This is a genomic window from Streptomyces sp. NPDC026515 (assembly GCF_055567595.1).
Genome location: NZ_JBVHQD010000014.1, coordinates 132,135 through 242,924 on the forward strand (window position 1 = coordinate 132,135; position 110,790 = coordinate 242,924).

The 110,790-nt window shown below is 70.4% G+C and carries 103 protein-coding genes, 4 tRNA genes, 1 pseudogene and 1 riboswitch (1 of these 109 cut by a window edge); of the genes and pseudogenes, 61 read left to right on the plus strand and 47 right to left on the minus strand.

The window, feature by feature from the left end:
* Positions 1–237: 237 nt before the first annotated feature.
* Both ACZ4O3_RS28010 and ACZ4O3_RS28015 read right to left on the minus strand, forming a co-directional pair.
* A complete protein-coding gene (locus tag ACZ4O3_RS28010; RefSeq protein ID WP_362713335.1) occupies positions 238–822 on the minus strand; it encodes a nicotinamidase in 585 nt (194 codons plus the stop codon).
* A gap of 148 nt (positions 823–970) precedes the next feature.
* Positions 971–2,317, minus strand: coding sequence for a nicotinate phosphoribosyltransferase (locus ACZ4O3_RS28015; RefSeq protein ID WP_384988744.1), 1,347 nt, complete (start codon positions 2,315–2,317; stop codon positions 971–973).
* 57 nt (positions 2,318–2,374) lie between these two features.
* Here ACZ4O3_RS28015 and clpS point away from each other — a divergent pair, with 57 nt between their 5' ends.
* The 9 genes from clpS to ACZ4O3_RS28060 all read left to right on the plus strand — a co-directional run bounded on the left by clpS (position 2,375) and on the right by ACZ4O3_RS28060 (position 10,351).
* Positions 2,375–2,692 carry an ATP-dependent Clp protease adapter ClpS gene (gene clpS, locus ACZ4O3_RS28020; RefSeq protein WP_362713332.1) on the plus strand — a complete coding sequence of 106 codons (318 nt, stop codon included), beginning with the start codon at positions 2,375–2,377 and terminating at the stop codon, positions 2,690–2,692.
* Positions 2,693–2,804: 112 nt separating this feature from the next.
* On the plus strand, positions 2,805–3,410 hold the full coding sequence (locus tag ACZ4O3_RS28025; protein WP_467724839.1) for a DUF2017 domain-containing protein: 606 nt from the start codon (positions 2,805–2,807) through the stop codon (positions 3,408–3,410).
* A 332-nt stretch (positions 3,411–3,742) separates the two neighbouring features.
* The gene (locus ACZ4O3_RS28030) at positions 3,743–5,182 is read left to right on the plus strand and encodes an amino acid permease (protein WP_467724841.1); all 1,440 of its coding nucleotides are present in this window, start codon (positions 3,743–3,745) and stop codon (positions 5,180–5,182) included.
* A gap of 141 nt (positions 5,183–5,323) precedes the next feature.
* Positions 5,324–5,746: a M67 family metallopeptidase gene (locus tag ACZ4O3_RS28035; protein WP_362713326.1), complete on the plus strand. Its 423-nt coding sequence runs from the start codon at positions 5,324–5,326 to the stop codon at positions 5,744–5,746.
* A gap of 266 nt (positions 5,747–6,012) precedes the next feature.
* The gene (locus tag ACZ4O3_RS28040) at positions 6,013–6,108 is read left to right on the plus strand and encodes a putative leader peptide (RefSeq protein WP_362713325.1); all 96 of its coding nucleotides are present in this window, start codon (positions 6,013–6,015) and stop codon (positions 6,106–6,108) included.
* Positions 6,109–6,193: 85 nt separating this feature from the next.
* The gene (locus tag ACZ4O3_RS28045) at positions 6,194–6,472 is read left to right on the plus strand and encodes a MoaD/ThiS family protein (protein WP_362713323.1); all 279 of its coding nucleotides are present in this window, start codon (positions 6,194–6,196) and stop codon (positions 6,470–6,472) included.
* 7 nt (positions 6,473–6,479) lie between these two features.
* Positions 6,480–7,430: a PLP-dependent cysteine synthase family protein gene (locus ACZ4O3_RS28050; protein WP_362713321.1), complete on the plus strand. Its 951-nt coding sequence runs from the start codon at positions 6,480–6,482 to the stop codon at positions 7,428–7,430.
* Between the two features lie 248 nt (positions 7,431–7,678).
* Positions 7,679–9,736: a putative Ig domain-containing protein gene (locus ACZ4O3_RS28055; RefSeq protein WP_362713319.1), complete on the plus strand. Its 2,058-nt coding sequence runs from the start codon at positions 7,679–7,681 to the stop codon at positions 9,734–9,736.
* 123 nt (positions 9,737–9,859) lie between these two features.
* A complete protein-coding gene (locus tag ACZ4O3_RS28060; RefSeq protein WP_362713317.1) occupies positions 9,860–10,351 on the plus strand; it encodes a hypothetical protein in 492 nt (163 codons plus the stop codon).
* A 3-nt stretch (positions 10,352–10,354) separates the two neighbouring features.
* Here ACZ4O3_RS28060 and ACZ4O3_RS28065 read toward each other — a convergent pair whose 3' ends face one another.
* Positions 10,355–10,813 carry a type II toxin-antitoxin system PemK/MazF family toxin gene (locus ACZ4O3_RS28065; RefSeq protein ID WP_467724844.1) on the minus strand — a complete coding sequence of 153 codons (459 nt, stop codon included), beginning with the start codon at positions 10,811–10,813 and terminating at the stop codon, positions 10,355–10,357.
* Between the two features lie 240 nt (positions 10,814–11,053).
* On the opposite strand from ACZ4O3_RS28065, the gene ACZ4O3_RS28070 reads away from it, so the two are divergent.
* Complete coding sequence (locus ACZ4O3_RS28070) at positions 11,054–11,806, plus strand: MBL fold metallo-hydrolase (RefSeq protein ID WP_362713313.1); 753 nt, start codon at positions 11,054–11,056, stop codon at positions 11,804–11,806.
* Positions 11,807–11,906: 100 nt separating this feature from the next.
* On the opposite strand, the gene ACZ4O3_RS28075 is transcribed toward ACZ4O3_RS28070, so the two are convergent.
* The gene (locus tag ACZ4O3_RS28075) at positions 11,907–13,154 is read right to left on the minus strand and encodes a PTS transporter subunit EIIC (RefSeq protein ID WP_362713311.1); all 1,248 of its coding nucleotides are present in this window, start codon (positions 13,152–13,154) and stop codon (positions 11,907–11,909) included.
* 132 nt (positions 13,155–13,286) lie between these two features.
* On the minus strand, positions 13,287–14,585 hold the full coding sequence (locus ACZ4O3_RS28080; protein WP_467724846.1) for a PTS transporter subunit EIIC: 1,299 nt from the start codon (positions 14,583–14,585) through the stop codon (positions 13,287–13,289).
* A 189-nt stretch (positions 14,586–14,774) separates the two neighbouring features.
* Between ACZ4O3_RS28080 and ACZ4O3_RS28085 the strand changes: the two genes are divergently transcribed.
* The 4 genes from ACZ4O3_RS28085 to rdgB all read left to right on the plus strand — a co-directional run bounded on the left by ACZ4O3_RS28085 (position 14,775) and on the right by rdgB (position 16,995).
* A complete protein-coding gene (locus tag ACZ4O3_RS28085) occupies positions 14,775–15,008 on the plus strand; it encodes a PTS sugar transporter subunit IIB (RefSeq protein WP_234544142.1) in 234 nt (77 codons plus the stop codon).
* A 75-nt stretch (positions 15,009–15,083) separates the two neighbouring features.
* Positions 15,084–15,824, plus strand: coding sequence for a ribonuclease PH (rph, locus tag ACZ4O3_RS28090; RefSeq protein ID WP_362713307.1), 741 nt, complete (start codon positions 15,084–15,086; stop codon positions 15,822–15,824).
* 130 nt (positions 15,825–15,954) lie between these two features.
* A complete protein-coding gene (locus ACZ4O3_RS28095; protein WP_362713305.1) occupies positions 15,955–16,356 on the plus strand; it encodes a hypothetical protein in 402 nt (133 codons plus the stop codon).
* Between the two features lie 33 nt (positions 16,357–16,389).
* Positions 16,390–16,995, plus strand: coding sequence for an RdgB/HAM1 family non-canonical purine NTP pyrophosphatase (rdgB, locus tag ACZ4O3_RS28100; protein WP_467724848.1), 606 nt, complete (start codon positions 16,390–16,392; stop codon positions 16,993–16,995).
* Positions 16,996–17,035: 40 nt separating this feature from the next.
* On the opposite strand, the gene ACZ4O3_RS28105 is transcribed toward rdgB, so the two are convergent.
* A tRNA-Leu gene (locus tag ACZ4O3_RS28105) sits at positions 17,036–17,118 on the minus strand.
* 560 nt (positions 17,119–17,678) lie between these two features.
* A complete protein-coding gene (gene bcp, locus ACZ4O3_RS28110) occupies positions 17,679–18,146 on the minus strand; it encodes a thioredoxin-dependent thiol peroxidase (RefSeq protein WP_362713301.1) in 468 nt (155 codons plus the stop codon).
* Positions 18,147–18,242: 96 nt separating this feature from the next.
* On the opposite strand from bcp, the gene ACZ4O3_RS28115 reads away from it, so the two are divergent.
* The 3 genes from ACZ4O3_RS28115 to sugE all read left to right on the plus strand — a co-directional run bounded on the left by ACZ4O3_RS28115 (position 18,243) and on the right by sugE (position 19,425).
* A complete protein-coding gene (locus ACZ4O3_RS28115) occupies positions 18,243–18,572 on the plus strand; it encodes a DUF3618 domain-containing protein (RefSeq protein ID WP_362713299.1) in 330 nt (109 codons plus the stop codon).
* Positions 18,573–18,644: 72 nt separating this feature from the next.
* Positions 18,645–18,947, plus strand: coding sequence for a GroES family chaperonin (locus tag ACZ4O3_RS28120; protein ID WP_382536575.1), 303 nt, complete (start codon positions 18,645–18,647; stop codon positions 18,945–18,947).
* 57 nt (positions 18,948–19,004) lie between these two features.
* Positions 19,005–19,073, plus strand: a riboswitch (guanidine-III (ykkC-III) riboswitch).
* Positions 19,074–19,104: 31 nt separating this feature from the next.
* A complete protein-coding gene (gene sugE, locus ACZ4O3_RS28125) occupies positions 19,105–19,425 on the plus strand; it encodes a quaternary ammonium compound efflux SMR transporter SugE (RefSeq protein WP_467724849.1) in 321 nt (106 codons plus the stop codon).
* An 18-nt stretch (positions 19,426–19,443) separates the two neighbouring features.
* Here the strand turns inward: sugE and ACZ4O3_RS28130 are convergent, their stop codons facing one another.
* On the minus strand, positions 19,444–21,870 hold the full coding sequence (locus ACZ4O3_RS28130; protein ID WP_467724850.1) for a transglycosylase domain-containing protein: 2,427 nt from the start codon (positions 21,868–21,870) through the stop codon (positions 19,444–19,446).
* Positions 21,871–22,305: 435 nt separating this feature from the next.
* Here ACZ4O3_RS28130 and ACZ4O3_RS28135 point away from each other — a divergent pair, with 435 nt between their 5' ends.
* The 4 genes from ACZ4O3_RS28135 to ACZ4O3_RS28150 all read left to right on the plus strand — a co-directional run bounded on the left by ACZ4O3_RS28135 (position 22,306) and on the right by ACZ4O3_RS28150 (position 25,704).
* Positions 22,306–23,106, plus strand: a complete 801-nt coding sequence (locus tag ACZ4O3_RS28135; protein ID WP_362713293.1) for an ABC transporter permease — start codon at positions 22,306–22,308, stop codon at positions 23,104–23,106.
* A 79-nt stretch (positions 23,107–23,185) separates the two neighbouring features.
* Complete coding sequence (locus ACZ4O3_RS28140; protein ID WP_362713347.1) at positions 23,186–23,950, plus strand: ABC transporter permease; 765 nt, start codon at positions 23,186–23,188, stop codon at positions 23,948–23,950.
* Positions 23,857–24,942, plus strand: a complete 1,086-nt coding sequence (locus ACZ4O3_RS28145) for an ABC transporter ATP-binding protein (protein WP_467724851.1) — start codon at positions 23,857–23,859, stop codon at positions 24,940–24,942. Before ACZ4O3_RS28140 ends, ACZ4O3_RS28145 begins: the two co-directional genes overlap by 94 nt.
* A gap of 9 nt (positions 24,943–24,951) precedes the next feature.
* Positions 24,952–25,704, plus strand: coding sequence for a DUF1707 SHOCT-like domain-containing protein (locus ACZ4O3_RS28150; RefSeq protein ID WP_467724852.1), 753 nt, complete (start codon positions 24,952–24,954; stop codon positions 25,702–25,704).
* 246 nt (positions 25,705–25,950) lie between these two features.
* Here ACZ4O3_RS28150 and ACZ4O3_RS28155 read toward each other — a convergent pair whose 3' ends face one another.
* Positions 25,951–27,285 carry an SGNH/GDSL hydrolase family protein gene (locus ACZ4O3_RS28155; RefSeq protein ID WP_362713289.1) on the minus strand — a complete coding sequence of 445 codons (1,335 nt, stop codon included), beginning with the start codon at positions 27,283–27,285 and terminating at the stop codon, positions 25,951–25,953.
* A gap of 171 nt (positions 27,286–27,456) precedes the next feature.
* Between ACZ4O3_RS28155 and ACZ4O3_RS28160 the strand changes: the two genes are divergently transcribed.
* Both ACZ4O3_RS28160 and ACZ4O3_RS28165 read left to right on the plus strand, forming a co-directional pair.
* Positions 27,457–28,833, plus strand: coding sequence for a DUF445 domain-containing protein (locus ACZ4O3_RS28160; protein WP_384988826.1), 1,377 nt, complete (start codon positions 27,457–27,459; stop codon positions 28,831–28,833).
* Positions 28,834–28,903: 70 nt separating this feature from the next.
* Positions 28,904–30,421, plus strand: a complete 1,518-nt coding sequence (locus tag ACZ4O3_RS28165; RefSeq protein ID WP_467724853.1) for an MFS transporter — start codon at positions 28,904–28,906, stop codon at positions 30,419–30,421.
* On the opposite strand, the gene ACZ4O3_RS28170 is transcribed toward ACZ4O3_RS28165, so the two are convergent.
* From ACZ4O3_RS28170 to ACZ4O3_RS28180, 3 genes are all read right to left on the minus strand, one after another.
* Entirely contained in the window at positions 30,407–30,775 is a 369-nt protein-coding gene (locus ACZ4O3_RS28170; protein ID WP_467724854.1) for a cytochrome C oxidase subunit I, read from the minus strand. The genes ACZ4O3_RS28165 and ACZ4O3_RS28170 overlap by 15 nt on opposite strands.
* On the minus strand, positions 30,772–32,466 hold the full coding sequence (gene ctaD / locus ACZ4O3_RS28175; protein WP_467724856.1) for an aa3-type cytochrome oxidase subunit I: 1,695 nt from the start codon (positions 32,464–32,466) through the stop codon (positions 30,772–30,774). Before ctaD ends, ACZ4O3_RS28170 begins: the two co-directional genes overlap by 4 nt.
* Positions 32,467–32,666: 200 nt before the next feature.
* Positions 32,667–33,116 (minus strand): hypothetical protein, encoded by a 450-nt coding sequence (locus ACZ4O3_RS28180; RefSeq protein ID WP_362715428.1) that lies wholly within the window; start codon positions 33,114–33,116, stop codon positions 32,667–32,669.
* 144 nt (positions 33,117–33,260) lie between these two features.
* Between ACZ4O3_RS28180 and ACZ4O3_RS28185 the strand changes: the two genes are divergently transcribed.
* Positions 33,261–34,220, plus strand: a complete 960-nt coding sequence (locus ACZ4O3_RS28185; RefSeq protein ID WP_467724858.1) for a GlxA family transcriptional regulator — start codon at positions 33,261–33,263, stop codon at positions 34,218–34,220.
* A 262-nt stretch (positions 34,221–34,482) separates the two neighbouring features.
* Here ACZ4O3_RS28185 and ACZ4O3_RS28190 read toward each other — a convergent pair whose 3' ends face one another.
* From ACZ4O3_RS28190 to ACZ4O3_RS28210, 5 genes are all read right to left on the minus strand, one after another.
* The gene (locus ACZ4O3_RS28190) at positions 34,483–34,785 is read right to left on the minus strand and encodes a hypothetical protein (protein WP_362732411.1); all 303 of its coding nucleotides are present in this window, start codon (positions 34,783–34,785) and stop codon (positions 34,483–34,485) included.
* A gap of 132 nt (positions 34,786–34,917) precedes the next feature.
* Entirely contained in the window at positions 34,918–36,186 is a 1,269-nt protein-coding gene (locus ACZ4O3_RS28195; RefSeq protein ID WP_467724859.1) for a hypothetical protein, read from the minus strand.
* 38 nt (positions 36,187–36,224) lie between these two features.
* Positions 36,225–36,731, minus strand: coding sequence for a SigE family RNA polymerase sigma factor (locus tag ACZ4O3_RS28200; protein WP_362731714.1), 507 nt, complete (start codon positions 36,729–36,731; stop codon positions 36,225–36,227).
* A gap of 115 nt (positions 36,732–36,846) precedes the next feature.
* Positions 36,847–38,022 carry a serine hydrolase domain-containing protein gene (locus tag ACZ4O3_RS28205; protein ID WP_467724861.1) on the minus strand — a complete coding sequence of 392 codons (1,176 nt, stop codon included), beginning with the start codon at positions 38,020–38,022 and terminating at the stop codon, positions 36,847–36,849.
* A 117-nt stretch (positions 38,023–38,139) separates the two neighbouring features.
* Positions 38,140–40,029, minus strand: a complete 1,890-nt coding sequence (locus ACZ4O3_RS28210; protein ID WP_467724862.1) for an N-acetylmuramoyl-L-alanine amidase — start codon at positions 40,027–40,029, stop codon at positions 38,140–38,142.
* 318 nt (positions 40,030–40,347) lie between these two features.
* Here ACZ4O3_RS28210 and ACZ4O3_RS28215 point away from each other — a divergent pair, with 318 nt between their 5' ends.
* Positions 40,348–41,193 carry an alpha/beta fold hydrolase gene (locus ACZ4O3_RS28215; protein WP_467724863.1) on the plus strand — a complete coding sequence of 282 codons (846 nt, stop codon included), beginning with the start codon at positions 40,348–40,350 and terminating at the stop codon, positions 41,191–41,193.
* A gap of 22 nt (positions 41,194–41,215) precedes the next feature.
* Positions 41,216–41,749: a TetR/AcrR family transcriptional regulator gene (locus tag ACZ4O3_RS28220; RefSeq protein WP_362714388.1), complete on the plus strand. Its 534-nt coding sequence runs from the start codon at positions 41,216–41,218 to the stop codon at positions 41,747–41,749.
* 148 nt (positions 41,750–41,897) lie between these two features.
* Here ACZ4O3_RS28220 and ACZ4O3_RS28225 read toward each other — a convergent pair whose 3' ends face one another.
* The 3 genes from ACZ4O3_RS28225 to ACZ4O3_RS28235 form a co-directional block, all read right to left on the minus strand.
* On the minus strand, positions 41,898–44,315 hold the full coding sequence (locus ACZ4O3_RS28225; protein WP_467724865.1) for a P-loop NTPase fold protein: 2,418 nt from the start codon (positions 44,313–44,315) through the stop codon (positions 41,898–41,900).
* Between the two features lie 309 nt (positions 44,316–44,624).
* Entirely contained in the window at positions 44,625–44,828 is a 204-nt protein-coding gene (locus ACZ4O3_RS28230) for a DUF397 domain-containing protein (protein WP_467724867.1), read from the minus strand.
* The gene (locus ACZ4O3_RS28235) at positions 44,825–45,673 is read right to left on the minus strand and encodes a helix-turn-helix domain-containing protein (RefSeq protein WP_467724868.1); all 849 of its coding nucleotides are present in this window, start codon (positions 45,671–45,673) and stop codon (positions 44,825–44,827) included. The genes ACZ4O3_RS28230 and ACZ4O3_RS28235 overlap by 4 nt, the downstream gene beginning before the upstream one ends.
* A 180-nt stretch (positions 45,674–45,853) precedes the next feature.
* On the opposite strand from ACZ4O3_RS28235, the gene ACZ4O3_RS28240 reads away from it, so the two are divergent.
* The gene (locus ACZ4O3_RS28240; protein ID WP_467724870.1) at positions 45,854–46,525 is read left to right on the plus strand and encodes an ATP-binding protein; all 672 of its coding nucleotides are present in this window, start codon (positions 45,854–45,856) and stop codon (positions 46,523–46,525) included.
* A gap of 7 nt (positions 46,526–46,532) precedes the next feature.
* Here ACZ4O3_RS28240 and ACZ4O3_RS28245 read toward each other — a convergent pair whose 3' ends face one another.
* The gene (locus ACZ4O3_RS28245) at positions 46,533–49,682 is read right to left on the minus strand and encodes a DEAD/DEAH box helicase (protein ID WP_467724872.1); all 3,150 of its coding nucleotides are present in this window, start codon (positions 49,680–49,682) and stop codon (positions 46,533–46,535) included.
* Positions 49,683–50,054: 372 nt separating this feature from the next.
* Positions 50,055–51,065, minus strand: coding sequence for a hypothetical protein (locus ACZ4O3_RS28250; RefSeq protein ID WP_467724874.1), 1,011 nt, complete (start codon positions 51,063–51,065; stop codon positions 50,055–50,057).
* A 77-nt stretch (positions 51,066–51,142) separates the two neighbouring features.
* On the opposite strand from ACZ4O3_RS28250, the gene ACZ4O3_RS28255 reads away from it, so the two are divergent.
* Positions 51,143–51,433, plus strand: coding sequence for a DUF1905 domain-containing protein (locus ACZ4O3_RS28255; protein WP_467724875.1), 291 nt, complete (start codon positions 51,143–51,145; stop codon positions 51,431–51,433).
* Between the two features lie 48 nt (positions 51,434–51,481).
* On the opposite strand, the gene ACZ4O3_RS28260 is transcribed toward ACZ4O3_RS28255, so the two are convergent.
* Positions 51,482–52,954 (minus strand): glycoside hydrolase, encoded by a 1,473-nt coding sequence (locus ACZ4O3_RS28260; RefSeq protein WP_467724877.1) that lies wholly within the window; start codon positions 52,952–52,954, stop codon positions 51,482–51,484.
* Positions 52,955–53,212: 258 nt separating this feature from the next.
* Between ACZ4O3_RS28260 and ACZ4O3_RS28265 the strand changes: the two genes are divergently transcribed.
* The 5 genes from ACZ4O3_RS28265 to ACZ4O3_RS28285 all read left to right on the plus strand — a co-directional run bounded on the left by ACZ4O3_RS28265 (position 53,213) and on the right by ACZ4O3_RS28285 (position 59,679).
* A complete protein-coding gene (locus tag ACZ4O3_RS28265; protein WP_362717783.1) occupies positions 53,213–53,992 on the plus strand; it encodes a class E sortase in 780 nt (259 codons plus the stop codon).
* Positions 53,993–54,102: 110 nt separating this feature from the next.
* Positions 54,103–54,414: a hypothetical protein gene (locus tag ACZ4O3_RS28270; protein ID WP_362717780.1), complete on the plus strand. Its 312-nt coding sequence runs from the start codon at positions 54,103–54,105 to the stop codon at positions 54,412–54,414.
* A gap of 7 nt (positions 54,415–54,421) precedes the next feature.
* On the plus strand, positions 54,422–58,795 hold the full coding sequence (locus tag ACZ4O3_RS28275) for a DUF6531 domain-containing protein (protein WP_467724879.1): 4,374 nt from the start codon (positions 54,422–54,424) through the stop codon (positions 58,793–58,795).
* Positions 58,785–59,282 (plus strand): Imm50 family immunity protein, encoded by a 498-nt coding sequence (locus tag ACZ4O3_RS28280; RefSeq protein ID WP_467724881.1) that lies wholly within the window; start codon positions 58,785–58,787, stop codon positions 59,280–59,282. The genes ACZ4O3_RS28275 and ACZ4O3_RS28280 overlap by 11 nt, the downstream gene beginning before the upstream one ends.
* The gene (locus tag ACZ4O3_RS28285; protein WP_362717772.1) at positions 59,272–59,679 is read left to right on the plus strand and encodes an Imm50 family immunity protein; all 408 of its coding nucleotides are present in this window, start codon (positions 59,272–59,274) and stop codon (positions 59,677–59,679) included. The genes ACZ4O3_RS28280 and ACZ4O3_RS28285 overlap by 11 nt, the downstream gene beginning before the upstream one ends.
* 194 nt (positions 59,680–59,873) lie before the next feature.
* On the opposite strand, the gene ACZ4O3_RS28290 is transcribed toward ACZ4O3_RS28285, so the two are convergent.
* Entirely contained in the window at positions 59,874–61,289 is a 1,416-nt protein-coding gene (locus ACZ4O3_RS28290; RefSeq protein WP_467724883.1) for an MFS transporter, read from the minus strand.
* 67 nt (positions 61,290–61,356) lie between these two features.
* Here ACZ4O3_RS28290 and ACZ4O3_RS28295 point away from each other — a divergent pair, with 67 nt between their 5' ends.
* The 4 genes from ACZ4O3_RS28295 to ACZ4O3_RS28310 all read left to right on the plus strand — a co-directional run bounded on the left by ACZ4O3_RS28295 (position 61,357) and on the right by ACZ4O3_RS28310 (position 64,043).
* Entirely contained in the window at positions 61,357–61,884 is a 528-nt protein-coding gene (locus ACZ4O3_RS28295) for a winged helix-turn-helix transcriptional regulator (protein ID WP_467724884.1), read from the plus strand.
* Positions 61,885–61,919: 35 nt separating this feature from the next.
* Positions 61,920–62,234: a DUF6412 domain-containing protein gene (locus ACZ4O3_RS28300; protein ID WP_467724944.1), complete on the plus strand. Its 315-nt coding sequence runs from the start codon at positions 61,920–61,922 to the stop codon at positions 62,232–62,234.
* Between the two features lie 98 nt (positions 62,235–62,332).
* Positions 62,333–63,052, plus strand: a complete 720-nt coding sequence (yidC, locus tag ACZ4O3_RS28305) for a membrane protein insertase YidC (RefSeq protein ID WP_467724885.1) — start codon at positions 62,333–62,335, stop codon at positions 63,050–63,052.
* A 133-nt stretch (positions 63,053–63,185) separates the two neighbouring features.
* The gene (locus tag ACZ4O3_RS28310) at positions 63,186–64,043 is read left to right on the plus strand and encodes a fumarylacetoacetate hydrolase family protein (RefSeq protein WP_362729904.1); all 858 of its coding nucleotides are present in this window, start codon (positions 63,186–63,188) and stop codon (positions 64,041–64,043) included.
* Between the two features lie 132 nt (positions 64,044–64,175).
* On the opposite strand, the gene ACZ4O3_RS28315 is transcribed toward ACZ4O3_RS28310, so the two are convergent.
* Both ACZ4O3_RS28315 and ACZ4O3_RS28320 read right to left on the minus strand, forming a co-directional pair.
* On the minus strand, positions 64,176–64,676 hold the full coding sequence (locus tag ACZ4O3_RS28315) for a heme-degrading domain-containing protein (protein WP_362729907.1): 501 nt from the start codon (positions 64,674–64,676) through the stop codon (positions 64,176–64,178).
* Positions 64,676–65,746, minus strand: a complete 1,071-nt coding sequence (locus tag ACZ4O3_RS28320; protein WP_467724887.1) for a Gfo/Idh/MocA family protein — start codon at positions 65,744–65,746, stop codon at positions 64,676–64,678. Before ACZ4O3_RS28320 ends, ACZ4O3_RS28315 begins: the two co-directional genes overlap by 1 nt.
* Positions 65,747–65,794: 48 nt before the next feature.
* Between ACZ4O3_RS28320 and ACZ4O3_RS28325 the strand changes: the two genes are divergently transcribed.
* The 8 genes and pseudogenes from ACZ4O3_RS28325 to ACZ4O3_RS28360 all read left to right on the plus strand — a co-directional run bounded on the left by ACZ4O3_RS28325 (position 65,795) and on the right by ACZ4O3_RS28360 (position 72,533).
* Positions 65,795–66,916, plus strand: a complete 1,122-nt coding sequence (locus tag ACZ4O3_RS28325) for an ROK family transcriptional regulator (protein WP_467724888.1) — start codon at positions 65,795–65,797, stop codon at positions 66,914–66,916.
* 274 nt (positions 66,917–67,190) lie between these two features.
* Positions 67,191–68,114, plus strand: a complete 924-nt coding sequence (locus tag ACZ4O3_RS28330; RefSeq protein WP_467724889.1) for a hypothetical protein — start codon at positions 67,191–67,193, stop codon at positions 68,112–68,114.
* Between the two features lie 50 nt (positions 68,115–68,164).
* A pseudogene (locus tag ACZ4O3_RS28335) lies at positions 68,165–68,556 on the plus strand (GntR family transcriptional regulator); the annotation flags it as partial.
* A gap of 201 nt (positions 68,557–68,757) precedes the next feature.
* On the plus strand, positions 68,758–68,910 hold the full coding sequence (locus ACZ4O3_RS28340) for a hypothetical protein (RefSeq protein ID WP_362731661.1): 153 nt from the start codon (positions 68,758–68,760) through the stop codon (positions 68,908–68,910).
* Positions 68,911–69,009: 99 nt separating this feature from the next.
* Entirely contained in the window at positions 69,010–69,789 is a 780-nt protein-coding gene (locus ACZ4O3_RS28345; RefSeq protein WP_362731659.1) for an HAD-IIA family hydrolase, read from the plus strand.
* Positions 69,790–69,907: 118 nt separating this feature from the next.
* A complete protein-coding gene (locus tag ACZ4O3_RS28350; RefSeq protein ID WP_467724891.1) occupies positions 69,908–70,474 on the plus strand; it encodes a hypothetical protein in 567 nt (188 codons plus the stop codon).
* Between the two features lie 15 nt (positions 70,475–70,489).
* Entirely contained in the window at positions 70,490–71,161 is a 672-nt protein-coding gene (locus ACZ4O3_RS28355; protein WP_467724893.1) for a class F sortase, read from the plus strand.
* Positions 71,162–71,504: 343 nt separating this feature from the next.
* A complete protein-coding gene (locus tag ACZ4O3_RS28360; protein WP_467724894.1) occupies positions 71,505–72,533 on the plus strand; it encodes a glycoside hydrolase family 6 protein in 1,029 nt (342 codons plus the stop codon).
* A 65-nt stretch (positions 72,534–72,598) separates the two neighbouring features.
* Here ACZ4O3_RS28360 and glxA read toward each other — a convergent pair whose 3' ends face one another.
* The 3 genes from glxA to ACZ4O3_RS28375 form a co-directional block, all read right to left on the minus strand.
* Positions 72,599–74,536, minus strand: a complete 1,938-nt coding sequence (glxA, locus tag ACZ4O3_RS28365; protein ID WP_362724304.1) for a radical copper oxidase GlxA — start codon at positions 74,534–74,536, stop codon at positions 72,599–72,601.
* The gene (locus ACZ4O3_RS28370) at positions 74,533–76,500 is read right to left on the minus strand and encodes a glycosyltransferase family 2 protein (protein ID WP_467724896.1); all 1,968 of its coding nucleotides are present in this window, start codon (positions 76,498–76,500) and stop codon (positions 74,533–74,535) included. The genes glxA and ACZ4O3_RS28370 overlap by 4 nt, the downstream gene beginning before the upstream one ends.
* Positions 76,501–76,991: 491 nt before the next feature.
* A tRNA-Lys gene (locus ACZ4O3_RS28375) sits at positions 76,992–77,065 on the minus strand.
* A gap of 186 nt (positions 77,066–77,251) precedes the next feature.
* On the opposite strand from ACZ4O3_RS28375, the gene ACZ4O3_RS28380 reads away from it, so the two are divergent.
* From ACZ4O3_RS28380 to ACZ4O3_RS28400, 5 genes are all read left to right on the plus strand, one after another.
* On the plus strand, positions 77,252–78,553 hold the full coding sequence (locus tag ACZ4O3_RS28380; protein WP_467724897.1) for a peptidoglycan-binding protein: 1,302 nt from the start codon (positions 77,252–77,254) through the stop codon (positions 78,551–78,553).
* Positions 78,554–78,601: 48 nt separating this feature from the next.
* The gene (locus tag ACZ4O3_RS28385) at positions 78,602–79,732 is read left to right on the plus strand and encodes an SPFH domain-containing protein (protein ID WP_467724899.1); all 1,131 of its coding nucleotides are present in this window, start codon (positions 78,602–78,604) and stop codon (positions 79,730–79,732) included.
* A gap of 114 nt (positions 79,733–79,846) precedes the next feature.
* Positions 79,847–80,452, plus strand: coding sequence for a lytic polysaccharide monooxygenase auxiliary activity family 9 protein (locus ACZ4O3_RS28390; protein WP_384988674.1), 606 nt, complete (start codon positions 79,847–79,849; stop codon positions 80,450–80,452).
* A 129-nt stretch (positions 80,453–80,581) separates the two neighbouring features.
* Positions 80,582–81,082, plus strand: coding sequence for a DUF3592 domain-containing protein (locus ACZ4O3_RS28395; RefSeq protein ID WP_362718942.1), 501 nt, complete (start codon positions 80,582–80,584; stop codon positions 81,080–81,082).
* A gap of 42 nt (positions 81,083–81,124) precedes the next feature.
* Complete coding sequence (locus tag ACZ4O3_RS28400) at positions 81,125–82,795, plus strand: long-chain-fatty-acid--CoA ligase (RefSeq protein WP_467724901.1); 1,671 nt, start codon at positions 81,125–81,127, stop codon at positions 82,793–82,795.
* Between the two features lie 55 nt (positions 82,796–82,850).
* Here ACZ4O3_RS28400 and ACZ4O3_RS28405 read toward each other — a convergent pair.
* From ACZ4O3_RS28405 to ehuB, 6 genes are all read right to left on the minus strand, one after another.
* Positions 82,851–82,924: transfer RNA gene (locus tag ACZ4O3_RS28405), tRNA-Lys, on the minus strand.
* 107 nt (positions 82,925–83,031) lie between these two features.
* Positions 83,032–83,784, minus strand: a complete 753-nt coding sequence (locus ACZ4O3_RS28410) for an IclR family transcriptional regulator (RefSeq protein ID WP_467724902.1) — start codon at positions 83,782–83,784, stop codon at positions 83,032–83,034.
* A 269-nt stretch (positions 83,785–84,053) separates the two neighbouring features.
* On the minus strand, positions 84,054–84,836 hold the full coding sequence (gene ehuA, locus ACZ4O3_RS28415; RefSeq protein ID WP_362716096.1) for an ectoine/hydroxyectoine ABC transporter ATP-binding protein EhuA: 783 nt from the start codon (positions 84,834–84,836) through the stop codon (positions 84,054–84,056).
* The gene (gene ehuD / locus ACZ4O3_RS28420; protein ID WP_362716099.1) at positions 84,826–85,476 is read right to left on the minus strand and encodes an ectoine/hydroxyectoine ABC transporter permease subunit EhuD; all 651 of its coding nucleotides are present in this window, start codon (positions 85,474–85,476) and stop codon (positions 84,826–84,828) included. Before ehuD ends, ehuA begins: the two co-directional genes overlap by 11 nt.
* The gene (ehuC, locus tag ACZ4O3_RS28425; RefSeq protein WP_467724904.1) at positions 85,473–86,189 is read right to left on the minus strand and encodes an ectoine/hydroxyectoine ABC transporter permease subunit EhuC; all 717 of its coding nucleotides are present in this window, start codon (positions 86,187–86,189) and stop codon (positions 85,473–85,475) included. Before ehuC ends, ehuD begins: the two co-directional genes overlap by 4 nt.
* Positions 86,186–87,115, minus strand: coding sequence for an ectoine/hydroxyectoine ABC transporter substrate-binding protein EhuB (gene ehuB / locus ACZ4O3_RS28430; protein ID WP_467724906.1), 930 nt, complete (start codon positions 87,113–87,115; stop codon positions 86,186–86,188). The genes ehuC and ehuB overlap by 4 nt, the downstream gene beginning before the upstream one ends.
* Positions 87,116–87,162: 47 nt before the next feature.
* Here ehuB and ACZ4O3_RS28435 point away from each other — a divergent pair, with 47 nt between their 5' ends.
* A complete protein-coding gene (locus ACZ4O3_RS28435; protein ID WP_467724908.1) occupies positions 87,163–87,657 on the plus strand; it encodes a DUF3830 family protein in 495 nt (164 codons plus the stop codon).
* Positions 87,658–87,669: 12 nt separating this feature from the next.
* Here ACZ4O3_RS28435 and ACZ4O3_RS28440 read toward each other — a convergent pair whose 3' ends face one another.
* Together ACZ4O3_RS28440 and ACZ4O3_RS28445 are read right to left on the minus strand one after the other, a co-directional pair.
* Positions 87,670–89,076, minus strand: a complete 1,407-nt coding sequence (locus ACZ4O3_RS28440) for an amidase (RefSeq protein ID WP_467724909.1) — start codon at positions 89,074–89,076, stop codon at positions 87,670–87,672.
* 20 nt (positions 89,077–89,096) lie between these two features.
* The gene (locus ACZ4O3_RS28445; protein WP_384988665.1) at positions 89,097–90,050 is read right to left on the minus strand and encodes a D-2-hydroxyacid dehydrogenase; all 954 of its coding nucleotides are present in this window, start codon (positions 90,048–90,050) and stop codon (positions 89,097–89,099) included.
* A gap of 158 nt (positions 90,051–90,208) precedes the next feature.
* On the opposite strand from ACZ4O3_RS28445, the gene ACZ4O3_RS28450 reads away from it, so the two are divergent.
* The 3 genes from ACZ4O3_RS28450 (at position 90,209) to ACZ4O3_RS28460 (ending at position 92,921) form a co-directional block, all read left to right on the plus strand.
* Positions 90,209–91,006 (plus strand): maleate cis-trans isomerase family protein, encoded by a 798-nt coding sequence (locus ACZ4O3_RS28450; RefSeq protein ID WP_362718531.1) that lies wholly within the window; start codon positions 90,209–90,211, stop codon positions 91,004–91,006.
* Complete coding sequence (locus ACZ4O3_RS28455) at positions 91,003–91,734, plus strand: maleate cis-trans isomerase family protein (protein ID WP_362718528.1); 732 nt, start codon at positions 91,003–91,005, stop codon at positions 91,732–91,734. The genes ACZ4O3_RS28450 and ACZ4O3_RS28455 overlap by 4 nt, the downstream gene beginning before the upstream one ends.
* A gap of 89 nt (positions 91,735–91,823) precedes the next feature.
* Positions 91,824–92,921: an LLM class flavin-dependent oxidoreductase gene (locus tag ACZ4O3_RS28460; RefSeq protein ID WP_362718526.1), complete on the plus strand. Its 1,098-nt coding sequence runs from the start codon at positions 91,824–91,826 to the stop codon at positions 92,919–92,921.
* Here ACZ4O3_RS28460 and ACZ4O3_RS28465 read toward each other — a convergent pair.
* A complete protein-coding gene (locus tag ACZ4O3_RS28465; RefSeq protein ID WP_362718524.1) occupies positions 92,891–94,807 on the minus strand; it encodes a putative bifunctional diguanylate cyclase/phosphodiesterase in 1,917 nt (638 codons plus the stop codon). The two genes, ACZ4O3_RS28460 and ACZ4O3_RS28465, sit on opposite strands and share 31 nt — an antisense overlap.
* A gap of 350 nt (positions 94,808–95,157) precedes the next feature.
* Here ACZ4O3_RS28465 and ACZ4O3_RS28470 point away from each other — a divergent pair, with 350 nt between their 5' ends.
* Complete coding sequence (locus ACZ4O3_RS28470; RefSeq protein WP_467724946.1) at positions 95,158–96,372, plus strand: M6 family metalloprotease domain-containing protein; 1,215 nt, start codon at positions 95,158–95,160, stop codon at positions 96,370–96,372.
* A gap of 71 nt (positions 96,373–96,443) precedes the next feature.
* Here ACZ4O3_RS28470 and ACZ4O3_RS28475 read toward each other — a convergent pair.
* From ACZ4O3_RS28475 to ACZ4O3_RS28505, 7 genes are all read right to left on the minus strand, one after another.
* Positions 96,444–96,517: transfer RNA gene (locus ACZ4O3_RS28475), tRNA-Lys, on the minus strand.
* On the minus strand, positions 96,508–97,119 hold the full coding sequence (locus ACZ4O3_RS28480; protein WP_362718521.1) for a bifunctional DNA primase/polymerase: 612 nt from the start codon (positions 97,117–97,119) through the stop codon (positions 96,508–96,510). Before ACZ4O3_RS28480 ends, ACZ4O3_RS28475 begins: the two co-directional genes overlap by 10 nt.
* A 118-nt stretch (positions 97,120–97,237) precedes the next feature.
* Positions 97,238–97,603: a hypothetical protein gene (locus ACZ4O3_RS28485; protein WP_362718518.1), complete on the minus strand. Its 366-nt coding sequence runs from the start codon at positions 97,601–97,603 to the stop codon at positions 97,238–97,240.
* A 359-nt stretch (positions 97,604–97,962) separates the two neighbouring features.
* On the minus strand, positions 97,963–99,303 hold the full coding sequence (locus ACZ4O3_RS28490; RefSeq protein ID WP_467724912.1) for an AAA domain-containing protein: 1,341 nt from the start codon (positions 99,301–99,303) through the stop codon (positions 97,963–97,965).
* A complete protein-coding gene (locus ACZ4O3_RS28495) occupies positions 99,300–100,889 on the minus strand; it encodes a hypothetical protein (RefSeq protein WP_384988661.1) in 1,590 nt (529 codons plus the stop codon). The genes ACZ4O3_RS28490 and ACZ4O3_RS28495 overlap by 4 nt, the downstream gene beginning before the upstream one ends.
* Complete coding sequence (locus ACZ4O3_RS28500) at positions 100,880–102,094, minus strand: hypothetical protein (protein WP_467724913.1); 1,215 nt, start codon at positions 102,092–102,094, stop codon at positions 100,880–100,882. Before ACZ4O3_RS28500 ends, ACZ4O3_RS28495 begins: the two co-directional genes overlap by 10 nt.
* Entirely contained in the window at positions 101,991–102,944 is a 954-nt protein-coding gene (locus tag ACZ4O3_RS28505; RefSeq protein WP_467724915.1) for a phosphatase PAP2 family protein, read from the minus strand. Before ACZ4O3_RS28505 ends, ACZ4O3_RS28500 begins: the two co-directional genes overlap by 104 nt.
* Positions 102,945–103,155: 211 nt before the next feature.
* On the opposite strand from ACZ4O3_RS28505, the gene ACZ4O3_RS28510 reads away from it, so the two are divergent.
* Complete coding sequence (locus ACZ4O3_RS28510) at positions 103,156–103,752, plus strand: histidine phosphatase family protein (RefSeq protein WP_467724917.1); 597 nt, start codon at positions 103,156–103,158, stop codon at positions 103,750–103,752.
* 130 nt (positions 103,753–103,882) lie between these two features.
* Here ACZ4O3_RS28510 and ACZ4O3_RS28515 read toward each other — a convergent pair whose 3' ends face one another.
* The gene (locus ACZ4O3_RS28515) at positions 103,883–105,343 is read right to left on the minus strand and encodes a hypothetical protein (RefSeq protein ID WP_467724919.1); all 1,461 of its coding nucleotides are present in this window, start codon (positions 105,341–105,343) and stop codon (positions 103,883–103,885) included.
* Positions 105,344–105,598: 255 nt separating this feature from the next.
* Here ACZ4O3_RS28515 and ACZ4O3_RS28520 point away from each other — a divergent pair, with 255 nt between their 5' ends.
* The gene (locus ACZ4O3_RS28520; protein WP_467724921.1) at positions 105,599–106,006 is read left to right on the plus strand and encodes a hypothetical protein; all 408 of its coding nucleotides are present in this window, start codon (positions 105,599–105,601) and stop codon (positions 106,004–106,006) included.
* A 36-nt stretch (positions 106,007–106,042) separates the two neighbouring features.
* Positions 106,043–106,915, plus strand: a complete 873-nt coding sequence (locus tag ACZ4O3_RS28525) for a spermidine synthase (RefSeq protein WP_467724923.1) — start codon at positions 106,043–106,045, stop codon at positions 106,913–106,915.
* A 6-nt stretch (positions 106,916–106,921) separates the two neighbouring features.
* On the opposite strand, the gene ACZ4O3_RS28530 is transcribed toward ACZ4O3_RS28525, so the two are convergent.
* Positions 106,922–107,440 (minus strand): hypothetical protein, encoded by a 519-nt coding sequence (locus tag ACZ4O3_RS28530; RefSeq protein WP_362728051.1) that lies wholly within the window; start codon positions 107,438–107,440, stop codon positions 106,922–106,924.
* A gap of 98 nt (positions 107,441–107,538) precedes the next feature.
* Here ACZ4O3_RS28530 and ACZ4O3_RS28535 point away from each other — a divergent pair, with 98 nt between their 5' ends.
* The 3 genes from ACZ4O3_RS28535 to ACZ4O3_RS28545 form a co-directional block, all read left to right on the plus strand.
* The gene (locus ACZ4O3_RS28535; protein WP_362728053.1) at positions 107,539–108,249 is read left to right on the plus strand and encodes a response regulator transcription factor; all 711 of its coding nucleotides are present in this window, start codon (positions 107,539–107,541) and stop codon (positions 108,247–108,249) included.
* Entirely contained in the window at positions 108,246–109,697 is a 1,452-nt protein-coding gene (locus tag ACZ4O3_RS28540; protein WP_362728055.1) for a sensor histidine kinase, read from the plus strand. Before ACZ4O3_RS28535 ends, ACZ4O3_RS28540 begins: the two co-directional genes overlap by 4 nt.
* 109 nt (positions 109,698–109,806) lie before the next feature.
* A protein-coding gene (locus ACZ4O3_RS28545; protein ID WP_467724925.1) for a glycoside hydrolase family 18 protein crosses the window boundary here: on the plus strand, positions 109,807–110,790 show its 5' portion. Its footprint extends 489 nt past the window's final position; only the first 984 of its 1,473 coding nucleotides appear in the window; the start codon lies at positions 109,807–109,809; its stop codon lies beyond the right edge, outside the window.

Genomic DNA, 110,790 nt, shown 5'->3' on the forward strand with positions numbered 1-110,790 from the left:
CGCGGGGAACTGTGCGACCAGCCCTCACCGGGCGCGCGCCGGCCCACTGCGAGCCGGTGACCCTGCTCTGAGGGGCGGGTCCCTCAGCAGGGGGGGGTTGCGACCCCCAACCTCAGGGTCGCGGGGAACTGCGCGGCCAGCCCCCACCGGGCGCGCGCCAGGACACCACCCGGCTCGGCACCGCCGAAGTCCGCCGGCAGGGCGTGCAACCGGCGGGCACCCCGTAGAGCGCGGCCCTCACACCACCGGCTTGCCCGTCAGCTCCACGCCCGCCTCACGCATCTCCTCCAGCGCCCGTTCCGTCGTCTCCTCGGCCACGCCCGCCGTCAGGTCCAGGAGGACCTGGGTGCGGAACCCCTCCCGCACGGCGTCCAGGGCGGTCGCCCGCACGCAGTGGTCCGTCGCGATCCCCACCACGTCCACCTCGTCGATCTTGCGGGCCCGCAGCCAGTCCGCCAGCCTGACCCCGTTCTCGTCCGCGCCCTCGAAGCCGCTGTACGCCGCGGCGTACGCCCCCTTGCTGAACACGGCGTCCACCGCGCCGGAGGCGACCGCAGGGGCGAAGTTCGGGTGGAAGCCGACGCCCTCGGTGCCGGCCACGCAGTGCGCCGGCCAGCTGTGCACATAGTCGGGGTTGTCCGCGAAGTGGCCGCCCGGCGCGATGTGGTGGTCGCGGGTGGCCACCACATGGCGGTAGCCGGCGGGCGCCTGTCCGATCAGCTCCGTGACCGCGGCGGCCACGTCGGCGCCGCCCGACACCGCGAGGCTGCCCCCCTCACAGAAGTCGTTCTGCACATCAACGACGATCAAGGCGCGGCGCATGGTCGGTGTCCTTCGCGTTCGGTGTCGGGTCTGTCGAGGGGGGAGACGCAGGAAAGAGGGGTGCGGGTCCGGCCTGAACCTCCGAGCGTAGAGACTTACGGGGGCGTAGGGGAGGGGGCTTTGCGGGGCGCGTACGCGGGCACCCGCTCTAGCTACCCGAGCGCCCCTGGACGTACTCCGTCGGAAGGACCGCTTCTCCGCGCGAGAGCTGGGTCGCGGACAGGGGCAGATTGGCCTTGGCCGTGGCATGACGGGCACGGGACGCGTCCAGCGGTTCGCGGGCGACCACCTGGCCGGACTTGACCAGTTCGGTCAGCAGCTGCTGGTCGACCAGCTCGGCCGGCACCTCGCCGGTGCCGACGACCTCGGCCTCCGCCACCCCGTCGGCGTCCAGCCGCCGTGCCGCCCACTTGCGGCCGCCGACGGACGTCTTGCCGCCGGTGGACTTCTTGGCCACCGGCACCAGCGGAGCCTTCGGGTCGGCGGACCCGGCGCGGGCGACCAGCTTGTAGACCATGGAGCAGGTGGGGTGGCCGGAGCCGGTCACCAGCTGGGTGCCGACGCCGTACGCGTCCACGGGTGCCGCGGCCAGCGAGGCGATGGCGTACTCGTCGAGGTCGGAGGTCACGACGATCTTCGTGTCCCGGGCGCCCAGCTCGTCCAGCTGCTGGCGGACCCGGTGGGCGACCAGCAGCAGGTCGCCCGAGTCGATGCGGACGGCGCCCAGCTCGGGCCCGGCCACCTCGACGGCCGTACGGACCGCCTCGGCGACGTCGTAGGTGTCGACCAGCAGGGTGGTCCCCCGGCCGAGCGAGTCGACCTGGGCCTGGAACGCGTCGCGCTCGCGGTCGTGCAGCAGGGTGAAGGCGTGGGCGGAGGTGCCCACCGTGGGGATGCCGTAGCGGAAGCCGGCCGCCAGGTCGGAGGTGGTCGCGAAACCGCCGACGTAGGCGGCGCGGGAGGCGGCGACGGCGGCCAGTTCGTGGGTGCGGCGGGCACCCATCTCGATCAGCGGACGGTCGCCCGCGGCCGAGGCCATCCGGGAGGCGGCGGCCGCGATCGCCGAGTCGTGGTTGAGGATGGAGAGGATCACGGTCTCCAGCAGCACGCACTCGGCGAAGGAGCCCTCCACCCGCATGATCGGCGAGCCGGGGAAGTAGACCTCGCCCTCCGGATAGCCCCAGATGTCACCGCTGAAGCGGTAGCCGGCGAGCCTGCGCAGGGTGGGTTCGTCGACGATCTTCCGCTCGGCCAGGAAGCCGAGCACGTCCGGGTCGAACCGGAAGTTCTCCACGGCGTCCAGGACACGCCCGGTTCCCGCCACGACGCCGTACCGGCGCCCCTCCGGCAGCCGCCGGGTGAAGACCTCGAAGACGCTGCGCCGCTCGGCCGTACCGGCCTTGAGCGCGGCCTGCAGCATGGTCAGCTCGTACTGGTCCGTGAAGAGCGCCGTCGAGGGAACGTCCACCGGCAGCCCAAGGTCCGCTGTGTTCATGGCTGGAGATGCTACCCCCATCTCGTCAGTGTGACGATTTGTGGGGCGCGTGGCAGCATGGGCCTTGTGACGTCACCCGCTCCCGTAGAGATCGAACGCACCGAGTCGGCGGAGGAGGTCTTCGCCGTACCCGAGCCCGACGTCCCCTGGGTGACGATCGTGCACAACGACCCCGTCAACCTCATGAGCTACGTGACGTACGTCTTCCAGACGTACTTCGGCTATCCCAAGGACAAGGCCACCAAGCTCATGCTGGACGTCCACCACAAGGGCCGGGCGATCGTCTCCAGCGGCACGCGCGAGGAGATGGAGCGCGACGTGCAGGCGATGCACGGCTACGGCCTGTGGGCCACCCTCCAGCAGGACCGGAAATGACCCCGCAGGACCGGGCGCGCCCCTCGCCCGCAGGACCGGACGTGACCCCTTGCCCGCAGGACCGGACGTAGCCAGACCCCGCGACCAGGACCGGAAGCAGCGAACCCTCTCCATGCCAGGAATCTTCGAACCGCTCCCCGGCGGCGGCGCGGCCGTCGCCCTCGACGACGTCGAGATCTCGATCATCCGGACGCTGGCCGTCCAGCTTCTGGAGCTCATCGGCCCCGGTCCCGCCGAGGACGCCCCCGACGACCCGCTCGCCGAGCTCTTCGCCGAGGGGCCGAGCGAGGCGCCCACCGACCCGGTGCTGCGCCGGCTCTTCCCGGACGCCTACGGCGACCCGGAGCGGCTGCCCGGCTCCTCGCGGGAGGCCGAGGAGCAGCAGGCCCACTCGGCCGAGTTCCGCCGTTACACGGAGAACGACCTCCGGGCCGGCAAGCGGGAGAGCGCCCTCGCGGTGATCCGCTCCCTGGACGCGCTGGCTCCCGTCGGAGAGGGCGGCGCGGTCCTCAAGCTGGCGCCCGAGGAGTCCCGGCAGTGGCTCGGTGCCCTGAACGACCTGCGCCTGGCCATCGGCTCCCGCCTCGACATCACCGACGAGGACGACACCGACCTGCTCTACCAGCTCCCCGACGAGGACGCGCGCAAGCCGATGGTGATGGCCTATCTGTGGCTCGGCGGCCTCCAGGAGACCCTGGTCACCACCCTTATGCCGTAATTCACCCCGATTTTGCGTTCGCTCAGAGGACGCTCAAATCCGGATAACGATCCAGTCACCGCTGCGGCCTGGTATGTCCCGTTCTGGTGGCACTTTGTCTGGTTCTTCCAGTGGTGTGCGCCACAATCCCTCCCGGCGGAACTCTGTGATCAGTATGGCCGCCGTGATAAATCTTCACGACCGCCCGGCGACACCACCCATGTGTCCGTCCGGGTGCGCCACCGAGCCGACCATCGTCGGCCAGGCACCACTCCAGCAATCCGGGGGGATCGAAACCCGATCCGCGGCCGACCAGAGGCCCGGGTCGGCATGGAGAAAGGCGCACACCACACATGACCTCCGCTCAGGTCGACACGTCGGAGCAGTCCTCCGAATCCTCGGAAGAGGGGTACGAGCGCGGACTCGGCAGCCGCCAGGTCCAGATGATCGCCATCGGCGGCGCCATCGGCGTCGGCCTCTTCCTGGGCGCCGGGGCGAACATCGCCAAGGCCGGTCCCAGCCTCATCCTGATGTACGCCCTCGCCGGCGGCATCATCTTCTTCATCATGCGGGCCCTCGGCGAGCTCCTGCTCTACCGGCCGGTCTCCGGCTCCTTCGCGGAGTACTCCCGGGAGTTCCTCGGTCCGTTCTTCGGCTACTTCACCGGCTGGACCTACTGGCTGATGTGGGTCGTCACCGGCATGGCGGAACTGACGGCCGCCGCGATCTACGTCAACTACTGGTTCCCGTCCGTCCCCCAGTGGGTGACCGCGCTGGTCTTTCTGGTGATCCTCTTCGGGGTCAACCTGATCTCGGTGAAGGTCTTCGGGGAGCTGGAGTTCTGGTTCTCCATGGTCAAGGTCACGGCCCTGATCGGCATGATCGTGATCGGCCTCGGCGTCCTCACCTTCGGCTTCAGCGCCGCCGGTGACACCGCGTCGGTCGCGAACCTCTACCAGTTCGACGGCTTCTTCCCCAAGGGCGTCGGCTCCTCCCTGATGACCCTCCAGGGCGTCATGTTCGCGTACCTCGCGGTCGAACTGGTCGGCGTCACCGCCGGCGAGTCCGAGAACCCGGAGAAGACCCTCCCCAAGGCGATCAACACTCTCCCCTGGCGTATCGCCCTCTTCTACGTCGGTGCGCTCACGGTGATCCTCTGCGTCGTGAAGTGGACGGAGTTCGCCCCGGGAGTCTCCCCGTTCGTCGCGGCCTTCGCGAAGATCGGCATCCCGGCCGGCGCCGGCATCGTCAACTTCGTCGTCCTGACCGCGGCGCTGTCCTCCTGCAACTCCGGCATGTACTCCACCGGCCGGATGCTGCGGAACCTGGCCGACAGCCGCGAGGCCCCGGCCGTCTTCAGCAGGCTGTCCGCGTCGAAGACCCCGGCGCTCGGCATCACCGTCTCGGTGCTCTTCATGGGCATCGGCGTCGTCCTCAACTACGTCGTCCCGGAGAAGGCGTTCGGGTACGTCACCTCGGTCGCCACCGCGGCCGGCATCTGGACCTGGCTGATGATCCTGATCAGCCACGTCCTCTACCGCCGCGCGGTCGACGCGGGCCGGCTGCCCGCGTCCTCCTTCCCGGCGCCCGGCGGGGCGGTGTGCAGCTGGATCGCCATCGTCTTCCTGCTCTTCGTGACCGGCCTGATCGCGTACGACGGTGACTCCCGGGTCTGCCTGTACGTGATGGCCGGCTGGGCCGCCGCGCTCGGCATCGGCTGGCTGGTCCTCAAGAACCGCGACCCGCAGATCGGCGAGCGGAACGAACGGACCTCGCTGGAGAAGGTGAGCTGACCCCCTCGCCACCCCCTCAGGACGTCCCGTCGCAGGGAGCACTCGTGGCGCCCCTTGCGACAGCCGCTCAGGACGTCCGGCATATGGGCCGTCCCGTACCAGTCTTCGGTACGGGACGGCCCTCTGCTTATCCTGGCCGACATGCTGACCATCACCCAGGAACTCGTCGACCGCATCGTCGCCCACGCGCGCGAGGACCACCCCGACGAGGCGTGCGGCGTCGTGGCGGGAGCGGCCGGCTCGGACCGCCCCGAGCGGTTCGTCCCGATGCTCAACGCGGCGATGTCCCCGACCTTCTACGAGTTCGACTCCGGCGACCTCCTCAAGCTGTACCGCGAGATGGACGACCGCGACGAGGAGCCGGTGGTCATCTACCACTCCCACACGGCGACGGAGGCGTACCCGTCCCGGACGGACATCAGCTACGCGAACGAGCCGGGCGCGCACTACGTCCTGGTCTCGACGGCCGACACCGACGGCCTCGGCGACTTCCAGTTCCGGTCCTTCCGCATCGTCGACGGCGAGGTGACGGAGGAGGAGGTCAGGACCGTCGAGGCGTACTGACGTCCGGTGGCCCGCCGTCCCCCTTCTCTCAGCGGCTCACGCGGACTTCTCCGCCGCGACGGTGACCGGCCACGACGGGGATTCCGGCGGTGCCGGACCGGCCGGTGGTCGCCCGCGGGCCGGTGGGCTGGTCGCGCCGTTCCTCCCCGGCCTTCGGCCGGGGATACCCCCGGCGCCCCTGGGGGTGTCTCAACCCTCGGCCAGAAAGTGTCCGTCATCCGAGATCACACTCGGGGATGCGCACCGGGAATCGATACGATGACCCCATGGTTCTGAACGACGTGAGCGAGAAGGCGCGGGGCATCGTGCTCGTGGCGCGGCTGCACGTCGACCTGTGCAGGCTGAACAGCGCCATCTGTTGACGTTCTCCTGCCGCCGCACGGCCGTGAGCCGCGGCGTGCCGCTGCGCGCCCACCCACCCAGACTTTCCGACAGGAGCCCTGAGCCATGGCCATCGAGGTCCGCATCCCGACCATCCTCCGCCAGTACACCGACGGTCAGAAGGCGGTGGAGGGCAGCGGTGAGACCCTCGCCGACCTCTTCAACGACCTCGAGACCCGGCACGCCGGCATCCACGCCCGCATCGTGGACGACGGCAAGCTGCGCCGTTTCGTCAACGTGTACCTGAACGACGAGGACGTCCGTTTTGTCGACGGCATCGAGACCAAGCTGACCGACGGCGACACGATCACGATCCTGCCGGCGGTCGCCGGCGGCATGGCCTGAGATCGGCATGCGCTACGACTCCCCGTTGGCCGCGGTCGGCAACACCCCCCTGGTGCGCCTGCCGCGGCTCTCGCCGTCCGCCGAGGTCCGGATCTGGGCCAAGCTGGAGGACCGCAACCCGACCGGTTCGGTCAAGGACCGTCCCGCCCTGCACATGATCGAGCAGGCGGAGAAGGACGGCCGGCTCACCCCGGGCTGCACCATCCTGGAGCCGACCTCGGGCAACACCGGCATCTCGCTGGCGATGGCGGCGAAGCTCAAGGGTTACCGCATGGTGTGCGTGATGCCCGAGAACACCTCGCAGGAGCGCCGGGACCTGTTGGGCATGTGGGGCGCGGAGATCATCTCCAGTCCGGCGGCCGGCGGTTCCAACACCGCCGTGCGGGTGGCCAAGGAGATCGCCGCCGAGCACCCGGACTGGGTGATGCTCTACCAGTACGGCAACCCCGACAACGCGGGCGCGCACTACGCGACGACCGGTCCGGAGATCCTCGCCGACCTCCCCTCCGTCACGCACTTCGTCGCCGGGCTCGGCACCACCGGCACCCTCATGGGCGTCGGCCGGTACCTGCGCGAGCAGAAGCCGGACGTGCGGATCGTCGCCGCCGAACCGCGCTACGACGACCTCGTGTACGGGCTCAGGAACCTCGACGAGGGCTTCGTGCCCGAGCTGTACGACGCCTCCGTGCTCACCACCCGCTACTCGGTGGGCTCGGCGGACGCGGTGACCCGGACCCGGGAGCTCCTCCAGCAGGAGGGCATCTTCGCGGGCGTCTCCACCGGTGCCGCGCTGCACGCCGCGATCGGCGTGGGGAAGAAGGCCGTGCAGGCCGGCGAGAGCGCGGACATCGTGTTCGTCGTCGCCGACGGCGGCTGGAAGTACCTGTCGACCGGGGTCTACACGGCCGCCACGACCGAGGAAGCCATCGAGACCCTCCAGGGTCAGCTCTGGGCATAGCGCTCATCATGCACGCGCCAACCCCCTCCTATGAGGGGGCTAAGCGCTGTCCATGCCGGTGCAAAGATCTTCCTCCGGGGGGACCGGGCCCCACCGAACCCGACTAGCTTCTCCTTCGTCCTGTTCATGCCATGCATGTCGGCAGCGCAGGGTGTTCGAAATGTCATGCTCATGACTGCGCGCACTCTGCCGCCGCTACGCGCGTCACGGGCCTGCCTTGTAACCCCACCGATGGAGGCAGTACCCCCATGCGTGAATCACGACGGAGCCTGCGAAGACTCCTGGCCGTCGCCTTCCCCGCCCTCGCCCTCGCCGTCTCCGGATTCGTCGCGGCGCCCACCGCCGGGGCCGCCCAGCCCGCGACCGCGGCGCCCCACGCCGCCACCAAGGCCACCCAGAACGCCAGGGCCCTCACCGACCCCGGTCGCCAGGCCGTGCACAGCACCGGCAAGGCGGGCCAGAAGGTGCCCACCGAGCACCTGTGCGCCACCGCCACCAAGGCGGGCCAGGTCTCCTGCTTCGCGCAGCGCCGGACCGACATCAAGCAGCAGCTGGCCTCCGCGCTCGCCGCCGCCCCCTCCGGCCTGAGCCCCTCGAACCTGCACAGCGCCTACAACCTGCCCTCGACGGGCGGCTCCGGCCTGACCGTCGCCGTGGTCGACGCCTACAACGACCCCAACGCCGAGTCGGACCTGGCCACTTACCGCTCGCAGTTCGGCCTGTCCGCCTGCACCAAGGCCAACGGCTGCTTCAAGCAGGTCAGTCAGACCGGTTCGACCACCTCGCTGCCCACGAACGACTCCGGCTGGGCCGGCGAGGAAGCGCTCGACATCGACATGGTCAGCGCCGTCTGCCCGAACTGCAACATCATCCTCGTAGAGGCGACTTCGCCCACCGACGCCAACCTCGGCACCGCCGAGAACGAGGCCGTCACCCTCGGCGCCAAGTTCGTCTCCAACAGCTGGGGCGGCTCCGAGTCCTCCTCGCAGACCAGCGAGGACACCTCGTACTTCAAACACCCGGGCGTGGCGATCACCGTCTCCGCCGGTGACGAGGACTACGGCGCCGAGTACCCGGCGACCTCCCAGTACGTGACCGCCGTCGGCGGCACCGCGCTGTCCACCTCGTCCAACTCCCGCGGCTGGACCGAGTCCGTGTGGAAGACCAGCTCGTCCGAGGGTACCGGCTCCGGCTGCTCCGCCTACGACGCCAAGCCCACCTGGCAGACCGACACCGGCTGCACCAAGCGCATGGAGTCCGACGTCTCCGCGGTCGCCGACCCGGCCACCGGCGTGGCGGTCTACGACACCTACGGCGGCTCCGGCTGGGCGGTCTACGGCGGCACCAGCGCCTCCTCGCCGATCATCGCCGGCGTCTACGCCCTCGCGGGCACCCCGGGCTCCAGCGACTACCCGGCGAAGTACCCCTACTCCCACACCGGCAACCTGTACGACGTCACCAGCGGCAACAACGGCTCCTGCTCGACGTCGTACTTCTGCACCGCCGGCACCGGCTACGACGGCCCGACCGGCTGGGGCACCCCGAACGGCACCACGGCCTTCACCGCCGGCGGCACCTCCGGCAACACGGTGACCGTCACCAGCCCCGGCAGCCAGTCCACCGCCACCGGCGGCTCGGTCAGCCTGCAGATCTCGGCGACCGACAGCGCGGGCGCGGCCCTCACCTACAGCGCGACCGGCCTGCCCACCGGGCTGTCGATCAGCGGCTCGGGCCTGATCTCCGGCACGGCGTCCACCGCGGGCACCTACCAGGTCACCGTGACGGCGAAGGACTCCACCGGCGCCTCGGGTTCGGCGTCGTTCAGCTGGACCGTCGGCACCGGCGGCGGCACCTGCACCTCGGCCCAACTGCTCGGCAACCCGGGCTTCGAGTCGGGCAACACCACCTGGACCGCCTCCAGCGGCGTCATCACCAACGACACCGGTGAGGCGGCGCACGCCGGCTCCTACAAGGCCTGGCTGGACGGCTACGGCTCCACCCACACCGACACGCTCTCCCAGTCGGTGACGATCCCGTCCGGGTGCAAGGCGACCTTCACCTTCTACCTGCACGTCGACACCGCGGAGACCACCACCAGCAGCCAGTACGACAAGCTGACGGTCACCGCCGGTTCGACCACCCTGGCCACCTACTCCAACCTCAACAAGGCCACCGGATACGCACAGAAGTCCTTCGACCTGTCGTCGTACGCGGGCTCGACCGTCACCCTGAAGTTCAGCGGTGCCGAGGACTCCTCCCTGCAGACCAGCTTCGTCGTCGACGACACCGCCGTCACGACTGGCTGATCCCGGCCGCCGACCGACCGGATCCCGCACCCGGAAGCCGTCCGGGTGCGGGATCCGTATGTCCGGGAGATACGTCACATCGGCATCAAGGGTTCCGTTCCCCCACCGAAAGGCGGACACCCCATGCGCCGTACGACGGTCCACCGCGCGTCGCTCGCCGCGGCGACCCTCCTCCTGCTGGCGGGCTGCGGCTCGCAGAGCGGGAGCACCGACCAGGGCAGCGGCACGGTGTCCTCCTCGCCGTCCCCCGGCGGTCCGGCCGCGAGCCCCAGTCAGAGCGGCTCCACCGGCGGCTGCACGCCCGCCACCTCCGAACTCACCGCCGCCGACGACCGCGCCACGGTCTGCGTGGCGGTCGGCGGCACGCTCCGGCTCACCCTCGACGGCACCGAGCAGCGCCCCTGGAAGGCGGTCACCGTGAGCGGCGACGCGCTGCGGGCCACCAACGGCGGGATCGTCCTCCAGCCCGGAGACGCCTCCGCCGCCTACACCGCCGTAGCCTCCGGAACCGTCACCCTCACCTCGTCCCGCCCGCTGTGCGCCGAGCCCACCGCGCCGGGCGGGGTCTCCTGCAAGGGAATCCAGGAGTGGCAGGTCACCGTCAGGGTGAAGTGACCCTCAGGGGGCCAGGTGCCGGACCTGGTCCCACAGCACCGGGTCGACCACGCCCACCCGGCGCCGGAACTCCCACACCGACACCTCGCGCAGCTCGTCCGTCTCCAGGAAGCTCGGCCGGCCGTGGGCGTCCCCGACCGAGCCCGGCGGCAGCGGGATCACCCCGGCCCGCTCGTCGCGGTACTTGCTGGTGATCTTGGCGACGGTCGCGTGGTTGCCGCGCACCGCCAGCACCAGACAGGGCCGGTCCTTGGCGCCCGGACCGTCCTCGTAGGGCACGTTGGCCCACCAGATGTCCCCCGGATGGGGCCGGCCGGTCCCCGTGTGCGGGCCGCGCGGACGTCCCGGCGGGCGGGTGCGGTGTCCGCGCGGACGATGCCCCCGGCCCCATCCGTCGACGAGGGTGGCGACCAGCGCCAGCAGGACGACTGCCGCGAGCGCGAGCCACCATGACGTATCCATACGACGACGTTACCGGCGCGAGATAATCGATGCGCGCCCTTGCGCGATCCTTGTGCGCCCCTGGTCCAGCCGAACCGGTGACAGCACAGGTGAGTTCGCCCACAACGGCCCCTGGCGGAGGAGCGACCGGCCCTTTTGCGCCTTACGCTCGACGAACCGCACGACCCCCGCTCACCTCTCTGTTCTCCGACTCCAGTTCCCGGTTGATCCGGGTGTTCCGCCAACGGAGGTTTCTGCTTCATGAAGCTCACCGTCGTCGGCTGCTCGGGGTCGTTCCCGTCCGCGGAATCGGCCTGCTCGAGCTACCTCGTAGAGGCCGACGGCTACCGGCTGCTCCTCGACATGGGCAACGGCGCCCTCGGCGAGCTGCAGCGCCACTGCGGTCTCTACGACCTCGACGCGATCTTCCTGAGCCATCTGCACGCCGACCACTGCATCGACATGTGCGCCTACTTCGTGGCGCGCTACTACCGCCACGACGGCGGCCCGTGCCCCCCGATCCCGGTCTTCGGCCCCGAGGGCACCGAGCACCGTCTCACCACGGCCTACGCCGACACCCCCACCGCCTCCTCGATGAGCGAGGTCTTCGACTTCCACACGGTCAAGCCGTCCACGTTCGACCTCGGCCCCTTCACGGTCCACACCGAGCGGGTCCGCCATCCCGTGGAGGCCTACGGCGTCCGCGTCGAACACGCCGGGAAGTCCCTGACGTACTCGGGCGACACGGGCGTCACGGAGGCACTCGAATCGCTGGCCCGGGACACCGACCTGTTCCTGTGCGAGGCGGCCTTCACGCACGGCAAGGAGAACATCCCGGACCTGCACCTCACCGGCCGCGAGGCCGGCGAGACCGCCGCCCGCGCCGGTGCCCGCCGGCTGGTTCTCACCCACATCCCCCCGTGGACCGACCCCGCCGTGAACCTCGCCGACGCACGCGAGGCCTTCGACGGGCCGGTGGACCTGGCGGCGCCACGCGTCGTCTACGAGATCTGACACGCCGTACGACGTCGCACCACGGAGTTCAGGCCCGTAGGTACGACAAAGGCCCCCGCAGCCGCCGGGCTGCGGGGGCCTCGTCATGACAAGGCCGGACTCACGCCTTCGTGAGGTCCTCGACCTCCTCCTCGGGCTCGCGGCCCGGGGTGGGGAGGTTGAACCGGATGATCGCGAACCGGAAGACGAAGTAGTAGATCGCTCCGAACACCAGGCCGATCGGGATGATCAGCCAGGGCTTGGTCGCCAGGTTCCAGTTCAGGGCGTAGTCGATCACACCCGCCGAGAAGGTGAAGCCCGCATGCACCCCGAGCGCCCAGGTGATCGCCATGGACAGGGCGGTCAGCACCGCGTGGATCACGTACAGCAGCGGCGCGATGAACATGAAGGTGAACTCGATCGGCTCGGTGACACCGGTCACGAACGAGGTCAGCGCCATCGACATCATCATGCCCATCACGGCCGCGCGGCGCTCCGGGCGGGCGGTGTGCGCGATGGCGAGGGCGGCGGCCGGCAGGCCGAACATCATGATGGGGAAGAAGCCGGACATGAACTGACCGGCCGTCGGGTCACCGGCGAAGAAGCGGGTGAGGTCACCGTGGACGATCTGGCCGGAGGCGTCCTTGAAGTCACCGATCTGGAACCAGGAGACGGTGTTCACGAACTGGTGCATGCCGACCGGGATCAGCGCGCGGTTGATCAGACCGAACAGACCGGCACCGAAGGCACCGAGACCGGTGATCCACTCGCCGAAGTTCGAGATGCCCTCACCGATCGGCTCCCAGATGAGGCCGAAGAAGACGCCCATGATCGTGCCGACGAAGGCCATGATGATCGGGACGAGCCTGCGGCCGTTGAAGAAGCCCAGCCAGTCCACCAGCTTGGTCCGATGGAAGCGCTGCCAGACCACCGCGCCGAGCAGGCCCATCACCAGGCCGCCCAGCACGCCGGGGTTGTTGTAGGTCGCCGCTATGTCGGCGCCGGCCTGCACCTTCGCCTCGGTGACCGGGAACGCCTTGAGGACGTTGGCGTAGACCAGGAAGCCGACCAGGGCGGCCAGTGCGGTGGAGCCGTCCGACTTCTTGGCGAAGCCGATCGCGACACCGATGCAGAACAGCATCGGAAGGTTGTCGAAGATCGCGCCACCGGCCGTCGCGAACACCGCGGTGACCTTGTCGGGCAGATGCAGCTTGTCGTGGATGTCCTGCTGACCGAAGCGGAGCAGCAGACCCGCGGCCGGGAGTACGGCGATCGGGAGCTGAAGGCTGCGGCCAACCTTCTGCAGGCCCTGGAACAGACCGGATCCCCACTTCTTTGTGGGAGCCGCCGTCGTGGTGGCGGTTGTCATACTTCCTCCATCGGTGGTGGTCTACACCACTCAGTGGTGTAGACCTGTTGTACACGATGGGGGCGTTATAAGGAACCCGTCAATTCCGCAACAGGAGAGTCACGATTTGTACTCCGTCCGGGGACGCTCCGGCTAAGCCTTGGTGACGTCCTCCACCTCGTCCTCCGGCTCCCTCCCCGGGGTCTTCAGATCGAACCGCGTGATGGCGAACCGGAAGATCACGTAGTAGACCACCGCGAAGCACAGACCGATCGGGACGATGGCCCACGGCCTGGTCGCCAGGTTCCAGTTGATGACGTAGTCGATGAGCCCCGCCGAGAAGCTGAACCCGTCGTGCACCCCGAGCCCCCACGTGACCGCCATCGACACCCCCGTCAGCACCGCGTGCACCGCGTACAGCAACGGCGCGATGAAGAGGAACGAGTACTCCAGCGGCTCGGTGATCCCCGTGACGAACGACGTCAGCGCCACCGACAGCATCAGACCGCCGATCTCCTTGCGCCGGTGCGGCTTCGCGCAGTGCGTGATGGCCAGCGCCGCGGCCGGCAACGCGAACATCATGATCGGGAAGAACCCCGACGTGAACTGACCCGCATCCGGATCGCCCGCCAGGAACATGTTGATGTCCCCGTGCACCGTCAGACCCGCCGGCGTGGTGTAACTGCCGAACTGGAACCAGATGGGCACGTTCAGGAACTGGTGCAGCCCGATGACGAGCAGCGCCCGGTTCGCGACCCCGAACACCCCCGCACCCCAGGCGCCCGCGTCCCGCAGCCAGCCGCTGAAACTCTCCAGCCCGTCACCGACCGGCGGCCACACCCACAGGCACAGCACAGCGAAGACGATCGCGACGAACGACATGATGATCGGCACCAGCCGCCGGCCGTTGAAGAAACCGAGCCAGTCCACCAGCCGCGTACGGTGGAAACGAGCCCAGAAGTACGCGGTCAGCAGCCCCATCGCGATCCCGCCGAACACCCCCGGGTTCTGGAACGTGAACGTCGACACCGAGCCGTCGCTCACCTGGCAGCCGATCCCCGGCAGCGCCCTCGACCCGCCGGGACAGTCCTGCGGAAACTGGTGCAGCACCCCGTAGTAGACGAGGAAGCCGGCCACCGCCGCCAGCGCCGTCGACCCGTCCGCCTTCTTCGCCATCCCGATCGCGACGCCCACGCAGAAGAGCAACGGAAGCCCGACCGACCCGTCGAGCAGCGCGCCGCCCGCGCCCTGCATCACCTTGGAGACATCGGTCCAGCCGAGCCCCTTGTCGCCGAAGACGTCAGGCTGCCCCAGCCGGTTCAGGATCCCCGCCGCCGGCAGCACCGCGATCGGCAGCTGCAGACTCCGCCCCATCTTCTGCAACCCCTGGAAAAGAGCGTTCCACCGCTCCCGTCCGGGACTGACCGTGCTGTCGGCGCTCTCGGCACTCATGGACACGTCCTCCGGGCCGCTCGGCTCCACCCCAGGGGTTTGGCGACCGCGCATCCGCTGGTGTAGACCAGTTGACGACGGTTCCGCCGCAGTGCTCGCCATCATTCGGCAGGCGCGGCACGGCCGCTCGAAAAGTTGGGCCAACTGTGGGTTACTGCGACAAAGCGGTTCGGATCAGGGAGAAGGAACATGGCCAGCAAGGCTGAGAAGATCGTCGCCGGCCTCGGCGGAATCGAGAACATCGACGAGATCGAAGGCTGCATCACCCGGCTGCGCACCGAGGTGCACGACGCCTCGAAGGTCGACGACGCCGCCCTGAAGGCCGCCGGAGCCCACGGCGTCGTCAAGATGGGCACCGCCATCCAGGTCGTCATCGGCACCGACGCCGACCCGATCGCCGCGGAGATCGAAGACATGATGTGAGCCCCGGGCTCACCCGAAGGGGCTCCTCCCTCCTGGGGACGAGCCCCTTCTGCCACTCCCGATAGGCTCTTCGCCATGTCTCGAATCGACGGCCGCACCCCCGAACAACTCCGCCCGGTCACCATCGAACGCGGCTGGAGCAAGCACGCCGAGGGCTCCGTCCTCGTCTCCTTCGGCGACACCAAGGTCTTCTGCACCGCCTCCGTCACCGAAGGCGTCCCCCGCTGGCGCAAGGGCAGCGGCGAGGGCTGGGTCACCGCGGAGTACTCCATGCTTCCCCGTGCCACCAACACCCGCGGCGACCGCGAGTCCGTCAGGGGCAAGATCGGCGGCCGCACCCACGAGATCTCCCGCCTCATCGGCCGCTCCCTGCGGGCGGTCATCGACTACAAGGCCCTCGGCGAGAACACCGTCGTCCTCGACTGCGACGTCCTCCAGGCCGACGGCGGCACCCGCACCGCCGCGATCACCGGCGCTTACGTGGCACTGGCCGACGCCATCACCTGGGCCAAGGAGCGCAAGCTCGTCAAGGCGGGCCGCCAGCCCCTCACCGGCACCGTCTCGGCCGTCTCCGTCGGCATCGTCGGCAAGGTCCCCCTCCTCGACCTCTGCTACGAGGAGGACGTCAGGGCCGAGACCGACATGAACGTCGTCTGCACCGGCGACGGCCGCTTCGTCGAGGTCCAGGGCACCGCCGAGGCCGAACCCTTCGCCCGCGACGAACTCAACGCCCTCCTCGACCTCGCCGTCGCCGGCTGCACCGACCTCGCCGCCATCCAGCGGGCCGCGCTCGAAGCCACCCTCCCGGCAAAGTAAAGGGAGACCAAAAAGCCGAGGTACGGCGGGGCAACCAGGGCGAGCGGCCCCGCGTCCCCATAGGTACGGGCGCACGGCGTGAACAACCGTGCGCTCGGCCAGTCGTACCCAATGGGAGGGGAACACCGTCATGGCCGCCAGCCGACGCCGAGGCCGCAGCACCGCCATCGCCGCCGTAGCCGCGACCACCGCACTCGCCGGCGCACTGCTCACCGGCTGCGACGCCGTGAGCAAGGCCCTGGACTGCGTCCAGACCGCCGACTCCATCGCCGACAGCGTCACCGACCTGCAGCAGGCCGTGGAGAACGCGGCGAACGACCCCACCCGGGCCGACGCCTCCCTCGACTCGATCCAGACCAACCTGAAGAAGATCGGCGACAAGACGGACGACGCCGACGTCAACAAGGCCGTCGACGACCTCGACAAGGCCGTCGACAACGTCCGTACGGCCATCAGGAACGGCGACTCGACGCCCGACGTCACCCCGGTCACCGACGCGGCCGGCGAACTCACCAAGGTCTGCACCCCGTAACCGCCGGGCCCGGCCCTTGGGATACTTCCCACCATGACGACCCGCCTGATCCTCGCCACCCGCAACGCCGGCAAAATCACCGAACTCCACGCGATCCTCGCCGAGGCGGGACTGCCCCACGAACTGGTGGGCGCCGGCGCGTACCCTGACATCCCCGACGTCAAGGAGACGGGCGTCACCTTCGCCGAGAACGCGCTCCTCAAGGCCCACGCCCTCGCCCGGGCGACGGGCCTCCCGGCGGTCGCCGACGACTCCGGCCTCTGCGTCGACGTCCTGGGCGGCGCCCCAGGCATCTTCTCCGCCCGCTGGGCCGGCCGCCACGGCGACGACAAGGCCAACCTGGACCTCCTCCTGGCCCAGCTCTCCGACATCGCCGAGGAGCACAGGGGCGCCCACTTCGCCTGCGCGGCGGCGCTGGTGTTGCCGGACGGCACGGAACGCGTGGTCGAGGGCCGACTGCGAGGCACCCTCCGCCACGCCCCCTCCGGCACGAACGGCTTCGGCTACGACCCGATCCTCCAGCCGGAGGGCGAGACGCGGACGTGCGCGGAACTGACCCCCGACGAGAAGAACGCGATCAGTCACCGGGGGAAGGCGTTCCGGGGGCTGGTGCCGGTGGTGCGGGAGCTGTTGGGCTGAGACGCGCGGGGGCCGCCCGGGAGGGCGGCCCCTCTGTGGGTGCGGCCGATGGGAGTCGAACCCACATGGGCAAATGCCCCGAGGCACCTAAAACCTCTGCTTATACCATTCAGCAACGGCCGCGTGGCCGCCCATGCTACCCGGAATGTGGACGGCGTTGACCGCCACCTCTGCACCAGGTGCTGGTGATCGCGTGGCAGTTCGGGCACAGCGAAGTGCGTGGTGGCGAGTCCTTCCGCGGCGATGCACCCCCGTCAGCAGCGCACGCCGTGTGCCGGTATCCGGGCGCCGCAGCAGGCGCAGTGTCCCGGCGATGGAGGCCGACTCGGCCACCGCCGCGCGCAACTCGTCGGCCCCGGGGCATGGTTGACGGCCGGAGTCACAAGAATGCGAGATGCCGATCCCGACGTGGGCGAAGCGCTTGCGGAGGCAGCGATCGAGTCTGGCACAGGGCTCGCTGCCGAAGTGGGCGATCACTTCATCGATGCTGGAGCACAGCCGGGCCGCCCCCTTAAGCCGCTCCCTGGTGTACGCACTCGCTCCCATCGAGTCCCCTCCGTTCCGGCTGCGCGGTCGCAGCCCGTACGGAGTAATGAACCGGTTGTCGGACAGTCACGCCCGGAGAAGGGAGAGCGGCCCGCGCCGGGGCTTCCGGGGCGGGCCGTTGGGTGGAACAGGGGGTGTCAGATGCCCAGGTCCTTGATGATCTTGGCTACGTGGCCGGTGGCGCGGACGTTGTAGAGGGCCCGTTCGACCTTGCCCTGCTCGTCCACGATGACCGTGGAGCGGATGACGCCCAGGTACGTCTTGCCGTAGTTCATCTTCTCGCCGTACGCGCCGTACGCGTCCAGGACCTTCTTGTCGGGGTCGGCGACGAGGGTGACCTTGAGGTTCTCCTTGTCGCGGAACTTGCCGAGTTTCTCCGGCTGGTCGGGGGAGACGCCGATGACGTCGTAGCCCGCGCCGGCCAGCAGGTCGAGGTTGTCCGTGAAGTCGCAGGCCTGCTTCGTGCAGCCCGGCGTCAGCGCCGCCGGGTAGAAGTAGACGATGACCTTGCGGCCCTTGCGGGCGGAGAGGGACACCTCGTTGCCGTCGGCGTCGGGGAGGGTGAAGTCGGGGGCTACGTCCCCGGGCTGGAGTCGCTCGCTCATCGGTCCAGCGTAACGGGGGGTCCTGACAGTGCGGTGGCGGCGAGAACTGACAGACTGTCCAGGACAGGGAGCACGGGAGACTTCGGAGGGCCCACGGTGGCGGACACGTCGGACACCAGAACCCCGGCGCAGATCGAGGCGGACATCAAGCGACGCCGCGGTGTGCTGGCCGAGACGCTGGACGAGATCGGGGTGCGGGTGCACCCGAAGACCATCGTCGGCGATGCGAAGGCCAAGGTGGCGGCCAACGTCGATCACACGCTCGGGCGGGCCTACGTCCAGGTCAACCGGGCCGTGAGCGATGTGCGGGCGCAGTTCGTGGACGAGGAGGGCGCGCCGCGCCTGGAGCGTGTCGTGCCCGTCGCGCTGGTCGCCGTGGGCGTGGTCGGTCTGCTCGTGTTCCGTGGCCGACGACGCAAGCGCTGAGCGGAAGCAGGTAGGTTCAAAGGCGTGAGCGCCAACAGAAACGACACCCATCACGACAAGCTGCCCATCCGGATGCTGCACGACCGTGTGCTGGTCAAGCAGGAGACCGGCGAGGGTGAGCGGCGGTCCGGCGGTGGCATCCTCATTCCCGCCACGGCGGCCGTGGGGCGCCGGCTGGCCTGGGCCGAGGTGGTCGCGGTCGGGCAGAACGTGCGTACGGTGGAGCCGGGTGACCGGGTGCTGTACGACCCGGAGGACCGTGCCGAGGTCGAGGTGCGCGGGGTGGCCTATGTGCTGATGCGTGAGCGCGATCTGCACGCGGTGGCCGCCGACCGGTTCGAGGGTTCGGAGGACTCGACCGGCCTGTATCTGTGATTCAGTGACCGAAGGGGCCTGGTGACTGCGGTCACCAGGCCCCATTGTCGTTCCTTTGCTAAGTTCGAAGGAGCCAGCCCGACGAGACGCGCCGTACCGGGACCGTGCAGGCAAAGACGACGCACCCCGTTCCGCGAACGTCTCGGAGGTGTCTGTCATGGCCTGGGTTCTGCTCGTCGTCGCCGGTCTGCTGGAGGTCGGCTGGTCGGTCGGGATGAAGTACACCGACGGGTTCACCCGGCTCGTCCCCAGCCTGCTCACCGGCGGCGGGATCGTCGCCAGCATGCTGCTGCTCTCGTACGCCGCCCGGAGCCTGCCCATCGGTACCGCGTACGGCGTCTGGGTGGGGATCGGGGCGGCCGGGGCGGCGGTGTTCGGCATGCTGGTGCTGGGGGAGCCGGCCACCGCCGCGCGGATCTTCTTCGTGTGCCTGCTGCTGGTCGCCGTGGTGGGGCTCAAGGCGACCAGCGGTCACTGAGCGGGCGGGGCACAGGTCCTAGGGGAGTCCGAAGCCGCCGCCGCCGTCGCCCGCCGTCGTTCCGGTCGTGGCGCCGCCGTCGCCGGTTCCGGCCGTCGTGCCGGTACTGGTGCCGTCGGTGGTGGTGCCGGTGGACGTGCCCGAGTCGGTGCCCGAGGTCGTCGTGCCGGAGTCGGTGCCGGAGGTCGTCGTCCCGGGCGTGGTGGACCCGTCGGTGGTGGAGCCGTCGGTGGTGCCCCCGTCGGTGGTGCCCGAGGTGGTGTTGCCGTCCGTCGTCCCGCCGTTGTCCTGCTCGCCGCCGGTGGTGCCGCCGTTGTCCTGCTCGCCGCCGGTGGTGCCGCCGTTGTCCTGGCCGCCGGTGCCCGGGGTGGCCGGGTTCTGGGTGGCCGGGGCCACGGTCTCGGCTCCGGGCTGGAGGTCGAGGTCGAAGGCGGAGGCCACGACGCCCTTGAGGGCGGCCTTGGTGTACTGCGCCCAGATCTCGGTCGGGGCGCCGCCGCCGTTGATGCGTTCCAGGCCGAGCGCGCCGTAGAGCGGCTTGTGGGCGGCGGTCACCGGGTCCTGGCCCATCACGGAGACGACGGTGGCGAGGTCGGGGGTGTAGCCCGCGAACCAGGCGGCGGTGTCCTCCTCGGCGGTGCCGGTCTTGCCGGCCGCGGGCCGGCCCGCGGCCTGGGCGGCGGTGGCGGTGCCGTTGTCGACCACGCTCTGCAGGACCGAGGTGGTGGTGTCGGCGGCCTGGCGGCTGACGGCCTGCCTGGTGTCGGACGCCGGCAGCTCGATCTCCTGCGTGCCGTCCTTGGTGACCTTCTCGACCATCGTGTACGTGCCGTGCCTGCCGTGGTTGGCGAGGGTGGCGTACGCCTCCGCCATGTCCAGGACGCTCGCGGTCGCGGTGCCGAGCGCGATGGACGGATAGGGCTGGAGGTCCTTGGTGTCGGAGGGGATGCCCAGGCCGACGGCGGTCTGCTTGACCTTGGACGGGCCGACGTCGACGGCCATCTGCGCGTACACCGCGTTCACCGACAGGTCGGTGGCCTTGCGGACGGTGATCTCGCCGTAGGACTTCTCGTCCTCGTTCTCCGGTGCGTAGCTGTCGCCGGGCCAGCCCTGGACGGGGCGCTTGTTGGTGCCGTCGTAGTAGGTGTTCGGGGTGATGGTCTGGCCGGACTGGGTGGTGGAGCCGTTGTCGACGGCGGAGGCGAACACGAACGGCTTGAAGGTGGAGCCGACCTGGAAGTCACCGCGGGTGGCGCCGTTGGTGTACTGCTTCACGTAGTCGATGCCGCCGTACATGGCGACGACCTTGCCGGTCTTCGGGTCGACCGAGGCGCCGCCGGCGCGCACGTAGGTGTCGGCCTTGCGGTTCTTCTTGTCGAGCTGGGAGATCAGCTTGTCGTCGACGGCCTTGACGAAGGCGTTCTGCTTGTCCTTCTCGATGGTGGTGGTGATGCGGTAGCCGCCGGCCTCCAGGGCGTCGGCGTCGACGATCTTGTTCTTGATCAGGTAGCTCTTGACGGCCTCGACGAGGTAGCCGCGCTGCCCGGACATGCCGGTGGAGACGGTCTGCTCCCTGGGCATGGGGAACTTCATGCCGGCCCGCTTCGACTCGCTGAGCCAGCCCTTCTTGACCATGCCGTCCAGGACGTAGTTCCAGCGGGCGACGGCCGCGGCCTTGTTCTCGGGGTGGGCGACGACGTCGTACTCGCTGGGCGCGTTGACCAGGGCCGCGAGGTAGGCGGCGCGGGCCGGGTCGAGGTCGACGGCGTCCTTGCCGTAGTAGGCCTGGGCGGCGGCCTGGATGCCGTAGGCGTTGCGGCCGAAGTAGCTGGTGTTGAGGTAGCCCTCCAGGATCTGGGCCTTGGACTCGGAGCGGTCCAGCTTGATCGAGATGAAGAACTCCTTCACCTTTCGGGTGACGGTCTGCTCCTGCGCGAGGTAGTAGTTCTTCACGTACTGCTGGGTGATCGTCGAGCCGGACTGGGTGCCCTTGCCGGTGGCGGTGTTCCAGGCGGCGCGCAGCATCGCCTTGGGGTCGACGGCGGACTCGGTGTAGAAGTCGCGGTCCTCGGCGGCGAGCACGGCGTGCTGGGCGTCCACGGAGACCTGGGAGAGGTCCACGTTCTCCCGGTTGACCTCGCCGTCCCGGGCCAGCTGGGAGCCGTCGGCGTACAGGTACACGTTGCTCTGTTTGGTGGCGAACGCGTTGGCCGTCGGGATCTGCACCATCGAGTAGCCGAGGAAGAACAGGCCGATCAGCAGGAGTACGCCGATCACGAAGGTGCCGAGGAGCATGCGCCAGGTGGGGACGATCCGTCGCCATCCGGTCCGCTTGGGCCGCTTCATCTTCTTCTCTCCCCCCTCCGTCTCCTGGACCGCCGTGGGCGGGTCCGTCGGGCCTTCGCCGCTCTGGTTCGGCTGCTGCGGCTGCGGCTCGTCACTCATGGTGTGCGCGGACTCCTGTGGTGCGGTGCGTCGTACGTCCCGGGGGCCGGTACGCCTTCGGCGCTTACGGCGCCTTCGTTACCGGAGGCTACTCATGCCTCCTTTGATGAAGACTGTCCCATCCGTCGTTCAGTTCCCTGACCACGGCACGCGTCGGGGTGGCCGAAACGTGTCGGGCGGGACGGACGGGTGCCGTGCGGATGAACTGGTCAGCCTGTTAGAGGAGTTCGGCTGCGGGACCGGTTGCTGTGAGTTCGCGCACGGTGGCCGGGCGGCATCGTGGGCCCGTCCCTCGTTCGGGCAGCCGCGCTCGGTCGTCGTGATCGCTCCTCCCGTGCGGGCAGAGGGGAGCGTGCCGGAAAACGGCAGGCGCGGGCGCCCTGCCTCCGCATAGGCTTCGGCGCTTCGGGTCGGCCGGCCGAGGAGGGCTGTGGCGTGGGTGCGGGACGGTTGTACGGTGCCGTCGCGGTGGGTGGTTTCCGGCGGTATGCGACGTATCGGACGGCCACCGCCGCCGGGGTGTTCACCAACACCGCCTTCGGGATCATCCTCGTGTACACCTACCTGGCGCTGTGGAACGAGAAACCGCACCTCGGTGGCTATGACCAGGCCCAGGCGGTGACCTACGTGTGGCTCGGACAGTGCCTTTACGCGACGCTCGCCATCCAGGGCGGGGGCGTGGAGAAGGACCTGATGGAGCGGATCCGTACGGGTGAGATCGCGATCGACCTGTACCGTCCGGCCGATCTCCAGCTGTGGTGGCTGGCGACGGACCTGGGCCGGTCACTGTTCCAGCTGCTGGGCCGCGGGGTGGTCCCCTTCGCCTTCGGCGCGCTGTTCTTCCCGATGGCCCTGCCGGGGGACGTGACGACCTGGGTGGCCTTCGCGGTCGCGCTGCTCCTGGCCATGACCGTCAGCTTCGGCATCCGCTACCTGGCCGCGCTGAGCGTGTTCTGGCTGATGGACGGCATGGGCGTCAACCAGGTCCTGATGGTCCTGGGGATCTTCTGCTCGGGCATGACCCTGCCGCTGAACGTCTTCCCGGGCGCCCTGGGCGATGTCGTACGGACCCTGCCGTGGGCGGCGCAGCTCCAGGTGCCCGCGGACGTGCTGCTGGGGGAGTCGGCTCCGCTGAGCGCGTACGCGTTCCAGGCGGCGTGGGCGGTGGCGCTGCTGGCGGCGGGACGGCTGATCCAGACGGCGGCGACCCGGCGGGTGGTGGTGCAGGGTGGCTGAGCGGGTCCTGGAAGGCACCGCCGGGCCGCGGGCGTCCCGGCCGGTGGAGGGTGCGCGGGCGTACCGGCTGATCGCCGGGATGTGGATCCGCTCCTCCCTGACCTACCGCGCGTCCTTCGTCCTCACGCTGGTCGGCAATCTGACGGTGACCGGCCTGGACTTCGCCACGATCCTGCTGATGTTCACGCAGGTCGACCGGCTCGGCGGCTGGACCATGCCCGAGGTGGCCTTCCTGTACGGGCTGTCCACGACCGCGTTCGGCCTGGCCGATCTGGTCTTCGGGTCGATGGACGTGCTGGGCGCGCGGATCCGCGACGGCTCCTTCGACACCCTGCTGGTGCGCCCGGCTCCGGTGCTCGCGCAGCTCGGCGCGGACCGGTTCGCGCTGCGCCGTCTCGGCCGGGTGGTCCAGGGCGGGCTGGTGCTCGGGTACGCGCTGTCCGCCGTGCACGTCGAGTGGACGGCGGCGAAGGTGCTGCTGGTGCCGTTGTCCGTGCTCAGCGGGGCGGTGATCTTCTGCGCGCTGTTCCTGGTGGGCGCGACCTTCCAGTTCGTGGCGCAGGACGCCGCCGAGGTGCAGAACGCGTTCACCTACGGCGGTACGACGCTGCTCCAGTACCCGCCGACGGTGTTCGGGAGGGACTTCGTCCGCGGGGTGACCTTCCTGGTGCCGCTGGCCTTCGTCAACTGGGTGCCGGCCGCGTACGTGCTGGGGCGGCCGTATCCGCTGCGGCTCCCGGAGTGGACGGCGTGGTCGGCGCCGGTGGTGGCGGTGGTGTGCTGCGCGTTGGCGGGGCTGGCGTGGCGGGCGGGGCTCAGGTCGTATCGGAGCACGGGGAGTTGACAGTGTTCATCGAAGTGGACCGGGTCGAGAAGGTCTTCGAGGTCCGGCGCAAGACCGGCTTCCTGAAACGGGAGCGCCGGCAGGTACGGGCGGTGGACGCGCTCTCCTTCACGGTGGAGCGTGGCGAGATGGTCGGTTACATCGGCCCGAACGGCGCAGGGAAGTCGACGACGATCAAGATGCTCACGGGGATCCTGACGCCGAGCGGCGGCCGGCTGCGGGTGGCGGGCATCGACCCGTCGCGCGAGCGCACGAGACTGGCCCACCGCATCGGTGTCGTCTTCGGTCAGCGCACGACGCTGTGGTGGGACCTTCCGCTCGTCGACTCCTACCGCCTGATGCACCGCATGTACCGCATCCCCGACGCGCGGTACCGCGAGAACCTGGACCGGCTGGTCGAACTCCTCTCCCTGGAGAGTTTGTTGGACGTGCCCGTACGGCAGCTGTCGCTGGGCCAGCGGATGCGCGGCGACATCGTGGCCGCGCTGCTGCACGACCCGGAGGTGCTCTACCTGGACGAGCCGACGATCGGTCTGGACGTCATCTCCAAGGCCAAGGTCCGGGAGTTCCTGCGGGAGCTGAACGCCGAGCGCGGCACCACGGTCCTGCTGACCACCCACGACCTCCAGGACATCGAGCAGTTGTGCTCGCGCGTGATGGTCATCGACCACGGGCGGCTGGTGTACGACGGTGCGCTCGCCGGTCTGCACGAGGCGGGGGAGAGCGAGCGGACCCTGGTGGTGGACCTGGAGCGGGAGCTGCCGCCGGTCGAGGCCGGCGGGTCGGCGCGGGTGGTGAAGGTGGAGGGACCGCGGCAGTGGCTGGCGTTCCCGGCGTCGCAGTCGGCGGCGCCGCTGGTGGCGCGGATCGCGGCGGACTACCCCTTGGTGGACCTCTCCGTCCGGGAACCGGACATCGAGACGGTGATCGCGAAGATGCTGCGGTCCCTGGAGACGCCCAGGAGCATAGTGCCCGGCGAGCGGAACTCGTAGTCTGCACCCATGACCGACGAAGCCCCGGAGTTGCGTGCCTCCGACGCCGACCGCGAACGAGTCTCGGAGATCCTCAGGGACGCCCTCGCGGAGGGGCGGCTCGACATGGCGGAGTTCGAGGAGCGGCTGGAGGCGACGTACAAGGCCCGTACGTACGGTGAGCTGACGCCGATCACGAGGGACCTCCCCTCGGCGGCCGTGCCCGCGCCGGTGTCACTGAGCAAACCACCGGCGGAGAGCGGCGGTTGGGCGGGCCGGATCGTCGGCGGCGAGGGTTCGTCCTCCTGGGCGGTGGCCGTGATGTCCGGTTTCCAGCGCAAGGGCCGCTGGACGGCGCCCAAACGCTTCAACTGCCTCGCGTTCTGGGGCGGCGGCGAGATCGACCTGCGCGAGGCGAACTTCGCGGACCGCGAGATCGAGATCAACTGCGTCGCGATCATGGGCGGGATGAGCGTGATCGTGCCGCCGGGTGTCGAGGTCGTGATGCGCGGCATCGGCATCATGGGCGGCTTCGACCACCGCGAGGACGGCACCCCGCCGGACCCGGCCGCGCCGCGCGTGATCGTGACGGGCTTCGCCTTCTGGGGCGGCGTCCAGGTGGAGCACAAGGTCACCCGGGCGGAACGCCAACGCCTCAAGGAGGAACGCCGCCAGGAACGACTCGACCGCACCTCCTCCCGCCACGAACTCCACGCGGCCCGCCGGGAGTGGCGCGAGGAGCGCCGCGAGGTATGTGACCGGCGCAGGCACGGTCGGCGCTGATCCCGGGCGGTGCTTGTCGGCGGGCGGCGGGGTGTCGGGCAAGGGGCGCGGGGAACTGCGTGACCAGCCCCCGCCGGCCTGCGGGGGGTCACTGGCCGTATCCGTCCGCGAGGTATGTGACCGGCGCAGGCACGGCCGGCTCTGATCCCGGGCGGTGCTTGTCGGCGGGCGGCGGGGTGTCGGGCAAGGGGCGCGGGGAACTGCGTGACAGCCCCCGCCGGCCCGCGGGCAACCGCCGCCCCCGCCCTACAGCGCCGCCGACCCACCGCCCCCCAGGTCGGCCAGACTGAACGTCTCCGCCATCTTCGCGAACCCGCTGTCGTCCGGGTGGAGGTGGTCGCCGGAGTCGTAGTACGGCCGGAGCCGCTCCGGCGCGTACGGATCCCGCAGCGCCCTGTCGAAGTCGGTCACCGCGTCGAACACCCGCCCCGACCGGATCCGCTCGTTGATCTCCTGGCGAACCGCTTCCCTCGCTGCCGACCAGCCACGGTGCCCCTGGAAAGGCATCAGTGTCGCCCCGACCACCTTGATCCCGCGCCCGTGCGCCGCGCGGACGAGCGCGCGCAGCCCCGCGACGACCGCGTCGGGGTCGGTCGGCCGGCGTTCGCGCAGGATGTCGTTGATCCCGAGGTCGACGACGACGACCTTGACGCCCGGCCGGGACAGCACGTCACGGGCGAAGCGCCCGACGCCGCTCTCGTTCTCCGCCGGCCGCCCCGGTCCGTCCGTGAGGACCTGGTTGCCGCTGATCCCCTCGTTGACCACGCTGTAGCGCGGCACGCCGGACCCCCCCGCCACGGCCCGCCGCAGCCGCCCCGCCAGCACGTCCGGCCAGCGCCGGTTCGCCCCCACCGTCGAGGTGATCCCGTCGGTCAGCGAGTCCCCGAACACCACGACCGTGCCCTCGGAGTCGCCGCTCAGCACGTCCAGCGCGGTGAGATACCGCCAGTACGGCGTCTGCCCCGTGTACGCGCCCGCCCCCGCGTCCTCCGTACGGTCGCCGTCCGCCACGTACGACACCTGGCGGGCCCTCGGGTGATAGGTCACCGGCCCGGACGGCGTCGGGGAGTACGTCGTGACCAGCACGTCCGCGCCCCGCTCCACCCGGATCGGCACCGCGTCGCTGACCACCTGGCCGCCCGGCGGGACCACGACGGACGTGGAGCCGCCGAAGGTGAGCCGCCGTACCGTCCCGGCCTGCGCCGCCGCCGTGTCATGGCCGGCCGCGAGGGCGATCGAGGCGTGGCCGAGGGTGAGCGCCGACCGGCCGTACAGGTTGGAGAGCGTGATCCGGGCGCTCGTGCCGGCCGCGGTCGTGTGCACGACGTTGCGTACCGAGCGGCCCGCCAGCCCGTCGGTCCCGGTGCCGGGTTCGCCGCCCACCGGGGACGCCGACCAGGCGCCGACCCAGGTGCCGGCCGAGACGGGCGCCGCCGAGACGCCGTGCGGGCGGCCGCCCGGGACGACGGCGTTCCGTGACGTACCGCCGGCGGCGACGCCGGCGTAGAGGGCGGCGGACAGGGCCACGATCAGCGCGAGGACCGCGCCGAGCAGGGCGTAACCGTGGTGACGCCGGGGCATGTGTGTTCAGTTCTCCTCGAACGACGGGCAGGACCCGGACGGGCGGCCTGCCGGAGTTTCCCGAAGAGACAGACGGTGGGAACTCTTGTTCCGTTCCAGGAGTAGGTCAGGAAGGGACAATATGTGCGGGATCACCGAGAGGGTGAGACCGGCTGCGAACGGGTGGAGCAGATGGAGGAACGCACGGAAACGCCGGACACCGACGGCCGGGTGGGCGGAGGGGCGGACGGCCGGGCCGGGGGCCGGGCCGAGGGGCGCGTGGGGAGCACCCCGTCCTACAAGTCCATGAACGCCTTCACACCCGCCGACGAGGAGCGGCAGCGCGGGGTGCGGCGGATGAAGACCACGGCGACCGGCCTGCTGCTGCTCGTCGCCCTGGTGTACGCGCTGGCCAAGTGGGCGTCCGGCGCGGGTGCCGGCTCCTGGGCGGACTACGTGGCCGCGGCGGCCGAGGCGGGGATGGTCGGCGCGCTCGCCGACTGGTTCGCGGTGACCGCCCTGTTCCGGCACCCGCTCGGCCTGCCCATCCCGCACACCGCGATCATCCCGACGAAGAAGGACCAGCTGGGCGTCTCGCTGGGCGAGTTCGTCGGCGAGAACTTCCTCTCCCAGGACGTCGTGCGGCAGCGGCTGCACGCCGTCGGCATCGCCGGCCGGCTCGGCGCGTGGCTGGCGGAGCCGAAGAACGCCGACCGGGTGACGGCGGAGCTGGCGACCGCGCTGCGCGGCGCCCTGACCGTGCTGCGCGACTCCGACGTGCAGGCCGTGGTCGGCGAGGCGATCACCCGGCGGGCCGACGCCCAGGAGATCGCCCCGGGCATCGGCAAGATGCTGGACCGGGTCGTGGCCGACGGCGGTCACCGGCGGGCCGTGGACCTGGTCGTCAGCCGGGCGTACGACTGGCTGGTGCAGCACGGGGACTCGGTGATGGACGCCGTGCAGGGCGGGGCGCCCGGCTGGACGCCCCGGTTCGTGGACCGCAAGGTCGGCGAGCGCGTCTACAGGGAACTGCTGCGCTTCTGCGCCGAGATGCGGGACATGCCCTCGCACCCGGCGCGCGGCGCCCTGGACCGCTTCCTCTCGGACTTCGCGAACGACCTCCAGTCCGACACCGACACCCGGGCCCGGGTCGAGCGGCTCAAGGGCGAGGTCCTGGGCCGGGGCGAGGTGCAGGACCTGATCGCGTCCGCCTGGACGGCCGTACGGTCCATGATCGTGTCCGCGGCCGAGGACGAACGCAGCGAGCTGCGGCTGCGCGTCCGCGCCTCCCTGATCTCCCTGGGCGCCCGGATGGCGAGCGAGACCAAGGTGCAGGACAAGGTCGACAGCTGGGTCGAGGGCGCGGCCGTGCACGTCGTGTCGACCTACCGCAAGGAGATCACCTCCCTGATCACCGACACCGTGGCAGGCTGGGACGCCGAGCACACCACCCGGAAGATCGAGGCGCACATCGGGCGTGACCTGCAGTTCATCCGGATCAATGGCACGGTGGTGGGGTCGCTGGCCGGAGTGCTGATCTTCACGGTGTCGCGGGCGCTGGGCGCGTAGGGCGCTTCGACCGCCCGCGATGGGGCACTCGACGGGGGTTTCGATTCACTTCCCGGCCGAGGAGGCGCGGATGGCTACGGGTGCCGACGTGGGTGTGCACGGGGCGGACGGCGGCTCCGGCCGCGACCGGACGATCACCACCCGGATCCCGGCCCGCCTGGACCGCCTGCCCTGGTCGCGCTGGCACTGGACGATCGTCATCGGCCTCGGCACGGTCTGGATCCTGGACGGCCTCGAGGTCACGGTCGTGGGCAACATCGCGAGCCGCCTGTCGGAGCCGGGCAGCGGACTGGCGATCTCCGCCTCCCAGGTCACCGGCACGGCCGCCGCGCTGTATGTGGCCGGCGCCTGCGTCGGAGCCCTCTTCTGGGGCCGCCTGACCGACCGGCACGGCCGCAGGAAGCTCTTCATGATCACCCTGGTGGTCTATCTGACGGCCACCGCGCTGACCTCGATCTCGTTCGCCCCCTGGTGGTTCTTCGTCTTCCGTTTCCTGACCGGCTTCGGCATCGGCGGCGAGTACGCGGCGATCAACTCCGCGATCGACGAATTGATCCCGGCCTACCACCGGGGCCGGGTCGACCTGATCATCAACGGCAGCTTCTGGGTGGGCGCGGTCGGCGGGTCGCTGCTGTCGATCGTCGCGCTCGACACCGACTTCCTGGCGAAGGGCCTGGGCTGGCGCCTGACCTTCGCGCTGGGGGTGGTCCTCGGCCTGGTCATCCTGCTGGTACGGCGGAACGTCCCGGAGAGTCCGCGCTGGCTGCTGATCCACGGCAGGGAGCGGGAGGCGGAGGAGATCGTCTCCTCGATCGAGCAGCAGGTGGAGGCCGAGAAGGGCGAGCCGCTGCCCGAACCGGCGGGCGAACTGGTGATCCACCCGCGCTCCGGCGTCACCTTCCGCGAGATCGCCCGCACCGTCTTCCACGACTACCGGCGCCGGGCCGTCCTCGGCTTCTCCCTCTTCGTCGGCCAGGCGTTCCTCTACAACGCGATCACCTTCGGCTTCGGCACGATCCTCACGAAGTTCTTCGACGTGCCGACCGCCGACACGGGTTACTACTTCGTGGTCATCGCGGTCGGCAACTTCCTCGGCCCCCTGCTGCTGGGCAAGCTCTTCGACACCGTGGGCAGGCGGGTGATGATCTCGTCGACGTACCTCCTGTCGGGGGTCCTGCTGTTCCTCACGGCGTGGCTGTTCCACCAGGGAGTGCTCACGGCGGGGACGCTGACGGCGTGCTGGTGCGGGGTGCTGTTCTTCGCGTCGGCGGGAGCGTCCAGCGCCTATCTGACGGTGTCCGAGATCTTCCCGATGGAGACGAGGGCGATGTCGATCGCCTTCTTCTACGCGCTGGGCACGGCGGCCGGCGGCATCAGCGGCCCGCTCCTGTTCGCCGACCTGACGGGGACGGGGAAGGTGTCCGACACGGTCCTGGCCTTCCAGATCGGCGCGGGCCTGATGTGTGCGGCGGGTCTGGTGGCCGTGGTGTGCGCGGTGAGCGCGGAGCGCCGGTCGCTGGAGGACGTCGCCACCCCGTTGACAGTGGCGGCGCAGGGCGGGGAGAAGGGGCTCTCAGCGGCCCAGTGACACCGCCGCCGCCAGGAAGGCGGCGCTCCCGCACACGGCCAGCGCCCAGCCCGCGCAGCGCGTCCGCAGTGTGCGGTAGCGCCGCTCGTACTCGCCCCGCAGGGAGACGCACCGGGCGGCGATCCGTTCGAGGTCCTGCCGGGCCTGCCTGAGGCTGTCCTCGACGTAGTGGTGTTCGACCTCGTCGCGCTGGGACGTGGTCAGCCAGTCCATGCGGCCGGTGAACTCCCGTGCCCGCCGTTCGGCCTCCGCGATCCTGGCCTGCCACAGCAGGTACCCGGCCACCTCGTCGGCGAGGTCCCCGTCGGCTCCCTGCTGCGGTCTGCCGCCCACCTGGTGTTCCGCGTCGGTCACGAGTGGACGCCGTGCGCCTCGGCCTCGGCGAGGGCGATGTCGGGGTGGTGCAGGTCGAACGCCGGGGATTCGCTGCGGATCCGCGGCAGGGTGACGAAGTTGTGCCGCGGCGGCGGGCAGGAGGTCGCCCACTCCAGCGAACGGCCGTAGCCCCACGGGTCGTCGACGCCGACCGGCGTGCCGTACCTGGCGGTCCGCCACACGTTGTAGAGGAACGGCAGGATCGACAGGCCGAGCAGGAACGAACTGATCGACGAGACCGTGTTGAGGGCGGTGAAGCCGTCGCTCGCCAGGTAGTCGGCGTAACGGCGCGGCATGCCCTCCGCGCCCAGCCAGTGCTGGACCAGGAAGGTGCCGTGGAAGCCGGTGAACAGCGTCCAGAAGGTGATCTTGCCGAGCCGCTCGTCGAGCATCTTGCCCGTCATCTTCGGCCACCAGAAGTGGAAGCCCGCGAACATCGCGAAGACGACCGTGCCGAAGACCGTGTAGTGGAAGTGGGCCACCACGAAGTACGAGTCGGAGACGTGGAAGTCCATCGGCGGCGAGGCCAGGATGACACCGGTCAGACCACCGAACAGGAAGGTCACGAGGAAGCCCGTCGCCCACAGCATCGGTGTCTCGAAGGACAGCGAGCCCTTCCACATGGTGCCGATCCAGTTGAAGAACTTCACGCCGGTCGGTACCGCGATGAGGAACGACATGAAGGAGAAGAACGGCAGCAGCACTCCGCCGGTCACGTACATGTGGTGCGCCCACACCGTCACGGACAGACCGGCGATCGCGATGGTCGCCGCGACCAGGCCCATGTAGCCGAAGACCGGCTTGCGGGAGAAGACCGGGATGATCTCGGTCACGATGCCGAAGAACGGCAGGGCGATGATGTACACCTCCGGATGGCCGAAGAACCAGAAGAGGTGCTGCCACAGCAGCGCTCCGCCGTTCGCGGCGTCGAAGACGTGCGCCCCGAACTTCCGGTCCGCCTCCAGCGCGAACAGCGCGGCGGCGAGGACGGGGAAGGCGAAGAGGACCAGGACCGCGGTCAGCAGCACGTTCCACACGAAGATCGGCATGCGGAACATGGTCATGCCGGGGGCGCGCATGCAGACGATCGTGGTGATGAAGTTGACCGCGCCGAGGATCGTGCCGAAGCCGGAGAAGGCCAGACCCATGATCCACAGGTCGGAACCGAGGCCCGGCGAGCGGACCGCGTCCGACAGCGGGGAGTAGGCGAACCAGCCGAAGTCGGCGGCGCCCTGCGGGGTGAGGAAGCCGCCCACCGCGATGGACGAGCCGAACAGGTACAGCCAGTAGGCGAACATGTTCAGCCGCGGGAAGGCGACGTCCGGAGCACCGATCTGAAGCGGCATGATCCAGTTCGTGAAGCCGGCGAACAGCGGCGTCGCGAACATCAGCAGCATCACGGTGCCGTGCATCGTGAACGCCTGGTTGAACTGCTCGTTCGAGACGATCTGCAGACCCGGCCGGGCGAGCTCGGCGCGCATGAGCAGCGCCATCACGCCACCGATCAGGAAGAACGCGAACGACGTGACCAGGTACAGGGTGCCGATGGTCTTGTGGTCGGTGGTCGTCATCCACTTCACCACGGCGTTGCCGGGCTGCCGGCCTCGCAGCGGCACCTCGCTGTCGTAATGGGGGACGGCAGAGGGCTCGGGGTCGTTGAGAACGGTCACCGGTGTGTGTCTCCAGACGCTCGCGGTTCGCCCGCACCATGGCGTGATCCTTGGGCCATCCTGGCGGCTCGGGGCGAGGAGAGAAGCCCTGAGCGGCCCGCATACGGCCGAACGCGTGATCAGGACCCACGGGTGGAGCAAGCACGGCGCCCACCCGGGTCCCGGCGGCCGCTCCGCCGGAAACCGGGAGGGAGAGGGGATCAGGCGCCGGTCGTCGACCCCGGCCGTATGATCATCAGGACCGTCACGGCGGCCCAGAGCAGGTTGAACACCCCCGTGAACATGGCGAGTCGGGCGGTGGCCTGCCGAGTACCGCCGCCCTCCACCAGCGCGCCCTGCCGGGGCAGCACCAGTACGGCGAGGACGACCGCCGCGAGTGCGGTGAGCGCTATCGACGTGATCAGCCAGGCGCTGCCCAGCACATGCATGCTGCTCGCGGTGGCGAACCCGAACACGGGGACGACGACGCCGACGACGGCGTACACCCGGCAGATCCGGTACAGCAGCTGAAGGGTCTCGGCGGCCCGGACGTCGTCCGGTGCTTCCAGGACGCGGCGGGCGGCCGGCGGGAACATGCTGGCGGCGACGGTGACGGGACCGATCGCGACGATCGCCGCGAGGACATGGACGGCGAGGAGGAACTTGGTCACGGCCTCGACGCTAGGCGGCCGGAGGATCTTGCAGAAGCGGCGGCAGTGCCACCACTCAACGGATTCTCGCCAGCCCCGGGTGCCGCCGCCAGCGGATATCCACCCTCACTTGGCGACAACCCGTCGAAGGACTACTTTTCTGCCATGCACACCGTGGCCGTACTCGTCCTGGACCAGGTCATCCCCTCCGACTTCACCGTCCCGATCGACACCTTCGGGTGGGCCCGGCTGCCCGACGGCCGGGACGCCTACCGGGTCCGGGTGTGCGGGCAGGGGGGCGAGGTGACCGTGGCCGGCGGCGCGTTCACGGTGCAGGCGCCGTACGGGCTGGACGCGCTGGCCGAGGCGGACACGATCATCGTGCCGGGCGTCGCGGATCCCGCCCACGTGCTCCCGGCCGAGGTCGCCGACGCGCTGCGCGCTGCGGCGGCGAACGGCACGCGGATCGCGTCGGTGTGTGTCGGGGCGTTCGTCCTCGCGGCCACCGGCCTGCTGGACGGCCTGCGTGCCACCACGCACTGGGCCGCCGCCGACACCCTGGCCGCGCTGTACCCGGGCATCGACGTCGACCCGAACGTCCTGTACGTCGACAACGGCCAGTTCCTGACCTCGGCGGGCGCGGCCGCGGCCATGGACATGTGCCTGCACATGGTCCGCACGGACTACGGCTCGGCGGTCGCCGCGCACACGGCCCGGATGTCGGTCATGCCGCTGGAACGGGAGGGCGGTCAGGCCCAGTTCATCGTCCACGACCAGCCGCCGGCCCCCGCGGGCGCCACCCTGGAGCCGCTGCTGGCCTGGCTGGAGGACAACTGCGACCGTGACCTCACCCTGGAGGAGGTCGCGGCCCGGGCCGGCATGAGCACCCGCACCCTCAACCGCCGCTTCCGTGACCAGACCGGCACGACCCCGCTGCAGTGGCTGCACCGGGCGCGGGTACGCAGGGCCCAGCACCTGCTGGAGACCACCGCGCACCCCGTCGAACGCATCGCGACCCAGTCGGGCTTCGGCTCCCCGACGGCCTTCCGGGAACGCTTCCGCAGGGTGGTCGGCACGAGCCCGCAGGCATACCGCCGAGCGTTCCGCAGCGCAGGCGCCTCCTGACGACGCCCACGCCAGACCCCGCCCGGAAGGGGCGCGGGGAACTGCGCGACGTGCGACGACGGCGCCGCAGCCGGTTGACGGCGGGTCTTGCCCGGATGGGGCGCGGGGAACTGCGCGACGTGCGACGACGGCGCCGCAGCCGGGCGACGGCTGGTCTTGCCCGGAAGGGGCGCGGGGAACTGCGCGACGTGCCACGACGGCGCCGCAGCCGGGCGACGGCCGGGCGCGGCCCCGCCCGCGGAGCGCTCGCCCCGGATGCCGTTCAGGCGCGCCGGTCGGCGACCGCCCACGACGCCAGTGCCACCGCACCGGCCACCGCGAAGACGGACGGCCAGGCGCCGACCTTCTTGGCCAGCGGATGCGACCCCGCGAACGCGGCGACGTACGCGACGGACAGCGCCCCGGCGGCCTTCCCGCCCGCATGCTGCCGCCACTGCTGCGCGGCGGCGGCCCCGGCGACGGCCAGTACGGCTCCGCCCAGCGGCCGCTTCTTCGTCCACCGGGCCACGCCGTACCCTCCGACGAGCCCGCTCGCGGCGATCACCGAACTGGGAACCCTGGCCATGCCTGTCTCCTTCTGCCACGTTTGGCGGGATTCTTCGAGGCTAGCCCGAAGCCGTCGGCACCGACCGAACCTGAGTCGACCCGTGTCAACCCTGGTGCCTCGAGGAGACGGCCAAGAAGACGGCCCGGGCCTTCAGGACCTCCACCTGGGGCTGAGGGCGATGGCGCGCAGCTGCTTCATGGTCAGTGCCGGCGCGCTGCGGGTCGCGGCGGTCTGCTGGGAGCCGGAGTTGAAGGCGCTGATCACCACCCGGAACCCGTCGGTGCGCATGGTGTCCGCGGTCCACATGACGACCCCGTCGCCACCCTTCTCCCCGGGCCCCTTCCGCTCGGCGACCTGGGTCCCGTCGGGGAGCGTCTCGGACCCGGCCCCGAACAACTGGCTCCTGACATCGGACATGTCCGGCTGCACGTTGATCTGGACGAGACTCCTGCCCTTGCCGTCGTCGAGAACGAGATAGGTGAACTGCTCGTCGTCGTCGGCCGCGTGCGCCACGACCTTCAGCCCCTTGGGGATCAACGAGGTGAGGGTCCCCCGGACCGCCTTGCCGTCGCCCTGCGCAAGGGGCGGTTCCTGGGTCTGCCGGGGATCCTCCGGAATGGCGTCGACCACCCCACGCCACGCCTTCGCGGCCGCGAGCGACTTCAACTGTGCCGCGGACAGCGGCGGTTGTTTCCGGCTGACCGGCGCGTCCTTCTCCGCGGCGGCGTTCCACTCGCTCACCGAGACGTGATGGCCGTCCGGGGTGACGAGGTTCGCGGTCCAGAGCTTGGTGTCCACCCGCCGGTCGGGATACTCGTACCCCTTGACGACGGTCACGACGGAGGCGTCCGGCAGATGGCTGGTCACACAACTGTCGTACGGGGTGTAGACCTTGTCGGGGCAGCGGACGGCCTGCCGGGCGTCGTACCCGCCGGGCGCCACCCGGTTCACCGCCACGCTGATGGCCGCGGCGCCATGACCGTCGTCGTACACGACCTGTGCGTACGGCGCCACGAGCGGCTCCTTCTTGTCCACCCCCCGCCCCACCGCATTGCTGAACCCGCCCTTCGGCAGCAGCTTTTCGAGGGTACGGATCATCTGGTCCGCGGTGACGGGCGCGGTTGCCGCGGAGGAGGACGAGCCGGTCGGCTTCGGCGAACCGGCCACGGACGCGGTGGACCGGTCGGCGGACCCGCCGTCCGCCACCACCAGGGCGCCGCCCACCCCCACCAGCGCGACGCCGGCCACGCCACCCAGCACGGCGGCCCGGCGCCGCAGCCGCAGCCGCCGTCCCCGTGCCGTACCGGCAGCGGCGAGGCCGCCCCGGTGCGTGTCGAAGGCACTGCCGGTGTCGCGCAGGGCGTCGGAGAGCCGCCGTTCGAAGTCCGGTTCCTCTGAGTTCTGTCGGTCGATGGGCATGACGAACCACCGTTTCCACAAGGTTGATGCGCTTGATGTCAGGGGCGGGCGTACTCGGCGAGGTCCTCGCCCAGCAGCTCACGCAACCGGGCGAGGGCGCGAACGCACCGCGTACGGACAGCGGCCGACGTCACGTTGAGCGCGTCCGCGGTCTCGTGCACCGACCGGTCCTCCCAGTACCGCAGGACGACGACGGCCCGGTCCTTGGCGGGCAGCCGCGCGAGCGCGTCGAGGAGGGTCAGCCGCAGCGAGGGATCGGTGCCGGTGTCGGCGGACTCGGGGAGCGAGTCCCTGACCCGCTCGCCGCTGCTGAACCGCCGCCGGTGGGCGAGGAACGTCCGGGTGAGCACGGTCTGCGCGTACCCGGCGGGATTCCCGACCCGGGAGACCCGGCTCCACCGCAGGTAGATCCGCCCGAGGGCCTCCTGTACCAGGTCCTCGGCGAGATGGGTGTCCCCGGCGGTGAGCAGACAGGCGGACCGGTACATGTGCCCGGCCCGCGCCGCGGCGAACTCGGCGAAGTCCTCCCCAGGCCGCTGCCCCATCCGCGTTCTCCCCCGTCCCGTGCCCGGCGCTGTGCCGTTCCACTTCACTGATGCGGTGGGCCCCGGGAAATGTTTCACGGCATCTCGGGGAAACTTCATTGCCGTCTGCGCCGGGTCACTGGGCCAGGGCCTCCCGCACCGCCTCGACGAGCGTGGACGCGCGGGTGTCCTCGCCTCCCTCGACGATGCTGTTCATGACGTAACCGAAGGCGACGCCGTGCTCGGGATCGGCGAAGGCGAGCGACCCGCCCCGCCCGGGATGCCCGAACGCACGGGGCCCGGTGAGCGGGCTGGTCTCGACGGGCAGCATGTAACCGGACCCGAACCGGGTCGGCATCATGATGACCCTGTCCACCCCCGCGGCCTGCTCCGCGGTGGCCGAGGCGAGCGTCTCCGGCGTGAACAGCCGCACCCCGTCCACCTCCCCGATCAACGCGGCGTACATCCGCGCCAGCCCCCGCGCGGTACCGATCCCGTTGGACGCGGGCAGCTCCGCGGCCTGCACCTCGGCCGAGTTGAAGTCGATCTCCGCGGGATCGGTGACGGCGAACGCCCGGTTGCTCAGCGAGTCCGGATCCTGCAACGCGGCCACCAACTCCCTGAGCTCCGGCGGAACGGCCGCCGGGGGTACGGCGCCCAGGTCTAACTCCGGCTTCGGATACACCATCCGGCTGACCCGACCACGCTCGGCGGCCGGCAGCCCGATGAAGAAGTCGAGCCCGAGCGTCCCGGCGACCTCCTCCGCGAAGAACCGCCCCGGTGTCCGCCCGGAGACCCGCCGGATCACCTCCCCGACCAGCCACCCGAAGGTCCGCCCGTGATATCCGTGCGCGGTCCCCGGCTCCCAGTCGGGCCGCTGAGCGGCCAGGGCGGCGGCCATCGCCTCCCACCCCAGCGCCTTCTCCAGCGGCACGGGCGGCTCCACGGTCACCACCCCGGCCCGGTGCGAGAGCAGCCATCGCACCGGGATCTCCGCCTTGCCGTTCGCGGCGAACTCCGGCCAGTAGGCGGCCACCGGCGCGTCGAGATCCAACTCCCCGCGCTGGGCGAGCAGATGCACGAGCGTCGCGGTGGCCCCCTTGGTGGCGGAGTACACGAGCTGCAAGGTGTCCCGCTCCCACGCGCGCCCGGTCTCCGGGTCGGCGACCCCGCCCCACAGATCCACCACCGGCCGCCCGTCCCGGTACACGCACACGGCCGCCCCGACATCGCCCCGCCGCTCGAAGTTGGCGCGGAACGCCTCCCGTACGCCCTCGAACCCGGCCGCGGCTTCCCCGTAGATCGTCGTCATGTCCTCATCCTGGCACCGCGGTCGTGCCTGTCCATGCCCTCGTCGTACGGGTGGTGTCCAGGAGCCCGGGGCTCCTGGACACCACCCGTCCTCCGGAGTGCCGCGGTCAGAGGATCGTCACGAGTCCGTGGCCGTGACGTCCGAGGCGTACACGAGGCCGACCCGGTGGTTGTACTGGATGGTGTACATCGACTTGGCGCCGGTGACGACCCTGCCGCTGGAGGGGAAGAAGTCGTCCGTGAGGGACGGCGCCACGGTGGCCACGTAGGCCTGGCCGGGCGGGACGGAGTACATGCTCAGCGGGGCCTGCGTGGACGGCGACAGGCCCGCGGGGTACTCGGCGGCGTCCGGATAGCTGGAGCCGTACACCGCCACCGGTGAGGTGCCGGCCGCTCCGATCACCTTCACCCCGTGGGCGGGCGCGGTGTTGCAGCCGTGCGGGTTGTGGAACCACACCTTCGAGCCGCCGTACCAGACGGCCGTCCAGTCGCCGTCCTTGTCGGCGACCACGAACTGCTGTCCGGCCGCCGCCATGGCGCCCCAGTCGTTGATCCGGTCGGTGCCGGCCGCGCCGGGGTGCAGTGCCTGGTCCCCGAAGAGCGGGGCGCTGTCGCTGGGCCCGGTGCGCAGGTAGAGGAAGTCCGACGCCTGCCGCGTCTCGGCGCACGCGGTGGTGGCGCCGGTCGGGTCGTCGGAGGGGCAGATCTGGACGGTCTGCTGGTTGTCGGCGAAGCGCGGGGCGATGGTGACCACCGAGCCGACGGGACCGACGCCGTGCCGTCCGGTGCGCACGCCGAGCAGGCTCATGAGGTGGTTCCAGTCCCAGGACGGGCCCGGGTCCCAGTGCATGCCGGAGACGAGGGACGAGTTCGGCCCGGAGACGTTGTCGTGGCCGACGATGTGCTGCCGGTCCAGCGGTATGCCGAAGCGCGCGGCGAGGTACTTCACCAACTCGGCCGTGGCCTCGTACTGCGCCTCGGTGTACCAGGTGGCTCCGTGCGCGGCGTAGCCCTCGTGCTCGATGCCGATCGAGTGCATGTTGGTGGAGTAGTTGCCCGCGTGGAAGGCGAGGTCCTTCGTCGGCACCATCTGCGTCACCGCGCCGTCCGAGGACCGCATGACGTAGTGCGCGGCGGAGCCGCCGGGCTGCTGGAAGAGGTTGACGGCGGTGTCGTACGACGTCTCCGTGTCGTGGATGACGATGCTGTCGATCCGGATGCCGTTGGCGGGCCGGTCGGAGACCTGGCCGTTGGACGGCGCCGCCGGTACGAAGGTGCAGGCGACGGTGGCCGGGCACTCGGTGGCGGTGTCCGCCGCGACCTTGAGGCCGAGCGAGGCCAACTGGCCGGTGGCCGGGGTGACATCGCTGTCGGCGGCCACCCGTACGTGCTCGCCGTCGGCGGTGGTGCGGTGGGCACCCTTCCGGACGGTGGCGAAGACGCGGTCGGCGAAGGCCGTGGCACCCTGCCGCTCGTCGGCCTGGCTGTATCGGGCCACGGCGCCGTACCAGTCGCCCGGGTCGGTGGCGGTGGAGCCGTGCACGGCCTTCTGGTAGGAGGCGAGCAGGGCCGCGCCGCCGAGGATGTTGGCGGACGGATCACTGCGCAGCTTCTCGGCCGGCAGACCGGTCAGCTTCGCGGCGGCCTGAAGGGTGTGCAGGGCCGGAGCGGCGGACATCCGCCGCAGATCGCCGCGGCCCGTCGCACCCGCGTCGCCACCGGCCATCATCGCCGGGGTGACGTCCGTCAGGTGCATCGGGCCGTAGCCGCCGTCCGTGCTGTGCTGCCCGCTGTGGGTGTCCCAGGCCGACTCCTGGTACGCCACGGCCAGCAGCACCTGACGCGGGACGTGGTACGCGTCGGCGGCGGCGGCGAAGTCCCCCTGCAGGGTGGTTGTTTCGTCCGTGGTTCCGGCGGCGGCCAGCGCCGGCACCGGCACGGCCGCCCCACCCGCGACGGCGAGCGCGGCGACGGCGGTCAGCAGGGCGGGACGGCGACGCTTCGACATGCCGCCTCCGCGTCTGGAATTGCTTGAACTCATGAAAGGGTCCCCGGACCTCGGAGGATCAAATGGTCTTGGCGGAATGGGAGATGTGCGCGCCGGGACGCCGGTTCACCGACCGGCCGGCACGCGCACGGCTCAGCGACCCTCTCGCCCCAGGCGAGGTCAAGTCAACCTCGGTTCCGCACAGGCGACTTGGGAGCACACCCCGCGCACCCTGCGCCCTCCCGGCCGCGCCGCGAACCCGGCCCTTGACAGCAGAGGCTAACTGCATTAGCTTTTAGCTAACAGCATTAGCCAGGTGGACCGAACCGGAGGAATGACATGACCGAGTACCTTGCCGTCGACGGCGGCACGATCGCTTACGAGGTGGCGGGGTCGGGCCCGCTGATCGTTCTCGCCCACGGCATGGGCGACAGCCGTGCCGCGTACCGTGCCGTGATCCCGCGGCTGGTGGCGGCGGGCCATCGGGTCGCCGCCGTCGACCTGCGCGGCTGCGGCGAGTCCGGCGCCGACTGGCCGGCCTGGAACCGGACCGCCATCGCGGGCGATCTGCTCGCCGTGATCCGCCACCTGGGCGGCCCGGCCGTGCTCGTCGGCCACTCGATCTCAGGCGGCGCGGCCACCATCGCCGCGGCACAGGAGCCCGCGCTGGTCAGCGCGGTCGTCGAACTGGCGCCGTTCACCCGCAAGCAGTCGGTCCGCCTCGGCGACCTGCGCGTCAAGCGCTTCCGGAAGGGCATGCTGCGGCTGGCCGGCACGGGCGTGTTCGGCAGCGCGCGGCTCTGGCGCTCCTACCTCGACGTGGCCTACCCGGGCACGCGGCCCGCCGACTGGACCGAACGGCTCGGCCGTGTCGACGCCCTGCTGCACGAGCCGGGCCGGATGAAGGCCCTCCAGGGCATGGGCCGCGCCACCCCCGCCGACGCCGGCGCACAGCTCGGCAACGTCCGCTGCCCGGTCCTGGTCGTGATGGGCACGCTCGACCCCGACTGGGCCGACCCGCACGCCGAGGGCTCGGCGGTCGTCGCGGCCCTGCCGTCCGGCCTCGGCAGCCTTGAGATGATCGAGGGCGCCGGGCACTACCCGCACGACCAGTTCCCCGACCAGGTGGTTACCCTCATGCTCTCCTTCCTCCGATCCCTCCCGTCGGACGCGGCCCGTGCCTAGGGCCGGTCTGGACCCGGCCTCCGTGGTCGCGGCCGCCGCCGCCCTCGCCGACGAGGTGGGCCTGGCCAACCTGACGATGGGGCTACTGGCGGAACGGGTCGGTGTACGCACCCCGTCCCTGTACAAGCACGTGGCCGGCCAGGAGGACCTCAACCGCCGCATCGCGGTCCTGGCACTGAACGAGGCGGCCGACGCGGTCGGCGGCGCGATCCAGGGCTACGCGGGCCGAGACGCCCTGGCCGCCGCGGCCCGCGCCTTCCGCACGTTCGTCCTGGAGCACCCCGGCCGGTACGCCGCGACGATCGGCCTGGAACCGTCCGCTCCCGACGACCCCCTGGCCGCCGCGGGCAGACGCCTCCTCGACGCCTTCCAGGCAGTCCTGCGCGGCTACGACATCCCGGAGCCCGCCGTGGACCACGCCCTGCGCACCCTCCGCAGCCTCTGCCACGGCTTCGCCATGCTGCAGGCGGGCAACGCGTTCCAGTTGAGCACGGACATCGACGAGAGCTTCGACTGGCTGATCGACTTCGCGGACCGGGGGTTGCGGGGGAGGTGAGGACGCTGCTGCCGACTGCATCGACGTCACGCTGACGAAGGCTGACCGAGCGGCGAACGACCCGTCGAACGCGTCCGACCGATGAAGACGCTTCGACCATCACTCCGTCGGTGCAGACAATTTTGATGCCTCGAAAGGTTCTGCAAGCTCAGCCGCTAAGTCGGCGAGTGAAGAAAGAATATCTAGCCAACAAGGGGCACCACCGCTGATAAGTATCGACATCCAACCGAACCTCGGTGTTGGCGTTGATCGCATCAAGCGCGTCGGCTGCCCTAGAACCAATAGCGGCCTGCGGCGGGCTGTTCCGGAGCACGTCCGTGATCTTCTCTGAAGTGGCGGAAGTGAGAATGTGCTTGAAAAGAGGCCTGGCTTGCTCCGGGTAGCCTACAAGCAGTGCGAGAAGAACCTGAACCGCCTGATGCTCACCTGGTTCACTGGGTGACGGGCCGACGAAACCCGGCAGATCCTCAGCCTTGATGCCCACGCGGACAAGCCGATAGAGGTTCACGATCTTCTTGGCCGCTCGCGGAGTTGGAACCAGTGCACCCAATTGACTCATGAATGAGATTTCTGATGCGGTCAATGTCATTTGGCTTGGGTTCAATTCATCGATGTCCAGCCTGGAGGGCACTGCCTCGCCTACGGTAGGTGAGGCCTCAGCGAAGTCACCCCCGAGTGATTCGTCTCCTGAGATCGGTATCGGATTGGCCTGCTCCGTACTTGCTGGCTCAGAGTTTGCGCTGGGAGTTCTGAGCAGCGCTTCAAGGAAGTGAGCCGTCTTTTCCGGAGTGGTGGGAGGTATCGTGAGTGGGATTTGGAATATTTTATCTAGGTAATCCAACGGTGTCGCTATATCTTGAGGATCTCCTTCGGATTTGTCGCCAGCCTCAGCAAAAAGCTCCTTGTGGTGATGCTTCAAGCAGTTGACGAGCCAGCGCGGATCAACCGCCACGACGACGACAAAAAGAGGAAGCGCGAGCATGAGGTGTACGGCAGCCAATACCTCGACTACGCGTGCGGGTGGGCAGCGGTCCAAGTCATCGATATACAAGATGATGCGCTGCAGGGGCGGTGGCTGGTGAGACTCGGTCTCTGTCCACTCGTCCTGCGCTGCGCGCAGTTTTTCGTCGAGGTGTGTGAGGTCCCTGTGTACCCAGGCAAGCAGGCCCCGATACCCTTGGTATGAGTTCGTCGAACCACGCTCTGTCAGAAAATCAGCGAGTCGCACCGCAGCGTCTACCTCGGCCAGGCTCGCCCGAGCGGACGCGACTCGGGAGTGCAAGTCGGACTGGATCTCCTCCAACTGGCCTCGGAATTTGTCGACTACCTTCCTCTGGCCCGGAAGCAAAGCCCGGATAGTTCCCCAGATCTTGGCTATCGGAAGGCTTACTAGGAGCGCCCCAATGCCTCCCGCGATCCATGGCTGGATCACGGGTTTTCCCCAGATGATGACCGCAACTGCGGCAACCAGCACCATGATGGCGCCCAGTCCATAGACAGCTGTATCGGCGCGTAGCTCCCGGCTCGCTGCGCGAAGAAGAAGTAATCCCTCTGTGGGTGATCTTGACCAAGCAAAGAAGCCTCGGTGTTGCAGGCTTGCCGCTCGCTCCAAGTCCGAGTCAAGTTGCGCAACTCTATGTTCGAGAGTACCTAGTTCTGCGGCGCGTTCAGCGCGTTTTGTGAGGAGGTCTTCTGACGAGTCGTCTTGTTCTTCAGATACCTGAGCGAGGTCACGGAAGAGCTTTTCAATCAGGCCCGACCAGACATGTTCGTCGCTGTAATGCCAAGCGTTGAAGTGAATCTGCCGAACGTGTCCCACGAAGGCACTCTTACCGGACTTTGCTTGGGCGGATAGACCTGCTAGTTGCTGGATACGCTGGTGCATCTGAGCCATGAAACTAGATTTACCGGCACCCCACTCCCCAAGTAGAGCAATTGCCAACGGTGGCATGGTCGTTGTCGCCAAAACCAGCTTCGATAGCCTGTCGACCTCTGCCTTGTTGTCAAGGAGATCATCAATAGTTGAACTGTCGCTGTGCAACGAGGTGAGGGTCTGAACAGAAGGCGGGATGACGTCCCGTCCATCTCGATCAACCACGCCTGAAGGACGGAGTCTAAAGACGATGACATTGCGCAACTTGCCACCACTGTCGGGCATTTTCCGTAATGTGTACGGTCGGTCCGTATCAACGGTAAATTCGCCTACGTACCGGTGGAGTTTGGTCTGTGAGCCAGGGACTCTTCCGGTAGCAGTGAATACCCGGAGTGATCGTCCCGATGCAACATGGTTAAGGATGGCCCTGTTGCCGGCGCCACCAACACCATCAAAGGTCTGGTCGCCAGTAGCGCCGGCGCCTGTGTACTCGAAGATCGGCCCGTGTTCGTCTTCTTCGGCAAGCCATCCGTCGCGGTAACCGTAGCGGGCCCCCACAGCGGGATCGGAGTAGAGGAGAACAGTGTTCGATGTGTTGGAGGGCGCTATGCCACCCTGGGACGAGCCGCCATAGATATTTCTGATCTCGGCTCGGGTTGCGGTCATTCCAGGCTGTAGCTGCGAATCGGCCATGAAGTAAGGATAGTCGGTCGCTCGAACATGCGTTCCGTAGCCCTCGTGTTCGAGCTGAGAGGCGCATTGAAGGGCGTGAGCTGGGCGTCTCCAGCGCAGGCGAACGTGGCCGTGCCGTTCGCCGAGCGTGTGCTGTTGATGGCGATCTACCGCGTCACCATAGCGATCGCGAACTGCGCCCTTGTTTCAGGCTGTGGTCGAACGGTCGATGTGTCCTCGCATCACCGCGATTGCTGGCGAATGTGCAGTTCGTCGCCAACTCGGACACGCCTACGGTGGTGGCTGCTGCCCGCCTGGCGCCAGGCAACTTTAGGGGGTTTTTGGCTGTATGGGGGCTAGAGCCCGTATGAAGTCCTGCCATGCAGAATTGCTCAATATAACCTGTGGCCCCCATATGACCTTAGAGTCGCGTACCGCTATTGCCTCAACGAGGGTTGCCACTTCCAGACACTCGCCCCCCATGCCGTTGCTGTAGGTGCTCTTTCGCCACTGGATGTTGGACGACGGCATCATCGGGAGTGTTCCTCCAGGAGTCTCGTGATCAACAAGGTCGAGCGCCGGGGGCTCAGTGCCAATGCCCTGAGGTGGTTGAATGCCTTCGTGTAGAGGGCCACGTCTTTGGGCTCTTCGAGGTAGACCGAATCAGTGAGCCCCTCTCGGTAGACCACGTCGGGGTCCTCCTGTTCAGGGAAGCCGAGGATGGTGTAAGACCCCGTCGTAGGGTAGGCGCCGGCATCGAACGGCAGGATCTGAAGAGTCACATTCTTCAACTTGCTGATTTCCAGCATACGTTCGAGTTGGTGGCTCATGACCTGGCGGCTGCCGACGACCTGCTGCAGTGCGCTCTGATGGATAACGGCCCACAGGTCGGGTGCGTCATCTCCGGTGAGTAGCTCCTGGCGGCGCATCCGGACATCGACCATGCGTCCGACGTCCTCCGAGGTGTGGTCGACCCACGCACGGCACTGCTCGGTTGCGTACTCCCCGGTTTGCAGCAGGCCCGGGATGAACTCTGCTTGATAGGTTCGCAAGGTGGAGACTGCCTGCTCAAGGCCGACGTAGACGGAGAACCAGGCAGGGATCGCATCGCCGTGCGCGTGCCACCATCCCTTGGTCTTGGACTCCTTGGCCAGTGACTTCAGCAGGTCGCTTAGCTCTTGAGGGGTCGCGTAGAAACGGCAGAGTGCTTCGACGTCTGAGGCTTGAACGCGCCCCTGTCCTGTTTCCATGCGGCTGATCTTGGAACTGCTCCAGTCCAACTCCTTGCCCACCTGGCTACACGTGAGGCCGCTCTCCTCCCGTAGCCGTTTGAGTTCGATTGCCAGTCGGCGGCGGCGAGCCGTGGGGGATCCGGCCATGTCAACTCCTCGTGGGTTAGCGGAAGGTCCATCCCATCGGAAGGGGTGCGAAAGGCCAATCACCCTTACGAGGGAATCCCTTCGTGCACGTTGCAGGAAGGGAATCTCCGCTGCGAATCTGTCACCGCGAGTCACGGCAGCGTGGCGTTACGCAACGGCGGGCGTGGAAGGTGGGTACTGATGATCTATGCAAGCGGCGGGCGTGCTGTACGGGAGCCCTGGCGGCACGATTTCGCAGCTCACCCGAGGGAAGTCGCCCAACTGAGGCGGATGTTGCGACTCCGACTCATCCTGTGGGGGCTTGGCGATCACGTGGACGCAGCGCAGATCTGCGTGTCGGAGCTCGTCGCCAACGTCATTCAGCACGTGGGGGAGGGGACACCCACGACACTGCGCATGGAACTCATCGGGTCGTACCTACGTCTGGAGGTTGAGGATCCCGATTCCCGGGCGTTGCCCACCTTGCTCGCTGTCAGCACTGTTCTTGAGTCGGGGCGAGGGATGGCGCTGGTGGATGTAGTAACTGATCACCGGTGGGGAGTGGTCCTGCGTGGCGACACCAAGGTGGTGTGGTGTGAGCTCATGGTTGATAGTGCCGCCCCCGCTAGTCCAGCAAACGGTCCTCGCATCGTGCGAGCGTCGGCGATCCTTGAGCTGTATGGAACCTGGCCGCTTTTGAGTAGGAGTCCCATCTTCGAGAACGGCAGTCTGCTGAGTATGGCAGCCGCGGAACAGGCTGCTATTGAGGTCATGGCTGACGTGCTGCACTGGTTGCGTGCACACGGCCATGACCCCGACGACGTGCTTGACCGGGCTCAGACTCACTTTGAGGCCGAGGTCGGTCTTTCTTGAAGCTCGTCTAACCCGCGGCGACGGCCGAGTATGACCACACATCTGCAGGCAGTTTGTGGTGAAGTTGCCACGTGATGGCCATAGGCTTGCTGCCCTCGTGCTGAACATACGTCGCAGGGCCGAGCAGCATCCACGGTTGAGCCTTGCCGATGTCGGTGTCCTTGTAGCGTCGTATGAACAGCAGAACATGGCTGCCACGTTGAACGTGCTGTTGATATCGCAGGCCAGTGGGCGAGATGTCAGCGGTCGTGCTCTGGGACTCCCAGTGAAAGAGTGTGGGACTGAGCGCATAGTCCTTATATCGGACCGTAGGGGAGAAGTCCTTCTCGTTCTTTTCGAGAGTGATCAGCAGGGCGTCCGTCTGGTTCGGTTCATCCCACAGGACACCCTGAGCGAAGGACCCAGGCATCTGCCCGCCGAGGCGAGCAATGCCGAGTGCGGCAAGAATCTCGGAGCGGTTGTACGCGCTGTGGATCTTCAGAGGGATGTGCGCGTGCGGGCCCTCCAGGGGGATGGGGTAGTGGTCGGCCTTCTCCATCACGTGGACGAGAACCTGTCGCAGTTCGCTACGGAAGGCGCGCTGCTCGCGCAGTGACTCAAGAGCCTGGTCGTACGAGGTGAAACCGCCAGCCTTGTCCCAGAGGTTAAAGAAGAGCATGCGCGCGTACGTTTTACCCCTTGGATCCAGAGCCTCATACGTCGGGGCGTCGTCGCTTAGTAGCCGGGTATACGCTTCAGCGCGCTCGGGGTCATCTACGTGCAGGAACGCATGCACGCGCTTCAACAGGTCTTCCTCGCGGGCCTGTTCAGGAAGATCGGCCAAGCCGGCGCGGCGCAGGACGGACGTCCACGAGTTGTTCGACTTGTACAGCTCTTTGACTTCTCGGCGGCTCTCCCGCAGGTAGTCGTCCAGGAGCGGCGTATTGAAGGCCTTGACCTCCTTGGCGAGAGTCTGGACGGTGGCCTTGATCTGTGTGCGAATATTGTCCAGCACAAGATCCTTGGACTTACCTTCGAGGATGATCTGGCAGCCGGATGGCAGAAGCGGGAAGTCGCGCTCAGCGTGATCAAGGAGTCGGTTGCGCGACAGGTTCGTCATCGCGCGGAACTGCTCCTCAAATCGGAACTCCGCGCGATGCTGGCCGATGAAGTCGAGCACGGTAAGCACGGGCTTGTCTGGTGTTCGACGAAGGCCTCGTCCGAGTTGCTGGAGGAAGACCGTAGCGCTGTTCGTCGGACGCAGGAGCAGTAGCGTATCGACGTCGGGGATGTCCAAGCCCTCGTTGAACAGGTCCACCGAGAAGATGACTTGGATTTCCCCTGTCTTGAGCTCGGACAGGATCCGGTCTCGGACTTCGGGCTTCGACTCGCTGTCCAAAGCCGCCGCCTTGAACCCCGCGTCCTGAAAGCACCTAGCCATGAAGTGAGCGTGCTTTCTTGTCACGCAAAATCCAAGCGCCCGCATGCTCATCGGGTCGGATATCTTGTCGCGCACCTGCTTGATGACGATGCGGGCACGCGCGTGATCGGCAGAGAACAAGTCGCCGAGCTTGGCCTGATCGTACGTTCCCGACCGCCAGTTGAGGCGGCTGAGGTCCGTGCCGTCGGGAACACCGAAGTAGTGGAACGGACAGAGAAGGTCATTGTCGAGCGCCTCCCACAGTCGCATCTCCGCGGTGATCCTGCCCTCGAAGAACTCGTCCTGTACGTTCATCCCGTCGGCACGCTCGGGAGTGGCGGTAAGTCCAAGGAGTTGCTTCGGCTTGAAGTGGTTAAGAACGCGGCGATACGTTGAAGCAGTGGCGTGATGAAACTCGTCGACGATAACAATGTCGAAGTGTTCCGGGTCGAACTGCTCAAGTCGCTGGTCGGTCAGTGACTGCACACTTGCGAAGACGTGTTGCCAGTCGCGTGGCAACTCACCACTGAAGAGCGGCTCACCGAAGGAAGCGTCATCGAGCACTTCGCGATACTTGCGCAGCGACTGCTTCAGGATCTCTTTGCGATGCGCCACGAAGAGCAGCCTCGGATACTGCTTGCCACCCCACTGTCTGTACAGACTGCGGTAGTCAAGGGCGGCCATGACGGTTTTACCCGTCCCGGTCGCGGCGACCAACAGGTTGTGATCGTGACCGCGGACCTCACGCTCGACACGAAGCCGTTCCAGCATGTCGGCCTGGTGCGGGTACGGGCGAACCTCAAGGCCGGAGAGGCTGATCTTCGAGTCCTGGTTGGGCGTCGAGCTACCCGCCACACCCAGAGCTTCATCCAATTTGCGGGCGTCGCGATCTGGGTCGTACGCCTCGAAGGCGATGTCATTCCAGTACGAGTCGAAGCTGGCCTCGAACTTACTCAACACGGCAGGTGTGGCCACCGACGACAGGCGGACGTTCCACTCCAGGCCGTCTAGCAGCGCGGCCTTGGAAAGGTTCGAGCTGCCGACGTACGCGGTGTCGAAGCCGCTATTGCGGCGGAAGAGCCAAGCCTTAGCGTGCAGGCGAGTCGAGCGGGTCTCATAGTTGACCTTCACCTCGGCACCGAAGTCGCGGACGAGACGATCGAGGGCATGTCGGTCGGTGGCGCCCATGTACGTCGTAGTGATGACACGAATACGCACACCGCGCCGGGCTGCCTCGCGGAGCGAGCTTTCCAGGACGCGAATGCCGTACCACTTCACGAAGGCGCAGAGCAGGTCGACGCGGTCCGCCGTGGCCAACTCGGCCCGCAGTTCGCTGCCGAGGCTCGGATCGTCCGGCGAGTTGGTGATGAGCGCGGTTTCGGACAGCGGTGTAAGCGGTCGAATCGCGTAGACGCCAGGAGCTTCCCTCTCCGCGAGGGCCAGGAGCTGACGGGGACCGTCAGCGATTAGCTCGACTGCTTCAGCGGGTTCGAGGTCTGTGGACTTGGAGGCAAGTGACTCCATGATCTGGTTGGCTACCGCGACCCGTTTATCCTGCGGCAGCTGACTGAGTCGACGTCCTATAGCCCGGCTGATGTGCCGGGTAAGTACATGGGGTGACGATTCCTCGCTGACCTCGTCCGCGATGGCTTTCCAGCCAGCCGTGCTCAGCTGCTCCATCTGTTCCTGCATGCGTTGGGTGACGAGTTCTTCGTAAACACCCGCGACAGGCTGCGACAGGTCCCCTGGCTGAGCCACGCTGATTCCCCATCCCTCACACACCGTAATGACTCTGTTGTAGCAGGTGAGGCTGACAACCCTCATGGTGGCAACGGCTTCTACGCTGTTGCCGTTGCGCTGCCCGCTTGCATCCCAGTGTCGTCCCTCCGCGCCCCGCCTAAAGGGCGCTCCGCTCTGCGTCCGCGTTGGCTGCGCCGATGGCCCTTCGGGCCACCCTTGACCCAGGCCGCTCCAGCACGGGGTGGAAGCGAGCGGGCGGCCCGGGGAAAGTGGGCGGCTTACCGGGGTGGGCCCCAGGCAGGCTTTGACCGCGGCCGGGGTCGGCGCGCGCGTCGGGTCGGTCGGGGCGAGCCGGGTTGGTTCGGCGGCTGGAGGTTTGTGGTGGGTGGGTTACGAGCCGTGGCAGGCGTCGTACGGCTGGGTTTCGCCGCACCAGCAGTCCGACGTCCGCTGTGGCGGCCAGGCCACCGCCCGTCCACGGGCCGCCAGTGTCGTCGCGTACTGGGGGAGGAGGGTCATGTCCGACGGGGACGAGCCCTCCGAGGCTGCGAAGGCCTCGTAGGAGGGGACCGTGGCCGTCACGATGCCCAGGTTCGCCGTGCCGGAGGCGGAGAGTTCGCGCAGTGACGACTCTATGGTCGCGAGGTGTTCGGGGTGGGACGGGTACTCCGTGGACAGGGCCGGGTAGGCGGTGAGGAGTTCCGTCAGTTCCTGGGCCGGCCAGTGCAGGACCGCCACCGGGAAGGGGCGGGAGAGGGCCTCGCGGTAGGTGCCCAGCTCCGCTCGGAGGCGGGAGATCTCCGCTTCCAGTTCCTGCGGGTTGTCGGAGCCCAGCGACCACACGCGCTTCGGGTCGTGGAGTTCGTCCAGGGAGACGGAGGACGAGTGGAGGGTGTCGGCGCGGGCGTCCCACTCGTCGTGGGGCAGGCCCAGCATGCGGCGGACCCGGTGGCGGCCGAACAGCACCGGGTGCGTGGCGCGAGGGGGTTCGGTCACGTTCGCGAGGAGGAGAGTGGCCGCCTCGGTGAACGTGTCGTGCGCCGCCTCCAGCTCGTCGTGGGACTCCAGGGACTCGGCGACGATCACCCAGGGGGCCGGGTCCCGGGGGGCCGTGACGCGGATGCCGTCGATGATCGCGCGCGCCTCGGCCTCGTGGTCGTACTCCCACAGGTTCGAGGCCTTGAGGGCTCGGACCAGCGGCGCGTTCTCCAGGGTGTCCGGGGTGGAGAGCAGGCGGTCGTAGAGCGCGGTCGCGGCGGGGCGGTCGTCGGACAGTTCCAGGTGGGCCGCGGCCTGCAGGAGCAGTGCTTCCGCGTCCTCCGGGTACAGGCCGGCGGTCCGCTCCAGGCGTGCCGCTTCGGCGGAGTGGTCGACGTTCTCGGCAGGCGTGTCGGGGCGCATGAACGACACCGTACTGCCCGTCGGTGACAAAGAAGAGATAGAGATGGAGGACAGTCCTTCGCGAGGGGAGTCGTTGCGTGGAGTTCGTGTTCGGAGGGCAGGTCGTCGAGTGGCGGGGGCCCGCTCCCTACTACTTCGTGCCGGTGCCCGAGGAGGAGTCCGAGGAGATCCGGGGCGTCGCGGCCATGGCCTCGTACGGGTGGGGTGTGATTCCCGTCGAGGCGAGGGTCGGTGGGGTGGCCTTCGAGACGTCCTTGTTTCCCCGGGACGGCGGGTATCTGCTGCCGCTGAAGAACGCCGTGCGCGGGCCGCAGGGGCTGGGGGCGGGGGACGAGGTGCGTGTGGAGATGCGGGTTCTGTTGTCGTAGGAACGCGGCGCCGGGATGCGGTGGGCCCCCGGCGCCGCCCGGGTACGGCTAGAGCGTCACGCCGTCTATCTGCAGGGTCTGCACCGCCTTCGCCGGGACCGACACCGCCACCGTATTTCCCGAGACGTACGTGTCCGAGTACGCTTTGTACGCGTCTCCGCCCGTCGTCACCGTGTTCCAGCGGGGGACCAGGCCGCCCGTGCCGCCGGTCACCGTGGTGAAGCCGGAGAGGTCGAAGGTGAGGGTCTGGGCGGCGGTGGCGGTGTTCAACGCCACGATCACCAGGCGTTTCGCGGACGCGTCGTAGGCGGCCACGGCGTTGCTCACGCCCGTGTCGAGGATCTTCATGCCGGGGCGGATGTGCCGGCTGAACTGGGCCATCACGTAGTACTTGGTGGTGACGGCGCCCGCTGCCAGGGTGTCCGCGTCGTACGCGATCATCGCCCAGTTCGTGGACGGGTCCATGACCTGCCAGTAGACCCAGGCCGTGGGGTGCAGCCAGCGGAAGTCGTAGAGGAGGTTGAAGGCGAGGGTGTAGCCGGTGCCGTCGTCGTCGCCGGTCTCGGAGTTCCACAGGGCCTTGCCGGCCGTGGTGACGACGTCCGTGTAGAGCAGGTCGCGGCGGCCGCCGGAGCCCTGGTAGCCGTGGACGTTGACGCGGTCCACGTACCCCTTGGTGGTGGACGAGTAGGAGTTCCAGGTGGTGCGGGCCAGGTCGTAGCTGGTCTCGTCCGCGGCCGAGATCTTCGTGCCGGTCAGGCCCCGGGTGTTCAACTCGCTGCGCAGGTAGGGGAGTACGGCCGACTGGACCGTGGCGTCGATGTGGCAGCCCTCCTGGGTGCCGGTCGCCGTCCACCAGGAGGAGGAAGGTTCGTTGAAGGCCTCGACCGTCGCGAAGTTCACGCCCCAGTGGTTCTTGGCGTACAGGGCGACGGCGGCGAGGTGGGAGGCGTGCTGGCGGTAGTTCCAGGACTGGAGGTTGTTGCCGCCGTCAGCGGCTCCGGACGGGTTGTGGTTGTAACACATCCACCACATGGGGGAGTTGGCGAAGAGTTCGGCCGTCGCGCCGCGGTTCACCGCCTTCACCAGCATCGCGCGCTGGGTCGCGTCCGCGGTCCAGTCCCAGGCCGAGGACGTGGGGTCCTCGTTGTTCCAGTCCTGCCAGTAGCCCTCGATCTGCTTGAACGCGGGGATGTTCGCGGAGGCGGCCATCGACTCGCCGTTCACGCTGTTCCAGCTGCATCCGCCCAGGTTGTAGCGGGCGATGTTCAGGCCGAGGCCGGGGAGTGCAGTGCCGTTGTAGGTGGTGGACTTGGTGGTGAAGAAGATGTCTGCGAAGTCGTCACGGGCGCCGAAGACGTTCGCCCACCAGGCCAGTGAGGTGCCCCAGCCCTCCCAGGTGCCGTACGAGGTGGACGGGCTGACGGCGATCGTGGCGTCGGCGCGGGCCGTGCCGGCGGCCAGGGCGCTGCCCAGGAGGCCGCCTCCCGCGGCGGCCAGGAGTGTTCTGCGTCGGATCATGGCTGTCTCTCAACCTCTCGGTGCGGCTCAAACGCCGTTCTCCGCAACGACGTTGACTCGTCCCCCCGCATGCCAACAGGAAGCATCGGGTGTGGTGCGTGAGGTTGTCGAGGGTTGCGACAGCGCTTTCTAAAACCCGTGGAGGAAGTGGGGACGGGGAGGTGCTGTGGCGGGGGGCCGCACGGCTCTGGTGACTTGGCGGCGGTCGACCTATCGTGCGTGCCCAACCGGGCGGCGGCGGACGGCGGGAGGTGTGCGGTGCGACGGGTCGTGGGGCACGGCGACCGGCGGTGGCGGGCTCGGCGGCGGCGGGTGCTGTGGAGCGGGGGCGAACTCCTCGTCACGGTGGGCGTGGTGCTGATGCTGCTCGTCGTGCACCAGCTGTGGTGGACCAACCGGGAGGCGAAGCAGGGGGCGGAGCGGAAGGTGGCGGCGCTGGAGCGGGAGTGGGGCGGCTCCGGGGGCTCTGAGAGTGCGGGGAGTTCAGGTGGTGCGGCGACGGCCGGGCCCTCTTCATCCGGCGTGGCCTCCGGGTCCTCCGGCTCCGGCCGGCGGCGGACGTCGTACACCACCCGGGTCGTCGCCTCCCAGGCGTACGCGATCCTCGTCGTCCCCCGGCTCGGGCTGCGGGTCCCGGTCGCGGAGGGCGTGAGCAAGCCGAACGTGCTCAACCACGGGTACGTCGGCCACTACCCCGGCACCCAACAGCCGGGGCAGGCCGGGAACTTCGCGCTGGCCGGGCACCGGAACACGCACGGCGAGCCCTTCCGCTACCTGCCGCGTCTGCGGGTCAAGGACACGGTCGAGGTCGAGACGGAGGCGGCGACCTACACCTACGCCGTGGACCAGATCCTGCCGCGGACCTCGTCCCGCGACTCGGGGGTCATCAGGGCCGTGCCGCGGTCGATCGTCAAGCCGTCGTACGGATACGAGGAGCCCGGCCACTACATCACCCTCACCACCTGCACGCCCGAGTTCACCTCGCGGTACCGGATGGTGGTGTGGGGGAGGCTGGTGTCGATGCGGCCGCGGGGGTAGCGCGTTCGCGGTCTTTGCCGTCCCTTGAGCTTGCCCATACCTTCCGCATAATCACTCTCCCTAGGGTCTGGGGTTGGCATGTGCACAGAGTGAAGTACGGGGGTGGTGGCATGTCGGATCTGAAGAAGGAAGCGGCGTCCATGCACAAGGCGGCCTCGGGGCTGCGGGGCGTGGGGCAGCACACGGCGAAGCCGTTGCAGCAGTTCGAGGCGCAGTCCCATGACCTGGGCGCGCTGGGGGCGTTGGGTTCGCTGCTGGGGGCGAAGGGTGAGATAGAGCAGGGGATGGCCACCCTGGCGAAGCTCACCAGGCAGCTGGGTGAGGAGTGGGACGCGGAGGCGAAGCTGATCGGTGGGGTGTCCGACGCCTTCGATCTGCTGGATGCGCTGATCGCGTCGGCGGCTCGGGGCGGGAAGGGCTGAACCGGGCGTGGTCGATCTCAATCCTTTGCACTACATCAGCAAGTTCAACCACATGTTCGGCGACTCGGTCGCCAGTGGTCTTGAGTTCCTGGGCATCTCGGATCCGGCGGTGGACCCGGACGGGGTGCGGGAGATCGCGAAGAAGTGGCGGGGGCTGGCCTCGGGGCTCGACGACGCGGCGACGGCGGCGGAGCGGTCGTTGCGGGGCGTGGAGTGGGAGGGGAAGACCGCCAGGGAGTTCGGCAGGCGTTCCAAGGCGGCCCGTAAGCAGGCGACCGAGATGGCGCACGCGCTGCGGGAGGGTGCGAAGGCGCTGGACGACTTCGCAGACCAGGCGCACGAGTTGCTGTCCGAGATCGGCGTGATGCTGGCGGAGATCGTCGAGTTCGAGATCGCGGGTCTGGCGCTGTCGGTGCTGACGGCGGGGGCCTCGGAGGTCGCCTCGACGCTGATGGCCGGCGAGCGGGCGCTGAAGGTGGTGGCGCTGGTCGGGCGGATCGAGGAGGAGGGGACCGCTCTCGGGACCGCGGTGCGCGGGATCATGGAGGTCATCCGGGGGGTGGAGCGGGCGCTGAAGGCGCTGAAGGAGATCCGTGGGGTCGCGGCGGTGGCCAAACTGGCCAAGGAGGGTGCGACGTTCACCGCGTTCACCACGCTGCTGGAGGATCCGGGCGCGTTCAAGGACCCGGAGAAGCTGGCCGGCATCCTCGCCGAGGGTGCGGTGATGGGCGTCGGCTTCGGGGTGCTGGGCAAGGCGCTCGGCAAGGGACTGAAGGCGTTGGGGCCGGCGGCGCTGGCCGGGCTCAGCAAGTCGATGGGGCTGGACTGCGCGGCCTTCGAGCGGTTGAAGCTGAACCCGGGGTTCGACAAGCTGCCCGCCTCGATCCGCAACATGGTCAAGACGTTCGTGCGGGACCCGATCGACGTGGCCACCGGGGACATGGTGCTGCCCCGCACCGACGTGTCCCTGCCGGGTGTGCTGCCGCTGGTCCTGGAACGCACGCACCTCTCGTCGTACCGCCTCGGCGGCTGGTTCGGGCCGTCCTGGGCGTCCACTCTCGACCAGCGTGTCCAGGCCGATGACGAAGGCTTCGTGTACGCGGCGGCGGACGGCGCCCGCCTGTGCTTCCCGCCGCTGGACTCGGAGAACCCGGGCCCGGTGCACCCGCTGACGCCGGGCTCCCGGCTGACCCTGTCCTGGGACGAGGAGACCGACGGCGCGGTCCGCGTCACCGACCCGGACACCGGCCTGGTCCACGTCTTCCACTCCCCGGTCGCGGCGGCCGGGGAGACCGCCGTCGACCTGCCCCTCCAGCACATCCTCGACCGCAACGGCAACCGCGTCACCGTCGAGTACAAGGAAGGCGACATCCCCGGAGCCGTCGTGCATTCCGGCGGCTACCGCATCGCCCTCGACCACGACTCGACCCGCTCCCGGATCACCGGCCTGCGGCTGCTCGACCCCGCCCGGCCGGACCGGCCCGGTACCACCCTGCTCGCCTTCGGCTACGACGAGCACGGCCACCTGACCGAGGAGACCAACTCCTCCGGCCTGCCCATGCGGTACACGTACGACGCCGAGGGTCGTATCACCTCCTGGACCGACCGGAACGACACCACGTACTGGTACCGGTACGACGACCGGGGCCGAGTCGTCGCCACCGGAGGTACCGGGGGCGCCCTCGCGTCCGTGCTCACCTACGACGAGGACACCCGCACCACCAGGGTCACCGACTCCCTCGGCCACACCCGCGTCTACGAGCACAACGAGGCGCTGCGCCTGATCCAGGAGACAGATCCACTCGGCAATGTCACTGTGCGGGAGTGGGGCGACGACCAACGGCTGAGGGCTGTCACCGACCCGTTGGGCCACACCACCCGGTACAGACTCGACGAGAACGGACGCACAGTCGCGATCACGCGCCCTGACGGTCACGAGATCAGGACCGAGTACGACCGGTCGGGTCAGCCGAGCACAGTGACGTTGCCGGGCGGTGCCGTGTGGCGGCAGGTGCACGACGAGCGAGGCAATCGCACTGCTGTGACGGATCCCGCAGGTGCGGTGACGCGCTTTGCCTACGACGGGGCCGGGCATCTGGTCTCCGTCACCGACGCGCTCGGGCACGTCACGCGGCTGCGCCGCAACAGCGCCGGGGTTCTCATGGAGGTCACGGACTCTCTGGGTGCGGTCACCCGCTACCGGCGGGACCTGTTCGGGCGGCCGGTCTCCGTCACCGACGCGGCAGGCGCGACCACGCGACTGGAATGGACGGCCGAAGGCAGACCGCTCCGTCGTACGACCGCGGACGGCGGGTCCGAATCATGGTCGTACGACGGTGAAGGCAACTGCCTCAGCCACATTGATCCGGCCGGGGCCGTCACGTCGTTCGAGTACACCCACTTCGACCTCGTGGCGGCACGCACCGGTCCGGACGGGGTGCGCCACGAGTTCGTCCACGACACCGAGCTCCGCCTCGTTCAGGTTCTCGGCCCGGCCGGGCGGAGATGGACCTACGCATACGATCCCGCCGGTCGTCTGGCCTCCGAAACCGACTTCGACGGCAGGGTCCGCGCCTACACCCTGGATGCCGCAGGCCGTGTGAGCTGTCGTACCAACGCCCTTGGTGAGACGGTGCGGTACGAGCGCAACGCTCTCGGGCAGATGGTCCGCAAGGACGCCGAGGGACACGTCACCAGGTTCGACTTCGCTCCTTCGGGTCGCCTTGTCGGGGCCGCCGGCCCGGACGCCGTGCTCTCGCTGGAACTCGACGAACGGGGTCTGCGCACGTCCGAGACGGTCAACGGCCGCACACTCGACAACGTGTACGACGCTTTGGGGCGCAGGATCCGGCGTACCACTCCGGGAGGTGCGACCAGCGCGTGGCGGTACGACGCCGCGGGCCGGCCGGCCGAACTCGCCACCGCAGGACATTCCATCGGCTTCGACCGGGACGAAGTCGGCCGGGAAATCGCCTGCCACTTCGGCGAGACAGTCACTCTGGCCCACACGTTCGACGTACGAGGTCGTCTCACCACCCAGAATGTGCTCGCAGACGCGGATCTGATTCAGCGTCGCGCCTTCACCTACAGCGCGGACGGCTCACTGATCGGTCTCGACGACTTGCTGAACGGTTCCCGGCGTTACGATCTCGACACCGGTGGCCGGGTGACCGCGGTGCGTGCGGAGAAGTGGACCGAGTCCTACGCCTACGACGACGCGGGCAACATGACCACGGCGAACTGGCCCGCCGGACACCCCGGACAGGAGTCCACGGGGCAACGCACCTACGTAGGCACTCGCATCACCCGTGCCGGAGGCGTCCGTTATGAGTCGGATGACGCAGGACGCATCGTGCGACGCCAGAAACCCCGCCTGTCCCGCAAGCCCGACACCTGGGACTACACCTGGGACGTCGAGGACCGTCTGACCTCCGTCGTCACCCCTGACGGCACCCGCTGGCGCTACAAGTACGACCCGCTGGGCCGCCGTATCGCCAAACAGCGCCTCGCCGGCGACGGTGAGAGCGTTGTCGAGGAAACCCTGTTCACCTGGGACGGGCACGTCCTGTGCGAACAGTCCACCGCGGCCGTGAACCAGTCCCACCGTGTCATCCTCACCTGGGACCACCAAGGCCGACGTCCACTGGTCCAGACGGAACGCGTCATCACCATGGACTCTCCGCAACGCGTCGTCGACCAGCGCTTCTTCGCCATCGTCACCGACCTCGTCGGCACGCCCACCGAACTCGTCGGCGAAGAGGGTGACATCGCCTGGCGCACCCGCGCGACGCTCTGGGGCACCACCACCTGGAACAGCGATGCGACCGCGTACACGCCACTCCGTTTCCCAGGCCAGTACTACGACCCCGAAACAGGCCTTCACCACAACTACTTCCGCACGTACGACCCCGAAACGGCCCGCTATCTCACCCTCGACCCGCTTGGTCTGGGGCCCGCTCCCAACCCGGTCGCCTACGTCCACAACCCGCACACCTGGATCGATCCGCTTGGCCTCGCCCCCGGATGTGGTGAACCTGTCGGGCGCACTCTGGCGGAGGCGAAGGCTCAGGCGTTGCGGGACGCAGGGATTCCGGAGGGCGCCGCGCCCATCGAAGTCAACAACCATGTTCCTGCCACGACGCCCGAGTGGCAGGGCTCGAAACAACTGATGGGGGACGACTACCAGCCCATCTACTACACGGAAGAAGTCTATGAGCATCCCAACGGCGAGGACTTCGTCGTCTTCCAGGACCACTGGTTCGGACACCAGAAGCCGGGAGAACCCGGCTACCAGGGGCCGCACGTTCATGTGAGACCGTTCGAGGACACTCGAAATGGTCAGGTCCCAGGCTGCGAGGAGCACTATTACTATGACCGTTGAAGAATTTCTGGTGAATCCGGAAGTCTTCCAGTCGCTCTACGGGAGCACCCCGATCATCAGCGAGGTCAGGATTCGTTCGGTCAATCTGAACTGGCGCGGGCCTACGGTGACCTTGCGAGGCGACCTGCTGTCGTTCCCCGAATCCGCACCTCAGGATTGGATCGATGCGGGGGTGGACACGGTGCAGTGCCAGTTTCAGTTCCTGGCCGTGGAGAACGTGTCCCTTACCGAATGGGTTCCGCCGGCCGTCGGCACCGTCACACTCGAGCCGTGGGGAGAGGAGAGGCGCATGCGAGTGGCCGTCGCCGGTGCCGGGATCGCCCTTCGATTCGACTGCAACGAGTCCGTACGGGTCGGTCATGTGAGCGCGTTCAAAATCCAGCACGGTGACTCGGACGACGGGCGGCACCTTTTCGTGAGCAAGATCGATGCCCGGCGTCACGTATCCCTGCCGCCAACCGATGAGAGGACGTTCTATGAGCGGTGACTGGACACGGATGCTCGCGGCCTCGAATCTTCTGGGAGAACTGTACGGCGATGTACCGCCTACCCCGGATCGTATCGATCTGACCTACGTGCACATCGACGAGAGAGAAAACTCGGTGACTCTGGGTTTTGATACGAGACACCTCCCCGTGAATTCCCCTGAGGAATGGACAGTCAACGGCTTCAACGCCTTCGCGTTCTCCCTCGTTTTCACCGGGGTCGATGGTCTTCGAGTCACCGGGTGGGGGGCTGCCGAAGCCCGGCAGGTGGATATCCCGGTCCGTCACGGAGGCGTTTTCGACGTGATCCTGGGGACGGAGGGTTCCGGGATCACGTTCCGCGCTCCTGCGGTTCGTCTGGCCGGAACTCGCGCGTATCTCGCCTCGGGCAGCCCCTGACAGTACGACACCGCGCCGGCGCGGCCGGAAGGCCGGCGACGTCACCTCCTGCCGGCGCGACGGGTTCGGCTGCCGCCAGGACCCCCAAGCGGGTGGTGGTCGGCAGGGGCGGCTCGCTCCTCGTCTTCGTCTGCTCGGCGGACCCCGCACACGGACACCGCGTCAGTCTTCATGAGGCGCGTCGGCGGGACCGGTCAGCTCCGCTCCCGCACCCCCAGCACCGTCCCCGCCGCCACCAGGGCCAGTCCCGCCGACACCGCGAGGGCGATGTTCGCGCCGTGGCCCGGGCCTGCGGCCGACGAGGTCACGATGGCGATCGTCAGGGCGACGCCCGCGCAGGAGCCGATGTAGCGGAAGGTCTGCTGGGCGCCGGAACCCATGGCGGCGCGGGCGGCCGGGACCGACTCGACCGACAGCAGGGGCAGGGCGGCGTTCAGGAGGCCGCTGCCGATGCCGCCCAGGACCAGGCCCGGCAGCAGGCGTTGCCAGGAGCCCGAGTCGATGGCGCCGAGCATGGTCAGGACACCGGCCGCGTGCAGGGTGAAGCCGAGCGCCAGCTGCCAACGGGGCGGGACGCGGCCCGCCAGGCGCTTGGCCTGGAGTGCCACCGTGAAGGACAGACCCGACCAGAGCAGGAACAGCCACGCCGTGTCCAGCGGGGTCAGGCCGAGCACCTGCTGGAAGAGGACCGGCAGGAAGCTGAAGAGGCCGATCACCGCGAAGCCCGTGAACAGGCCGCCGGCGGAGGAGGCCAGGAAGCCCGGGCGGCGCAGCAGGCTCAGGTCGATCATGGGGGTGCCGGTGCGGTGCTCCACCAGGGCGAAGAGGGCTATGAGGACCACCGCGGCCAGGAAGAGCAGGCCCACCTCGGCCCGCAGCCAGCCGTCACGGCCCAGGGTGAGCGCGGCCACCAGGCAGACCAGTGCCAGGCCGAAGGTGAGGGCGCCCAGGATGTCTGGGCGGCCGCCCCGCGGGGAGCGGGATTCGGTGAGCGCCCGTGGTGACAGGACCGCCACCAGCAGCGTGGCCGCGGCCAGGACGGCGTAGGCCACCCGCCAGTTGGGCAGCGCTGCCGCCAGGAGCGGGCCCACCGCGATACCGCCGCTGACGAAGGCACCCCACACGCCCGTGGCGTGCAGCCGGCCGCGCGGGCTCGGGAAGGCGTGCACCAGCAGGCCGAGGCTGCTCGCCAGGATCGCCGCGCTGGCCGCGCCCTGGGCGATACGGGCCAGCGTGAACAGCCAGGTGGAGTCGGTCAGCGCGCCGAGCGCGGTGGTGATGCCCAGGGTCAGCGTGCCGAGCAGGAAGACCCGGCGGCGGCCGAAGTCGTCGGCGAGGCTGCCGGCCACCAGGAGGAGGGCGGCCAGGCCGAGCGGGGTCCCGTTGATCAGCCAGGCCTGGGCGGACAACGGGGTGTGCAGGTCGGCCGCGGTGTCGCGGAGGGTGACCACGGGGGCGGTGTACGTCATCAGGCTCACGGCGGTGGCCGCGCTGGTCAGGGCCAGGGTGGCGCGGGCGCGAGGCGTCGCGTCGGGAGTGGGTGCCACGGGCTGGTGCCGGCCACTCGGCGCCTCGACCCCCGTAAGGGTTCGTTCATTGAACTCAGGCATGGTGGTACCGTAGCACGGTAGGTTCAATGATTGAATCTACGCTGGGGGAACTGGCTAAGGTGGCTCCATGGCACTGGGCAAGGACTACGCGACGCAGGAGTGTTCGATCGCCCGCGCGCTGGAGGTCGTCGGCGAGCGCTGGACCCTGCTCGTCATCCGCGACGCGCTCTACGGCGTACGGCGCTACAACGACTTCCTCGTTCACCTCGGCATCCCGCGCGCCGTCCTGTCGGCCCGCCTCAGGACGCTCACCGAGGAGGGCATCCTGGAGAAGCGCCGTTACCAGGAGTCGCCGCCCCGGGACGAGTACGTCATCACCGAGCGCGGGACCGAGCTGTGGCCCGCCCTGCGCGCCCTCGCCGTCTGGGGGCGCGATCACCTCACGGACCGCCGGCTGCGCTACTTCCGGCACGTGGACTGCGGCACCGAACTCGGGTCGTACGGCGAATGTCCCGCCTGCGGAACCGTGGTGCCCGTCTCGGACGTTGTCATCACACCGGGGCCGGGGCTCGACCCGGACCCGGCCGATCCGGTCAGCCGGGCGCTCCTGAAGCCCAAGCGGCTCCTGGAGCCGCTGGAAACCGGTCAGGTGTAAACGGCAATGACCACAGGGAGGGAGCGGGCATGCGGATGAAGAGCCGTTGGGCCCTGCTGTCCCGTCCGGCCGCCCCCCTGCTGCTGTTCCTGCTCGCCCTCCTGCTGCTCGACTCCGGCAGCCTTTTCACCACCCTCGCGCTCGCCGCGACCGCGGCCGCCGGCTCGGCCCTCGCGGCCGCCGCGTTCCGCGCCGCGCGCTCCGCACCCGCCGTGCCACCCGCCCGGGTCCGCACGGCGATACGCGACCGGGCCCGGCGTACGGCCTTCCTGCCGCAACGCGACCCGGACGCCAGCGGCCGCCGCCGCCCCCGGGCCCCCGGCCACGCCCTCCCGGCGGCCACCGCGTAGGACACCCCTCGCACCGGTCGGGTGTCCTCGCGCGGGTCGTCATGCCGTCCCACCTCTTCACCCACGGCACGACGAGACCCACGGAGGGCTCCCACCCCATGTCAGTTTTCGCTGCCCTGGTCGAGCAACTCGCCGACCTGCTCCACCCGTTCTTCCACGCCTCCGCGGCCGCCGCCGCGATCGTCCTGTTCACCGCGTCGGTACGACTGCTCGTGCATCCCCTCTCCCGTGCCGCCGCCCGCGGCCAGCGGGCCCGAGCCGCGCTCCAGCCGAGAATCGCGGAGCTGAGGAAGAGGCACGGCAAGAACCAGGAGGCGCTGCGGAAGGCCGTGCTGGAACTGCACGCGGCCGAGAAGGTGTCCCCGCTGTCCGGCTGTCTGCCCGGGCTGCTGCAACTGCCCGCGTTCTTCCTGCTCTACCACCTCTTCTCGAGCTCCACGATCGGCGGCCACGACAACGGCCTGCTGGACCACGCGCTGCTGGGCGCCCCGCTCGGCGGACGGTGGGCCGACGTCCTCGGCAGTGGGTCCGCGGGCGCCGGACTCGTCTACGCGGCGCTCTTCGCCCTCGTCGCCGCGGTCGCCACCTTCAACCTGCTGCGCGCCAGGAGGGCTGCGGCGCAGGCGCGGACGGGGCTGCCGCCCGTGAGCGGCGCCGAGGGCGAGCAACTGCCGGGGCTGGGCGCGGTCACCAAGGTCGCGCCTTACCTGTCGTATCTCACGCTGTTCACCGTGGCCGTGGTGCCGCTGGCCGCCGCGCTGTACGTGGTCACCAGTACGACCTGGAGCGCGGTCGAGCGGGCGGTGCTGTACGGGTGAGCCCACCGCTGCCTACGGTCCAGTGGGTGAACAGGGTATTGCCCGCTGCACCGGGATCTTGGAGGATCGGCCAGTCCTCCGATGGCTGCACCCATCGGCCGGACGACTGCTGTCAAGGGAGATGGTGACGACCATGAAGCTGCTGCGAGTCGGTACGGCGGGAGCGGAGCGGCCCGCTCTGCTCGACGCCGAGGGGGTCCTGCGCGACCTGTCGGGGATCGTCGACGACATCGACGGGGCCCTGCTCTCCGACGGGGCCGCCCTCGGGCGGGTCAGGGCCGCGGCCGAGGCCGGCGAACTGCCCGCACTCGATGCGGACGGGCTGCGGATCGGGCCGCCGGTGGGGCGCATCGGCAAGATCGTGTGCATCGGGCTCAACTACCACGACCACGCCCGTGAGACCGGGGCCGAGCCGCCGGCCGAGCCGGTCATCTTCTTCAAGGCCGCGGACACGGTCGTCGGTCCGGACGACACGGTGCTGGTCCCCCGCGGCTCCGTGAAGACCGACTGGGAGGTCGAACTCGCCGTCGTCATCGGGCGTACGGCCCGCTATCTGACCGACGACGAGGACCCGCTGGCGTATGTCGCCGGGTACGCCGTCGCGCACGACGTGTCCGAGCGGGAGTTCCAGATCGAGCGGGGCGGGACCTGGGACAAGGGGAAGAACTGCGAGACGTTCAACCCGTTCGGGCCGTGGCTGGTCACGGCGGACGAGGTCGGGGACCCGCAGGGCCTGTCGCTGAAGCTCTGGGTCAACGGCGAGCTGAAGCAGGACGGGACCACCGCCGAGCAGATCTTCCCGGTCGCCGAAGTCGTGCGCTACGTCAGCCGGTTCATGGTCCTCTACCCCGGGGACGTCATCAACACGGGGACCCCGGCGGGGGTCGCGCTGGGGGCGCCGGAGCCGAAGCCGTTCCTGCGGGGCGGCGACGTGGTGGAGCTGGAGATCGCGGGGCTCGGCCGGCAGCGGCAGGAGTTCAAGAACGCGTAGGCGCTCCGCTGGGAGGCGGGGCTCTGCGCGGGCGCGTGCGACGCCGTCGTGGTCGCTCGCGCCGTTCCTCCCCCAGCCTTCGGCCGGGGGGTGCCCCCAGCGCCCCTCACGGGGCGCTGCGCCCTGGCGGTGTCAGAGGTCCAGGAAGCGCTCCAGGGCCTCCACCACCATGCGGTGGTCCTGGAGTTGGGGCAGGCCGGAGACCGTCACCGAGCCGACCACGCCCACGTTCTCCACGGTGATCGGGAAGGAGCCGCCGTGGGCCGCGTAGGTGTCGGGGTCCAGGCGCGAGGACTCCTCGAACGTCGTGCCCTTGGCCCGGAAGCGGGCTCCCACCAGGTAGGACGCGGCGCCGTAGCGTTCCACCACCCGGCGCTTGCGGGTGATCCAGGCGTCGTTGTCGGGGGTGGAGCCGGGCAGGGCCGCGTGGAAGAGCTGCTGGCCGCCGCGGTGGATGTCGATGGCCACCGGGGCCTGCCGCTCCCGGGCCATCTCCACCAGCAGGGAGCCGAGGGCCCACGCGTCGTCGTAGGTGAACTGCCGGAAGACCAGGACGCGTTCCTGCTTCTCCAGCTCGTCCACCGACGGGGTGAGTTCGGGAGTCGACCTGGGGGTGATCTGCGGGTGGTGCATCAGAGGGTCACCGTCACCTTGTCTCGCGCCGAGCGGCGGGCTGCTTCCAGTACGTCCAGGGCGGCGGCCGCCTCCAGCGCGGTCACCGGGTTGGGGCCCTCGCCCCGCACGGCCCTGGCGACGGCCGCGTAGTACGCGGGGTAGTCACCGGGCAGGGTCGTGACGGCACGGCCGCCGCCGGTCACCGGGGACTCCCCGGCGCCGATCCTGCCGTACAGGGACTCCGGCTCCACGCCCCAGTCGGCGCCCGGCCGCTCGCCCTCGCGCAGCGCCGCCTCCTGCGGGTCCAGGCCGTACTTGACGTACCCCGCCTTCGAACCCAGCACCCGGAAGCGCGGGCCGAGCTGGGCCGCCGTCGCCGAGGCGTAGAGGTGGGAGCGGACGCCGCTCGCGTGGGTGACGGCGATGAAGGTGTCGTCGTCGGTCTCGGCGCCGGCCCGGCGGATCACCGACTCGGCGTACACCTCGGTGGCCGGGCCGAAGAGGACCAGCGCCTGGTCGACGACATGGCTGCCGAGGTCGTAGAGGAGACCTCCGATCTCTGCCGGGTCGCCGGACTCGCGCCAGCCGCCCTTCGGCTGCGGACGCCAGCGCTCGAAGCGCGACTCGAAGCGCCACGGGTCGCCGAGTTCGCCGTCCGCCAGGAGCTTGCGCAGGGTGAGGAAGTCGTTGTCCCAGCGGCGGTTCTGGAAGACCGAGAGCAGCAGGCCGCGCTCCTCGGCGAGGGCGGCCAGCTCGCGCGCCTCGGCCGCGGTGCCGGCCACCGGCTTGTCGACCACGACCGGCAGGCCCGCCTTGAGGGCGGTCGTCGCCAGCGTGACGTGCGTCTTGTTCGGCGAGGCGATGACGACCAGGTCGAGGCCGTCGGCCCGGTCGAACAGCTCGTCGGGCGCGGCGACGGTACGGACCTCGGGGAATTCGGCCTTCGCCTGCGCCTGCCGCTCGGGGTTCGAAGTGACCACCGTGTCCAGGGCGAGGCCCTCGGTGGCGGCGATCAGGGGGGCGTGGAAGACGGATCCGGCGAGGCCGTAGCCGACGAGGCCGACGCGGAGGGGAGTGGCAGCTGTCATGGCTCCCACTTTGGCAACGCTGTTGCCAAAGTGCAAGCGGCAGGGAGAATGAGCGGCGTGAACAGGACGACGAGGAGCGGCCGCCCGGGCCCGGCCGGAGCGAATCTGCTCGCCGTGCGCAGTCACAACACCGCGCTGGTGCTGGACCTGCTGCGCACGGCGGGGGAGGACGGCATCAGCCGGCTCGAACTGGCCGGGCGTACCGGGCTCACCCCGCAGGCGGTCAGCAAGATCACCGCCCGGCTGCGCGAGGAGGGTTTCGCCGCGGAGGCGGGGCGGCGCGCGTCCACGGGGGGCAAGCCGGCCACCGTGCTGCGCCTGGTGCCGGAGGCCGGGCACGCCGTCGGGCTGCAGCTCGACCGGGACGAGCTGCGTGCCGTGCTGGTGGACCTCGTCGGCACGGTCGTCGGCGAACGGCAGGGCGCACTGGACCTGGGCGCGGGGGCGGCGGCGGTGCTGGGGGCCGCCGCGGAGCTGGTCGGCGAGTTGCGCGAGGAGGTGCCCGAGGAGGTCCTCGGGGTCGGGGTCGCGGCACCCGGGCCGCTCGACCACATCCACGGGGTGCTGCACCGGGTCACCGGGTTCCCCGAGTGGGACGGCTTCCCGTTGCGGGACGCGCTCGCGGAACGGCTCGGGGTGCCGGTCGTCGTGGACAAGGACAGCAACGCGGCCGCCCTCGGGCTCGCGGTCGGCGGCGAGGGCGGCTCCTTCGCCTACCTGCACCTCGGTACGGGCCTCGGCGCCGGACTGGTGATCGGCGACGGCGTGCACCGGGGGGCGCGGACCGGGGCCGGGGAGTTCGGGCACCAGGTCATCCAGTTGGACGGACCCCTCTGTCACTGCGGCAACCGGGGCTGCATCGAGGCGCTGTGCCTGGCGGCAGTGGGCCGCTCGGACCCGGACGAGGCGGCCCGGGTGCTGGGCGCCGGAGCGGCGAACCTGGCCGCGCTGCTCGACATCGACCTCGTGCTGCTCGGCGGCCGTACGATCGCCGCCGCCCCGGAGACCTTCGTCCGCGGGGTCGCCGCCGTCCTCGACGCCCGTGCCCGCCGGGAGGGCAGTCTGGGTACGACCGTCCCCGTCCGGCTCGCCCCCGGCAGCGACCGACGGGTCGCCGAGGGCGCGGCCCAGCTGCTGCTCGCCCCGTTGTTCGGTCGCGCCGACGGCTGACGCCGGGGCCGGGCGGGTGGCTCGGGCAGGGCCCGGGCTCGGGGGCGGGACGCGAGGGCAGGGCGCGGGCAGGGGTTCTACGGGCGGGATGCACGGGCAGGGTCCGGCTGCGGGACGCGTGGGCACGGGCCTGGCGGTGCGGCGCGTGGGCACGGGCCTGGCGGTGCGGCCCCCGGTGGTAACCAGAAGGGAGGGGGCCGTTCGAGCGGTGTCGGTGCCGGCTCGTGGAGTGGCGCCGGGAGGTCCGGTCGCTGCCCGGCATGATCACATGATCATGCGACTGAGCACGTCCCTGTCCCTCTGCGTGGCCGCAGCCGCCCTTCTCGCCCCCGTGCCGCCGGCGACGGCCGTACCCCTGCCGTCGGTGACGTCCGCGCCCCTGCCGTCGTCGGAGAGCACCGCCCGCGCCGACGCCTCCTGCGCCGGCGCCGACGAGCAGGGCTTCCCCCTCGCCACCCGCATCCACGACGGCCCCTCGTCCTACGAGGCCGGCGGCGGTTACGGCACCTGGTACCTGGACCTCACCAACACCACCTCCCGCACCTGCACCGACGTCCACCCGGTCGTCGTCCTGGTCGACGACAAACGGACCCTCAAGCCGTCCCAGGCCGAGCTGGAGTTCTACGACGGCCCGCGCACCCGCCCGGTACCGCTGACGGAGACCGACGAGTCCGAGCTGGTCGGCGTGTTCGACGGGGACGGCTTCCCCGGGCTCACCGTGGCGCCCGGGGCGACCGTCTCGGTCAAGGTCAGACTCGCCGTCGCCTCCGACGCCGTACCGAACGCGGTGACGGTCAACGCGGCGGTCGTCCAGCGGCGGGGGGCGGACGGAGACTGGGTGGGGGAGTCGAACCGCTACCGCTTCGGCATCGGGGGCGAGCCGCCGCCCGCGAGCCTCGCCCCCGCCGTGCCCTCCATCGGCGCCGAGGTCGGCCCGGGGACAGCTCCCGAGTCCTCTCCGCGGTCCTCCCCGCAGTCCTCCCCCGGGAGCAGCCCGGGGAGCAGCTCCGAGGCCACCCCCGCAGGCAGCCCCACCGCATCCCCGGGCGCCACCCTGCCCTTCGCCGCCGAGGCCGAGGAGCGGGCCCGCGAACTGGCCGGCACCGGCCTGGGCGCGGCCCACGGGCTGCTCGCGGCCACCGTCGCCCTGCTCGCCGTGGGGGGCGCCGCGTTTCTGCTGGCCCGCAGACGGCGGTGAGCGGTGTCCCCCTGACCGACGGCGAGAGCGCTGTCTGCGAACATCCCTCCGTGGACCAGCCGAACGACCAGGCCCCCGGCGCCCCCCGTCCGCGCCGGGCATCCCGGAGCACGGCCGCATCCCGAAGTACTACGCGGTGAAGGCGCGGATCGATCATCTCGTCGGTGACCTCGGGGAGGGCGACGTCATCCCCACCGAGCGCGACCTGTCGGAGGCGTACGGCGTCGCCCGCGAGACCGTACGGCAGGCGCTGCGCGAGCTCGTGCTGGAGGGCAAGCTGCGCCGGCAGGGACGCGGCACGCTCGTCGCCGGACCCAAGCTGGAGCAGCCGCTCTCCCTCGCCGGCTACACCGAGGGCGTCCGGCGGCAGGGCCGCACCCCGGGCCGTGGCCTGGTCACCCCCGACCGCTTCCCCTGCCCGCCGGCCCTCGCCGCCGAGACCGTCGCGGACCTGCCGGGAGTCCTCGGACGACCGGCGGCACCCGCGTCGACTCGGTGGGCGTCGAGTACGACGTGAACGTGGTTCTCGGCTCGCTCGACCTCACCGTGGTACCCGGCGAGGTGACGGGGCCCTGCTCGGGCGGTCCGGCTCCGGCAAGGGCGAGGTCCTCGTGTCGTACGACCTCGCCACCCCCGTGTCCGCGTGCGCACCTGCACCGCCGACGTGCCCTCCCGCACCGAGACCGTCACCCTCCGGATTCCCGCCGGAGCCACCACGGCCCGGACCCGTTTCCGCTGCACCGGCGGCAGCAACTGGTACCGGGTGATCGACGGGGTCGCACTCACGCGGTCCTGACTAGGCTGTGGGCGTCGGTACGCCGTGGTTCCGGCGCCCCAGTCCACGCATGACGGCTCGACCGCATGTACGCCATCCGCACGCCAGGAGACGCACCCCATGGCAGACCGCAAGCCCATCGAGTCATGGCTCACCGACATGGACGGTGTCCTCATCCACGAGGGCGTCCCGATCCCCGGAGCGGACGCCTTCCTGAAGAAGCTGCGGGAGTCCGAGAAGCCCTTCCTGGTCCTCACCAACAACTCCATCTACACCGCCCGTGACCTGCACGCACGGCTGCGCCGGATGGGCCTGGACGTGCCGGTGGACAACATCTGGACCTCGGCCCTGGCCACCGCCCAGTTCCTGGACGACCAGCGGCCCGGCGGCAGCGCCTACGTCATCGGCGAGGCCGGACTGACCACCGCGCTGCACGACATCGGCTACATCCTCACCGACCACGAACCCGACTTCGTCATCCTCGGCGAGACCCGCACCTACTCCTTCGAGGCGCTCACCAAGGCCGTACGGCTGATCAACGACGGGGCCCGGTTCATCGCCACCAACCCCGACAACGTCGGCCCGTCCGCCGAGGGCGACCTGCCCGCCACCGGCTCGGTCGCCGCGCTGATCACCGCCGCGACCGGCAAGGAGCCGTACTTCGTCGGCAAGCCCAACCCGCTGATGATGCGGGCCGGTCTGAACGCGATCGGCGCCCACTCGGAGACCTCGGCGATGATCGGCGACCGGATGGACACCGACGTCCTGGCAGGCCTGGAAGCCGGGATGCGCACCTTCCTGGTGCTGTCCGGCGTCACCCAGCCGGACGACGTCGACCGCTACCCGTTCCGTCCCTCCGAGGTCGTGGACTCCATCGCGGACCTCGTCGACCGGATCTGACCGGCCGGGCAGCAAACCTGATCCCACGCGTGTCTCACCCGTACGGAGCAAAAAGGCGCCCCCCGGGGATGCGGGTGCGCCGGGTGCGGGGGAGTCTCCAGATATCTGGAGGTTCACGATGGGCTCACTTCGCCTCACTGTCTGTACCGGAATCCTGACCTGCGCAGCCGGCCTCTCCCCGGCGGCCGCCCGAGCGGCGGACGGCCGGGGCGTCACCGTGACCCCGGCCTCCCCGGCCCCGGGCTCGGTCGTGGCGCTGCGGGTGAGCGGCTGCACCGGTACGACCGGTGCCGCCTCCTCCGCGGCCTTCGTCACGGACGCCCGCCTCGGCGGCTACGACGGCACCCTGACCGGCGAGGGCCAGATCCGCTCCGCGAGCGGCGCCGGCACCTACGACGTGAAGGTCAGCTGCGGCGGCGCCGTGGTCGGCGGCACGGTCACCGTCGTGGGGCAGTCGGCCCTCGCGCAGTCGCAGGCCGGACAGCCGGACGGATCCGGCGTCCTGCCCGCCACGCCGGTCGCGCCCGTGCACGCGGGCGGCGGCGGCACCGCCCCGTTCGCCTCGGTCGAGCCCCGCTCGACAGGTCCCGGCACCGCGCAGGCGGTCACCGGTCTCGTTCTCGCCGGGTTCGCCGCGGCCGCCGTCGGGCTGCTCGGCGCCCGGCGGAGCCGCGGCTCACGCTGAGGAGACAGCACGACCATGTCCGACGACGACACCGAACGACCCGCCGGCACCGGGCGGCTGCTGACCGGCGTGGCCTGGGCGGTCCTGCTGCTCGGGCTCTGGCTGTGGGGCCGCGGGGTGACCGAGGTGCCCGACGGCATATCCGGCCCCACCACGGGAGACGTGGCCGCGGTCGGCCGCCCCGTCGGGGCCGGACTCCCGCCCGCCGCCGAACCGTTGGGCTCGGCCGCACCCGAGCGCATAGACATTCCGGACCTGGGCGTGCAGGCCCCCGTGGTCGCCCGCGGCCTCGACGGCACGGGCGCCGTCGACCCGCCGCCCTTCGACCAGCCCGGCGTGGTCGGCTGGTACGGCTCCGGGACCGAACCGGGCGCCGCCGGCACCGCACTCCTGGTCGGGCACGTCGACACCGAGACCCGGCCCGCGGTCTTCTACAAGATCAGCGCCCTGCGTCCCGGCGAGACGATCCGCGTGGTCCGCTCCGACGGCACGGTGGCCCAGTTCACCATCGACGACGTACGGGTCCTGCCCCGCGACCACTTCGACGCCCAACAGGCCTACGGCGCCCGCGAGTCGGGCCGCGCCGAACTCCGGCTGATCACCTGCGGCGGCACCTTCGACCGCACCAGCCACAGCTACACGGCGAACGTGGTCGTCTCCGCGTACCTGACCGGAACCACCGCGTAGACCGCGGGAACCCGCACCTGGCACACCTGGCACACCTGGCCCGGTCGACGGTCCGCTCCCCTGACACCGCCGGCCGGGCCGGTCCTCGACCGCGCGCGCCCGGGCTGCGGGAGTACCCCGGTGGCGGGCGCGGGAGGCTGGGAGGACACGGCGGGGGCCGGGCCGCCCGCAAGTGACTCTGGAGGGGAACCGGCATCCGGGCCTGGGTTCGCGTTCGCCCGGCCTCCTCCTCGCCCTCGGCCCGGGCTGTAACAGCTCACCGACAGGACCGGGCGATCTCGTGACGAGTGCGGTGGGTATGTCACGATTGGGCCTTGGCCAAGTGCACCCAGGGGGGAATTGGATGTGCGACAGCAGGGGGGCCCGGCCGCCGGTCTGGACGTGGGCACTGGGAGCGGCACTGCTGCTCGCCGGCTGCTCCTCGGGCCATGGTGGCGACGACCGGCCGGCCACCGCGGATCCGGGTGTGGCGATCACCCAGCAGCCCGAGGGGGCGGACCCGTTCTGGGTGAACCCCGACTCCAGCGCGGCCCGTCAGGTGAAGGCCTACGCGAAGGTGGGCAAGGACACCGACGCCGGGCAGATCCGCAAGATAGCGGAACAGCCGACCGGTGAGTGGATCGGCCCGGAGAATCCGGAGCAGGAGGCACGCGGCTTCACCGAGGCCGCCCAGAAGTCCGGCCGCACGGCCCTGCTGGTCCTCTACAACATCCCGCACCGCGACTGCGGCCAGTACAGCCAGGGCGGTGCGGCCGACGGCGACGCGTACCGGGCGTGGATCGACGGGGTCGCCCGGGGCATCCAGGACCGCTCCACGACCGTCGTCCTCGAACCGGACGCCGTACTGCACCTCGTCGACGGCTGCACCCAGGCGCGGTTCGCCGAGGAACGCTACGACCTGCTGCGCGGCGCGGTGACCAAGCTCAAGACCCTGAGGAACACGAAGGTCTACCTGGACGCCGGGAACGCCGGCTGGGGCCACCCCGACCAGATCTACCGGCCCTTGCGGCAGGCGGGCATCACCGAGGCGGACGGCTTCGCGGTCAACGTCTCCAACTTCTACTCCACCGAGGCCTCCATCACCTACGGCAAGCAGCTCTCGGCGAAGGTGGGCGGCAAACACTTCGTCATCGACACCAGCCGAAACGGCAACGGCCCCTACACGGGCGGCGACCCGGAGGAGCGCTGGTGCAACCCACCGGGCCGCGCCCTGGGGGAGACGCCCACCACGAGGACGGCCGACCCGTTGGCGGACGCCTACCTGTGGGTCAAGCGCCCGGGGGAGTCGGACGGGACGTGCAAGGGGGGCCCGCAGGCGGGTCAGTGGTGGGCCGCCTACGCTTTGAAACTGGCCCAGGGGTCGGATACTTAGGGGCGCGGGGAACTGCGCGACCAGCCACAGCGCTCCCGCACCCGAAAGCCGAACCTGCGCGAGCGCTAAGGCACCTTCACCCACTGCGCGACACTCGGCGTCCCCTGATCGTCGTCCACGAAAATCATGTACCACCCCGAGGGAACCAGGTTCCGGTTCTCCGGCACGGTCACCGTGATCCGGTGACCCGACGTCCTGAAGTCCAGGGCGACCGAGCGCTGGTCCACGTCCGTGACGTGGGTGGTCGCGCTCGGCCGGATCAACCGCACCTTCCTGATCGTCGACGCGTGCCGCGAGGTGAACGTCCCCGACCCGCCCCGCGCGATGGTCTGCGGCCCGCCGCTGAGCGTCGGCCGTGAGTCCCGGTACAGGTAGGGCGGCGTGTAGATCTCGATCCGCTGTTCGAAGACCCCGGGCCTGGTGTTCGCCTTGTCCGCGAAGAGCGGGTTGGACCCGAAGAACATGACCCGCCCGTCCGGCAGCAGGATCGACCCCGAGTGGTAGTCGCGGCCCACGAGGGGGTCGGCCACCCTCCGGAAGGAGTTGGCCGAGGTGTCGTAGATCCGCGCCTGCCGGATGTCGGAGTCACCGCGCCCCCGGTAGTCCTCGGAACCCCCCGACACCAGTACGGAGTCGTCCGGCAGGACCGAGATCTGCGGATACCGCGTGCCCTTCTCCAGGGTGGGTCCGTCCACGAACCTCGGGTCGGTGTCCTTCAGGTCGATCAGCCGCGTCCGGTTCGTGGACAACGCGGACTCACCGACCCCACCGCCCCCGACGACCAGGTACTTCTCGTCCTGGGCCGGAGGCAGCAGCACGGTCCCGGAGGTCTCCAGCCGGTCCGGATCGCTGAGCCCGGCGAGTTTCGTGAACCGGTTGGTGTCCACGTCCCAGATCCCGGGGTCACGCCCGACGTCGTCCGGTCCGTACCCGGCGTTGGAGCCCGAGTAGAAGAGCTTGCCGTTCTGCAGCAGGAACAGCGCCGGGTAGGTCGGGAACTGGCGTTTGTGCCGGGTGTACGTCCAGGTCTTCGTCGCCGGGTCGAAGACCTCGTTCTTGCCCGGCACCAGCTGCCCGATGTCGTCGAGCCCGGAGACGCTGAGGACCTTGCCGTCCGACAGCGTCGTGAGCGTCGGATACCAGCGGGCCTCGTTCATCGGGTCGACCTTGATGTACTTCTCGGCGACCGGATCGAACTCGTAGGCGTTCTTGATGCCTTCGAAGTCCCGCTTGTCCATGCCGAGTTTGTTGGCGATGCCGTAGGTGTTGCGGGCGTCGGCGCCGGTCAGCCCTTCGATGCGGTAGTTGTCCTGGGTGCCGGTCCGGTACCGGGAGCCCTCCTTCGGCGCCTCGACGACGACCCGCGCGTAACCGGGGTTGTTCCGGAGGAACCTGCCGGTCTTCCTGTCGAAGACCTTGGTCGCGCGCGGGATCAGCGCCGCGTCGGCGGAGAGGAACGTCCTGCCGTTCCGCCTGCCGGTGAACCGGGTGCCCTTGGGCAGGGTCATCGGCTTGTCGGGGTTCTCGTTGTAGAGGATCATGACGCCGCCCGCCTTCTTGACGTCGCCCTTGAGCTTCTCGTACTGCTTGGTGCCGCCGGCGATCAGGATGTCGCCGTTGGCGAGCTGGGTGTGGCCGGTGCAGAACAGGTCGGCCGGGGTGGGCACCTTCTTGACGGTGCCCTTGACCGGGTCCCAGATCCGGCTGTCGTAGGTCTTCGCGTCGAAGTTGTCCTGGTTGTTGCCCGAGCCCGCGACCAGCAGCACCTTCCCGGTGTGCAGGAGCACCGCGTGGATGGTGTCCTGGCGGTACTCCTTCGGGAACTCGATGATGTCCCAGTGACCGTTCGCGGCCTTGTACTCCGGTCTGTCGATCTTGTACTCGTGGTATTTCTCGGTCCCGAAGCGGTACACCCACGGCCCGTTCATCCCGGCCAGGACGAGCACCACCGCCGTGCCGATCGCGAGACGACGAGCCCGGCGGCCGCCGGTGCGGTCGGTCATTCCCTGTGCCCTCCCGGTCCGCCGAGCGCGATCCGCACGGTCTCCTCCTGGCTGCCGCCGGTGGTCGCCGGTGTCCAGGTGGGCCGTTGCTGCGGGGGGTGCGCCGTGCGGACATACCCGGGCGGTGCCGCGTCCTTTGGCCGGGCGGCCGCGGGTGCCCTGTTCTCCTTGCGCAGCGTGTACTGCCAGGCGAAGATCGGAGCCGCCGTGATGAGCAGTGCCAGCGTCGCCCAGGTGACCATCGCCGGGTGCGCGTGGCCGCCGGCGAAGCCGGCGGCGAGCGAGCCGCCGAAGACCAGGATGAAGAACCAGTGGATCCGGAACGTGCCGAACAGCGTGTCCGGGCTGGCCGACTCGCCCTTGGGCGTGACCACGAACCTGCTCCTGCGGCGGAACACGGTGTCCAGCAGCGAGCGGGCGTAGACCGGCGCGGACAGCGCCGACATCACCATGCCGGCCACCCCGCCGGAGCCCTCCGGCTCGTGCGGGGAGACGTTGTGCCGCCGGTTCCAGACGTACAGGCCGATCTGGAGTGCGGAGGCGTTGCCGTAGAGCATCAGCCACACGGTGGGGTCGATGTTCACGCCCGAGGCGCCCAGGCCCAGGAACAGCGCGCAGCTCAGGGCCGCGAGGATCCAGTTCAGGGCGGACATCGGGTAGAAGATGATCATCATCGTGTAGTTGAAGAGCTTGCCCGGCGACAGCGTGAACAGGCCCCTCCAGTACTGCTTGAGGATCGTCTCGTAGGTCCCGCGGGACCAGCGCAGCTGCTGGGTGAAGAAGTCGGTCCAGGCGTTCGGGCCCTCGCCGACCGCGAGCACGTCCGGGGTGTACACCGAGCGCCACTTCCGGCCCGTCGCCGGGTTCCTGGTGCGGTGGATCTCGAAGCCGGTGGCCATGTCCTCGGTGATCGAGTCGTACAGGCCGCCGATCTGCCGGAGCGTGCTGATCCGTACGGCGTTGGAGGTGCCGACGAACATCGGCGCGCCGTAGCGGTTGCCGGCGCGCTGGATCAGCGCGTGGAAGAGGAACTGCTGGGACTCGGCGGCCTTGGTGACGAACGTGTCGTAGTTGCCGTACACCTGCGGGCCGATGACGAAGCCGACGTCCGGGTCGCGGAAGTAACCGAGCATCCGCTCCAGGTAGTTGGGCAGTGGGACGTGGTCGGTGTCGACGGAGGCGAAGAAGTCGTACCCGTCGCCGTGCGCCTCCAGCCAGGCGTTGTAGTTGCCGTGCTTGGTCCTCGCCCGGTGCGGGCCCTCGGGGCGGTTCCACTTCTCGACGCCCTTGCGGGTGAAGTGGTGCACGCCGAGGCGCGCGCAGACCTGCTTCACCTCCGGATCGTCGCCCTCGTCGAGCAGCCAGACGTGCACCAGCCCCCGGTGGCGCAGCCGGACCGCCGCCTCCAGGGTCCGGGTGACCATGTCCAGCGGCTCCTTGCCGGGCACGAACGTGGTGATGAACGCGACCCGGGTGCCGGTCTCCGGGACCACCGGGACCGGGTCGCGTGCCACCAGGGTGGCGTGCGCGTTGGACAGCACGTTCATGCAGCGGAAGAACTCGATCAGGCCGATCGACACCAGCATCACGATGTCGAGGGCGGGCAGGAAGTCGTAGGCCGGGTAGTCGCGGTGGGTCCAGTGTCCGGGCTGCAGCAGCCAGGTCAGCAGCACCAGCGAGAGCAGCGGGGCCGCGCCCAGCATCAGGGCGGCGCGCAGCCGGTGCGGTTCCTGGGCGAGCAGTGAGCGGTACTGCACCCGGTACGGGGTGCTGGGATCGGGCTGGGTGAGGGGGCCGGCGAGCCTGCTGTAGTGCTCGTAGTCGTATCTCGGCAGTGTCCTCTTGATCCGGAGCAGGGCGCCGGTGGTGCCGCGTTGCGCGGGTACGCGCAGCTGTGACGGGTCGTACGTCCGTGGTGGGTCGTGTTCCTGTTCCTGCCGGGCGCCTGTCGGCGTCGACGTCATGAGTCATCCCCCCACACGCGCGGATCGGCGCGTGTCTGTCGGTCTCACCGCCCGGTCGGATCCCCCTGGGTCCGGGCCGGGCGCGTCCATGGCGGGGCACGGCCGTCCACCGGAATGGACACGGACCGTGACCGTCCGGTTGCATGGTGCCCCCCTCGGCACCGATTCATGACAGGGGCCCCTCAACCCCGCAGATCTGGCAACCGGTTATCTACCCCCCAAGTGCCGCGAATCATCGGCACTTTGGACATCCAGGTTTCTACGGGGCCAAGCATGATCGCAAGAGCGAAACACGGTGTTTACTGATCATAGGCACTCATTGTGCAATCTGTGGCGATTGCGTGGATCGACCGTGTCGGTAGTTGACATAGTGGATCAAGCGTGTCGCTGGTCGACATGGCGATGCACTTGGTGTCGAAGTGGCCGCGTAGGACCGACGGGATGTACGCGAGAAGGCCCCCCGCTGCTGCGGAGGGCCTTCTGGGTGTCTGTGCGCCGCCAGGGACTCGAACCCCGGACCCGCTGATTAAGAGTCAGCTGCTCTAACCAACTGAGCTAGCGGCGCCTGCTGACAGCGAGAACTCTACCTGACGGGGGGCGGTGCTCCCGACCTGCGGCCACCGGGGGGACCCCCGTCCGCCCCCTGCCGTACATCATTCGGACCGTCAGCATGCGCACCGGGGCGTCAGTTGGGAAAGTGATTAATGTGCACAGTCCCGGACGTATCAACCCTAAGTGTGAGGGGAATCGCATGCCGGCCCCGGTATTCGAGGAATTCGACCCCGCCAGCGACTGCGAATGCACCGGATGCGCCCACTGGCGTCGGGTCGGCCCGCACCCGCTGCCCGGGCGTTTCGGCGGGCACCCGGCCGCCCGGAGCGTCCTGGTCGTGGCCGCCGCCGCGTCCGCCGCCCTCGCCGCGAGCACCCCGACGGCCGCCGCCCACAGCACCCCGCCCGCCCCTCACCGGTCCGCCACCCCCGCGGACGGTGAGCCCGACACCCCGCAGGGTGCCAAGTCCCCCCTGCACGGTCCCGGCGGCAAGCCCGTCAGCGGCCCCCTCACCACACCCCCCACCACCCGCACGCAGATCATCAACCGGGCCAAGATCTGGGTCACCGCCAAGGTGCCGTACAGCATGTCCCTCTACTGGACGGACGGATACCGGCAGGACTGCTCCGGCTATGTCTCGATGGCCTGGGGGCTGACCGGGAACGAGTGGACGGGCAGCCTCGACCAGTTCGGCACGAAGATCACCAAGGGGGAGCTGCAGCCCGGCGACATCCTGCTCTTCCACAACCCGGACAACCCCGAGAAGGGCTCCCACGTCGTGATCTTCGGCGGCTGGACGGACTACACGCACACCGCCTACACGGCGTACGAGCAGACGCCTCCGAACGCCCGCCGCCAGTCCACGCCCTACGCCTACTGGAGCAACTCCGCCAAGTACGTGCCCTACCGCTACAAGGGCCTGACCACGGACCCGGGCACGGCCGGCGCCGAGGCCGGCAAGACGGCGGTGCCCTACCCGGGCGCGGCCTACTTCGGTCCCGGCGCCGACAACAAGTACGTCACCCTGCTCGGCCGGCTGCTGATCGCCCGCGGGGCCGGCGCCCACTACACCAAGGGCCCGGGTCCGCTGTGGGGAGCCGCGGACCAGCAGGCCACCCGGGCCTTCCAGGCCGCCCAGGGCTGGACCGGCGCCGACGCTGACGGTCTGCCCGGACCGCGCACCTGGGAACTCCTCGCCACCGGCAAGGGCAAGAACATCAAGCCCGCCATCACCGGCACGACCACCCCCGCCTCGCACGGGGTCCCGGGCTACCCCGGCAAGAACTACTTCCGGCCGGGCGCCACCAACGACCACGTCACCCGGCTCGGCAGGCGGCTGGTGAAGAAGGGCTTCGGCCGGTTCTACACCGATGGCCCGGGACCCGCCTGGGGCGAGGCGGACCGCAGGGCCGTGGAGGCGTTCCAGCGCACCCAGGGCTGGCGCGGCGGCGCGGCCGACGGCTATCCGGGGCCGGAGACCTGGCGCCGCCTGTTCCTGTAACGATCCGAAGATCACGTGACGCATCTGGCGCGGAGGCTGGAGGCAGGCATGAGTACCACGACCGCACACACCCCTGAATCGGACGACCCCCTGGACAGCGGGCCGCTCGCCCGGCCCGTCCCCCGGCTGATCCAGAACGAGGCCACCACCGAGATCCCTGTCCACCTGCTGTTCCGCGACGACCCGGACCCGGTGTCGGTGCCGCTGCGGCCCGCCGTGGTGGGCCGCCGGCAGGGGACCGGCGAACAGCCCCGGCTGCGCCGCCCGGCACCGGCCAAGCCGCGGCCGGTCGCCGCCGTGGACCCCGGACTGGTCGAGCGTCCCGCCGGGGTGCTGCCCGGCGCGGCCGGGGTGGCCGCCGGGCTGGCGGGAACGGCCGGCGGGCTCGCCACCTCCTGGTGGGCCGGAGTGCTGCCCCCGCTCGCGGCGCACGCACTGCACCTTCCGGCGTACGCGGGCGCCGGACTCGGCCCGGCGCAGTGGGCCGCGTACGCCGGAGCCGGCGCGCTCGGGATGTTCGGCTTCGCCGGGCTGGCCCGCGGCAGGACCGGAGGGGCCTGGGTGCTGGGCCTGTTCGGCCGCTACCGGGGGACGGTGCGGCGCACCGGCCTGCTCTGGGTCAACCCGCTGCTGCTGCGCCGCCGCGTCGACGTCCGGCTGCGGCACTGGCGCAGTGAGGAGATGCCGGCGGCGGACGGCAGCGGGGTCGCGCTGCGGGTCGTCGTCCTGGTGGTGTGGCGGGTGCGGGACACGGCGCGGGCGGTGCTCGGCCTCGACGACCACGAGACCTACCTGCGCGAGTGCGTGGAGGCGGCGCTGGCCCGGGTGCCGGTGGAGGTGCCGGGCAGGACGCGGGGTTCGGTGGAGATGGCAGCCGACGCGCTGACCCGGCTGGTGGCGCGGGACGCGGCCGGGATCGGCCTGGAGGTGTTCTCCGTGCAGCCGGTACGGGTGGAGTACGCCCCGGAGGTCGCCGCGGCCATGCACCGGCGCCGGATCGCCGCGCTCGACGCCCAGCAGCGGGCCGGGATGCTCGCCTCCGTCGTGGACTCGGTCGAGGACACGGTGACCCGGCTGACCATGCGCGGCCTGGTCGAACTCGACGACTACGAGCGCAAGGTGCTGGTGCGGGACCTGACGGTGGCGTTCTGCTCGGGACGCTCCGACTCCGGACCCTGACGGACAGGGATACGTCTTTGATATGGACACGGTCAACTGATGGCAATAATCTGGGACTTGGTCTAGACCTGCACGCCTCACAGGACCTCCCCCACGTTCTCCAGGAGCGGCAGCATGCGTAAACGGACCAAGATCTCGGCCGTGGTGCTCGGCGCGGCGACCGCCGGAGCCTTCGCGCTCTCCACCGGCGGTGCCAGCGGACACGGCTACACCGACCTCCCCATCAGCAGGCAGAAGCTCTGCGCCAACGGCACCGTGGCCAACTGCGGCGACATCCAGTGGGAGCCGCAGAGCGTCGAGGGTCCCAAGGGCTTCCCGGCCGCCGGTCCCGCCGACGGTCAGCTCTGCAACGGCGGGCTGAGCAGGTTCGCCCAGCTCAGCTCGCCCCAGACCCCGGCGGGCGGGGCCTGGCCGACGACCAGGGTGACGGGCGGCCAGTCGTACACCTTCCGCTGGCAGTTCACCGCGATGCACGCCACGACCGACTTCAAGTACTACGTCACCAAGCAGGGCTGGAACCAGAACCACGCCCTCGCCCGTTCGGACCTCAACACCACCCCGTTCCTCACCGTCCCCTACAACGGCCAGCGTCCGCCGGCCACCCTCAGCCACAGCGGCACGCTGCCGTCGGGGCTGAGCGGTCACCACGTGATCCTGGCGGTCTGGACGATCGCCGACACGGGCAACGCGTTCTACGCCTGCTCCGACGTCACGTTCTGACCGGCGCTGCTCGACGACTGTGTAACACCCGGCCGATCTGAGCTTCGCTTGAGGCCCTGCAGCAGGTCACAGGGGTACGTTCCCGCCACGCCGGTCGGTCGGACCGGTGTTCGCAACCGGGGGACTGCCATGGGCCTGCTGCAAGCGTTCTTCTACGTCATTCCCGGCATCTTCGTCCTGCTCGGGGTCTTCGGGATGGTCAAGACGCTGCAGCGGTCGCGCCGGATCAGCCGGACGTGGCGGCACGGCCGCACGGCCGAGGCGCGCTGTCTGCGGACGTACACGACGACCAGCGGCGGCGGGGAGACGCCGGTGAGCACCACCCTGCATCACGTGCTCGAATTCCGCACGGCCGAGGGGCGTCCCGTCCGCATCGACGAGGCGGGCGTGCGCTCGACCGTCGTCGAGGGCGACTTCGTGACGGTGTACTACCTGCCGGAGATGCCGGAGAGGGCGACGGCACACTCGCCCGCGCCGGGGAAGCTGGCCGTGGGCACCGGCTGCCTGGTGGTGTTCCTCCTGGTGTTCATCGGGATCGCGGTGGCCTTCATGATCGGGGTGCACATCGCCTTCTCGGCGGACGGGACGGCTCCGGACCCGGTGCCGGGGGGCGCGGACTGGACTCCGTGAACGTCTCGATATCTGACGGAGTGTCAATTATTCTGCGTCTCCATGGACTCCGGCAGGGGCACGATCGCTGAAGCAGTCGCCGCCCGGTGGGGTGACCACCGGCCCGGGCTGTGGTTCGAGGAGCAGGTGCTGACGCATCACGAGGTGGCCGGCGGTGCCGCCGCCCGTGCGGCGCTGCTGCGGGACCTGCTGCCGGCCGGCACCGTGCCCCATGTGGGCGTGCTGCTGGACAACACCCCGGAGTTCCCGCTCTGGCTGGGGGCCGCCGCGCTCGCCGGGGCGGCCGTCGCCGGCGTCAACCCGACCCGGCGGGGCGCGGAGCTCGCGCGGGACATCCGGCACACCGAGTGCCCGGTGCTGGTGACCGAGCGGGCCCATCTCCCGCTGCTCGACGGGCTCGAACTGCCCGGTGTCCGTCTCCTCGTCACCGACGACCCGGCGTACGGCACGCTGCTCGCGCCCTACCTCGGCGCCTTCCCGGACGCCTCGCGGGCCACCCCCGGCGACCGGATCCTGCTCTACTTCACCTCCGGCTCCACCGGTGCCCCCAAGGCCGCCCTCTGCTCGCAGGGCAGGCTCGCGGCGGCCGGACGGTCGCTCGCCGGACAGTTCGGGGTCGGGCCCGGCGACGTGCACTACGTCTGCATGCCGATGTTCCACGGCAACGCGGTGATCGCCGACTGGGCGCCCGCGTTGACCGCGGGCGCCGGGGTGGCCTTACGGCGGCGGTTCTCGGCGTCGGGATTCCTCTCCGACGTACGGCGCTACCGGGCGACCTACTTCACCTATGTCGGCCGTGCGGTGCAGTACATCCTCGCCACCGAGCCGCGCGACCACGACCGGGACAATCCGCTGCGGCTCGGTTTCGGCACGGAGGCCGGGGCGGTGGACGCGGCCGCCTTCGAGGAGCGGTTCGGGGTACGGCTGGTCGAGGGGTACGGGTCGTCCGAGGGCGGGGCCGCGATCCAGTGGTCGCCGGGGACACCCGCCGGGGCGGTGGGGCGGGCGGCCCCCGGTCTCGTCGTCCTCGACCAGGAGACGGGAGAGGAGTGTCCGGCCGCGGCCTTCGACTCCGGGGGCCGGCTGCTCAACGGGGAGCGGGCGATAGGGGAGCTGGTGAACCGGGCGCCGAACCCCTTCGAGGGGTACTGGCGCAACCCGGAGGCGGACGCCGAGCGGCGGCGGGCGGGCTGGTACTGGACCGGGGACCTGTTCTACCGGGACGGGGACGGCTATCTGTACTTCGCGGGGCGTACCGACGACCGGATCCGGGTGGACGGGGAGAACCTGGCCGCCGCGATGATCGAGAACATCGTGGCGCGGTACGAGGGCGCGGACGCCGTCGCCGTGTACGGGGTACCGGACCCGGTGACCGGGGACCAGGTGATGGCGACCGTCGCCGGGCGGTTCGAGCCCCTGGACTTCGCCGAGTTCCTGCTGGCCCAGCCCGACCTGGGGACGAAGATGGCGCCCCGGTTCGTGCGGGTGGTGGAGCGGATGCCGGTGACGGCGACCAACAAGATCCAGCGGGCCGCGCTGCGGCGGGAGGGGGTGCGCTGCGCCGACCCCGTGTGGTGGAGGCCGCCGGGCGAGCGGACCTACCGCAGACTGACGGCCCAGGACGCCGAAGGGCCACTCGTCTCGCCGGGGGACCCCCCGGAGGAGGGAGTGGGTGGCGGAGCCCCCACCGCGCGCGGTGCAGCCGCGCAATGACAGAGAGGGCGATCCTCTTCCGCGTTTCCGCGGAGGAGGATCGCCCTCGTCATCGTGCGCCGCCAGGGACTCGAACCCCGGACCCGCTGATTAAGAGTCAGCTGCTCTAACCAACTGAGCTAGCGGCGCATGACTCCCGCCGAACCGTTCGATCTGCGTCTCGCGGTTGGCGACGAGGAAAATACTACCTGCTCCGCGGGGGTGCTTCCGACCAGCCCCGGAGGGAAGTCGCCGGCTCAGATGGCGAGGGAGATCAGCAGCGGGGCGGCGCCGCGGTTGAGGGCCTCGGCGGCCTGCCGGAGCCGGTGCGCGTGCTCGACCGGCAGGGACAGGGCCAGGCAGCCCACCGACGAACCGGCGGTGATCGGCACCGCCGCGCACACCGTGCCGATCGCGTACTCCTGGAGGTCCAGGACCGGCACGGTCGGCGGCTGGGCCGCCAGCCGGGAGAGCAGCAGCTTGTCGCTGGTGATGGTGCGCGAGGTGAGGCGGGCCATCTTGTGCCGGGACAGATGGTCGCGGCGGCCGTTGTGGTCGAGCTGGGTGAGCAGGCTCTTGCCGATCGCGGTGGCGTGTGCGGAGGAGCGGAAGTCCACCCACTCGTTGACCGCGGGGGTGCCCGGCCCGGCCGCGTACGGGCCGATCCGCACCTCGCCGTCGACGTACCGGCTGAGGTAGACCGCCGCGCCGACCGAGTCGCGCAGCCGGTCCAGGGTCAGCTGGAGCTGCTCGCCGAGCGCGTGCTCCCGGTCGTGCGCGGAACCCAGCCGGCGCAGGGTCTCACCGGTGACGTAGGCGCCGTCGGTGACCTGCTCCACGTAGCCCTCGCGGCGCAGCATGCGCAGCAGCGCCGTCAGCCGCTCGGGGTCGAGGCCGGTGCGGCCGGCCAGCTCGGTGTCGGTGACGGCTTGCCCCGCCACCGTCTCCAGGACGCGCAGCGCGTCCTGGGCGGAGTGATACGGGGCGGTCGGCTCGCGCTTCAGCGCCACGGTGAGTCCCCCTGCGCTCGCTCGGCGATGCTGCTCCGGCAGCACTGCTTGGGCCGTGATCCGGACAGCGGATCCTCTCCACGATAACGGCCGGCAGCCCGAAACGGAGGGGGGGTTGACGAGATTGCGGCCCTCCCATCTGCGGCGAAGGTCTGCTGGCATATGTCAGCGGAATGCGCTGAGCGCCGGACCTCGGGTGATCGAGCGTTCACATCCTGTAATCACGGCACCGTGCCGGGAATCTTTTACGACGGTTCATGGTGCGACGCTTACAGCACCGCGCTGAGGAACTCCCGGGTCCGCTCCTGCTCGGGTTCGCTGAAGATCCGCTCCGGCGGACCCGCCTCGATGATCCGGCCCGCGTCGAACATCAGGACCTGGTCGGAGATGTCCCGGGCGAAGTTCATCTCATGGGTCACGCAGAGCATGGTGATGTCGGTGGTGCGGGCGATGTCCCTGAGCAGATCGAGGACGCCCGCGACCAGCTCCGGGTCGAGCGCCGAGGTCACCTCGTCGAGGAGCAGCACCTTCGGCCGCATGGCCAGGGCCCGGGCGATCGCCACCCGCTGCTGCTGGCCGCCGGAGAGCCGGGTCGGCCGCTCGTCGGCCTTGTCGGCGAGGCCCACCAGGTCGAGCAGCTCCCGGGCGCGCTCCGCCGCCTCGTCCTTCGAGAGGCCGAGCACGGTCACGGGGGCCTCGGTGAGGTTGCGCAGCACGGTCATGTTCGGGAACAGGTTGAACTGCTGGAAGACCATCCCGATCTGCTTGCGGACCTCCCGCAGCTCCTTCTCCGACGCCGGGAAGAGCCGCTGCCCGTCGACGGTGATGGTGCCCGCGTCCGGCTTGGTGAGGGTCATCAGCATCCGCAGGATCGTGGTCTTGCCGGAGCCGGAGGGCCCGATCAGGGTGACGTGGCGGCCCGCCTGCACGGACAGGTCGAGCCCGTCGAGGACGGTGTTGTCCCCGAACCGCTTGGTCACCCCCTCGATGCGGATCAGCTCGGTGGACGTCGTATCGGTGGTACTCGGCTGCTTGCTGGTCTCAACGGACAAGGCGACGCTCCAGGGTGCGCAGGAGAAGGGAGGCGAGGTAGGAGATGACGATGAAGGCGACGCCGATCACCGTCACCGGCTCGGTGAACTGGAAGTGCTGCTGGGAGAAGAGCCGCGCCTGCCCGAGCATCTCCAGCACGGTGATCGACATCAGGATCGGCGTGTCCTTGAGCATCGAGATCACGTAGTTGCCGAGCGGCGGCACGACCCGGCGCAGCGCCTGCGGCAGGATCACCACCGTCCAGGTCCGCCGCGCCGGCAGGTTCAGCGCCGTCGCCGCCTCCCACTGGCCGGCCGGCACGGCCTCGATACCGGCCCGGTAGACCTGCATGGTGTACGTCGAGTAGTGGAGGCCGATCGCGAAGACGCCGGTGGTCAGCGCCGAGAACGTCACCCCCCACTCGGGCAGCACGTAGAACAGGAAGAACAGCTGCACCAGCAGGGGGGTGTTGCGGACGAACTCGGTCACCACGCCCACCGGCCAGCGCACCCACCTGGCCGGGGTGCGCATCAGCAGCGTCCACACCAGCCCCAGCGAGAACGAGATCAGCGAGCCGAGGACCAGCGCCTCCAGGGTGACCAGCAGGCCGTCCCAGAAGTGCGGCATGAACTCGCTGACGGCACTCCAGTCCCACTTCACGCGACACCACCGACCCCGGTCGTCCGCGCACGCTTGACCTCACGTGCGCTCTGTTCGCTGCCCGGGTCCTTGCCTATCCCGGCCTTCAGCCGCTTCTCCAGGCCGCGCATCAGCCGGGTGATGACGAACGCGATCACGAAGTAGATCAGCAGCAGGTACGTGTAGATGTGCGCGCTCTCCTGCAGTGCCAGGCGCACCAGGTTCCCGCTGAACGCCAGGTCGCCCATGCCGGTGATGGACACCAGCGCGGTGCCCTTGAGCAGTTCGACCAGCAGGTTGCAGAAGGAGGGGATCATCTCCGGCACCGCCTGCGGCAGCAGGATCAGCCGCAGCCGCTGCCAGGGCGTGAAGCTGAGCGCGATCCCGCCCTCCTGCTGCGCCGGGTCGACCGCCTTCAGCGCCCCGCGCACGATCTCCGAGCCGTACGCGCCGTAGGTCAGCCCGAGCGCGAGGGTGCCCGCCCACAGCGGCACCAGCTGCCAGCCGAAGGCGACCGGCAGCACGAAGAACACCCAGAAGATCATCACCAGCGCCGAGGTGCCACGGAACACCTCGGTGTACAGGCCGGCGAGGAACCGGACGATCCACAGGCGGTTCGTCCGCGCCACGCCCACCACGAAGGCCACCGCCGTCATCAGCAGCGCGCTCAGCAGGAGGAGTTGAACGGTGGTCCAGACGCCCTTGAGCACCAGCTCCCAGAGTCCCGAGGTCATCCGTTCTTCCCTCCCCCGCACAGCTGCTTGGCCGTGAGGTCGGTCATCTCGGCCTCGGTGAAGCCGAACGGCCGCAGGATGCGGAACAGTTCGCCGCTCTTCTTGAGCTTGCGCAGTTCCACGTTGAAGGCGTCCCGCAGCTTCGTCTCGGCCGACCGGAACGCGAAGGCGCCGCCGTCCACGTGCGGTTTGCCGTCGACCAGCGGCGTGAAGGGCTTGGTCGACTCGGCCTTGGCGGACTTCTTGACCACCTCGCGGGTGGTGAGCGCGGTCCCGGCGAAGACGTCCACGCGCCCGGCCTCGACCGCGTTCAGCCCGGCGACCTGGTCCGGCACGATCAGGATGTCGCTCTCCTTGTACCCCGCCTCGACCGCGTACTGGATCTCCGCGTACCCGGTCCCGGTGGCGAACTTCGCCTTCTTGGCGACGACGTCCTTGTAGTCGTGCAGCCCCTTGGGGTTCCCCTTGCGCACGATGAACGAGTCGAGCATCTGGTAGTCGGGATCGGCGAAGATCACCTGCTCGCAGCGCTCCGGGTTGACGTACATCCCGGCGGCCACGACGTCGAACTGCTGCGAGTTCAGCCCCGGGATCAGCGAACCGAACTCGGTCGGCACCGGCTGCACCGTGCCGACCCCGAGCCGCTTGAAGATCGCCTTCGCCAGTTCCGGTGCCTCACCGGTGAGATGCCCGTCCTTGTCGATGTACCCGAAGGGGATCTCACCGGCGATTCCGAGCCGTACGACACCCTGGGCGCGCAGCCGTTGCAGCAGGTCACCGCCGCCGGTGCCGGCCGCGGTGGCGACCCTGGTGCAGCCGGCCGCGGCGAGTGCGCCGATGGCGGCGGCACCCGCGAGCACCGTGCGCCTGGTTTGTCTGGATTCATACCCAGATGTGTCCGTCTCGTTCCCAAGTGGTGGAGCCATGGCGGCGCGGCTACCCGGGGCCAATCGAGTTATGCATCATGGAGGGCATGGCCGATCGATTCATCGAAGTCTCGCTGGTCACCCGCGAGGTCCGTGCCACTGCCCGGCTGCTGGAGGACCGGGCCCCGGTGACCTGTGCCGCCGTCTGGGAGGCCCTGCCGCTCGCCGGCGACGTCTACCACGCGAAGTACGCCCGCAACGAGATCTACGCTCTTTTCCCGCCATTCGCGGTGACGGAGCCGCCCCTGGAGAACCCGACCGTCACCCCCGTTCCCGGCGATCTCTGCTACTTCTCCTTCGCCGGCGCGGAGTTGGGCACGAAGGCCTACGGCTACGACCGCGAGGTACGCCCCGGCAGCACGGTCGTCGACCTGGCCCTCTTCTACGAACGCAACAACCTGCTGATCAACGGCGATGTGGGCTGGGTGCCGGGGATCGTCTGGGGTGAGGTGGTGGCGGGCCTGCCGGAACTCGCCGAGGCCTGCAACGACCTGTGGCGGACGGGGGCGGCGGGGGAGACCCTGGCCTTCCGCAGGGCGTGACCGCGCGCCGCGTCAGACGGCGACGGCGTGGTCCGGCGGCACCGACGCGACACCCGCCTCGTACAGCGCGTGGGCCGCCCGCAGGACCAGGTCGTCCCGGTGCCGGGCGGCCACCAGTTGCAGCCCCACCGGCAGCCCGTCGCCGTCCACCCCCACGGGTACGGTCGCGGCCGGCTGCTGGGTCAGGTTGAAGGGGTACGTGAACGGCGTCCACCCCGTCCAGCGCCGGAACCCGGAGTCCTTCGGCACCTCCGCCCCCGCCTCGAACGCCGTGATCGGCAGCGTCGGCGTCACCAGCAGGTCGTACCGTTCGTGGAAGAGACCCATCCGGCGGCCCAGGTCCATCCGGACGTCCACCGCCGCCAGGTACTCCAGCGCGCTCAGCCCGGCCCCCTGGCCGCAGATCTCCCGCAGCCCGGGATCGAGCGACTCACGCTGCGCGGGGGAGAGACGCTGGGTCACCCGGGCCGCCCCCGCGAACCACAGGGCGTGGAACGCCTCCACGGGGTCGCTGAAGTCCGGGTCGGTCTCCTCGACGTACGCACCCAGCCCGGCCAGCCCCGTCACCGCCCGGCGGACCGCCGACGCGACCCCCGGACGGACCGCGACCTGACCGCCCAGCGTCGGTGAGAACGCCACCCGCAGTCCGCGCACGCCCCCGTCGATCCCCGCCGTGAAGGAACCCGGGGCAGGGCCCGACGCCGACCAGTCCCGGGCGTCCGGCGCAGCGATCACGTCCAGCAGCAGGGCCGCGTCGGCCGCGTCCCGGGTCATCGGCCCCACGTGGGACAGCGTGCCGAAGGCGCTCGCGGGGTAGAGCGGCACGCGGCCGTACGTCGGTTTCAGGGCGAAGACTCCGCAGAAGGCCGCCGGGATGCGCACGCTGCCGCCGCCGTCCGTGCCCAGGGACAGGGGGCCGGCGCCCAGGGCGATCGCCGCCGCGCTGCCCCCGCTCGATCCGCCGGCGGTGCGCGAGGGGTCGTACGGGTTGCGGGTGACGCCGCAGAGCGGGGAGTCGGTCACACCCTTCCAGCCGAACTCGGGGGTGGTGGTCTTGCCGACGAACACCGCGCCGTGTTCGCGCAGCCGGGCCACCGAGGGTGCGTCCTCGTCCCAACTCCCCGCCGCCGCGACGGTCCTGGAACCGCGCAGGGTCGGATGGCCGCGCATCAGCAGGATGTCCTTGACCGTCACCGGGACGCCGTCGAGCAGGCCCTTCGGCTCGCCCCGCCGCCAGCGCCGCGCCGACTCCGCCGCCTGTGCCAGGGCGTCCTCCTCGGTGAGGCGGACGAAGGCGTTGACCTCCGGCTGGATCCGGGCCGCCCGCTCCAGGACCGCCCGGGTGGCCTCCTGCGGGCCGAAGTCGCCCGCGCGGTAGCCGTCGAGGAGCTGCCAGGCGGTGAGATCGGTGAGCTGCATGAGGGGCACCCTCCCGAGGGTCAGTGACCGGGCACGTAACCGCGCTTCTTGTCGACCACGTTCACCAGAGACCTGCCCGCCGCCCACCGCTCGTACAACTCCAGGAACTGAGTGCCCAGTTCGTCCCGCCAGCCGACGGTGTCCCCGCTCATGTGCGGCGAGACGATGAGGCCGGGCACGTCCCACAGCGGGCTGTCGGCGGGAAGCGGCTCGGTGGTGAAGACGTCCAGGGCCGCGGCGGCGATCCAGCGCCTGGTCAGTGCCGTCACGAGCGCGTCCTCGTCGACCAGTTGGCCGCGGCCGACGTTGATGAACGAGGCCGAGGGCTGCATTACGCCGAAGCGGTGCGCGTCGAACATGCCGAAGGTCTGCTCGGTCAGCGGCGCCGCGGCGATCACCCAGTCCGCGCGGGACATCAGCCGGTCCAGGTCGTCGGGGCCGTGGATGCCGGTGCGCGGGACACGCCCGACCAGCGCGGTGGTGATGTCGAGCGCCTTGAGGGTGCGGACGACGGCCCGGCCGATCGGGCCGGAGCCGACCACGCACGCGCGCGTGCCGGCGACCCGGCGGGCCTCGCGGTGCCGCCAGGTCCGCTCCCGCTGGAGGCCGAGGGAGGCCGGCAGGTCCTTGGCGATCGCGAGGACCAGCGCGGCCACGTACTCGGCGATGGGCCGGTCGAAGACCCCGCGCGCGTTGGTCACGACCGTCTCGGACGCGGCCAGTTCGGGGCACATCAGATGGTCGACGCCGGCGCTGGCGGTGTGCACCCAGCGCGGCCGCGGCCCCTCGCCCGGCCAGGCCTCACGGACGGCGTGCGAGGTGAAGTCCCAGACGAGCAGGGCATCGGCCGTGGGCAGCCGGCCCGCCAGGCCCGCCGCGTCCGTGTGCACGATCCGGGCACGGCCGGTGAGCCGGCCGAGCCGTGGGGGCGGGTCGGCGTCGAGGACCAGCAGAGTGGGGACGGGCGGCGTCATTCGGGGCGGTCTCCCGGCGTCCGGCAGCGTCTGACATGGGCGGATCGAGCGTCTGAGATGCACGGATTGACCACGCTCGCACCCGAACCTACCTTCGTCAACACGGGCGTGACCATCGACCGTTGCCCCTCTACTTCCCGTGAGGCCGGTGACTTCCCATGGACGTCTCCTTTCTGGGCGGACCCCGTCCCCAGCGCGGCGTCGGAGTCGTGGCGCCTTTCGACTTCGCCCTGGACCGCGAGCTGTGGCGCTGGGTGCCCGACGACGTGTCCCTGCACCTGACCAGGACGCCGTTCGTGCCGGTCGAGGTCAGCCTCGACCTGGCCCGGCTGGTCAGCGAGCACGAGACGCTCGGAGAGGCGGTGCGCGCGCTGACCGCCGTCGCGCCCGAGGTGATCGCCTACGCCTGCACCTCCGGCAGCTTCGTCGGCGGGATCGCCGGGGAGCGCGCGATGTGCGAGGCGATGACCCGGTCCGGCGCGGTGCCCGCGCTCACCACCTCGGGGGCGCTGCTCGACGCGCTGACCGAGCTGGGCGTACGGCGGCTCGCGCTGGTCACGCCGTACACCGTCTCGGTGACGCGGGTACTGGAGGAGTACGTCGCCGAGGCGGGCGTCCAGGTCGCCGGCTGCGCGTTCATGGGGCTGACCCGGCACATCTGGCAGGTGCCGTACCGGGACGTGGTCGCCATGGCCCGGCAGGCGGTACGGCCCGGGGCCGCCGACGCCCTGTTCATCTCCTGCACCAACCTGCCCACCTACGACGTCATCCCCCAGCTGGAGGCGGAGCTGCGCGTGCCCGTTCTGTCGGCCAACCAGGTCACGATGTGGGCGGCGCTGCGCAGGCTGGGTACCCGAGCCGTTGGGCCCTATCAGACGCTGGTCCGTCATCCGGACGGTTCGGCGCCCCGGGAGTGGCCCGTACTGCCGGAAGAACAGCAGGAAGGGTGGACATGACAGCGCTCGGAATCCTCTATCCGGGACACTCCGCGGAGGACGACTACCCGCGCATCGAGCAGCTCCTCGGCAGCGACATCCGGCTGGACGTCGTCCACACCGACATCGGCGAGGACGCGCACCGGGTGGACGCGCTGCGTGAGATGGGATCGGCGCAGCGACTGGCGGCCGGGGTGGACGAACTGCGGCTCGCGGGCGCGGACGCGGTGGTGTGGGCGTGTACCAGCGGCAGCTTCGTGTACGGCTGGGAGGGCGCCCACCAGCAGATCCGTGACCTCGCCCGGTCGGCCGGGATGCCCGCGTCGTCCACGTCCTTCGCGTTCGTGCACGCGGCGCGGGAGCTCGGGGTACGGCGGGTGGCGGTCGGCGCGACCTACCCGGAGGACGTGGCCATGCTCTTCGCGGACTTCCTGCGGGCCGGAGGCCTGGAGGTCACCGGGGTCCGCTCGTCGGGGATCGTCACGGCGGCGGAGGTCGGCACGTGGGGGGAGGAGGAGGTGCTCACGCTGGCGCGGACCGCGGACGACTCCGGCGCGGAGGCGGTACTCCTCCCGGACACCGCCCTGCACACGGCGGCGCATCTTCCCCTCCTGGAGAAGGCGCTGTCCAAGCCGGTGCTCACGGCGAACCAGGTGACCGTGTGGGAGGGGCTGCGGCTGGCCGACCGCCGGGTGAACGAACCGGCGCTCGGGGCCCTCTTCACCCGCCAGCCGATCGTCCAGGCCTGACGGGAGTGCGTCGCTGCGGGGAATAAACGGAGCCATCCTCCTGTTACCGCCCTCCAGACAGCTCAAGGTCGTCAACAGGAGGCTCCACCGTGTCGGCAGACGAGATCCGGGGCACCGCCCACGGGACCGCCCCCGTCCCCCTCTCCGTACTGGATCTGGTGACCGTCGGCACCGGCAGTACCGCCACCGACGCCCTGCGCACCGGCGTGCAGCTCTCGCGGCTCGCCGAGGCGCGTGGTTTCCACCGGTACTGGGTCGCCGAGCACCACTCCATGCCGGGCGTGGCCTCCTCCTCGCCCGCGGTCATCCTCGCGCACCTGGCCGCGCACACGGAGCGCATCCGGCTGGGTTCGGGCGGTGTCATGCTGCCCAACCACGCGCCGCTCGTCATCGCCGAGCAGTTCGGCACGCTGGAGGCGATGGCCCCGGGGCGGGTCGACCTGGGCCTCGGCCGGGCGCCGGGCACGGACGGCGCCACCGCGGCCGCCCTGCGCCGGACCCAGACCCTCAACGAGGGCGCCGACGACTTCCCGCAGCAGCTCGCCGAACTCACCCGGTTCCTGGACGACGACTTCCCGGACGGCCACCCCTACCGCCGTATCCACGCGATCCCGGGCCCCGTCCAGAGCACCAGCCCCGGCGGTGTGCAGTCCCCGCACCGGCCGGTGGTCTGGCTGCTCGGCTCCTCCGGCTTCAGCGCCCGGCTCGCCGGGATGCTCGGGCTCCCGTTCGCCTTCGCCCACCACTTCTCCGCGCAGAACACCATCCCGGCCCTGGACCTCTACCGCGAGTCCTTCAGCCCGTCCGCCGTCCTGGACGAGCCCTACGCCCTCATCGGTGTCTCCGCGCTCGCCGTGGACGAGGAGCGCGAGGCCCGGCGCCAGGTGCGGGCCGGCGCGGTGAACATGCTGCGGCTGCGCACCGGGCGGCCCGGTCTGTTCCCGGACCCGGACGACGTGGAGAAGCACGAGTTCTCCCCGATGGAGGAGGAGTTCGTGCACTCCTGGACCGCCAACATCGTGCACGGCACCGCCGACGAGGTGCGCGCCGGTCTCGACGACCTCCAGAAGCGCACCGGCGCCGACGAGCTGATGCTCACCACCCACGCCCACCGCGGCGACCTGCGGCTGCGCTCCTACGAGCTGATCGCCGACGCCTACGGTTTGCCGACCGGGGTCTCCGCGTAGGTCCGGGTGCCCAGCAGCTCGGAGATACGATCCGGCGTCACCGGCCGGGAGTACAGCCACCCCTGTCCGGTGTCGCAGCCGATGTGCCGCAGCCGCGAGGCCTGCGCCGAGGTCTCGACGCACTCCGCGGTGACGGTCAGGCCGAGCCGGTGGGCCAGCTGGATCATCGCCTCCACCACGACCTCGTCGGCGGGGTTCGGGCGGTCGCCCGGGTCGTCGTACTGGAAGCCCCGGACGAAGGAGCCGTCCAGCTTGAGGACCGACACCGGGAGCCGGCTGAGGTAGGCGAGGTTGGAGTAGCCGGTGCCGAAGTCGTCGATGGCGATGCGGACGCCCATGTCGCTGAGGGACTGAAGGGCCTGCAGCGGCCGGCCGGCCGAGCCCATCACCGCCGACTCCGTCAGCTCCAGCTGGAGCAGATGCGGCGCCAGACCGGTCTCGGCGAGGGTCTCCGCCACGTCCGCGACCAGGTCGGAATCCCAGACCTGGCGCACGGCCACGTTCACGCTCACGAAGATCGGCGGCTCGCCCGGGTGGTCCAGCTGCCACCGGCGGGCCTGCCGGCAGGCGGTGGTCAGGGCCCAGCGGCCGAGCGGGACGATCGAGCCGTCCTCCTCCGCCAGTCCGATGAACCGATTCGGCGTCAGCGTGCCGAACTCCGGATGATTCCACCGGACGAGGGCTTCGACTCCGCTCAGCCGCCCGTCCTCCATGCCCACCAGCGGCTGGTACTCGAGCACGAACTCGCCGCGTTCGATGGCCGGGCGGAGGGTGGAGGAGAGCGCCTGCCGGGTGACCAGGTGGGCGTTGCGCTCCGGGTCGAAGAGCGTCCAGCGGGACTTGCCGTCGGTCTTCGCCCAGTAGAGGGTCGTGTCGGCGGCCTGCATCAGGCCGGTGGCCGTCGTGCCCGCCGCGTGACGCTCCACCACCCCGATCGAGGCGGACAGCGAGAGCCGCTGGCCGGCCAGGTCGAACGGTGCCTGGAGAGCAGCCAGCGCCGATTCGGCCAGATCGGCCAGCTGCTCCGTGCCCGTCGAGTCCTCGACCAGCAGGGCGAACTCGTCGCCGCCCAGCCGGGCCACCAGCGGGACCCCGGCCCGCCCGGAGCCGGCGTCGTCGGCGATCCGGGTCAGCCGTTCGGCGACGGCGGCCAGCAGGCGGTCGCCGACCCGGTGGCCGAGGGTGTCGTTGACCGCCTTGAAACCGTCAAGGTCCAGGTAGCACAGGCCGATTCGGCCGGTACCGCTCTGTTCGTAGGACTCCGCCTCCAGCGCGGCCGAGAGACGCTCGAAGAACAACGTCCGGTTGGGCAGCCGGGTCACCGGGTCGTGCATCTGCAAGTGCCTCAGCCGGGCCTGGAGTTCGCGGCGGGCGCTGATGTCGGAGACCGACAGCAGCACCCCCGGGGTGTCCTTCGCCAGCGGTGAGACGGTGACCTGGACCCAGAGCGAGTACCCGTCGGGATGCTTGATCCGGCGGGCACAGCGCAGCTTGGCCTGCCGGCCGCGCAGTACCTCGCGATAGGCGTGCCAGGTACGGGCGTCGGAGGCCAGGTCCACCAGATCCGCGGCGATGCGCCCGGTCAGGCCGGCCGGATCGGCGCCGATCAGGGTGCCGAACGCCGCGTTGGCGGTGCTGACCAGGCCCTCGCGGTCGACGACGGCCATCGGCAGCGCGGCGGCCGTGAAGACGTGCTCGTACGTCTTCGGATCCGGTGTCCCGTCCGCCGTCTCCGTCGTCCTGGTCGACGTGGCTGTCCCTGTTGTCCCGCCTGCCTTCGGGTCGGTCGTCTCGCTGTACGACTTCCGACAAACGTTGTCACTCTCTGTGACGGCGGACCGGTCGAGGTCTGCCGCGGGCGTCGGCCCTTCGGACGTTCCGCTCACCGCTCGCTCCCGCAGTGCACTCGATCTCTGTCCGTGCAGGAAAGTGTGCCGATCATAGAGGCTGGCCCGAGGGCCTTCCAGCCACTGTCCAGTGTCCACGATGAAGCACCGGTTCTGACAGATCGTTTCTGCCCGCACCTGGACGGGTTCTTGAGTCGTCTGGTCACTTGTGACGTTCCGTGAGTTTTTCGGGGTGTCGGCCGTTCGGGTTTCTCACCCTTCTGGTGCAGATGAACGGGTCATATGGTGACAAAATCACACAGGCTGGGTGGCGGTGTCCCGCGAACCGCCCCGGAGGTCCATCCGTGCCGCGTCTCCTGCTGCGCAGCACCGCCGCCGTGTTCACCACGATGTCGGCGCTCGTCGCAACGACCGTCCTGACCGGACCGTCGGTCGCCGAGCCGTTCTCCACGGCCCCGTGCGCCCTGCACCGCACCGACGCACACCACTCCGAGGGTGTCGACACCTGGAACGCGGCTTACACCCGTCCCACCCGCCCGCTCTCGGCCGTGATGATCTTCCTCTCCTTCCCGGACGCGCCCCCGCACACCACCCCCGCGGAGCTGGCCGCCGATCACTTCCCGGCCACCAGCCGCTACTTCGAGGAGGCCTCCTACGGGAAGTTCACCATCCGGCCGCACCCGCTGACGCACTGGCTGCGGATGCCCAGGACCTCGGTCGCCTACGGCATGAAGCGCGACTGGAGCCTGCTGCTGCGGGCCTCCTACCTGCGGGACGCGTTCGCGGTGGCCGACCCCGAGGTGGACTTCTCGCGCTACGACGTCGTGTACTTCGTGGCCGACCCGGACGCGCCCGGGGTCGACTCCGATGCCACGAAGGTGGTCAACATGGACGTCCCGGTGCACGCCGACGGCACGGACGTCCGCCGGGTCGTCACCGTCTTCGAGAAGCATCCGCCGGACCGGCTGGTTCTCGCCCATGAGACCGGGCATGTCTTCGACCTCCCCGACCTCTACCGCCGCCCGGTGGACGGCAAGGGCGACTGGGACACCTACGTCGGCGACTGGGATCTGATGGGCAGCCAGTTCGGGCTCTCCCCGGACCTCTTCGCCTGGCACAAGTGGAAGCTCGGATGGCTGGATCCGCGCCAGGTGGTGTGCGTACGGGGGGCCGGTCCGGCCCGGCTGACCCTGGAGCCGCTGTCCGCCGGGCCGGGAGCGCCGGGGCAGGGCGCCGCGGGAGCGCCGGCCTTCGGGCTCGGCGACGGCACCAAGCTGGCGGTGGTGCGCACCGGACCCGACACCGTGCTGGCCTTCGAGGCGCGGGGCGCGTCCGGCAACGACAGCGCGGCCTGCCGGGAGGGTGTCCTCGTCTACCGGGTCCGCGACGAGACGGCCTCCGGCGGCGGCCCGATCGAGGTGATCGACGCCCACCCGCGCACCGAGGCGTGCTGGGAGAACTCCGTCTACCCGCCGCTCGCCGACGCTCCCGTCGCCCTCGGTGAGAGCTTCACGGTCCCGGGGGACGGGGTGCGGGTCGACGTGGAGGGGCGGACGCCGTCCGGCGCGTGGAACGTGAAGATCACTCCGGGGGAGCCCGCCTGATCCACGGCCGACGGGGTCGAAAACACGGAAGGCCAAGCTCACAGGAGCTTGGCCTTCCGGTCTACTTCGCGTGCGCCGCCAGGGACTCGAACCCCGGACCCGCTGATTAAGAGTCAGCTGCTCTAACCAACTGAGCTAGCGGCGCCTGCTGACGTCGTAGACCTTAGCATCCTGATCGGCGGGAGGAAAAATCGATATCCGTACGGCCGAGCGGGCCGCCCGTACCGCGGCCCAGAGCAGGATTTCCGGTCCCGGGAGCCAGGGGTGCCGGGTGTCCGGGGCGACCAGCCAGCGCGTGCCGGACGGGGCGGGGGACCGGTCGTCGCCGTACAGCGCCGGGACGGTCACCGCGTCTCCGGTGCCGTGGCACAGCAGCGGCGGTACGGCCTGGCCGCGGCCGCCCCACTCCTCCCAGTCCAGCAGCGACGGCAGCCGGGCGGCGGTGCCGGGGGCGGCGAACAGGAGCATCCGGCCCCGGAGCACCGCGACCGGACCGGAGCCCGGCCCCTCCTCCCACAGCCGGTCCAGCATGCGGCGGCCGAACACCGCCGGGGTGTTCACCACGTCGAACACGGCGCCGCAGGGCAGTACGACCGGGGCGTCCGGCCGCTCTCCCCAGAAGGCGAGCGTGCTCCGCGGATACGTTCCTGCCGAGGCGAGCCAGGCGGCTCCGTCGGAGGTGACCCCGGCGGTGTCGGACCGGTCGCCGGGGCCGTGCAGGGGCGTCTCGTGCGGTGTGCGGCTCATAGGGAATTGATACCTACGGTGAGCCGGTGCTCGCGGTGAGTTGCGGAAAACCGGGACGGGGCGGAGCGGAAGGGGTATCTTGCCCGCCTGGCACCCGTCTGGCATATGCCGAGAGCCGCTAGACGGGCTCCGCCGGCTCCGCGTCCTCGCTGCCCTTCAGCAGGTCCCGGCCGAACTCGACCATCTTCTTCGCGTAGTCCTCGGTCCACTCGGCCCGCGCGGCGATGTCGGCCGGGGTCAGCCGGTCGAAGCGGCGCGGATCGGCGAGCTGGGCGGCGGCCATGGCCTGGAACTCCACCGCGCGGTCGGTGGCCACGCGGAACGCCTGGGTCAGCTCGGTCGCGCGCGCCAGCAGCGCCCCGGGGTCGTCCATCGACTCCAGGCCGAAGAAGTGCTCCGGGTCGGCGACCGCTGCGACCGGCTCGAAGAGCAGGTGCGCGGGGCGTAGCCGCGGTTCGTTCCGACGCGGCGTGGGCTCCGCCATGTCTGGTCCTCCTCGTACGGTTCGGTGCCTACGGCTCGATGGCCACCGTCCATTCTCTCGCGCCCACGCAAGGCCACCCCAAGGCCGCCGTCTGACTCTCCGCTCACAGACGCTTCTGCCGGCGCCGTCGCTTCCGTCCGGCGGGTGGGGTGGGTCGTGGTGGTGGTCTGTTTCGCGGGGGCGGAGGGGTGTCAGGGGTGCCAGGGGATTCGGTGTTCGGTGGGGTGGGCCATGACCGCGTGGTTGGCCTCCCAGCCGTCCGGGCTGTTTCTGTTTGCCGCCTGCGGCGGTGTGCCGGACTCCGTCCGGCGGCTGGGGTGGGTCGTGGTGGTGGTCTGTTTCGCGGGGGCGGAGGGGTGTCAGGGGTGCCAGGGGATTCGGTGTTCGGTGAGGTGGGCCATGACCGCGTGGTTGGCCTCCCAGCCGTCCGGGAACTTCACGAGCGTGCCGAGCTGGACCGGTTCCGTCGACGGGTAGTCGTCCAGCAGGTCGGTCACGCCGGCGCGGCAGATCACGATGCAGGCCTGGCGGTGCCGGGAGGCCAGGACGCACAGGCGGCCGGTCTCCAGGTGGAAGGCGGTGGCGTCGGGGCGGCCGGAGAGCGGGTGCAGGACGACCGTCACGTCGTACTCGCGGCCCTGGAGGCGATTCGCGGTGTCGACGGTGATGTCCGTCACGCCCAGCTCCGCCAGGGCCGCGCGGACCGCCGCCGCCTGGTCCCGGTGGGCCGTGCCGACGGCGATCCGGTCGGCGGTGAGGGGGGACGGATCGGGCGAGCGTTCGGACAGGGCCGCTCCGCCCCGGTCGAGGAGTCGTCGTACCACCAGCGCCACCGCCCGGACCGCCTCCGGGTCGGTGCGCGGGGTGTGCCGGGCGGGCAGCTCCAGCAGGCCCCAGCCGGACTCCGCCGCCTCGTCGATCACCCGGTCGGGCCCGGAACCGTCGGAGGGGACGGCGAAGGACAGCCGCCGGTCGCCGTGGCCGGTGCCGCTGCGGAACGGGGTGTACGGGTAGAACGCGCCGGAGACCAGCGAGGCGGCGGAGGCGGGCAGACGCCAGGAGACCGGGAGGCGGTGCTGCGGGAGGTCCGGGTTGTGGGCGAGAAGGGTGGAGACCGCCGACGCCGAGGGGTCGTACGACAGGCCCGCCCACTGCTCGCTGCCCACCGTCGCGAACGGGTCCAGCTGGCCGGGGTCGCCCACGAACAGCGCCCGTTCGAAGAGTCCGGCCACGGCCAGCAGCGAGTCCGAGCGCATCTGGTACGCCTCGTCGACGATCGCGTGCCGCCAGGGCTCGTCCACCGTGACATGCGCCCACTTCGCGGCGGTGGACAGCACCACCGGCGCCTCCCGCAGGTCGGCCGCCTTCGCCGACTTGCGCACGTTCGGCAGGTCGTCCAGCGCCTTGTCGTACGGGTCGGCGTCACTGCTGTGCAGTCGGCCGACGGGCAGCTCCGGGTTCTGCTCGGCGAGCCTGAGGACCAGGTCGTCCACTTGTGCGTTGGTCTGCGCGACCACCATCAGCGGGCGGCCCGCGGCGGCCAGTTCCAGGGCGGCGCGGACCACCAGCGTGGACTTGCCGGCGCCCGGCGGGGAGTCCACGACCACACCCCGGTCGGTGCCGTGCAGGGTGTCGTGGAGGATCGCGTCGGTGGCACGGCCGGCGGCCGCACCCGGGTCGAATCCGACGTCGGCGGTCACAGCACGTCCTCCTCGGTCACCGTGTCGGCCCGCTCCGCCGCGGCCTCGCCGGGCGGCCCGCCGTGGGTCCACGGGGTCGCCTCCGGGTCGGGCAGCTTCGCCCCGCCGCGCTGCTCGTGTTCGAACAGGGTCCAGGTGAGCCGGTCGCCCTTCTCCGGGACCGACCCCGCCTCCGGTTCCCTGCCCCGGCCCATCTTGTCCAGGACCCGGAGCACCAGGACCCCCTCGGCCTCGTACCCGGCGAACTCCATCGACTGCGGTTTGCCGCCCAGTGAGCGGTACGCCTTCGCACGCTCCCCGAGATGCGGCCGGTCCTCCGTGCGCACGGTCACCAGCGGGCGCGGGCTGGGCCGCTTGCCCTCGCTGTACGCCATGACGACATCGAGGACCTCGCCCGCGAACGCCTCCCCGGCCAGCCGGCGCCCCGCCATCACCAGCGGGTCGTCCAGCGCCTCCTGGGCGTCCAGCCGGGCCTGTTCGCGCTCGCGGGTGGCCAGCTTGTTGGCGGCGGTGACCGCGTCGTCCCGGCGTGGCTGCGGCGGCTCACCGGCCAGCACCCGGTCCCGGTGGCCGGTGAACGACCAGCGGTCGCGGGTCCACCGCTCCTCGACCCGGGCGCCCTCCGGCAGCCGGTGCAGCAGGTCCAGGCCGCGCCAGACCGCGTCCCAGGTGGGCCGGGTCCGGCTCGCGACGAGGTCGCGGATCTCCCGCTCGGCGGCGGTGAGGATCGCCAGCCGGTCGTCGGCCTGGAGGCCGTCCTCGGCGCCTGCCAGGGCGGTACGGGCGCGGTCGTACCGCTCGAAGGCGGGGGCCAGCAGCTTGTTGTCGAACGCCGGGTCGGTGGCCGGGCCGGCCGGCGGGCACAGCAGCTGACCGTCACCGTCCCGGGCCAGCTCGGCCACGCGCGCCGCCTCCGCGCCGGTGCCGCCGTCCGGCGGGCTGATCCAGGCGAGCAGCGCGCCCAGGTGCTGGTCCTCGACGCCGGACTGCCCGGTCGCCCAGTGCGCCGAGAGCAGGTCGGTCATGGCCAGGAGGAGGGAGGATCCGGGGACGCGGGCGCGCTCGCCGAAGTGGGTGAGCCAGCGGCCGAGCAACGGCACCCGGGGCGGGGCCGGGTAGGGCGTCTCCGGGTCCTGCTCCGCCGTACGCCTGAAGCGCATCGACCGCCCCAGCAGCCGTACGTACTCGACGGCCGCACGGCCCGGGACGATCAACTGGGGTGCGTCCGCGCACAGTTCCACCTCGACCTTGACCCGCTTGCCGGTCTCCGGGTCGGTCTCGGTGCGCTCGGCGGCCTCGACCGGGCCGGCGAAGGACTCCAGGTACGGCAGGACGACGTCGGCGAGCTCCGCGAGGAACGCGAACCGCAGGTCACGGTCGCGCGGCTGCGGTACGACCAGCAGCCGCGGGGCGTCGCGGTCGGTGCCGACCAGGGCGCCGAGGGGCGCTCCGGCCTCACCCGAGGTGGTCAGCGGCACGAAGACCAGCGGGTGCCGGGACAGGTGCCGGTGGCGGACGGTGGCGGCGGGCTGGGCGGTGCCCGTGCTCACGGCTTCGAGACGGGCGAGGGTGGTGATCAGGGACACACGGCCTCCTGTGCGCTCAGCGCCTCGGCCCGCAGGGCCGCCGCGCGGCGCAGGGCCGCCACCGCCGGGTCGTCCGGGTCGCCGCTGTCGCCGCGCGCCGCGGACAGGACGTCCTCGACGGTGGTCAGCCCGCCCAGCTCGGCCCGGACCGCGCGGCCCAGTGTGGTGACCTCGTCGGCCGCGCGGGAGCGCTGCCGGCAGTGGAAGGCCAGCTCACAGGCGGACAGGCACTCGGGTGCGTAGGCCGCCGGGACCGCCTCGACGGCCGCGGTCAGCTGCTCGGCGGGCAGGCCGGGGGCGAAGCAGGTGCCCTCCGGGAGGGTGTCGGCGATGTCCTGGATGCGGGTGAGCCGGGCCAGCTGGCGGGCGGTGACGGCGCGCTGCTTGCGGACGTCGACGGCGGCGGCGCTGGGCAGGTTGGAGAAGTCCCTGGGGCAGACCAGCAGGACGTCGTGGCGTACCCGCGGGGCGGGGTCGAGCCGGGCGGCGACCTCCTCGAGGGCCAGCACGTACACCGCGGCCTGCCGGGCGGCCGCCCCGACCTTGGCCGGGTCCGCCGAACCGTCCAGCATCGGGAAGGACTTGATCTCGACGACCGTCCAGCTGCCGTCGGGGTGCACGACCACCGCGTCCGGCTCCAGGAACGCCGGGGAACCGGCCACCTGGAGGGCCAGCATCGGATGGTCGAGAAGAACCCAGGCGCCCGCGTCGCCGTTCTTCTCGCTGTCCGTGTCGCCCGGCACGGCGGCTTCGCGCAGCGCCAGCGCCGTACGGGCCGTACGCCCCTCGGGACCGATCGCGGACAGGTCGGGCACCGCGGCCCGGTCGGCCGGCTCGGCGCCCGGGTCGAGGTGCTTGCGCACCAGCCGCAGCAACTCCGCCCCGCCGTCCGCCTTCACCTTCGCCTCGAAGGCGTTGCCCCGGGTCAGCGCGAACTGGGACTGGCCGAACGCCGACGGTGCACCGAGCGCGCTCGCCAGCGCGGTCTTGTCCACCCCGGCGCCGTCCAGGATCGCCCGCCGCCTGCACCCGGGGTTCGCGGCGAGCGCCGCGAGGGCGCGCGCGTCGAGGGCCTTGGCGGGGACGTCGGGGCCGCGCAGCTCAGCGAGCTGGTGCCGGAGCGCCGTCCCCCGCGTCGGTGGGGGAGGCGTCCGGTTCGGCTCCGGGGGCGAGCCGGGACTCGCGCTGCGATGGGATTCGCTCACCCGCCGAAGTCTGGCATCCACCACTGACAACCGGGGAGACCGCGCCGCCGGAGCGGGCCGCGACCAGTGAGGTGCCCCCGGTCACGCGGACCAGGACGAGGTTCGCGGCCCGCGTCACGTACGGCGAGAGCAGGTAGCCGACGCCCATCACGAACACGCCGGCGACCGCGTCCAGGAGGTAGTGGTTGGCGGTGCCCATGACCACCAGCGCGGTCAGCAGCGGGTAGGCCACGCCGAGCACCTTCGTCAGGCGGTTGCCGCCGTGACGCCACAGCATGACCCCGCACCACAGCGCCCAGCCGCAGTGCAGGCTCGGCATCGCCGCGTACTGGTTGGTCATGCCGCCCATACCGCGCGGGGCGCTGGCGTCACCGCCCCACCAGCCGTACGAGCTGTACTGCGCCATGGTGTCGACGAAGCCGTACCTCGCCTCCAGCAGCCGGGGCGGGCAGGTGGGCAGCAGGGTGAAGCCGATCAGCCCGATGAACGTGGACGTCATCAGCCAGGTGCGGGCTCGCCGGTAGATCTCGGCGCGCCTGCGGAACAGGAAGACCAGGATCACCGGGGTGACCACGTAGTGCAGGGAGGCGTACCAGAAGTCGGCGGGTATGCCGAGCCAGGCCTCCCGCGTGAAGAGGCGGTTGAGCGGGTGCTCGGCGTTGAGGTGCAGGGCCTTCTCGATACGCAGGATCGTCAGGCCGTGGTCGACGGCGGTCGAGGTGTTGCCCCGCGCGAGCAGACGGCCGGCTGTGTAGCAGCCGTACACCAGCAGGATCAGCGGCAACTCGGTCCACCAGCGCAGTCGGGTCGGCGCAGTCACCTCGGTGCCCGGTTTCTCGGTCTGCGGCATCCGGCTGCCTCCCCCTCCTGGTCCCTGTCCGCGCGGCACCCGGCGGGCCGACCGTGACACTTTACGTTGCGCGCATTCCCGGCCATGCAGGGCGCTCAGCCCTCAAAGACGCGGGGACCGCCCGCCGGGTTGCCCGTTCCCTGCGCGTTTCCGGCGTGGGTGATGATGGAGGTGTCCCGCTTCCGAATTTCTCCCGAAAGGTTCGTCCTCCATGGCACCGCGCATCCTGCTGGCCCGGCACGGACAGACGGAGTGGTCGCTGTCCGGCAAGCACACCGGCAGGACCGACGTACCGCTCCTGGAGGAGGGCCGGCGAGGAGCCAAGCTGCTGGGCGAGCGGCTGCACCGGCCGCCGTACGACGGACTCGCGGACGCCGAGGTACGCACCAGCCCGCTGGCACGCGCGCGTGAGACGTGTGAACTCGCCGGGTTCGGCGAGCGGGCCGAGCGGTGGGACGCGCTGATGGAGTGGGACTACGGCGCCTACGAGGGCCTGACCCCGGCGGAGATCCAGGCGGCCCGGCCGGGCTGGCTGATCTGGCGCGACGGGGTTCCCGGGGGCGAGACGGTCGCGGAGGTCACCGGGCGGGCGGACGAGGTGGTGGCGTGGGCGCGCGCCGCCGACCGGGACGTACTGGTGTTCGCCCACGGGCATGTGCTGCGGTCGATCGGGGCGCGGTGGCTGGGCCTTCCGCTGGACTTCGCGGCGCGGATCCGGCTGAACCCGACCTCACTGTCGGTGCTCGGGTGGGCCTACGGGGAGCCCGCGATCGAGACCTGGAACGACCTGGGGCACCTGGCGGCCTGACCAGGACGCCCGCGGCCGCAGCACCCTTGCGGGGCGCGGGGCCGCGTCGGTGTGCGGCTCCGCGCCGTGAGCGCGACCAACCCCCACCGGTCCGCGGTCGACCGCCGGCCCCGGCCGCCCCGTCCCGCTGCTACCCCACCCGCGGAGTCGACGCGTGCCGGTCCAGGAACGCCTGGACCCCGCCGGCCCGCCGGTGCGGCAGCAGCACCCGTGCGGTACCCGCGAGCATCCCCTGGATACGGGACGACTGGACCTGGCCCAGCAGGTCCAGGACCCGCAGTCCCGCCATCGCCGCCTCGTCGGGACGCCCCCCGCGGGCGAGGTCGTCCGCGAGTTCCGCCGTGTACAGCGCGATGTTCCTGGTGAAGTGAGGATCCTGCAGCTCGGCGGCCCTGCGCGCATGCCGTGAGGCCCGCCGCCAGTCGCCCAGCGTGGACCAGCACTGCGCCTCCAGACCCTCCAGCTCGGCCTCTCCGTAGAAGCTCATCCACTCGGGGTCGGCGTCCGAGTGGCCCCGCTCGAAGAGGGTCTGCGCGCGGGCCAGGGCCTGCTCGCAGCCGGTGCGGTCGGCGAGCCCGGCCCAGCCGCCCGCCTCGCGCAGCGCGAGCAGCGACATCAGGCGGGCCGAGCCGAGCGGCCGGCCGACCCGCTGCGCGGCCTGCGCCGCGCGCACCGCCTCCCGCGGGCGTCCCGCGTCCCGCGCGAGGAACGCCGTGTTGCAGAAGGCGTGCGCCTCCAGTCCCGGGTCCCCGGTCATCCGCGCCGTCGCCAGCGCCTCCGCGTAGTGCGAGCGGGCGTCGTCGAAGCGGCCGGAGTCGTGGGCCAGCCAGCCCACCGAGATGGCCAGTTCACCGGCGCCCGAGTGCAGGCGGTCGGCGGTCGTCTGCCGGGTCGCGCCGGCGTCCAGCAGCGCGTACGCCGCGCGCAGCGGAGCCGCCGCGCGCCGGTACAGGCCGTCCGCGCCGTGCCGGTCGTCGAGCAGCCGGATCCGGCGGACCGCCTCTTCCAGGGCGGCCGCGTGCGAGGACCCGGCGCGGTGTACCGGCCGGTTCGCCGCCACGGCGTCGATGGTGGACCCCAGGGGACTCAGCGTGGCGACGGCCACCGTGGCGCCTCCACCGGTCATGAATAGGCGACGCAGCACGTCGCTCTCCTCGTAGTTGTCGTGCGTCTCGTACGTGTCCTGCGGGTGGTACGGGTCCTGCGGTTGAGACCTGTCCTGCGGGTCATACAGTTCGGCCGGCTCGCGCGTCTCACCGGCGGCGGGGGCGGGGGGCGCGTCCTCGGACGGCCGTGACCCGCGTCCGCGGACGGCTGAGCGGGGCGCGAAACCGAGGTCGGTGAGCGTGCGGCCGGGGAACATGTGCAGGAACACCCGTTCGTACGCGTAGTTCGGGCAGCGGATCTCACCCGCCTCGACGCGGCCGATGTAGCGCGCGTCACAGCTCACCCGCTCGCCGATCTCGCGGGCGGCACGCCGGACCAGCGCGGCGAACTCGGCCGGCGAGTGCCGGCCGCGCAGCCGCCGGAAGGCGTGGTTCGGCCGTACCGGCCGATCGGGCTGCGACGAGGTCGTGGTTGACGACGCCATGGCCGGGTCCTCTCGTGCGAACCGTCGAACCATGCCGGACTCATGGTGAGTTGTCCGAGTGGACCCAAGTTTCCGGCGGGCAAGAACGTACCTGCTGTGTTGGGTCCGTGACGCAGGGTTTGGCTACAAACCGGATATCTCATGCACGATCTGCCATGAACTGCCATCCTTTGCGGCTGACTTACGCCGTAGCCGTTGACGCGGTGGCGCGTTGGAGGTCATGGACGGCAAGAGGGCTGCGCGGTGGAGGCCGGGATGGAGACCAGCCAGAGCAACGATCCTTGTGCGACGGCGTCGCCGGCTTCGGCGGCGGACGGCGCGGGGTGCGACCTCGTGACGGTGCCGGCCCGGCAGGGCCTGGAGGCGGTCGACATTTTGCGCCGCGGGGCCGGGGACGCGGTGGGGCCGGTGCTGCACGACGACGGGGGCGACACCCTCGGTTTCGTGGTGCCGGCCGGTACGGCGGCGGCCTGGGACGTACCCGGAAGCACCTGCACCGGGACCGACGGGCGTGGACTGCGGCTCAACCCCGAGCCGCCGGTCGCGGGCTCCGACTGGCTGCTGCCGCCCGGCGAGGCCGACCTGGCGACGGACCCGGCGGTACTGCGCCGGGCGCTCGGGGAGGCGGCCCGGCTGATCGAGGCGGCCGACGGCTGCTGCTGAATTTCCGGTACGGCCGCGGCCTGCGAAAATGGCGGAATGGGCAAGTCCAGGAACTCACGGCGCCGGTCGGCTGCCGCCACCGAGCCCGTTGTCGAGACCGTCGACGGCGGCCTCGCCGAGCTCATACCCGACCCCGAGCGGGGCCGGGCCTGGACCCTGCTCATCGACGGCGCCCCCCAGTCGCACGTCGACCTCGACGACCCGGCGTACCTCTCCTTCGAGTACCAGCGCCGCCTCGGCCATGTGATCGACCTGGTCGCACCGCCGGGCAGGCCGGTGCAGGTGCTGCACCTCGGGGGCGGGGCGTTCACGCTGGCGCGGTATGTGGCGGCGACCCGGCCCCGGTCCACGCAGCAGATCGTCGAGCGGGACGCGGCCCTCGTCCAACTGGTGCGGCGCGAACTGCCGTTGGATCCGAGCGCGCGGATAAGGGTGCGGTCCGCGGATGCCCGGGACGGGCTGGGCAAGGTGCCGGAGGGGTGGGCGGACCTGGTCATAGCGGATGTGTTCAGCGGGGCGCGGACACCGGCGCACCTGACGTCCACGGAGTTCCTGGACGAGGTGCGGAGGGCGCTGCGCCCCGGTGGAACGTACGCGGCGAACCTGGCGGACGGACCGCCGCTCGCGCACCTGAAGGGGCAGATCGCCACGGCGGGCGCGCGGTTCGCGGAGATCGCGGTGGTGGCGGACGCGGGGGTGTGGCGGGGGAAGCGGTTCGGCAACGCGGTGCTCGTGGCGGCCGACGTACCGCTGCCGGTCGGGGAGCTGACCCGGCGCTGTGCTTCCGACTCCCACCCCGGACGTCTCGAACACGGCCGGGCCCTGCGGGACTTCACGGGCGGAGCCGTCGCCCTGTGCGACGCCGTGGCCGTGGCCTCGCCCTCGCCGCCGCCCTCGGTGTTCCGGTGAAGCCCGTCAGTAGGTCTCGACCTGCACGTGCGGCGGCCCGTCGTGCCAGGTGCAGAACACCGAGACCCGGTCCGTGCTCCTGCTGAACTCGACGCGGATCCAGGTCTCCGTCTTCCAGACCTGCATCGACCAGCCCGTTCCCGGAGTCGCGGAGACGAGCGTCGCGCTCGTGTCGCCCAGGTCGAAGACCGCCCGGCCGCCGTCCGTGTCGTAGGCCCTGACCGCGCCGGATGTGGCGGCGGACGGGGTCGGGGTGGTCGTCGGAGTGCGGGCGGGCGTCGGGGTCGCGGTCGCCGGCGGCCGCGACGAGGCGGTCGGCGAGGGGCTCGGCGGACGGGACGTGGCCGATGCCAGCGGCTTGGAACCCTGCGTCGTCGGGCCGTCGTCCGCCGCCGTGATGGGCAGGGCGCGCGGCGGGTCGTAGGCCGTGCCCGCCATCACCGTGTGGACACCCCACCACGACAGCGTGACCGCTCCGCCCGTGGCGAGCAGCCAGGCCAGTACGTGTACGAGTCCTCTGCGCATCGCGGGCCATATTGCCCCAGGGGAACCGCCGTGCGCACCCGACCCGGGTTGTCCACAGGCTCCGACCGGCGCCTGCCGCATGGCGTACGGTGCGGCGCATGGCAAGTGTGCTCGTGGTCGAGGACGACCAGTTCGTACGCTCGGCGCTCATCCGGCATCTCACCGACGCCTCGCACACGGTGCGCAGCGTGGGTACGGCCCTGGAGGCGCTGCGCGAGGTCGCCCATTTCCGCTTCGACGTGGTCGTCCTGGACCTCGGACTGCCGGACCTGGACGGCTCCGAGGCCCTGAAGATGCTGCGCGGGATCACCGACGTGCCGGTGATCATCGCCACCGCCCGGGACGACGAGACGGAGATCGTCCGGCTGCTCAACGCGGGTGCGGACGACTACCTGACCAAGCCGTTCTCCGTCGAGCACCTGTCGGCGCGGATGTCCGCCGTGCTGCGCCGGGCGCGGTCGGGCGGGGGCGAGGTGGCGTCGTCCAGCGTGCTGCGGGTCGGCGGTCTGACCGTCGACCCGCTGCGCCGGCAGGCGGAGCTGGACGGGGCGCGGCTGGACCTGACCCGGCGCGAGTTCGATCTGCTGGCCTTTCTGGCCGGGCGGCCCGGGGTCGTCGTACCGCGCAAGGAGCTGCTGGCGGAGGTCTGGCAGCAGTCCTACGGGGACGACCAGACCATCGACGTGCACTTGTCGTGGCTGCGGAGGAAGCTGGGGGAGACGGCGGCCCGTCCGCGTTATCTGCACACACTCCGGGGGGTCGGTGTGAAGCTGGAGCCGCCGGGCGGGGAAGCGGGGCCGGTCGGATGAGATGGGCACTGGTCAAGGTCTGTCTGGCGGTCACCGCGATGGTCGTGGTGGCCTTCGCGGTCCCGCTCGGCCTGGTGGTCAAGGAGATGGCCCGGGACCGCGCCTTCTCCAACGCCGAGCGGGAGGCGGCCGCCGTCGCACCCGCCCTGTCCATCACCACCGACCGGGACAAGCTGGAGCGGGTGGTGGCCTCGGCCGGCGCGGACCGGGGCATGGCCGTGCACATACCCGTGTCCGCGGACGGCGCGGCCGTCGACATCGGCCGGCAGCGCGCCGCCGACCGGGACATAGCGGCCGTCCGGAAGCTGGGGCGTGCCTCCACGACCGGGGTGGCGGGCGGCTCGACCCTGCTGCAGCCCGTGGCGCTCGGCTCCGGCGCCATCGCGGTCGTCGAGGTGTACGTCCCCGAGTCCGAGGTGACCAACGGCGTCTCCACGGCCTGGGCGGTGCTGGCCGCCGTAGGCCTGGCACTGATCGTCGGCTCGGTCGCCGTGGCCGACCGGCTGGGGGTGCGGATGGTGCAGCCCGCGCAGCGGCTGGTCGAGGGCGCGCACGAACTGGGCGAGGGCAAGCTGGGGTCGCGGGTGCCCGAGGAGGGGCCGACCGAACTGCGGCTGGCGGCGGCCGCGTTCAACTCGATGGCCGATCAGGTCGTCCAACTGCTCGCCAACGAGCGGGAACTGGCCGCCGATCTGTCCCACCGGCTGCGGACTCCGCTCACCGTGCTGCGGCTCAACGCGGCCTCGCTCGGGGACGGGCCGGCCGCCGAGCAGACCCGGGCCGCCGTCGCCCAGCTGGAGCGCGAGGTCGACACCATCATCCGGACCGCCCGGGAGGCCAAGCCGCAGACGGCGGCCGCCGGTCCGGGCGCCGGATGCGACGCGGCCGAGGTGGTGCGCGAGCGGATGGGGTTCTGGTCGGCGCTCGCGGAGGACGAGGGACGCAAGTGGCGGGTGGCCGGTGTCGAGCGGCCGGTACGCATACCGGTGGCCCGCGCCGACCTGGCCGCCGCGCTCGACGCGCTGCTCGGCAACGTCTTCCGGCACACCGCCGAGGGCACCGCCTTCGCGGTCGACGTGCACAACGGGGACGACGCGGTGATCGTGCTGGTCTCCGACGCCGGGCAGGGCATCGGGGACCCCGAGTCGGCGATGGCTCGCGGACGCGGATCAGGAGCGGCCGGTTCGACCGGCCTCGGCCTGGACATCGTGCGCCGGCTCGCCGAGTCGACCGGCGGCGACGTACGGATCGGCTCGTCGGTGCTCGGCGGGACCGAGGTGCGGATATGGATCCAGCTGGACGGCGGGAAACCGGAGCGGAAGGGGCATCGGGGCTCGATGCGCCGGCGCCGTTCGCGCAGGCAGCAGGGGGAGGCGGGCAGGAGAGGAACCGGGGAACCACCGGAGAAAATGGTCTCGACCTTTAATCGGTCCCGATCCCTTCCTTAAGCGCACCCTAAGATCCGCAACGACCGTACCTATCAGGCCGTTTGTCCGATTCCCGGTCGCTAGCGTGCTGCCGCACCCCCCCAATCGGCAGGCGAAGGCAGGCACGCGCATGAGCACGCACCGGCGCAGCATCAGTGGCAGGAACAAGGCGACAGGCGGACTGGTCGCCGCGGCCGTGGTCGGTGGCGGGGCGTTCCTGTTCACCGGTATCGCGCAGGCGGCCGGGGTCGGCGCCGCCTACACCAGGACCAGCGACTGGTCGACCGGGTACACCGCGCAGTACGTCGTGACGAACAACAGCGGTGCCACGGAGAAGGACTGGACGCTGGAGTTCGACCTGCCGGCCGGCGCGAAGCTCAGCTCGCTGTGGAACGCCGAGTCCACGGTCAGCGGGCAGCACGTCACCGTGAAGCCGCCGAAGTGGGACACGGACGGCCTGGCGGCCGACGAGTCGGTCACCATCGGCTTCGTGGTCAACGGCAGCGGGAACCCGACCGGGTGCCGCATCGACCACGCGAGCTGTTCGGCGGACGGCACGGCGACCCCCGAGCCCAGCGGCCGCCCGACGCAGTCCGCCAAGCCGACCCCGACCCCGACCGCCACGGCCTCCGCCACCTCCACGGCGACGGCCACCGCGACGGCGACGGCCACCGCGTCCCCCACCCAGAGCAGCGGTACCGGCACCACCGCCTCCGCCGGCTTCGCCCCCTACGTCGACACCTCCCTCTACCCGGCGTTCGACCTCCTCGCGGCCGCCGACGCGACCGGTGTGAAGAACTACAACCTCGCCTTCGTCACCGACGGCGGCGGCTGCACGCCCAAGTGGGGCGGGGTGACCGACCTGGCCGACGACGGCGTGGCGGCCCAGATCGGCGCCCTGCGCGCCAAGGGCGGTGACGTCCGGGTCTCCTTCGGCGGCGCCTCCGGCTCCGAGCTGGCGACCACCTGCTCCTCGGCGGACGCGCTGGCGGCGGCGTACGGCAAGGCCGTCGACGCCTACAAGCTGACCAAGGTCGACTTCGACGTGGAAGGCGGCGCGCTGCCCAACACCACGGCGAACACCAACCGTGCGAAGGCCATCGCCAAGCTCCAG

What these genes read in the sequence shown, in the direction of transcription:
- ACZ4O3_RS28535 (WP_362728053.1), top strand. Translation starts at nt 107,539, where the DNA reads ATGGCAAGTGTGCTCGTGGTCGAGGACGACCAGTTCGTACGCTCGGCG.
- sugE (WP_467724849.1), top strand. Translation starts at nt 19,105, where the DNA reads ATGGCCTGGGTTCTGCTCGTCGTCGCCGGTCTGCTGGAGGTCGGCTGG.
- ACZ4O3_RS28065 (WP_467724844.1), bottom strand. Translation starts at nt 10,813, where the DNA reads ATGGATACGTCATGGTGGCTCGCGCTCGCGGCAGTCGTCCTGCTGGCG.
- ACZ4O3_RS28370 (WP_467724896.1), bottom strand. Translation starts at nt 76,500, where the DNA reads ATGACGTCGACGCCGACAGGCGCCCGGCAGGAACAGGAACACGACCCA.
- ACZ4O3_RS28350 (WP_467724891.1), top strand. Translation starts at nt 69,908, where the DNA reads ATGGGCTCACTTCGCCTCACTGTCTGTACCGGAATCCTGACCTGCGCA.
- ehuB (WP_467724906.1), bottom strand. Translation starts at nt 87,115, where the DNA reads ATGGCTCCACCACTTGGGAACGAGACGGACACATCTGGGTATGAATCC.
- ACZ4O3_RS28075 (WP_362713311.1), bottom strand. Translation starts at nt 13,154, where the DNA reads ATGACAACCGCCACCACGACGGCGGCTCCCACAAAGAAGTGGGGATCC.
- ACZ4O3_RS28485 (WP_362718518.1), bottom strand. Translation starts at nt 97,603, where the DNA reads ATGGCGGAGCCCACGCCGCGTCGGAACGAACCGCGGCTACGCCCCGCG.
- ACZ4O3_RS28050 (WP_362713321.1), top strand. Translation starts at nt 6,480, where the DNA reads ATGCGCTACGACTCCCCGTTGGCCGCGGTCGGCAACACCCCCCTGGTG.
- ACZ4O3_RS28325 (WP_467724888.1), top strand. Translation starts at nt 65,795, where the DNA reads ATGAGCGGCGTGAACAGGACGACGAGGAGCGGCCGCCCGGGCCCGGCC.
- ACZ4O3_RS28515 (WP_467724919.1), bottom strand. Translation starts at nt 105,343, where the DNA reads ATGGCGTCGTCAACCACGACCTCGTCGCAGCCCGATCGGCCGGTACGG.
- ACZ4O3_RS28315 (WP_362729907.1), bottom strand. Translation starts at nt 64,676, where the DNA reads ATGCACCACCCGCAGATCACCCCCAGGTCGACTCCCGAACTCACCCCG.
- ACZ4O3_RS28520 (WP_467724921.1), top strand. Translation starts at nt 105,599, where the DNA reads ATGGAGACCAGCCAGAGCAACGATCCTTGTGCGACGGCGTCGCCGGCT.
- ACZ4O3_RS28250 (WP_467724874.1), bottom strand. Translation starts at nt 51,065, where the DNA reads ATGCGCCCCGACACGCCTGCCGAGAACGTCGACCACTCCGCCGAAGCG.
- ACZ4O3_RS28380 (WP_467724897.1), top strand. Translation starts at nt 77,252, where the DNA reads ATGCCGGCCCCGGTATTCGAGGAATTCGACCCCGCCAGCGACTGCGAA.
- ACZ4O3_RS28505 (WP_467724915.1), bottom strand. Translation starts at nt 102,944, where the DNA reads ATGCCGCAGACCGAGAAACCGGGCACCGAGGTGACTGCGCCGACCCGA.
- ACZ4O3_RS28390 (WP_384988674.1), top strand. Translation starts at nt 79,847, where the DNA reads ATGCGTAAACGGACCAAGATCTCGGCCGTGGTGCTCGGCGCGGCGACC.
- ACZ4O3_RS28435 (WP_467724908.1), top strand. Translation starts at nt 87,163, where the DNA reads ATGGCCGATCGATTCATCGAAGTCTCGCTGGTCACCCGCGAGGTCCGT.
- ACZ4O3_RS28200 (WP_362731714.1), bottom strand. Translation starts at nt 36,731, where the DNA reads ATGGGGCAGCGGCCTGGGGAGGACTTCGCCGAGTTCGCCGCGGCGCGG.
- ACZ4O3_RS28510 (WP_467724917.1), top strand. Translation starts at nt 103,156, where the DNA reads ATGGCACCGCGCATCCTGCTGGCCCGGCACGGACAGACGGAGTGGTCG.
- ACZ4O3_RS28455 (WP_362718528.1), top strand. Translation starts at nt 91,003, where the DNA reads ATGACAGCGCTCGGAATCCTCTATCCGGGACACTCCGCGGAGGACGAC.
- ACZ4O3_RS28195 (WP_467724859.1), bottom strand. Translation starts at nt 36,186, where the DNA reads ATGCCCATCGACCGACAGAACTCAGAGGAACCGGACTTCGAACGGCGG.
- ACZ4O3_RS28360 (WP_467724894.1), top strand. Translation starts at nt 71,505, where the DNA reads ATGTGCGACAGCAGGGGGGCCCGGCCGCCGGTCTGGACGTGGGCACTG.
- ACZ4O3_RS28140 (WP_362713347.1), top strand. Translation starts at nt 23,186, where the DNA reads ATGTGGATCCGCTCCTCCCTGACCTACCGCGCGTCCTTCGTCCTCACG.
- ACZ4O3_RS28095 (WP_362713305.1), top strand. Translation starts at nt 15,955, where the DNA reads ATGGCCGCCAGCCGACGCCGAGGCCGCAGCACCGCCATCGCCGCCGTA.
- rph (WP_362713307.1), top strand. Translation starts at nt 15,084, where the DNA reads ATGTCTCGAATCGACGGCCGCACCCCCGAACAACTCCGCCCGGTCACC.
- bcp (WP_362713301.1), bottom strand. Translation starts at nt 18,146, where the DNA reads ATGAGCGAGCGACTCCAGCCCGGGGACGTAGCCCCCGACTTCACCCTC.
- ACZ4O3_RS28330 (WP_467724889.1), top strand. Translation starts at nt 67,191, where the DNA reads ATGCGACTGAGCACGTCCCTGTCCCTCTGCGTGGCCGCAGCCGCCCTT.
- ACZ4O3_RS28445 (WP_384988665.1), bottom strand. Translation starts at nt 90,050, where the DNA reads ATGACGCCGCCCGTCCCCACTCTGCTGGTCCTCGACGCCGACCCGCCC.
- ACZ4O3_RS28480 (WP_362718521.1), bottom strand. Translation starts at nt 97,119, where the DNA reads ATGAGCCGCACACCGCACGAGACGCCCCTGCACGGCCCCGGCGACCGG.
- ACZ4O3_RS28070 (WP_362713313.1), top strand. Translation starts at nt 11,054, where the DNA reads ATGAAGCTCACCGTCGTCGGCTGCTCGGGGTCGTTCCCGTCCGCGGAA.
- ACZ4O3_RS28260 (WP_467724877.1), bottom strand. Translation starts at nt 52,954, where the DNA reads ATGATCCGACGCAGAACACTCCTGGCCGCCGCGGGAGGCGGCCTCCTG.
- ACZ4O3_RS28345 (WP_362731659.1), top strand. Translation starts at nt 69,010, where the DNA reads ATGGCAGACCGCAAGCCCATCGAGTCATGGCTCACCGACATGGACGGT.
- ACZ4O3_RS28035 (WP_362713326.1), top strand. Translation starts at nt 5,324, where the DNA reads ATGCTGACCATCACCCAGGAACTCGTCGACCGCATCGTCGCCCACGCG.
- ehuC (WP_467724904.1), bottom strand. Translation starts at nt 86,189, where the DNA reads ATGACCTCGGGACTCTGGGAGCTGGTGCTCAAGGGCGTCTGGACCACC.
- ACZ4O3_RS28270 (WP_362717780.1), top strand. Translation starts at nt 54,103, where the DNA reads ATGTCGGATCTGAAGAAGGAAGCGGCGTCCATGCACAAGGCGGCCTCG.
- ACZ4O3_RS28310 (WP_362729904.1), top strand. Translation starts at nt 63,186, where the DNA reads ATGAAGCTGCTGCGAGTCGGTACGGCGGGAGCGGAGCGGCCCGCTCTG.
- ACZ4O3_RS28155 (WP_362713289.1), bottom strand. Translation starts at nt 27,285, where the DNA reads ATGCCCCGGCGTCACCACGGTTACGCCCTGCTCGGCGCGGTCCTCGCG.
- ACZ4O3_RS28530 (WP_362728051.1), bottom strand. Translation starts at nt 107,440, where the DNA reads ATGCGCAGAGGACTCGTACACGTACTGGCCTGGCTGCTCGCCACGGGC.
- ACZ4O3_RS28240 (WP_467724870.1), top strand. Translation starts at nt 45,854, where the DNA reads ATGATCTATGCAAGCGGCGGGCGTGCTGTACGGGAGCCCTGGCGGCAC.
- ACZ4O3_RS28060 (WP_362713317.1), top strand. Translation starts at nt 9,860, where the DNA reads ATGCGCCGTACGACGGTCCACCGCGCGTCGCTCGCCGCGGCGACCCTC.
- ACZ4O3_RS28385 (WP_467724899.1), top strand. Translation starts at nt 78,602, where the DNA reads ATGAGTACCACGACCGCACACACCCCTGAATCGGACGACCCCCTGGAC.
- clpS (WP_362713332.1), top strand. Translation starts at nt 2,375, where the DNA reads ATGGGCCTTGTGACGTCACCCGCTCCCGTAGAGATCGAACGCACCGAG.
- ACZ4O3_RS28150 (WP_467724852.1), top strand. Translation starts at nt 24,952, where the DNA reads ATGACCGACGAAGCCCCGGAGTTGCGTGCCTCCGACGCCGACCGCGAA.
- ACZ4O3_RS28280 (WP_467724881.1), top strand. Translation starts at nt 58,785, where the DNA reads ATGACCGTTGAAGAATTTCTGGTGAATCCGGAAGTCTTCCAGTCGCTC.
- ACZ4O3_RS28320 (WP_467724887.1), bottom strand. Translation starts at nt 65,746, where the DNA reads ATGACAGCTGCCACTCCCCTCCGCGTCGGCCTCGTCGGCTACGGCCTC.
- ACZ4O3_RS28080 (WP_467724846.1), bottom strand. Translation starts at nt 14,585, where the DNA reads ATGAGTGCCGAGAGCGCCGACAGCACGGTCAGTCCCGGACGGGAGCGG.
- ACZ4O3_RS28055 (WP_362713319.1), top strand. Translation starts at nt 7,679, where the DNA reads ATGCGTGAATCACGACGGAGCCTGCGAAGACTCCTGGCCGTCGCCTTC.
- ACZ4O3_RS28290 (WP_467724883.1), bottom strand. Translation starts at nt 61,289, where the DNA reads ATGCCTGAGTTCAATGAACGAACCCTTACGGGGGTCGAGGCGCCGAGT.
- ACZ4O3_RS28470 (WP_467724946.1), top strand. Translation starts at nt 95,158, where the DNA reads ATGTCGGCGCTCGTCGCAACGACCGTCCTGACCGGACCGTCGGTCGCC.
- ACZ4O3_RS28205 (WP_467724861.1), bottom strand. Translation starts at nt 38,022, where the DNA reads ATGACGACGATCTACGGGGAAGCCGCGGCCGGGTTCGAGGGCGTACGG.
- ACZ4O3_RS28010 (WP_362713335.1), bottom strand. Translation starts at nt 822, where the DNA reads ATGCGCCGCGCCTTGATCGTCGTTGATGTGCAGAACGACTTCTGTGAG.
- ACZ4O3_RS28450 (WP_362718531.1), top strand. Translation starts at nt 90,209, where the DNA reads ATGGACGTCTCCTTTCTGGGCGGACCCCGTCCCCAGCGCGGCGTCGGA.
- ACZ4O3_RS28225 (WP_467724865.1), bottom strand. Translation starts at nt 44,315, where the DNA reads ATGGCCGATTCGCAGCTACAGCCTGGAATGACCGCAACCCGAGCCGAG.
- ACZ4O3_RS28395 (WP_362718942.1), top strand. Translation starts at nt 80,582, where the DNA reads ATGGGCCTGCTGCAAGCGTTCTTCTACGTCATTCCCGGCATCTTCGTC.
- ACZ4O3_RS28130 (WP_467724850.1), bottom strand. Translation starts at nt 21,870, where the DNA reads ATGAGTGACGAGCCGCAGCCGCAGCAGCCGAACCAGAGCGGCGAAGGC.
- ACZ4O3_RS28045 (WP_362713323.1), top strand. Translation starts at nt 6,194, where the DNA reads ATGGCCATCGAGGTCCGCATCCCGACCATCCTCCGCCAGTACACCGAC.
- ACZ4O3_RS28190 (WP_362732411.1), bottom strand. Translation starts at nt 34,785, where the DNA reads ATGGCCAGGGTTCCCAGTTCGGTGATCGCCGCGAGCGGGCTCGTCGGA.
- ACZ4O3_RS28355 (WP_467724893.1), top strand. Translation starts at nt 70,490, where the DNA reads ATGTCCGACGACGACACCGAACGACCCGCCGGCACCGGGCGGCTGCTG.
- ACZ4O3_RS28040 (WP_362713325.1), top strand. Translation starts at nt 6,013, where the DNA reads ATGGTTCTGAACGACGTGAGCGAGAAGGCGCGGGGCATCGTGCTCGTG.
- ACZ4O3_RS28295 (WP_467724884.1), top strand. Translation starts at nt 61,357, where the DNA reads ATGGCACTGGGCAAGGACTACGCGACGCAGGAGTGTTCGATCGCCCGC.
- ACZ4O3_RS28235 (WP_467724868.1), bottom strand. Translation starts at nt 45,673, where the DNA reads ATGGCCGGATCCCCCACGGCTCGCCGCCGCCGACTGGCAATCGAACTC.
- glxA (WP_362724304.1), bottom strand. Translation starts at nt 74,536, where the DNA reads ATGACCGACCGCACCGGCGGCCGCCGGGCTCGTCGTCTCGCGATCGGC.
- ACZ4O3_RS28230 (WP_467724867.1), bottom strand. Translation starts at nt 44,828, where the DNA reads ATGATGCCGTCGTCCAACATCCAGTGGCGAAAGAGCACCTACAGCAAC.
- ACZ4O3_RS28540 (WP_362728055.1), top strand. Translation starts at nt 108,246, where the DNA reads ATGAGATGGGCACTGGTCAAGGTCTGTCTGGCGGTCACCGCGATGGTC.
- rdgB (WP_467724848.1), top strand. Translation starts at nt 16,390, where the DNA reads ATGACGACCCGCCTGATCCTCGCCACCCGCAACGCCGGCAAAATCACC.
- ACZ4O3_RS28185 (WP_467724858.1), top strand. Translation starts at nt 33,261, where the DNA reads ATGCACACCGTGGCCGTACTCGTCCTGGACCAGGTCATCCCCTCCGAC.
- ACZ4O3_RS28085 (WP_234544142.1), top strand. Translation starts at nt 14,775, where the DNA reads ATGGCCAGCAAGGCTGAGAAGATCGTCGCCGGCCTCGGCGGAATCGAG.
- ACZ4O3_RS28285 (WP_362717772.1), top strand. Translation starts at nt 59,272, where the DNA reads ATGAGCGGTGACTGGACACGGATGCTCGCGGCCTCGAATCTTCTGGGA.
- ACZ4O3_RS28015 (WP_384988744.1), bottom strand. Translation starts at nt 2,317, where the DNA reads ATGAACACAGCGGACCTTGGGCTGCCGGTGGACGTTCCCTCGACGGCG.
- ACZ4O3_RS28025 (WP_467724839.1), top strand. Translation starts at nt 2,805, where the DNA reads ATGCCAGGAATCTTCGAACCGCTCCCCGGCGGCGGCGCGGCCGTCGCC.
- ACZ4O3_RS28030 (WP_467724841.1), top strand. Translation starts at nt 3,743, where the DNA reads ATGACCTCCGCTCAGGTCGACACGTCGGAGCAGTCCTCCGAATCCTCG.
- ACZ4O3_RS28300 (WP_467724944.1), top strand. Translation starts at nt 61,920, where the DNA reads ATGAAGAGCCGTTGGGCCCTGCTGTCCCGTCCGGCCGCCCCCCTGCTG.
- ACZ4O3_RS28160 (WP_384988826.1), top strand. Translation starts at nt 27,457, where the DNA reads ATGGAGGAACGCACGGAAACGCCGGACACCGACGGCCGGGTGGGCGGA.
- ACZ4O3_RS28525 (WP_467724923.1), top strand. Translation starts at nt 106,043, where the DNA reads ATGGGCAAGTCCAGGAACTCACGGCGCCGGTCGGCTGCCGCCACCGAG.
- ACZ4O3_RS28215 (WP_467724863.1), top strand. Translation starts at nt 40,348, where the DNA reads ATGACCGAGTACCTTGCCGTCGACGGCGGCACGATCGCTTACGAGGTG.
- ACZ4O3_RS28400 (WP_467724901.1), top strand. Translation starts at nt 81,125, where the DNA reads ATGGACTCCGGCAGGGGCACGATCGCTGAAGCAGTCGCCGCCCGGTGG.
- ACZ4O3_RS28165 (WP_467724853.1), top strand. Translation starts at nt 28,904, where the DNA reads ATGGCTACGGGTGCCGACGTGGGTGTGCACGGGGCGGACGGCGGCTCC.
- ACZ4O3_RS28440 (WP_467724909.1), bottom strand. Translation starts at nt 89,076, where the DNA reads ATGCAGCTCACCGATCTCACCGCCTGGCAGCTCCTCGACGGCTACCGC.
- yidC (WP_467724885.1), top strand. Translation starts at nt 62,333, where the DNA reads ATGTCAGTTTTCGCTGCCCTGGTCGAGCAACTCGCCGACCTGCTCCAC.
- ACZ4O3_RS28120 (WP_382536575.1), top strand. Translation starts at nt 18,645, where the DNA reads ATGCTGCACGACCGTGTGCTGGTCAAGCAGGAGACCGGCGAGGGTGAG.
- ACZ4O3_RS28210 (WP_467724862.1), bottom strand. Translation starts at nt 40,029, where the DNA reads ATGTCGAAGCGTCGCCGTCCCGCCCTGCTGACCGCCGTCGCCGCGCTC.